The organism is Helcobacillus sp. ACRRO, from assembly GCF_022347125.1.
Lineage (GTDB): Bacteria > Actinomycetota > Actinomycetes > Actinomycetales > Dermabacteraceae > Helcobacillus > Helcobacillus massiliensis.
In genome coordinates, this window is record NZ_JAKRNG010000001.1 from 1 (window position 1) to 113,260 (window position 113,260).

Below are 113,260 nucleotides of genomic sequence, written 5' to 3' on the forward strand. Positions count from 1 at the left end.
CGGCTGCCTGCTCGGCGGGGTCGGGGTCGGCGGCTGCCTGCTCGACGGGGTCGGGCGTGCCGTCGTCCTCGCCGAGGACCGCGGCGTCGAAGCCTGCTTCGAGGAAGCGCAGCAGATCGAAGAGGTCGCGCGCCCCCTCCGTCGTGAGGCGGTCCGGGTCGAAGTCTGCGGAGGCCAGGGAGCTGACCACGACGGTGCGCAGGCGCGATCGGGTCAGCAGGCTGACCAGGACCTTGCGGCCGTGCGGGCCGGACAGCGGCCCAAAGGAGTGGAACAGGCGGCCGTGCGGGGTGAGGCCGAAGCCGAGGGAGACGATGATGTCGTCGCGCTCCACCGCGGTCGCACCGATCGCGGGCGTCACCACGAACGCCTCCGGCACGTTCGGCTGGAAGAAGTCCCGCAGCTCCGGCATCCGGCTCACCGTCGACATGATGCGGTCCATCACGCGCTTCGCGTGCTCCGCCGTCACCGTCACCACCGCGAGCGAACGCTCCGGTGACATGCGGGCATGCTGCACCACCAGGTCGGTGATGCGGCGCAGCTCGGCCTCGGTCGACTCCACGTAGGCGGTGTCCGCGGCGACGGGGCCGCGGCCGTCCTCCACGTGGATGAACAGGTCATCGTCCGGCGGCAGGGGGCTCGGCACCGCGAGCTGGTGGGCGTCCAGTTCATCGGGGCGGCCGGCTCGGGTCACACGGGACACGAAGCGGCGCACACCACCGGTCGCGGGGTGCTGGTCCCGGCGGATCCGCACGATCGGGGCAAGGGCCCGCAGATCGTCCAGCAGCAGGTTGTTCGCCATCGGCAGCGCCCCCGGCTCCAGCTCCTCCGCCTCCGGCTGCAGCGGCGGCTCCCCCGCGTACTCGTACGCATCACCGATGACCACGGCGCGGTCGGCGCGGGTCAGGGCGGGGACCGCAGCAGCGGTGGGCAGGCGGGCGCCGTCGGCCACAATGACGACATCGAAGTGGACGCCCGACGGGATCAGCTGCGGCACCATGTACGGCGACACCAGCCAGAGGGGGCGGGCGCGGAACATGATCTGCTCGTACTTCGCGACCACGTCCTTCACGCTCGTGGTGCCCGGGTTGTTCAGCTCCACGATCGCGGCGCGGGACGTGTCCCGGTAGCGCTTCATCGTCTCCACGAGGATGCGGTCGGCCTGCTCCCGCACCCGGTACTGCTGCGCGGCGAGGAACTGCGCATCCAGGCGGCGGTAGCGCTCCGCGATCTGCGACAGGTCCGTGCCCGTGTGCTCACTCAGCAGCGGTTCCTTCGCCGCGATGAACTCGAACACGCTGGACCACCAGGCGAGGTCGAGCTCCGCAGCGACGTTCTCCTCCTCGAGTTCGCGGGCGCGCAGATCCGCCACAAGGCGGCCCAGGCCCTCGAAGTCGAGCTCGCGCAGAATCGTGGTCTGCTCCGGCAGGGCCTCCAGCGCCTGCTTGTCCTCCACCAGTTCCCGGATCTGCGCCTGGATGTCGGTGATCGGACGGCGGCCGAACTCGGTGCCGGCGCGGGTTCCGGCGAGCAGCACCTCCAACTCATCCAGGGAGCGCTCACAGCGGTCCACCACCGCGGTCAGGTCATCCAGATCCGCGGGTACCACAGGCTGGGAATCGGGGGCTGTCGAATGGGTGCGCCAGTCGTGGGCCACCCCGCGCACCCCGGTGAGCGCTTCGTGCAGCTCCTGCGGGGTCGCCGAGTCCTTCGCATACCCGGCGGCCTCCTGCCGCAGGGCGCGGCGCTGTCGCATCCCCTGCTTGATGCCGTGCGCCTGACGGAACTTCTTGTCGCCCGTCGCGGCGATGAGGGCATCCAGATCGGAGAGGAACACCTGGGCATCGAACCGGGTCGTCACGGTGCGCACCCGTTCCAGGACGCGGATCTGCGTGCGCAGCGCATCGATCGATTCAGCGGGCTCGAGGTGAGCCTGCTTCGTCATCTCCCGGCTGCGGCGGATCAGCTCCGGCAGGTGCTCGTCATCGAGCGCCTCAGCGAGCTCCAGGGCTCGGTCCGCCTGCGTGCGCGTGGTGATGTGGGCACCGGCCCACGGCGTGACATCGGCCCCCAGGTAGAGGGCGCGGGTGGCGGCGGCACGCTCCAGCAGCTCGCGGTACTCATCGGGCCGCTCCCCCACTCGGCGGGCCACATCGGCCGGCAGGCGCACCTGCGTGCGCGGCGCGGGGTCACGGCGCAGCAGGCCCGAGAGCGCGTTGATCGCATCGTGCGCGGAGGCGCCCCAGGGCTCCTGGCGGCGGTGCATCGCCGTCAGATGCTCACGCAGCGACTCCGCCGCCTCCACGAGCGCCGGGTCCTCCTCCATCGAGACCGGCGGCACGAACGAGTTCGCCTTCGCCAGCGACACCAGCAGCGACTCCACCGTGGTGCGCTGCAGCTGCGGGTCCGGGCTGAGGTCCAGCAGCAGATCGCCGATCCCGGCGGCGGTGACCGCCTCCGCAAGGTCCGCGAGGTGGCTGGAGCGCTGCGAGACCACCAGCACCCGCTTCTGCTGCGCGGCGAGCTCCGCCATCAGATTCACGATGGTGGAGGTCGCCGGTGCGCCCGGCGCCGTCTCCACCACGAGGCAGTCGGTGTCCTCGATGGCGGACAGGGCGCGGGCCTCGTCCGGGTCGACGATCGCAATCGGCGCGGAGGAGGCGTCGGCCTCCTTGTCACCGGTGCCGGCTCGCTTCTCCCCCTCCGGGGAGAGCGCTTCGCGGGCCTCCGGGTCCCCGGCGAGCGCCGCGATCAGGTCGTTGTCCGCGAGGTCCTCCGACGGGGTGTCGAAGTCCTCCAGCATGGACACCGAGGAGTCGATGAGGCTGCCGACGACGAGGGCGTGGGAGACCCGGAAGTTCAGCAGCGGTTCGCCGAGGCTGCGGAACGCGTCGATCACCGGGCTCGGATCGAAGCCGTGAATGGACGCGGTGAGGTCCAGCAGAGACCGGGCGTCGAGGATCACACCGGCTTCGCGCATGGCCTTCAGCAGCACCGGGTTCAGCTCCACCGCGGCGTCGAGGTCGAGGTCGATGTCCTCGCGGGCGTTGCCCCGCAGGAACAGGTTGATGGGGCGCAGCATGATCGGCGCGTGGATCGCGCTGCCGCCGTCCGACGGCAGCCAGGACGCCTCACCGATGCCGAGGTAGCAGGTGGTCAGTCCCCGTTCCTCCGCGAACGACTGCGCGATCTCCCGCAGCGCACGCGCATGGCGGCGCGCCGTCGCGAGCGAGCCGGGTTCGCGCACGAGGCTGGACAGGCGGGTGGCGCCGCGGGCGGCGAACAGGTGCGCCAGACCCTGCGGGTGGGAGTTGGTCAGGTCGAGGTACTCGGGGCCGCCGCGCAGGTCCAGGAGGAAGCCGCGCCCGTCGGCGAGGTCGGACATGGTCAGGCGCCAGCGGTCCAGGGCGCGCTCCACGCGGTCCTCGCGGGTCACCTCATCGACCTGCACCGGCAGCAGGCCCTCGAGGCGGGGGACGTCCCCGGTGAAGTGCTGGATGTCGTCCACGCTGGACGTGCCGGTGTCGGCGATCTCAGCGGCCGGGACGGCGGATGCGCCGGCCTGCCGTTCGCGTTCGCGTTGGGCGGCGTGCCGCTCAGCGAGAGTGCTGGGGGCGGCGTCCGCTTCCGCCGCCGGGGAGGAGGCGCTGGCGGGGGCGTCGGCGGGGCCGGTGGCGGCGCTGTCGGCGGAACCGGTGCCGCCGCGGGCAGAGGCGGCCGACGGCTCCGCTGCCTTCGTGGGCTCCTCGCCCTCAGCACCGGCAGCGTTCTTCTTCGATCGACCGAAAATCCACATCACAACTCCAGAGTATCGCCTCATCAGGTCCGATCCGGGTTCCGCCGTTCACCCTCCGCAGGGGCGGGGCACCGAACCCGACGGGAGTCACACGGCGTGCAGGCGCACGTGACGCTCAGCGCAGGCCTCCCGCAGCTGAGTCGGCACTTCCCCGGTGACGATGAGGTCGGTGAGGGCCGAGAGAGGGCAGATCCCCGCGAGCGCCCGCTTGCCGATCTTGTCGCCGGTCGCGAGGCCCACCACGCGACGGGAGTGGGAGATCATCGTGCGGGTGACGCCCGCTTCGGCGTCGGAGTCGCAGGTGATGCCGGCATCGACATCGACCCCGATGACGCCCACGAACATGATGTCCAGCCACAGGTCCCGCATGGTGTACTGCGCCAGCGGACCGGTCAGCTCGAACGATCGCGGCTCCGCCACACCGCCGAGCACCACCGTGCGCACTGCCGGACGCAGCACCGTCTCCATCGCAATGTTGAGGGCGGCGCACACCACGGTCAGGCCGGGGACGGAGCCGCCGGTGTCGAGGTCGGAGCGGGCGACGATGCGGCGGGCCGAGGCCGTGGTGGTGCGGCCCCCGTTGAAGCCGACGATGTTGCCGGGCTGCACCATGGCGGCCGCGGCGGCAGCGATGCGCTCGCGCTGATCACCGGCGCCGTCGCCGCGCGGAGAGGCGGCGAGGTTGTAGGCGATGTCCACGGCCACGAGGCCACCGTGGACGCGGCGCGCGAGCTGCGCCTTCTCCATGTCGACGAAGTCGCGCCGCACAGTGGACTCGCTGATGCCGAGCTGCGCGGCGACGTCGGCGACGGACAGTCGCTTGGTCTGCGCGAGCTGTCCGAGGACGAAGTCCCAGCGGGAGGACTTGTCGTGACCGACGGGTGGCACGTGACGATCGCTGCTCATTTCCACGCCTCGATTATGACCGAATGCGCAGACTGGGACACAGGCTGTTCACATGTGCTCAAATCGCCCCGAGCTCATGACGGACCTGTGATCTCGAACGGAGACGGCATGTAGCGTGGGGGTCGCCAATGTTCCCGATGGAAAGGACACCCACCATGGGCTTCGACGACGCACTCAACAAGGGCAAGCAGGCACTCGACGGCCACAGCGACAAGGTCGACGGCGCCATCGACAAGGCTTCGCAGAAGGCTCAGGATGCCGCCCCTGACCAGGCCGACGGCGCGATCCAGAACGCTGCCGACAAGGCCAAGGACTCCCTCCGCAACAACTGAGGCGAATACGCCTCCCACAGCGGGACAGCTCCCGCACAGAAGAAGGACCGGCGCCCTGCGGGGCCGCCGGTCCTTCGCTTCTCCACCATGGCCGTACGCGGCTCGGAGGCATCGCCCACGAGGCGCTCTGGTCAGGCCTGCGAGCCGGGACGCTGGTCGTCGCCGGCGGCAGAGCCTCGATCCGGGTTCTTGTCCTTGCGGGTCACCAGCACCACGATTCCGACGATCAGCGCCGCAGCCACGACAACAGCCGCGGCGATGAGCGACTTGCCGGTGCCGCCATCGTCACCGTCCGTCTCCTCATCGGCTTCGGACGCGGCGGGGGCGGAGCTGGAGGCATCCGTCGGCTGGGACGACGGCGAGGCAGACGCTGCCGGGGCGGACTCCTCACCGCCGCCGTCCGATGCGGCGGCCCCGCCCTCGGTGACAGTGAACGTGGTGGTGCCCTCGATGGGGTGGCCGTCCGAGGAGACGACCCGCCAGTCGACGGTCACCGGGCCGGCGGCGGGTGCCTCAGAGAAGTCCGCGGTGACCGACGTGCCGTCGATCGTCGGCGCGCCGTCGAACAGGACGGTGCCGACGGAGTCCTTCACCACAACGCGGGCAGACAGGTCCAGCGGCTCCGCGGAATAGGTGAGCGTGATGCTGTCGGCGGTCGCAACGGACTCGCCGTCCGCCGGCGAACTGCCGGTGAGGCTGTCATGGGCCAGGGCAGCCGGTGCTGCGAACAGGGCGGCGACGAGCGCCAGCGCGGCCGAGGCCGCGGCGGCCAGCAGGAGACGCAGCCGGTTCTGCTCGGCCCGTCGGGGTGCGATGGTCATGGGGTCGTCCTTTCCACGGCGATGCGGGCGCGCTGCAGGTCCTCCGCGGTGTCCACATCCGAGACCGCATCATCGACCCCATCCAAGGCCGGTCGGATCGTCAGGCGCGCCGGTGCCAGCTGTCCGTACAGCCGGCGCAGGCTCAGCCCCATCCAATCACCGCGCTCGCCGCGGATGTCGTTCAGAGTGGTGCGGAGCACGCTCAGCGGCCACGCGGCGCACAGGAACTGCGGGTGGCCACTCGAATCCTCGATCCCGCGGACCGTGCGGGAGGCGGGCGCGGCCCCGTCGGCTTCTTCCCCGAGGACGTGCCGGAGCAGCTCCGCACTGAGGGTGGGCATATCCCCGCCGAGCACGAGGACGTCCGCCCCTCCGTCCAGGTCCTCGAGCTCGGCAACCGCGGCCGCGAGACCGGCGACGGGCCCGCCGAAGCGCGGCTCCTCCAGGGTGCGGACGGTCTGCACGCCGTCGATCGTGAACGGCGCCGCGCGCAGATCAGACCCGTCGGCCCCTACCACCACGATGCGGCAGGGCAACCCGAGCGCCGCGATGGCCGCCCCCGCGACTCGGGCACGCATCGACAGGCCGTTGATCGACAGCTGCGGCTTGTCGATTCCGCCGAGGCGGGAGCCCTGTCCGCCGGCAATGATGATCGCAGCGCGTGAAACCATGGAAGCACCCTCGATGAAGTCGGATCGTCACCCAAGACGATATCGGCACGATATCGGCCGACCTCGGGAAACACGTCCTCAGGACAATCGTCCTGTCCACCCGATACCCCTATGATTAGAGTCATCGGGAACCCTCGAATCGGCTGCACCGAAAGGAGCACGCAGTGACCGCGTCCCCATCCCTCCGCCCTTCCGGTTCCACCGCCACCCCCCTCGACGAGCATGCCCGTGACCGCACGTTCATGCTGCTGATGGCCACCGTCGGCTTCGCCATCAACTTCTGGGCCTGGGCCCTCCTCTCCCCCCTCGCCGCGACCGTCATCAAGAAGGGCCTGACGACCGACGCCGCTCTGCTCGTCGCCGTGCCCGTTCTCGTCGGCTCCATCGGCCGCATCCCCATCGGCGCCCTCACCGACCGCTTCGGCGGCCGCCTGATGTTCCCGCTCATCTCCGTCGTCACCGTCGTCCCGGTGCTGTTCCTCGGATTCTTCGGGTTCACCAGCTACATCGCGCTCCTGGTCGGCGGCTTCTTCCTCGGCATCGCCGGCACCACCTTCGCCATCGGCGTTCCGTACGTGAACTCCTGGTACCCGCCGAAGAGCCGCGGCACCGCCCTCGGCATCTACGGCATGGGCATGGGCGGCACCGCCGTCTCCGCCTTCACCACCGTGCGCATCTTCCAGGGCCTCGGCGAGAAGGCGCCGTTCCTCATCGCCGCCACCGCCCTGCTCATCTACGCGGTGCTGGCCTACCTGCTGATGCGCAACGCCCCCGGCTGGAAGCCGAAGACCGGCTCCATGATCGCCAACACCCTCGGCACCACCAAGCTGCTCGTCACGTGGCAGGCCTGCTTCCTGTACGCCCTCAGCTTCGGCGGCTACGTCGCTTTCTCCGTGTACCTGCCGACCTTCCTCATCAACGCCTACGGCCTCGGCGCCGAAGACGCCGCCCTCCGCATGGGCGGGTTCGTCATCATCGCCGTGTTCATGCGCGCCGTCGGCGGTCAGCTGTCCGACCGCTTCGGCCCCGTCCGCACCCTCGTGGTCGCCAACACCATCGTGGCGGTCATGGCACTGATCGTCGCCGCCACCGGCGAACTCACCCTGGTGGGAACCTTCGCCTTCCTCGTCATGGCGATGGCGCTGGGCACCGGCAGCGGCGCCGTGTTCGGCCTCGTCGGCCAGGCTGCGGACCCCGCCCAGGTCGGGTCGGTCACCGGCTTCGTCGGCGCCGCCGGCGGTCTCGGCGGCTTCGTCCCGCCCCTCCTGCTGGGCTCCCTGTGGAACTCCACCGGCTCCTACGCCATCGGCCTGATCCTGCTCGCCCTCACCGCCCTCGTCGCGGTCGGCGTGGCGATCTGGACCGGCCGCACCGGGCGCGCCGCTGCTGACTCCCCGGCTGCGGATGCTGCGCCCGCTACGACAACCAAGGAACAGTGAGGTCCGACAATGACGACGACTGACCCGAAGCCCCAGGTCGACTCCTCGCTGATGAACTCCCTCATCAGCAAGCGCCGCCTGCTCTCCCCCACCTCGCGCGTCTCCGACGACAAGCGCGAGATCCACCACCGCGGCGGCCGTCAGGGCGACTCGTTCTACCGCGACCGCTGGAGCCACGACAAGGTGGTGCGCTCCACCCACGGCGTGAACTGCACCGGCTCGTGCTCCTGGCAGATCTACGTCAAGGACGGGATCATCACCTGGGAGGCCCAGCAGACCGACTACCCCTCCACCGGTCCCGACCGCGCCGAGTACGAGCCGCGCGGCTGCCCCCGCGGCGCCGCCTTCTCCTGGTACACCTACTCCCCCACGCGCGTGCGCTACCCCTACATCCGCGCCGCCCTGCTCACCATGTACCGCGAAGCGAAGGAGCAGGTGGGCGGCGACCCCGTCCTCGCCTGGGAGTCCATCGTGGAGGACCCGGACAAGTCCGCCGCGTACAAGAAGGCCCGCGGGCACGGCGGCCTGGTCCGCGCCACGTGGGAGGAGGCCGTGGAGATGATCGCCGCGGCGTACGTCTCCACCACGAAGAACTACGGCCCCGACCGCACCGCCGGGTTCACCCCGATCCCGGCGATGTCCATCGTGTCGTTCGCCTCCGGCGCCCGCTTCCACCAGCTGATCGGCGGCGCCATGCTGTCCTTCTACGACTGGTACGCGGACCTGCCCGTCGCCTCCCCGCAGATGTTCGGCGACCAGACCGACGTCCCCGAATCCGGCGACTGGTGGGACGCCGGCTACCTCATCATGTGGGGCTCCAACGTGCCGCTGACCCGCACCCCGGACGCCCACTGGATGGTGGAGGCCCGCTACCGCGGCCAGAAGGTCATCGCGGTCTCCCCCGACTACGCCGACAACGTGAAGTTCGCCGACGAATGGGTCGCGCCCCAGCCCGGCACCGACGGCGCCCTCGCCCTCGCCATGGGCCACGTGATCCTCCGCGAGTTCTACGAGAACCCCGACGGCAGCGCCCGCCCCGAATACTTCGACAACTACGCGAAGACCTACACCGACCTGCCGTTCCTCGTGCAGCTGGAGGAGCGCGCCGACGGCACCGTGGTGCCCGGCAAGTTCCTCACGGCCTCCGACCTCACCGCGGAGATCACCGACGAGTTCGGCACCGAGCACGACCAGTTCAAGCCCGTGCTGATCGACGGCAACACCGGCCGGCCGATGGTCCCCCAGGGCACGCTCGGCCACCGCTTCAGCGAGGACGGCAAGGGCCGCTGGAACCTGGACCTGCAGGGCGCTGACCCGCAGCTCTCCCTCCACAGCCGCGGCGAGGGCGTGCAGGAGATCCTCCTGCCCCGCTTCGACGCCGTCTCCACCCCCGCCGAGGACGAAGCGCACAACGCGCACTCCGCGCCGGGCACGATGCGCCGCGGTGTGCCGACCACGCAGGTCAACGGCCACACCGTCACCACGGTGTACGACCTCCTGCTCGCCTCCTACGGCATCAGCCGCGACGGCCTGCCCGGCACCTGGCCGACGGGCTACGACGACCCCAGCGAGGTCGGCACCCCCGCCTGGCAGGAGCGCATCACCGGTGTGCCCGCCGCACAGGTGCAGCGCATCGGCCGCGAATACGCGCAGAACGCCGTGGAGTCCCGCGGCCGCTCCATGATCATCATGGGCGCCGGCGCGAACCACTGGTTCCACTCGGACACCATCTACCGCACGTTCCTCACCCTCACCACCCTCACCGGCGGCCAGGGCGTCAATGGCGGCGGCTGGGCGCACTACGTGGGCCAGGAGAAGGTCCGCCCCATCACGGGCTGGCTGCACCTCGCCAACGCCCTGGACTGGTCGCGGCCGCCGCGCCACCAGACCCAGACCTCGTACTGGTTCATGCACACCGACCAGTGGCGCTACGACCAGATGACCGCGGACGCGTTCACCGCCGCCACCGCCGACGGGCGCCTCAAGGGCATGACCAACGCGGACGTGGTCGCGATGGCGCAGCGTCTCGGGTGGATGCCGCACTTCCCGCAGTTCGACCAGAACCCGCTCGCGCTCACCCAGGCCGCCGATGCCGAGGGCCGCAGCGTGCAGGACTTCATCATCGAGCACCTGAAGACCGGGAAGCTGAAGTTCGCCGCGGAGGACCCGGACGCGCACAACAACCATCCGCGCATCCTGTCGCTGTGGCGGGCGAACCTCCTCGGCTCCTCCGCCAAGGGCACCGAGTACTTCATCAAGCATCTGCTCGGCACGAAGAACGACGTGCGCGCCGAGGAGACCCCGGAGCATCTGCGCCCCCGCGACGTGGTGTGGCGCGAGAAGACCCCGGAGGGCAAGCTGGACCTGCTGCTGTCCCTGGACTTCCGCATGACCAGCTCCACCCTGTTCTCCGACGTGGTGCTGCCGGCCGCGACCTGGTACGAGAAGAGCGACCTGTCCACCACGGACATGCACCCGTTCGTCCACTCGTTCAACCCGGCGATCGCCCCGCCGTGGCAGGCCCGCAACGACTGGGACACGTGGAAGGAGATCGCGAAGAAGTTCTCCGAACTGGCCCGCAATCACCTCGGCAAGCAGCGCGACGTGGTGGCGCTGACCCTGCAGCACGACTCCACCGACGCCCTCGCCTACCCCCACGGCGTGGTCCGCGACTGGAAGCACGACGAGGGCGTGGAGCCGATCCCCGGCATCACCATGCCGAAGCTCGTCGAGGTGGAGCGCGACTACCGCGAGATCTACGACAAGTTCGTGGCGCTCGGCCCCCTGGCGGAGAAGCTCGGCTTCACCACGAAGGGCATCACCTTCGATGTGAAGCGCGAAGTCGAGTACCTCGGCAAGAAGAACGGCCTCATCAAGGAGGGCCCGGCCAAGGGCCGCCCGTCCCTGGAGACCGATGTGCGGGCCGCGGAGATGGTGCTGGCGTTCTCCGGCACCACCAACGGCCACCTCGCCACCCAGGGATTCCGCACACTGGAGAAGCGCACCGGCACCCAGCTGCACGACCTCTCCGCGGAAGCGGAGGGCAAGCAGATCACGTTCGCGGACACCAAGGCCGCGCCGGTGCCGGTGATCACCTCGCCGGAGTGGTCCGGCTCGGAGTCCGGCGGCCGCCGCTACTCCTGCTTCACCATCAACACGGAGCGGCTGAAGCCGTGGCACACCCTGACGGGCCGCCAGCACTTCTACCTCGACCACGACTGGATGAGGGAGATGGGCGAGAACCTGCCCGTGTACCGCCCACCGCTGGACATGAACGCCCTGTTCAACGAGGGCGAGATCGGCTCCACGAACGAACTCGGCCTCGCAGTGCGGTACCTGACGCCGCACAACAAGTGGTCGATCCACTCGGAGTACCAGGACAACCTGTTCATGCTGTCGCTCTCGCGCGGCGGCCAGTCGATCTGGATGAGCGCGGAGGACGCCGCCAAGGCCGGCATCCGCGACAACGACTGGGTGGAGGCAGTGAACCGCAACGGGGTGGTGGCGGCGCGGGCGGTCGTCTCGCACCGCATGCCGGAGGGCACGGTGTACATGCACCACGCCCAGGATCGCGTGGTGAACGTGCCGCTGACCGAGACCAGCGGGAAGCGCGGCGGCATCCACAACTCGCTCACCCGCATCATGATCAAACCCACCCATATGGTCGGCGGGTACGCCCAGCAGACCTTCGCCTTCAACTACCTGGGGCCCACCGGCAACAACCGTGATGAGGTCACCCGCATCCGCAAGCGCACTACGGAGGTGACGTACTGATGCGCATCATGGCTCAGATGTCGATGGTGATGAACCTCGACAAGTGCATCGGCTGCCACACCTGCTCAGTTACCTGCAAGCAGGCATGGACGAACCGATCCGGCACCGAATACGTCTGGTTCAACAACGTGGAGACCCGGCCCGGGCAGGGCTATCCGCGCCGCTACGAGGATCAGGAGAAGTGGAAGGGCGGCTGGGTCCTGGACCGCAAGGGCCGCCTGAAGCTGAAGGCCGGCGGCAAGTTCCGCAAGCTCGCGCAGATCTTCTCCAACCCGATCATGCCGAGCATCGAGGACTACTACGAGCCGTGGACCTACGACTACTCGAACCTGCTGGATGCTCCGGCGCAGGAGCACATCCCGGTGGCGAAGCCGAAGTCGCTGCTGACCGGTGAGGACATGTCGATCGAATGGTCGGCGAACTGGGACGACGACCTCGGCGGCTCCACGGAGCACCTCCACGAGGACCCGATCCTGGAGCGCATCCAGACGGAGGTGAAGGCCGAGTTCGAGAAGACCTTCATGTTCTACCTGCCGCGCATCTGTGAGCACTGCCTGAACCCGTCGTGCGTGGCGTCCTGCCCCTCGGGCGCGATGTACAAGCGCGAAGAGGACGGCATCGTCCTGGTGGACCAGGACCAGTGCCGCGGTTGGCGCATGTGCATCTCCGGCTGCCCCTACAAGAAGGTGTACTTCAACCACCGGACGGGCAAGGCCGAGAAATGTCATTTCTGCTACCCGCGCATGGAGCAGGGCATCCCAACGGTGTGCTCGGAGACCTGCGTGGGCCGCCTGCGCTACCTCGGCCTCGTGTTCTACGACGCCGACCGCGTCACCGAAGCGGCGTCCACCCCGAACGAGAAGGACCTGTACGAGGCGCAGCGCTCCCTGATCCTCGACCCGAACGACCCGGCCGTGGTGCAGGCCGCCCGCGAGGCGGACATCCCGGAGGACTGGATCCTCGCCGCGCAGCGCTCCCCCATCTACCGGCTCATCAACGAGTGGAAGGTGGCGCTGCCGCTGCACCCGGAGTACCGCACCATGCCGATGGTCTGGTACATCCCGCCGCTGAGCCCCGTCGTCGACGAGATCGCGAAGACCGGTGAGGACGCGGAGGATCAGCGCAACCTGTTCGCCGCGATCGAGCAGCTGCGCATCCCTATGGACTACCTGGCGGAGCTGTTCACCGCCGGGGACGTCTCCGTGGTGGACGGTGTGCTGCGCAAGCTCGCCGCGATGCGCTCCTACATGCGAGACATCTCCATGGGCCGGGAGGGCCAGGAGGAGATCGCGGCATCCGTCGGTATGACGGGGCAGGAGATCCGGGAAATGTACCGCCTGCTGGCGATCGCGAAATACGAGGAGCGGTACGTGATCCCGCCCGCGCACTACAGCGACGCGCACTCCCTCGAGGGCATCTCCACCGACTGCTCGCTGAACACGGACGGCGGGCCCGGCATGGGCGGCCCGTCCTCGATCTTCGGTGAGGATTCGGGGGCCGACGGCCTCACCCCCGTCGGTGTGGAGAACTTCAACATTCTGAAGAACCGCGCCCAGATGGACCGCGTGCCGCCGGTGGAGCCGGGCCGCATCAACCTGCTGAACTGGGACGGCAAGGGCACGCCCGACGGGCTCTTCCCCTCCGACAGCAGCGGGACTGATCGATCATGAGCATCCTGAAGCGACTGGCGGGCCGGGCCGTTCCCGGCCTCGCCGCCTCCCCCATCGACGGGGACGCGAAGCAGGTGGCGTGGGCGATCGGCTCGCACCTGATGGCGTACCCCGATGGGGAGATCGTGGAGCGGCTGCCGCTGCTGCGGGACGCCTGCTCCCTGCTGCCGGAGCCGTACGGCTCGGAGGTGGCAGCGGTCGTGGACCGGATGCTCGCCGAGTCCCGCACCGATGACCTCGCTGCCCTGCAGCAGGAGTACGTGGCGACGTTCGACACCCGTCGGCGCGGCTGCCTGTTCCTGACGTACTTCGGCAGCGGCGACACCCGCCGCCGCGGGATGGCGCTGCTGGAGATCAAGCAGACCATGCGCGAATCCGGGGTGGAGCTCGCCGCGGACCGCGAGGACGAACTGCCCGACCACCTGTGCGTGGTGCTGGAGTTCGCCGGCACCGTCGACGCGGAGGCCGGTGAGCGGATCCTGCTGGACAACCGCGCCGGCATCGAACTGCTGCGCACTCACCTGCAGGAGATCGACTCCCCATGGGCGCCGGTGATCCGGATGGTCTGCGCCACCATGCCCGCCCTCAATGACGACGACCGCACCGCGATCGCAAAGCTTGCTGAACAGGGCCCCGCTCAGGAATCCGTCGGCCTCTCCGGCTACGGCACGGACGCGGACTACATGGCGAGCCCGCCCACGAACGCGCCCGTCGCCTTCACCGCCCCGTCGGGCCCGGTCCCCCTGCCGACCCCACGTATCCGACCGACCCAGCCGTCCAGCGCTCGAAGGAGCTGACATGCGTGACGTGACGATCCTCGACACCCTTCTCTGGGTTGTCTTCCCCTATGTGTGCATGGCGTTCTTCGTGCTCGGGCACATCTGGCGCTACCGCTACGACCAGTTCGGCTGGACCACCCGGTCGAGCCAGATGTACGAGGACCGGATCCTGCGGTGGGCATCGCCCATGTTCCACTTCGGCATCCTGTTCGTCGCCATCGGCCACTTCGGCGGCCTGGTGATCCCGAAGTCCTGGACGCAGGCGATCGGCATCAGCGACCACGTGTACCACCTGCTGGCGATCACCCTCGGCACCGTGGCGGGCGTATGCACACTCGTGGGTCTGCTGCTGCTGATCTGGCGCCGACGCTCCAACAAGCGCCTCATGGGCGCGACCACGCTGATGGACAAATTCATGTTCCTGATGCTCGCGGTCGTGGCCGGCCTCGGCGTGTGGGCGACCATCGCGAACAACGTGTTCGGCTCCTACGACTACCGCTCCACCATCTCCGTGTGGTTCCGGCAGATCTGGACGCTGCGCCCCGACGCAGCGATGATGGTGGACGTGCCGCTGACGTTCCAGCTGCACGCCCTGGTCGCCATCACCCTGTTCGCGGTGTGGCCGTTCACGCGCCTCGTGCACGTGTTCTCGGTGCCCGTGGGCTACCTGGGCCGCCCGTACATCGTGTACCGCTCGCGGGATGACAAGCGCGTCGCCTCGAAGGCCGGCTGGTGATCTGCACCGTCTGATTGGGTGCGCCCCGCGCATCCCGCTACACTGAACGGGTCCGAGCCGCGGCTTTTCTGCCGCAGGAGCGGACCCGTTCCGTTCAGCATCCGTCGGCCTTCCGGCCCGGTTCGCTCGACGATCAGCCCCCGTAGCTCAGGGGATAGAGCACGGCTCTCCTAAAGCCGGTGTCGCAGGTTCAAATCCTGCCGGGGGCGCAAACAAAACCCCAGGTCAGGCCCCATAAACGGGGACCGGCCTGGGGTTCACCTCATTCGGGACGCACCAAAAACGTACCAAAATCCTTGAACGAGGTCGCGATCCCGTCAGCTACCGCGTCCAAGTCGGCATCGAAAAGATCTGTGTACACGTCCAGCGTGGTGCTCGGCTTCTCATGCCCAAGCATCCGCTGCACCGCAAGCACCGAAGCGCCACTACTCACCGCAAGACTCGCCGCCGTATGCCGCAGCTCGTGCGGAGTCAGCCCCTCCAGCCCCGCTTCCTCTGCAGCCCGGTCGAACCACGACCGCCGCATATTCCGCACCCGAAGCGTTGCGCCGTTGGGTGAGGGGAACAGCAGGGCATCACGGGGCCTCATGTTCATCTGACGGCGCATGGCCTCATCCAAGATGCTCGGGAACGGGACCGAACGACGCTCCCCACTCTTGGGGACCGAGAACTTCCCCTCACCGTGCACCTCTGTGAACGAACGATCCACCATCAACCGTCGACGCCCAAGGTCAACACTGCCGACCGTGAGCGCCGCCAGCTCCCCGATCCTGAGCCCCGTCATCGCGAGGACGTAGACGATCAGCGAATGAGGCCCCGCTGCTTCCGCTAGCGCCTGAACCTCCGACGGGCTCAGGTACCGCCGCTTCGCGACCTCCTGCCGTGGCAACCGGATCCCGGCAGCAGGGTTCGAGGCGATCCGCTTAGTCCTGATCCCCAGTTCCAGGATCCCGCTCAGGACGACATGCGCTTTACACACCGTCGAACTCGCCAACCCGCTGGCAGACAGGTCGTTCACCCACGCCTGAACATCACCGTGCGTTACGCGGTCCAAACGGGTCGACTCCCATGCAGGCAAGACTTGGCGACGGACCACAGTCTGATATCTGCCGAGTGTTGACTCCGCCCACGAAGGGTTCTTCAACCACTCCTCCGCCATGTCACCGACCGTGAGGCGGCCCGCCTGAGGATCTAGGTAGGTGCCCTTCGCTAGGGCTGATTCGGCCTCACTCAGCCACAGCTGCGCATCTCGTTTCCGCCTGAAGGTCCGAGTGATCTGTCTCCTGCTCGCGTCACGGTACCGGGCCCGCCACGTCCCCGCAGGCGTCCTGCGAACGTCACCCATCTTCTCGCCCGAGCGCTTCGAACTCTTCTAACGAGTTGATCTGTCGAACCCCTGGTGTAGGCCGAAGCTCGCGACCATCCTTGGTGACCCGTAGCCGAGAACGGTTGATCAACACATGAAGGCTCTCATCAACGCTCCACTGCCGATATTGCTCAAAGTCCTTCAGCAGCTCAATCTCATCATCTGCGAGCAACGGCAGCTCATCCTCTTGCACCGAAACATCCGCGTCACGAACCGCCTGAGCCGCGACCCTCCATTGGGCCAACGCTTCCACGGCCCGAGCTTCGGCCTCCTGGACCCTCAACCCCAGCTCCCGAACGAGTGGCCACGGGCCCTGCTGGACCCGAGCCTGGAAGCGCCGTATGTCCGTTCCAAGGATCCCTACCGCGTCGACCGCTTCCCCAGCGCGAAGCGGGCGCTTGCCCTGCTCCACACTCCACACAGTCGATTGGGACCACTTGTGACCGTAGTCCTTCATCCGAGCCGCAAGCTCAGCTTGGGACATGCGCCCCTTGCGCATCTCGCTCAGTTCCATGCCGATCAGCTCATCTATCCGCGCCATGCCAGCAGGCTACAGGACTTGACAGTTGCGCACGACTAGATCTTGTGGTTACATTGGGGTCACTGGATATCCCAGTCGTTCGCAACTACGAAAGAGAGTCACAATGACCGCAGATCTGATGACCGTGAAGGAGACAGCCGAGTACCTGCGCCGCACCGAGAGCGCACTCCGCTGGCTCATCTACACCGAAGTTGCACCACCCCACGCCAAGCTCGGAGGACGGATCTACTTCCGCCGCTCCGACGTGGACGCATGGGTTGACCGCCAGTTCGCCAAGGAGACCGCATGAACACCACCGACATGAAAAAAGTCCCCGCTGTGCTGCCACACAACGAGGACCTGAACGATCACAAGGGAAAGCGACCGATGACACCCACTGTATCAATGACCCCCGCCAAGTACGCCAACCGCACCACCACCACCGACCGCGGCACCGGCACCACCCCCGTCATCGCACGAGACCATCAGGGCCGCGTCTCACTCGCAATCCTGGCCGAATGCCCGTCCTGGTGCAGCCAACTGCACGAAGAACTCATCGACCCTGACGACTGCGGAGTCACACACACCCGCATCTTCGGCACCGGCAACAGCGTCGTGGAGGTCGCGCAGCTCGTCTCCTGGGAACACGAAAACGGGCACGTCTCCGACATCCACACCGATGAACCCTCCCTGTGGATCGACCCCTGCTGGACACAGGTCGCCCTCACCGTCGACCAGGCAGCCAACCTCACCCAACTGCTGAGAGAAGCAGAACCCTGGCTGGGCACAGCACGGGCCGAGCACCAGCACACGAAGTGAAGTCGCGAGGGCGGCGGACCACACCAGGTTCGTCGCCCTCACTGAAAGGAGGTGAGCACTTTGGCGTTCGAGTTCTATGGGTGGGCATGGGTTACGCCGCTCCAAACCCGGGACAAGTTCGTGCTGCTCGCACTGGTGGACCATGCCGACGCTGAGACTGGGGTCTGCTGGCCCTCACAGGAGCGCCTTGCCGACTTCACCGGGTATGACCGCCGGACGGTCATTCGCGCTCTGCGGAGCCTCACCGAACTCGGCTACATCAGCCGCCGACCCCGCCACGACCGGAAGCGGCCGGGGATGAAGGCACCGAACGAATACACATTGCAGGTAGGGCACCTGCACAAGGAAATCCCCGATGTGACAGCATGTCCCATCTCAGAACCAGATGTGACACCACGTCACAAGGCAGACAAGGAAACCCCAGGTCAGCACGATGTGACAGCACGTCACAACGGGAACACAGATGTGACACCCTGTCCTGACTCAGTGACACAGAGTCACAAGAACCAGTCACTTAACCATTCTTCCTATACAGAAGAAGATTCACACGCGCGCGAGGAAACTTCCGACGTCTGGTCCGATGAGGCTGAGTTCTACGACTACCAGGACGCGCGCCGCTTCACCCCCACCCCCGAACCCGCATCGCCCCAGAACTTCCGGGCTGCGTTCGCCAGTCAGGGCTATCGGCTGAACCGGGGGGCGGCATGACTCAGTGCGCCGACTGCCAGGGTGTGCCCTGCATCTGTCACTACATCGCGAAGCTCGCCGACGGGGTACTGGGGCACGCGATGACGGCAGTGGCCGTAGATCAGATGACCACCCCCACCCCCCACCGGGGAGGTTGCCCGTGCCCTGAGTGCTACCGGGATCGGCTGCGCTCATGGGGCGGGGTCGACGAAAGGACAACGACATGACGAAGAAGTTCCCCACTCTGCAGGTGGCGACTGCGAAGGACAGTGAGGCCGCGTGGTTGATCATCCGGCGTGGTCAGATCGCGTCGATGAAGGTCCGCCCCAGTGAAGCGTTCAGGCTTGCTGACGCGCTCGTGGACGCGGTGGAGAAGCTGGAGGTGCAGGAGGGATGAAGCCGATGAAGCCGTGCATCACCTGCGGAGAACTCATCGAGGGCCGCGCCCACTGCTATTCCTGCCACAACACACGCCAACGCGAACGAGAGGACAAACCACGACGCAGCCGCAAGACAAGCACAGCGCGCGGATACGGAGCGAACTGGAAGCGCCTCTCGCTCAAAGCGCGGGCACGGCAGGACTGGTGCACCGACTGCGGATCCCCCGACCGCCTCACCGTCGACCACACACCTCAAGCATGGGACCGCTACACCAAGCGACTGCCCATCCGACTCGAGGACGTGGACGTGGTGTGCAGCGGGTGCAACACGGACCGGGGATCGTCACGGCCCGGCACACCCCGCTTCAACTACTGGGTCCGGACCGGCATCGACCACCACGGACCCTGGGGGGATGGGGTCACCGGGGGGCCAGTCGACCCGCCACGACAAGGCACAGAGACAGTTTGTTGGGAAAGGTTCTCATTATGAAGGTGGGACGGAAGGCGCGTGTGGACCCGTCTCCGCTGCCGTTCAGCACTCGGCTCAGGGGTTCGCGCCGGTTCCGGAAGTTCGTTCGGGACTTCATCGTGACTCCGAAGGGCACTGGTGCTCGTTCACCGATGAAGCTGCAGGACTGGCAGATGGAGCTCGTGGGCAGTGTGTTGGACGCTGAGCCGCGTCCGAGGACGGCGGGCTGGATGCTTCCTCGTGGTCAGGGCAAGTCAACGCTGGTGGCTGCTCTGGGCCTGTATGACCTGATGCTCGGTGAGGAGGGCGCGTCCATCGTGGTTGCTGCGGTGGATGAACGTCAGGCAGGGATCGTGTTCCGGGCGGCTGCTCGCATGGTGGAGCTGAACGAGGATCTGCTGTCACGGGTGGAGGTGCACAAGGACAAGCTGGTGGTCCCTGAGCGGGGAGCGTCGTTCCAGGTGCTTCCGGCTTCTCCTGCTGCGCTGGAGGGCCTGGACCCGACCCTGGCGATTGTTGATGAGATCGGTGTGGTCCGTCAGGACGTGTGGGAGACGATTGCGCTCGCTCAGGGTAAGCGCGCTCAGTCGACCATGATCGGGATTGGGACTCCGGGTCCGGATCCGCACGAGGGTGTGTTGGCGTCTCTGCGGTCGTATGCGCGGGCGCACCCGGACGATGAGACGTTCGTGTGGCGGGAGCACTCTGCAGCGGGGTTCGAGGACCATCCGGTGGACTGTGAGCACTGCTGGGAGCTGGCGAACCCTGCCCTGGACACGTTTCTGCATCGTGACGCGATCCGGGCTCTGCTGCCACCGAAGACTCGTGAGGCAACATTCCGGCGCGCTCGCCTGTGCCAGTTCGTGTCGGAAACGTCTGGTGCGTTCCTGCCTGAGCGGGTGTGGGAGTCCACCACTGATGATTCACCGATCCCCGAGGGTGCGGACGTGGTGGTGGCGCTGGACGGTTCGTTCAACAGTGACGCGACCGGCCTGGTCGTTGCCACCGTGGACATGTCACCGCATATGGACGTGTTGGGCCTGTGGGAACCCCCGGTTGGGGATCCGGACTACCGGGTGCCTGTGGAGGACGTGGAGGACGCGATCAGGGCCGCTGCGCGCCGATGGAGGGTGGTGGAGCTGGTGGCTGACCCGTTCCGGTGGACGAGGACGCTGCAGATCCTCTCCAAGGAGGGCATCAGGGTTGCTGAGTTCCCGTGGTCCACGGCCCGCATCACCCCCGCCACGGTGGACTTCTACACCGCGTGCCTGTCCGGTGCTATCTCCCACAGCTCAAACGATGACTTTGCCCGCCATATCGGGAACGCCGTCGTCAATGAGTCCGAGCGCGGTGTGCGACTGGACAAGTCCAAGCGCGGATCCACCCGGCACATCGACCTCGCCGCCTGTGCGGTGATGGCGCACAGCCGCGCCACCTGGAACGCCATGAAGAAGAACAAGCGACGAAAGGTTAGGACCTTCCAATGACCAACGAACTGACGAACCTGCTGCAGCTGCTGGACGCGAAACAGCATGTCTATGACCAGATCGACCGCTACTACAACGGCACTCCCCCGCTGTCGTTCCTGGCACCGGAGGCGCGCGAAGCCCTCGCTGGACGCTTCGGTGTGCTCGGGTCGAACCTGTGCCGACTCGCTGTCACCGCGATCAGTGAGCGGCTGCGCGTAACGGGGTTCCGTGTCGACGGTGCCCACAGTGACCAGCTGTGGGGCGCATGGGTCCGTAACGACCTGGACCAGCTCGCCGGGGTTGCCCACCGTGAAGCCCTGGCACTTGGGCAGTCCTTCGCGATTGTGTGGGCCGACACCGCTGGGAAGGCCACGGTGTCGATTGAGGACGCGCGGCATGTCGCTGTAGTCCGTGACCCGGCAACCCGGCATGTGACTGCTGCTGTGAAGCGCTGGACCACCGACACCACCACTGAGGCGGTCGTGTACGGGCGGGACCGCATCACCCGCTACACAGCGAACACCACGAGCGCTGTCACCGGCTTCACCGTCACATCCACGGTGCCGAACCCGACCGGTTGGGTTCCGGTGGTGGAGCTGCGCAACACGGACCGCCTCACCACCCCTGCCACGAGTGAGCTCCGAGACCTGATGCCGCTGCAGGACGCGCTGAACAAGCTGCTGGCAGACCTAATGGTGGGCTCGGAGTACTTCGCGCGGCCCCGCCGTTGGGTGACCGGTGTGGAGCTGGAAGAGGACGAGGACGGCATCGTGCACAACCCCTTCCCCGAGGGCCACCGCATGATGGTCGCCGAAGAGGAAGGTGCACGGTTCGGTCAGTTGCCCGCTTCCGACCTGGGATCGTATGAGTCCGCTATCACCGCGATTGTTCAGCAGATGCAGGCGATAAGTGGCCTTCCGGATCACATGGTTGGCATCACCTCCAACCAGCCGCCGTCGGCTGACTCCCTGCGCGCTTCCGAGGCGTCACTGACTGCACGCGCCGAGCAGAAACAGGCGGCGTTCGGGCGGGCGTGGGAGACCGTGGCGCGGCTCATCCTCGCTGTGGAGAACGGCACCGCTCCCGAGGACTACACGGTGCGCATCACCTGGTCGGACCCCGCCACGAGGTCTGTCGCTCAGGAAGCGGACGCCACGGTGAAGCTGGTGCAGGCGGGAATCCTGCCCGCGTCATGGGCACTGCGCCGACTCGGGTACACCACTGACGAAATCGACGAGATCCAGGCAGCGCGGCGCACTGAGCACGTCGACCAGGCCGCCGCTGGACTCGCTGGAAAGCTGGTGGCGTCATGACGTTCACAGACCTGCTGGAGCGGATGCAGGACGGCCCGAGGAAGGCCGCTGAGGGTATCGCTGCCGCATACCTGGACGGGGAGTTCACCAGCATTGACGAGGCGGCGCGCGCCCTCGCACGAGTGGCGTCCACGTCCATCGAATCAGCGCAAATCCTTGGGCAGGCCGCGTGCCGGGACATCCTGCTCACCATCGGGGAGACCCCTTCCGCTACCGCCGCCCCACTGCCACTGGTGGACCATGCCCGCCTCATCACCGCGTCCACCACGTGCCTGTCCACGGAACACACAGCCGTCATGGCGGCGGGCCGCATGGTCACCGCTGAACTGGTGAGGGCTGCACAGGACGCGTTCCACCGCCAGATGCAGGACTCCGAGAAGGTGACCGGGTGGAAGCGCGGCATGGAGTCATCGGCCTGTCAGCTGTGCGAATGGTGGTCCCGTGAGGGCCGCGTGTGGCCGAAGGACTACCCGATCCAGACCCATAAGGGCTGCACGTGTCGACAGATCCCCACAACTATTGCCATTGACGAATTCGAGGAAGTGACCGAAGAAGCATGGAAGTACGCCGAGAAGAGGAAGGCCAGGAAATGACCACTGACAACGAGAACATGAGCAACGAGACCACATCCGAGGACACCAACCGCGAAGAGGTTTCCCACGAATCTGGGGAAAACACTACGGAGGATCAGCCCGAGACGTTCCCACGGGAATACGTGGAGAAACTGCGCAACGAGGCCGCTCAGTACCGGACCCGAGCCAAGCGCGCTGACGAATACGCCGAGCGGCTGCATGTCGCCCTCGTGGACGCCACAGGCCGCCTAGCAGACCCCACGGACCTCCCGTTCAACCCGGACCACCTGGAGGACACCGAAGCGCTCACAGAAGCGATTGACGCCCTCCTGGAGCGCAAGCCTCACCTGGCGTCCCGAACCCCCTACGGCGACGTTGGGCAGGGCATCCGGTCCACCACGGCAGACGTGGACCTCGCCGCACTTCTCCGAGCCCGAGCATGAGAGGAACCACCATGAAGACGTTCATCATCAACCACGGGATCAAACAAGCCGACTACTACGGGGAAGTTCAGGCAGCGAAGTTCCTCCACCACCAAAGCGGATTCATCTACTTCAACGACGAACACGGTGCAACGAAACTGGCACTGAAAGCCGATATCGTCCACACAATCACGGTTGAGGAATGATATTCTGACAGTGCCCCTCCTCCTTGGAGTGCTGATGAGGGTGGAGACAGGTTCTCCACCCTCATCTCTCGTGTGAGTCCTGGCGACGAGCGAACCAAAGAATAAGCTCTCGTCTGAAAGGACCACACAATGGTTGAAACAACCGCATCCAATCCCCAGCTGCTGCACGAGCAGGTGTCCTCCCTCCTGCTGCAGCCGCTGGAGTCCGAGTCCATCGTCCTCGCCAGCGGACCCCGAATCTTCGACACCGCTTCTCCGCTGCGAATCCCCCGCCTGGTGTCCTCCACTGAACCGTCCTGGGTTGGTGAGGGCGAACTGATCCCCGAGCACGATGTGCAGTTCGGTGAAGTCCGTCTGATGCCGAACGACCGCAAGTCCATCAAGACGATGGTCCGGTTCACCAACGAGCTGCTGCGCCAGTCCGTCATCGGTCTGGACTCCGTGCTGAAGGCCCGTCTGGTCGCTGACGTTGCCCGCAAGCTGGATGACGCGTTCCTCGCTGGTGACGGCAGCGACAACTCCGTCACCGGCATCATCAACCAGGCCGGTGTCCAGAAGGGCACCCTGGACTCCACCGATGCCGACTCCCTGCTGGATGCCCTCGCCATGACCAGCGCCGAGGAAGTCACCCCGAACCGGTGGTTCCTGTCCGGTGCGGACTTCTTCTCCATCCGCAAGATGAAGGACTCTTCCGGCAAGTACATCCTGGAGTCCGACATCACCCGTGACGCCACGCACCGCCTGTTCGGTGTCCCCGTCACCGTCACGAACAAGCTGCCCGAGGGAACCGCTGTCCTCGCTGACATGTCCCAGGTGGCTGTTGCTCGCGACACCAACCCGTCCGTCACTCTGTTGTCCGAGCGTTTTGCGGAGTACGACGAGCAGGCGATCCGCGTGACCGCTCGTTTTGACCTTGGGCTGCTGCACCCCGAGGGCGTCGTGGTGCTGAGCAAGGACGCCGACTGATGAAGGACGCCGCCCTGGTGACATGGGAGGTGCTGGACCTGATGGGACGGCGCGATGACACTGACCTGGAGAAGCAGGTGGCGTCATCCGCCGACACCATCAGGATGATGGCCTACGCCTACACCCGGGGCGGCGGCTTCAACCCCCTGAACATCAACGAGGTGAAGCCGGACGTGTTCTCCGTTCTGGTGACCGCCACGGCCCGCCTCGTCGCCAACCCCGAGCAGATCCGGTACCAGGTCGGAGCACTCAGCATGAACGAGGGCTTCCGAGGGTGGAGTCTTGCTGAGCGTGCTGTCCTGGATCGGTACCGGAGGAAGGCAGCATGATCGGGCACACCAAGATCAGCGTCACCCGCAAAGGTGGGGAGATCGGGCGGGACCGGTACGGCAATCCCATCTACGCGCCGGACGAAACCAAGGTCTACCGTGGCGAGTTCTTCCCCCTGACCACGACTGAGGCATGGCGCGGAGAGACCGGCGGCACGGTCGCCAATGAACGGTTCCGTGTCCTGCTGCCACCATCGGCAACGGACATTGCTCACAACGAGCATGTGCAGATTCTCGGGAGGACGTTCCGCATCGTTGGCGTTCCCGAGCCGTTCGCGGTCAACGGGCGCGTCCACCACTACGAGTTCGAGGCACGAGCGATCTAAGGGAATAGGACGCCTGTTCTACTACTCTGGTTGCGTTCGAAAGGGGCTCGAAAACGTACCAAGAACCAACCAGGGTTGGCAACAAACGCCAATGGTGAGACACTAAGGGCAGGAAGAGTTATGCGCTCTGACCAGGGCTTTCGCCGCTTCCCAGCAAGCGCCAATGATGCCCGGTAGCACCGGGAACGCTCTCCTAAAGCCGGTGTCGGACGTTCGAATCGTCTCGGGGGCACACATAGGACCCCAGGTCAGCGCCTTCTTCAGGCGCCGACCTGGGGTCCAGTCATCGCCGCGGCGATTTCGCGCCGTGACCGTGCGGGCTCCGGGCCGATCCATCGTCGTATTCGGGGATCCGCGCACGGAAGTTCCCGAATGCGCAGACCGATCGTCCGCTCGCCGGCCGGGCCGGGAGGCCCCCAGGGCCGTTCGCGTCAGCGCTTCTTCTGCGCCTTCGCCGCTGCCTTCAGCTCCTTGCGGGACAGCGGCGGGAACGTCGCCTTCGCCGTCTGCGCGATCTTCTTCAGCGCGCGGCGGTCCGCCCACGCACCGAGGACGCCACCAGCGCCGGGGATCGCCTTGCCGAACAGGCGGGCGGAGCGCAGGCTGAAGCGGCGCACAGCGCGGGCGCCGATCGCCTTGGTGATGCGAGAGACATCCGACTGCGGCAGGCGCTTCGCCACCTGGCGGCTCGCCGCGCCGCCGACCGGGCCGAGTCCGACGGAGCCGAGCAGGTCCCCCGATTCCTCCCCGACAAGGGCGGCGAGGATACGGGTGCGGATCTCCTGGTCGTTGATGTCGTAACCGCGCACGCTCGCGATCGCGGCGGTCATGCGGGTGGCGATGACGTAGAACTCGAGCACGTTTGCGGGCAGCATCACCGGCAGGGTGATGGCGCCGCCGAGACCGGTGACGAAGCCGCCGACGGTGGCGCGGCGTCGGTGGCTCGCGATGATCTTCTTGACGGCGCGTTCGGTGGAGCGGCGGCGCTTCGCTCGCTTGGCAACGGTCTTTGCAGACGCGAAGGTGGCCTTGCCGTCGATGCCGATGTCGCGGAAGGTGTTGACGAGGCTTTCGAGCGCCCCCGCGTCCTTACCGGTGCGGGCTTCCTTCATCGCCTTCTTGGCGTCGTCGGTCGCGGTCTTGTCTGTGCGCAGGAAGGAGAGGACCCCCATGACTGCTCCCATCTCCCCGTCAGGGGCGTGCGTTCGAAGATGCCAGTGTAACCAGTTGATAACAATCGGACCTGGGCGGGGCCGCGCACCCGTCGGCTGCTGGTGTCAGCGACCCGGCGCGCAGCTGCCGCCCTCGGGGGCGCAGCTGCCGCCTCCCCCGCCGCCAGCGCTGCCGGGGCGGCCGACGGGTGCCGGCGCCGCAGCGTGCCCAGCCGCCGGGCCGGGCCAGCTCTGGCCTCGAGCCCCGCTCCCACTGCTGGTGGGGCCACGGCCCGTGCCGGTGCGGTTGCGGTGATCGCGGGCGGCCCGCATCGCCATCAGCACGATGCCGATGAGCGCGCTGACCGCCGCCAGGGCGATGCCGAGGCTCACGCCGTGGGGCAGGTCCTTGATCGCCTTCTCTTCGAACGCCGTCACGATCTGGCCGACGAACGGGGCCCTGTCGATCACGTTCGGCACCAGCGCGGGGAGGTTCGTCACCGTGAACCACATGAGCGCCGTGAACACGGCGGCGAAGATGCCGTACATGATGAGCGACGCTCCGCGATGGGTGGCGGTCAGCAGCATCAGCGCCAGGCCCACGAGGGCGATGGCGCCGAGAGCTGCGCGGTTCTCGGTGAGCAGGAGGATCCACTGCATCCATCCCGCATCGAACGAGGCAATGGTGGGCTGCAGGGTGCTGGGGCGCGGCACCGGCACCGGCAGGACGTCCTCGATCGGGCCGACGATCGAATCGTACGCCGGCATCAGGTCCGGCTTCACCTCGACCCTGCCGCCCTGCACCATCGACTCATGCAGGTCGCGCATGGTCTGGTCCCAGATCTGCTGGTACTCCCGTGTGCCGGTGACGGTCTTGACGCCCTTCGCGATCAGGGCATCGACCTGCCCCTTCAGGAATTCGGGGACGTCCACGAGGCTGTGGATCTCGTCGACCGCCGGGGCGGTGAGGTCCTGGCGGGTCTGCGGGGTGTCAGCGATCGGTCGGGTGACGGTGAGGAACCCGCCGCGGTCCACGATGTTGTCCTGCAGCCAGGTGGCGGGCACGAGCAGGAGTGCCGCCGCAAGGGAGACGATCCCCGCGAGCACGCTGATGAGGTTCCGGAGCAGAAGCATGGGTCTCACAGTAGTCGGGCCGGGTGCAGGCAATGCGAGAACCCCACCGGCCCGACGGGGCTACGGTGGGGTTCTCGCTGAGCGGCGGCGTGGTCAGCGCCGGAATCCGCTCGTCACAGTGTCGAAGAGGCGACTGGAATCAGCCGACGCGGTAGTAGCTCCAGTTGGCGTTCCAGAGCTTGCGCTCGGTGGTGAGCTTGCCGGAGCGGCCGGCGTCCACGATCTTGCCGTTGCCGGCGTAGATGCCGACGTGGCCCGGGGTGTAGACGAGGTCGCCGGGGCGGGCCTCGGAAGCGGAGATGCGCTTGGCGCCGGCCACCTGGCCAGCAGCCGAGTGCGGAAGGTGGATGCCGTGCTGGGCGTAGACCCAGGAGGTGAAGCCGGAGCAGTCCCAGCCGGACGGGGTGGAACCGGCCCACACGTACGGGGTGCCGATGCCGCTGCGGGCGGTGGCGAGAATGGAGCTGCCGCGCCCTGCGTTGGAGGGAGCAGAGGAGCGCTTGCTGCTGCGCTCGGAGCGCTGGTCGTCGCCGTTGCCGCGACGCTCGCTGCTGCGCTCGCGATCGTTGGTGCGCTCGCGGTTGCTGCTACGGTTGTTCTCGCGCTCCTGGTTGCGCTCGCGGTTGTTGCTGCGGTTGTTCTCGCGCTCCTGGTTGCGCTCGCGGTTGTTGCTGCGGTTGTTCTCGCTCTCCTGGTTGCGCTCGCGGTTGTTGCTGCGCTCGCGGTTGTTGCTGCGGTTGTTCTCGCGCTCCTGGTTGCGCTCCTCGCGCTGCTGGGCCTCGCGGCGCTCCTGACGCTCCTGGCGCTCGGCACGCTCCTGGGCCTCGCGCCGCTCAGCCTCGCGGCGCTCCTGCTCACGCTGGGCGTCGGTCTTCTCGTCGGTCTTGACCTCGACCTTGTCCTGCTTCACGATCGCGCCGTAGGCCCCCTCGGCCTTGTCGCCCTCCGCGAGAGCGACCGGGATGGTCACGGTGGAGGGAGCGGTGGACGCACCGGCGTTGTTGCCGGTCTCGGAGGAACCGTTGGCCATGGCGGCCGAAGCGGAACCGGAGACGACGAAGCCGGCAGCGAGCATCACGCCGGCGGTCTTACGACCGATCGGTGCGGACAGGATGCCGCGCGGGGTGCCGCGGTGAGTGGGCATGGAGCGAGGAGCCACAGGAGACCTTCCGGATCGTTCGCGGGCCGGCGCCCATCAGGGCTGCGAGGCGGTCCGCGGAGTTCTTGAGCACTGTTGTTTCGGAACGGATTCCGACCCGGGTCGCCCCGGGAACCGACATCCAACCTACGGAAGGCGGGGACTGTTCCCCACTGGACCAGACGAACCTCTACCTGGGTTTTGACAGACCTTTACCCTCGTGGAAGGGGCCTTACCTTTGGGTCACGCAGATGTGGCCGGCATCACTGGGGGTCAGGGTGATCTCCCGGCCCGACGGCCCCGTCATCACCAGCGAATCCGCATCCGAGGCGACCGTGACTCGCGCCCCGGGAACGATCCCGCAGTCCTTCAGATCCCGCAGGAATTCGACGTCCGACTGGATGACCTCACCGATGGCGTCGACCGTCAGCTCCACCTCGCCGCCCTCCGGCAGCTCCACCTGCACGAGGCGCTGAACACCGTCGCCGAGCCGGCGACCGCCATGGGGGCCGGACCCGTCGGCCGTCACCCCCAGCGCGGCCAGGCCCGGGATGGGGTTGCCGTACGGGTCGGCGTACGGCGGTGTGAGCATGGCGGCGATCTTGCGCTCCACGTCTTCGCTCATCACGTGCTCCCAGCGGCAGGCTTCGTCGTGCACGAGCTCGTACTCGAGACCGAGGACGTCCATCAGGTGGCGTTCGGCGAGTCGGTGCTTGCGCATGACCGCACCGGCGATCCCGCGGCCCTCCTCGGTCAGGTGGATGACGCGGGAGTCATCGAGGTACAGCAGGCCGTCGCGCTCCATCCGGCCGACCGTCTGCGACACCGTGGGGCCGGACTGTCCGAGCCGTTCGGCGATGCGGGCGCGCATCGGCGTGATGCCGAGCTCCAGCAGCTCGAACACTGTCTTCAGGTACATCTCGGTGGTATCGATCAGATCGCTCACGGCGCGCCCTCCCTTTCAGCTGGTCACACTGTATCGGGTTGGGGCGGCGCGTCGGCGGGAGAGCAGCGTGGCCACCACGGGAAGCGCTCTGGAAGCCGACGGTCGGCCGGGGCGCCGGGAACGGCGAACGCCGCCCTGCCCACCGGGTGCGGTGGAGAGGACGGCGTCCGACGGGTGCTGCCGCGACCAGAGGCCAGCCCATCGGGGCGCGGCCGGATGCGGCGGTGAGGGCTCAGAGGCCCTTGATGATCTCGCGCATCAGCTCAGCGGTTTCGGTGGGGGTCTTGCCGACCTTCACACCGGCGGCCTCCAGGGCCGCCTTCTTCGCCTCTGCGGTGCCGGAGGAGCCGGACACGATGGCGCCGGCGTGGCCCATGGTCTTGCCCTCCGGGGCGGTGAAGCCCGCAACGTAGCCGACGACCGGCTTCGTCATGTTCGCCTTGATGTAGTCGGCTGCGCGCTCCTCGGCGTCGCCGCCGATCTCACCGATCATGACGACCGCGGCGGTCTCCGGGTCGTTCTCGAACGCTTCGAGGGCGTCGATGTGGGTGGTGCCGATGATCGGGTCGCCGCCGATGCCGATGGCGGTGGTGAAGCCGATGTCGCTGAGCTCGTACATCATCTGGTAGGTCAGCGTGCCGGACTTCGACACCAGGCCGAGCTTGCCGGGACCGGTGATGTTCGAGGGGATGATGCCGGCGTTGGACTGTCCCGGGGAGATGATGCCGGGGCAGTTCGGGCCGATGAGGCGCGTGGTGCCCTTGTCCTTCGCGTAGTTGAAGAACTCGGCGGCGTCCTTCGCGGGGATGCCCTCGGTGATGACGATGGCGAGCTCGATGCCGGCGTCAACGGCCTCGATGACCGCGTCCTTCGCGAACTTCGGCGGCACGAAGAGGACGGACACGGTGGCGCCGGTCTCCTTCATGGCGTCGGCGACGGAACCGAACACGGGCACGGAGCGGCCGCCGTCGAACTCGACGCTCTGGCCGGCCTTGCGGGGGTTGACACCGCCGACGACCTGGGTGCCGGAGTCGAGCATCCGCTGCGAGTGCTTCATGCCCTCGGAGCCGGTCATGCCCTGGACGATGACCTTGCTGTTCTTGTCAAGAAAAATCGACATGCTTCTTCAGGCTCTCTTTCAGTTCGCAGCGAGTTCGGCTGCCTTGGCGGCGCCGCCGTCCATGGTGTCGGCCAGGGTGACGAGGGGGTGGTTCGCCTCGGTGAGGATGGCGCGGCCCTCATCGACCTTGTTGCCGTCGAGGCGGACCACGAGCGGCTTGGTGGCGTTCTCGCCCAGCTTGCTGAGCGCGCCGACGATGCCCTCGGCGACCTTGTCGCAGGCGGTGATGCCGCCGAACACGTTGACGAACACGGACTTCACCTGGTCATCGCCGAGGATGACGTCCAGGCCGTTGGCCATGACCTCAGCGGAGGCGCCGCCGCCGATGTCCAGGAAGTTCGCCGGCTTCACGCCGTGCTCCTCCCCCGCGTAGGCGACGACGTCCAGGGTGGACATGACCAGGCCGGCGCCGTTGCCGATGATGCCGACTTCGCCGTCGAGCTTGACGTAGTTGAGGTCCATGGCCTTCGCCTTGGCCTCCAGCGGGTCCTCGGTCTTGGTGTCGACCAGGGCGGCGTGGTCCTCGTGGCGGAAGTCGGCGTTCTCGTCGATGGTGACCTTGCCGTCGAGGGCGAGGATGTCGCCGTCAGCGGTCTTGACCAGCGGGTTCACCTCGACCAGGGTGGCGTCCTCGTCGCGGTACACGGCCCACAGCTTCTGCAGGACGGGGGCGATCTTCTCACCGGTCTCGGCATCGAAGCCGGCGGCGTCCACGATCTCCTTCGCCTTCGCGTCGTCGATGCCGACGTTCGGGTCCACGGCGATGCGGGCGAGGGCCTCGGGGCGCTCCACGGCGAGCTGCTCGATCTCCATGCCGCCCTCCTTGGAGCACATGGCGAGGTAGGTGCGGTTCGCGCGGTCCAGCAGCAGGGAGAAGTAGTACTCCTCGGCGATGTCCGCACCGGCCGCGATCATGACGCGGTGCACGGTGTGGCCCTTGATGTCCATGCCGAGGATCTGCTCGGCGTACTGCTCGGCTTCGTCCAGCGACTTCGCCACCTTCACGCCACCGGCCTTGCCGCGACCGCCGGTCTTCACCTGTGCCTTCACGACCACGACCGGGGTGCCGATCTTCTCGGCTGCTTCACGGGCGCTGGCAGGATCCTCGGCGACGGCGCCGGGCAGCACGGGGACTCCGTGCTTCTCGAAGATGTCGCGCGCCTGGTATTCGAACAGGTCCACGGAGATAACGTCCTCTCGTCTTGACGTGGGCGGGTGACCCTCGTTGGTCAGCGTGCCGCCTGCGTTCGGGCATAACTGTATCGCGCGCCACCGTCGTCCCACTCCTGCTTGCCGGGCAGCGGACGGGGCAGTCTCCGGCAGGGATCCGAACACCCGGGCACGGCGGTGCCGCGGTCCAGGGCGATGGGGTCCAGGGCGATGCGGCATCATGGGGGCATGTTCTTCTACTCCGGCAGCTCGCGCCGCGGCGGATGCGGCTCGAGCCTGCTGTTCCCGCTGGGCGTGGTGCTCGCACTGTTCCTGGTCCTGCGCCTGGTGGGTGTGCGCAGCACGTTCTCCTCCCTGATCCTGTCGCTTGTGCTGACGGTGGTCCTCAATGTGGGGCTGAACGCGCTGATGAACCGCCGCAGCCGTCGGCCGGGACCGCCCCGCCGCGGCGTGGACGACCAGCGCGGCACCGACATCCGCTTCCGCGACTGACCGCTGCCCACCACCGGGGGCCGGCCGACGCGCCCCCGCCATCCACCCGTTCCTGACCGAGGAGGCTCCGTGGCCGACTGGAAGACCTACGCGAAGGCTGCGCAGCGCACTGCACAGAAGCAGGCGCCCGCCGCAAAGGAGTCGCTGCGCCGCGGAGTGGACGACGCCCGTCTGCACGCCCGCGCCGCCGCCCGCACCGCCGACAAGTCCACCCGGGCCTCCCGCGCGAACGCCCGCCGCACCGCTGCCGCCACCGCGGTCGCCGCACAGAACCACTACCGCCGCGCCAACGTGGGCACCCGGCTGAAGAACGGGGTGCGCGATGCCCTGCTGATGGCACTGGCCGTGTTCGTGCTGTGGGCCGTGATCTCCCGCGTGGCGCCGATCCCGTGGCAGGCCGTGGTGATCGTGGCGCTCGCCCTCGTGGTGGTGCGCATGGGCTGGACCCTCTTCACGATCTGGAAGCCGGAGGAGGAGCCGATCGAGGAGGAGACGGACGCGCAGCGGTCTCGCGGCCGTCGCCGATGACCGGGACCTGAGCCCTCCCCTGCCCGCGTGACCGCGCGTAGCCTGAGGCCACTATGGCTTCAGCGCGCGTCCCCTCCCTCGGCTCCCCGCCCAGCTCTCCCGGCGCCCGACCGAAGCGCCGCGCCTCGTGGCATCGACAGGCCTCGAGGCCGATCATCTGGTGGATGGCGGCGCTGCTGATCTCCGTCGGGGTCCACCCGGTCATCCCGCAGTACCGGTGGCTGCTGGTGCACATGGTGACGCTGGGCCTCGTCACCACCTCGATCATGCTGTGGGGCCAGCACTTCACCGAGGCGCTCCTGAAGACCCGCCTGGCGGAGGAGTCCCGACCCACCCAGGTGCGGCGCCTGTGGATCCATACCGGGATGATCGCCGTGACGATGATCGGCATGGTCGCCGATCTGCCGGTCGTGACCGTGCTCGGCGCGGTCGGGGTGAGCGCCACCGTGCTGTGGTGGGCGGGCTTCCTCATCCAGCAGATCCGGGCCGCGGTCGCGCCCCGGTTCGCGTTCGTCATCCGCACCTACGCCACCGCCGCGATGCTGCTGCCGATCGGGGCGGCTCTCGGCGCGGTCCTCGCGTTCTCCCCCGGTGAGCCGTGGCAGGGCCGGGTGCTGCTCGCGCACCAGCTGGTGAACATCCTCGGCTTCCTCGGCCTGACTGCGTGCGCCACCCTGTTCACCCTGTGGCCCACGATCCTGCGCACCCGGATGCGGCTCGAGCGGGCGCAGCGCACCTCCGCGATGCTGATCGTGATGCTGGTCGGACTGCTGATCGCGGTCGGCGGCGCGCTGATGAACAACGTGCTGATGGGTGCGGCGGGGCTCGTGCTGTACGTGATCGGGTTCCTGGTGATCGCATCCGAGCTGGCGCGCCTGGCGGTGCAGTCGGCACGGCAGAAGCATGCGGCGGAGGTGCCGCTGTTCCCGGCGCTGTCGATGGGTGCGGGCATCGTCTGGTTCGCCGGGACGCTGGTGGCGCTGCTGGTGATGTGGATCAGTCACACGGGCGCCCCCGTGGGCGAAGCAGCCGCCTCCCCGTTGAACTTCTCGCTGCTGGCGTCCACGGTGAAGGCGCTGACGGTGCCGTTCGTGGTCGGCTTCGGCCTGCAGCTGCTGCTGGGAGCTATGAGCTTCCTGATGCCCACCATCATGGGCGGCGGGCCGCGCGCGGTGCAGGCGGGCCTGGCGGAGATGAGCCGCCTCGCCGTGTTCCGGGTGGTGGCGCTGAACCTGGCCATCGCCCTGTTCGCGCTGTCGGAGTCCGACGCGCTTCTCCCCCGCGCCCTGTTCCTCGGCCTGACGTTCGGCACGGGAGCACCGGAGCAGTTCGGGTCCGTCTCGCGGATCCTCGTGTCGCTGCTGGCACTGCTGGTGCTCGCTTCGTTCATCGTGCTGATGAAGCGGATGGTGCGGGTGAGTGTCCGCGAGCGCCTCCAGCAGCGCGCAGACCTCGGGATGCCCGCAGCGCCGCCGACGCAGACGGGGCAGCTGGCTCAGGCGGGGCGGCCGGCGGAGGCAGTGCGGCTGGCGGAAGCGGGGCGGCCGACGGAGGCTGCACGCCCGACGGATTCCGCCGCGACGAACCTGAACCGCCGCCACCTGACGGGCGCGGTGCTCGCCGTGGCGAGCGTGCTGGGGCTGTCGGCGATGGGCCGGGCCGCCGACCCGGCCGCCACCGGAAGCGCAGCAAGCGGGTCGGGCAGCTCCCCGGGCGCGGGCACCGGCGATGGGACGGCTGCGGTGCTCCCGACGGGCCGGACCACCTCCGTCACGGTCCGTGCGAAGGACACGATGCGGTTCGACCCGGACCGCATCACCGTGCCCGCGGGCGATGAGCTCGTCATCACCGTCATCAACGACGACCCCACCCAGATCCACGACCTCGTCCTCGACACCGGCGCCGCGTCCGGCCGCATCAGCGCCGGGCAGAGGGCCACCCTGAAGGCCGGTGTGATCGACCGGAGCATCACCGGTTGGTGCTCGATCGTGGGCCACCGGTCCATGGGGATGGAGCTGCAGATCGTCGCCGACGGCGCACCGAGCGGCACCGAGAGCAGCAGTGACTCCCGCACCGAAGGACACAGTCACCACGGCGCCGAGCCGGGCGATGCCGGAGCCGATCCGCTGGCCCGAGTCACCGCCGACTTCGGTGAGGTCCCATCGGTCACGGCCCGGGACCCGCGGATGCCGGAACCCGTCGGCCCCGCCCTGGAGATCACCGCCGGTGAGAAGGAGCTCGAGATCGCGCCCGGTGTCATGATGCAGGCGATGCCGTTCAACGGCACCGTGATGGGGCCGGTGATCCGCGCCGACCTCGGTCAGGAGATCGCCGTCACCGTGACGAACCGCGGCGCCATGGAGCACTCCATGGACTTCCACGCCGGCACCGTCTCCCCCAGCGTCTACATGCAGGGGATCAAGCCGGGGGCCTCCCTCCACTACCCACTGACCACGGACCACGCGGGGATATGGCTGTACCACTGCTCCACCATGCCGATGACCCACCACCTGTCCGGCGGCATGTTCGGCGCCGTCATCGTGCCGCCGCGCGGGATCGCGGCCGCGGACCGCGAATACGTCCTCGTCCAGTCCGACCACTACCTCTCCCCCACCGAGAAGTCCGGCACGGGCGCACACGCCATCAGCGCGGACAAGATCCACGCCGAGCGGCCCGATTTCACCGTGTTCAACGGCCACGCCACCCAGTACGTGCATGAGCCGCTCACCGCGAAGGTCGGCGAACGCATCCGCATCTGGGTGCTCGCCGCCGGCCCCACCCGCAGCCTGTCGTTCCATGTGGTCGGCGCCGTGTTCGACACCGTGTTCAAGGAGGGCGAGTACCTGTTGCGGCCCGACAACCCGAACGGCGGCGGCGCGCAGGCGCTTGACCTCTCCTCAGCCCAGGGCGGGTTCGTGGAGATGGTGTTCCGTGAGCCCGGCACCTACACCGCCGTCAACCACGCGTTCGCCGACATGGAGCGCGGAGCCCGCGCCCTCATCACCGTCACCCAGTGACCGCACCGAAGGAGCCCCCATGACCCCCAGCAGAAGCGCAGACCGAGGCGACGACCGCAGCGTCGCGATCCTGTTCGCCTCCTGCTACGGCCACACCCGCCGCTACGCCGACTGGCTGACCGAGCAGCTGCAGGCGACGGGCTGCACCGTCCGACTGATCGACGCCCGTGCCGCAGAGGACCCCGTCGGCCTCCTCGCCGGTGCGGAAGGCATCCTCGACGTCATCATCGGCCTCGGCGGCAACTACGGCGGCAGCGTGCAGGGGATGGGCGCCTTCGCCGACGCTGTGCGCGCCCGCCCCGACGCGCGCGCCCTGTTCGCCACCGTCGCGTGGGCGTCGCCGACCCAGACCGAGACGATCCGGAAGCTGCACGAGAAGGCGATCCCGGCCGATATCGCCCCGCGCGTCACCGCGTTCCACCTGCGCGGCGGCATCGACCATCCGCGCCTGTCGCTGAAGCACCGCACCAAAATGCTCGCGCTGAAGACCTATCTGATGTCCAAGCCGGAGTCGGCTCGCACCGAGGACGATCGTGAAACGCTGCAGTTCTGGGGGCAGACGAAGGACTTCACCGACCCGGCGGCTCTGGAGCCGATCGTGGCAGCGGCGCTCGCGGAGTGAGGACGTCAGTCCCGGATCACATCGATGGTCACCTCGGGTTTCGGGATTCTGCTCCTTTGAGGTTGCGCAGAGTCTTGCTCAGCGGGTGAGGGGAGCCTAACCTCAGGCCATGACCGATTCGACTCTGCTGAGCGCACCCCTCTTCTGCGAGCTCGTCCTCGCCGCGGCCCACCCCGATCCCGGGCTGCGTCTGCGCCTGGGTGAGATGGGGCTGCGGCCCGGGTCGCGTCTGCGGGTCGTGCAGAGAACAGTCGGCGGCGGCCGCGTCATCGAAGTCGCGTCCACCCGCATCGCGCTGGACCGGCGCACCTGCCGCGCCCTCGCGGCCGCTGAATCCGCCCACGCCGCCTGATGGCCCGCGTCTCCCCCGCCGCTCCGTCCTGCCACGGCGAATCCTCCACCCGCACCGCCCCGGCGCTCTCACCGGTGGTGGCGTTCGTCGGCGCCCCGAACGTCGGCAAATCCACCCTGTTCAACACCCTCACCGGGTCGAAGCGCACCATGGGCAACTGGCCCGGCACCTCAGTGGAGATCGGCCGCGGCGCCTGGCCCACCACGCGCGGCCCATTCGATGCGATCGACTTCCCCGGCGCCTACTCCCTGGACCCGCAGTCCCCCGATGAGGAGCTCACCCGTGACCTGCTGATCGACGCCCCGATCCAGGAGCGGCCCGACGCTGTCCTCGTCGTCGCCGACGCCACCGCCCTCACCCGCTCCCTCTACATCGCCGCCCAGGTGCGCGAGCACCCCTACCCGGTGGTGGTCGCGCTGACGATGCTGGATGTGGCGCGCCGCCGCGGCATCCGCGTGGACACCACCGCCCTGGAGAAGCACCTGGGCTGCGCCGTCGTCGCGATCGACCCCCGCAAGGGCACCGGGCTCGACGAGCTGGAGGACGCCGTCGGCCGCGCCCTCGAGCACGCCGACCAGGCAGCGCCGCGCGAGCGGGACCTGCCCACCGGAGAGGCCGACGAGTTCGCCCTCGCCGACGAGCGCTTCGCGTGGATCGACGCCGCGGTCGAGGCCTCCACGGTGCGCGCCGCGAACGCGCCGGTCGCGCTCACCTCCCGCATCGATTCGGTCGTCCTCCACCCGATCCTCGGCCCGCTGCTGTTCCTCGCGGTCATGTGGGGCGTGTTCGAACTGACCACCACGATCGCCGCGCCGCTGCAGGACGGGCTGGATCAGCTCGTCTCCGGCCCCGTCTCCGACGGCGCGCGCTGGCTGCTCGCAGCGCTGCACATCGACCACCCAGTGGTGACCGGGTTCCTCGTGGACGGCCTCATCGCCGGCGTGGGCGCCCTGCTGACGTTCGTGCCGCTGATGGCGATCATGTTCCTGCTGCTCGCGCTGCTGGAGGACTCCGGGTACATGGCCCGCGCCGCTGTCGTCTCCGACCGCGCCATGCGCGCCATCGGTCTGCCCGGCAAAGCGTTCCTGCCGCTGCTGGTCGGCTTCGGCTGCAACGTGCCCGCGATCGCCGCGACCCGCGTGCTGCCGGACGCGAAGCAGCGCATCCTCACCAGCCTGCTGATCCCGTTCACGTCCTGCTCCGCGCGGCTGACGGTGTACGTCATGCTCGCCTCCACGTTCTTCCCCGACCGCGCCGGCACCGTCGTGTTCGCGATGTACGTCATATCGGTGGCGCTCGTGATCGTGGTGGGTCTGCTGCTGCGCACCACCCTGTGGCGCACCATGGGGTCCAGCCCCCTCGTGCTGGACCTGCCGCCGTACCAGGCGCCGGTGCCGCGCATCATCGCCTCGGTGACGTGGGTGAAGCTGCGGGCGTTCCTGCAGACCGCCGCCGGCATCATCGTGACGTGCGTGACCCTCGTGTTCCTGCTCCAGGCCACCCCGGCTCCAGGGGCCGACGGCCGCTTCGGCACCGTGGCTCCGCAGGATTCGCTGTACGCCGCGAGCGCCGAGGTGATCACCCCGGTGTTCGCCCCGGCCGGGTTCGATGACTGGCGCACCAGCGGCGCCCTCGTCACCGGCTTCGTGGCGAAGGAAGCGGTGATCTCCAGCTGGGCGCAGACCTACGCGCTGGAGGACCCGTCGGCCCAGGACGCTGAGCAGCAGGGCCGCAGCCAGCTCGGCCGCGCCATCCACCACACGTTCGAGACCACCAGCGGTGGGCACACCACGGCCGCGATCTGGGCGTTCATGATCTTCACCCTCGCCTACACCCCGTGCGTGGCGACCCTCGCGGCGCAGAAGCGGGAGATCGGCTGGGGCTGGACCCTGTTCGGCATCGCCCTGCAGCTTTCGATCGCGTGGGCACTGGCCGTCACGGTGTTCCAGATCCTGTCGCGGGTGCTGTGATGGCCGCGGTCCGGCTCAGCATGCCCCGCACTCGCCGCGGCAGCGCCGCCGGGGGCCGACGGGGCCCGCTGTCCCTCGTCGCTGACGCCGTCGACGCCGGCGCCGGGACAGCGGAGGCCGTGCAGCGGATGACCGGTCTGGACGCCGGCACCGTCGACGCCGCCCTCGGCCACCTGGAGCGCATGGGCCGGGTGGACCGGACCCTGTCGCAGGCGAGCTGCCCGACGGGCGGCTGCCGCACCTGCCCCCTGTCCGAACAGGGCTGCGGGGCGCCGCTCACCTGAGTCGACGCCCCGCAGGGGGTGCTGGCCCGTCAGCGCCGGGATGCCCGCGCCCGAACGGCCCGGGTCACAGTGCCGCGCTGATGGCCTCCACGGAGTCCTTCGCGTCACCGAGCAGCATGTCCGAGTTCTCGTTGAAGAACAGGGGGTTCTGCACGCCCGCGTATCCGGCGCCCATGGACCGTTTGAACACGATGACCTTCTTCGCGTCCCACACCTTCAGCACCGGCATGCCGGCGATCGGCGACCCGGGCTCTTCGGCGATCGGGTTGACGGTGTCGTTCGCGCCGATCACGAGGACGGTGTCGACGGAGTCGAAGTCGTCGTTGATGTCGTCCATTTCGTGGACGATGTCGTAGGGGACCTTCGCTTCGGCGAGCAGCACGTTCATGTGGCCGGGCAGGCGGCCCGCCACCGGGTGGATGCCGAAGGTGACGTCCACGCCGCGTTCGCGCAGCTTCTTGGTGAGCGACGCGACCGGGTACTGCGCCTGCGCCACCGCCATGCCGTAGCCGGGGGTGATGACCACGTGTTCGGATCCGGCGAGCAGCTGCGCGACCTCCGCGGCGGTGGTTTCGGTGTGGGCACCGTAGTCACGGTCGGCGCCGGAGGCGGCACCGCCGTCGGAGCCGAAGCCGCCGAGGATCACGGAGATGAAGGACCGGTTCATCGCCTTGCACATGATGTACGACAGGTACGCACCGGAGGAGCCGACGAGGGCGCCGACGATGATCAGCAGTTCGTTGCCGAGCATGAAGCCGGCCGCTGCGGCCGCCCAGCCGGAGTACGAGTTCAGCATGGAGACGACCACCGGCATATCACCGCCGCCGATCGCGGCGACCATGTGGAAGCCGAGCCACAGCGCGATGACGAGCATCAGCATCAGCGAGATCCAGGCGAGCACGCCGGTGCCGCCGGTGGCGACGAACACGACCCCGAGCACGAGGGTGAGGATCAGCGCCGCGAGGTTCAGCAGGTGGCGGCCGGGCAGCACCAGGGGCGCGCCCTTCATCTTCGCGGACAGCTTCAGGTACGCCACGATCGAACCGGTGAGGGTGATCGCGCCGATGAAGATGCCGAGGAACACTTCGGCGAGGTGGAAGCGGGCGATGTCGGCGGTGACGCCGTGCGGGTGCAGGAACGAGTTCAGGCCGATGAGGACGGCGGCTGCACCCACGAAGGAGTGCAGCATCGCGATCAGCTGCGGCATCCCGGTCATCTCGACCTTCTTCGCCATCGGCAGTCCGATGGCGGCGCCGATGCCCATGGCGAGGGCGATCAGCATGAAGGTGACGAGGGGGCCGTGGAAGTTCGCCGGGTCCACGTGGGACTGCACGAGGGCGCGGGCGATGGTGGCGACCAGGGCGATGACCATGCCGATGGCGCCGAAGGTGTTGCCGCGCTGCGCCGTGGTCTGCTTCGACAGGCCGGCGAGCGCGAGGATGAACAGGATCGCGGAGGCGAGGTACGCAAGGTTGGTGAGCCGTCCGGTCCACTCGATGAGCTGCAGGGTGGTGTCCATGCTCAGGCCTCCGTTCGGAACATGGCGAGCATGCGGTGGGTGACCGCGAAGCCGCCGAAGATGTTGATGGATGCCACGACGATCGCGAGGAAGGCGAGGATCGTGACGGCGATGTTCGAGGACCCGACCTGGAGGATCGCACCGACCAGGACGATGCCGGAGACGGCGTTGGTCTCACTCATCAGCGGGGTGTGCAGGGAGTGCGTGACCGCGGTGATGACGTAGAAGCCGACGACCACGGCGAGCAGCAGCACCATGTAGTCCTGCGCGACCGCGAGCGGAGACGCGAGCACGAGCGCGGCGCCGAGGATGCCGGCGGCACTCATCCAGAGGCGCTGCAGGGTGCGCTTGCGGGACGCTTCGGCGGCGAGGGCCTGCTCGTCCACGGATTCCGGTTCGGGGGTGGGCGCCGTGACCGGCGCGGCGGACACGGTCACCGGGGGCGGTGGCCAGAGGACGTCGGCGGGGCCGACGGGTTCCGGGCGCGCCTGGGTGACGGTGATGGAGCGGACGATCTCGTCCTCGAGGTCGAGGGTGAGCTGCCCGTCCTTGCCGGGGGTGGTGAGGGCGAGGAGGTTCACCAGGTTCTGGCCGTACAGCTGGGAGGACTGGCCGGGCAGGCGGCTGGCGAGGTCGGTGTAGCCGATGATGTGGACGCCGCCGTCGGTGGTGTGGATTTCGCCGGGCCGGGTGAGTTCGCAGTTGCCGCCGTTGGCTGCGGCCATGTCGACGATGACGGAGCCGGGCTTCATGGCGGCGACATCGGCTGCGGTCAGCAGGATGGGCGCGGTGCGTCCGGGGATGTTGGCGGTGGTGATGACGATGTCGGCCTGCGCGGACTGTTCGGCGTAGAGCTTCGCGGCGGCGCGGGCCTGGTCCTCGGTCATCTCCTTCGCGTACCCGTCGGCTGATTTCTCGGTGGCGGCGGGGATGGCGACGAATTCGGCGCCCATGGATTCGACCTGTTCGGCGGTTTCGGGCCGGAGGTCGGTGGCTTTGACGATGGCGCCCATGGAGTTGGCGGTGCCGATGGCTGCGAGGCCGGCGACACCGGCGCCGATGACGTACACGGTGGCGGGCGGCATCTGGCCGGCGGCGGTGATCTGGCCGGTGAAGAGGCGGCCGAAGCGGGAGGCTGCTTCGACGACGGCGCGGTATCCGGCGATGTTGGCCATGGAGCTGAGGACGTCCATCGACTGGGCGCGGGAGATGCGCGGGACGGCGTCGACGGCGAGGCCGGTGATGTTGCGTTCGGCGAGCAGGTCGATCAGTTCGGGGCTGCGGCCGGGCGCCATGCGGGTGATGAGGGTGGATCCGGGCGCCATGGCGGTGATGCGGTCACCGCGGGGTGCGTCGAGGGCGAGGACGATGTCGCTGGTCCAGACGTCGTCGCCGACGATGTGGGCGCCTGCGTCGGTGTAGGCGGTGTCGGGGAAGGCGGCGGGGACGCCGGCTCTGGTCTGGACGGCGACCTCGTAGCCGAGGCCGATGAGTTTCTTGACGGTGGCGGGGGTGGCGGCGACGAGTGTGCCGCCTTCCGCCGCTTCGTTGGGGACGCCGATTCGCACGCATCTGCTCCTTTTCTCAGCGGGGGCGGCCGGAGGGGTGGCCGCTCCCCCAGAGTAGGGGCGGTGCGGCGCCCCGTTTGAGGCACAAGGTCCCCCGCTGGGAGTGTCAGAGCTTCGTGATGGGGGCGTATCGCAGCAGCAGGCGCTTGGTGCCGTGCGGGTCGCGGAACTGCACGGTGACCTGGGTCTTCTCGCCCTGGCCGGTGACCTCGGAGACGGTGCCCATGCCGAAGGAGTCGTGGGTGACGCGGTCGCCGACGGCGAGCGCGGGCAGCTCGCTGGCCTTCTTCGCCGCCCGCCCGGTTCCGAACGAGGGGCGGGACACGCTGCGGCGCCCTCCGCCGACGCCGACGCCGGTGACGGAGGGGCCGCGCTTCGCCCCTGCGGAGCCGTAGCCGGATCCCGTGCTGCCCGTGCTGTCCCAGTCGTCGCTCCAGGAGGAGCCGCCCCAGCCGCCGCTGAAGCCGCCGGTGGTGGAGCCGGCGCGGACCACGTCGAGGAGGTCCTCGGGCACTTCGTCGAGGAAGCGGGAGGCGGGGAAGAACTGGGGCTGGCCCCAGGCGGCGCGCATCTGGGCGCGGGTGATGAACAGCCGCTCGCGTGCACGAGTGATGCCGACGTAGGCGAGGCGGCGCTCCTCCTCCAGTTCGGTGGGATCGTGGAGGGTGCGGGAGTGCGGGAAGGTGCCGTCCTCCATGCCGGTGAGGAAGACGACGGGGAACTCGAGTCCCTTCGCGGTGTGCAGCGTCATGAGGGTGACGAACTGGTCCTCACCGTCGGGGATCTGGTCGGCGTCGGCGACCAGTGACACCTTCTCGAGGAACTGTTCGACCATGCCGCCCGCCGGGTCGTCCGGCCCGGCGGTCGTGCCGTCCGCATCGGTGCCGGCACCCGCCGCGCCCTCGCCTCCGGTGCCGTCGCCCGCGGTGCCGGTGTCGTCGTCGCCGTCGAATTCGGAGGCGGCGGCTTCGGCGGCGGCCTGGTCGGCTTCGAACTCGCCGGCCACGGCGATCAGTTCGGCGAGGTTCTCCAGGCGGGACTCGTCCTGCGGGTCGGTGGAGGAGCGCAGGGCGTCGTCGTACCCGGAGTCGGCGAGGATCGATTCGAGGAGGTCGGCGGGCCCCTCCCCCTGCGCGAGCTTGTCCCGCAGCCCCGCCATCATGGCCGTGAACTTCCGGATGGCGGAGAGGGAGCGGGTGGCGATGCCGGGGGCTTCGTCGGCCCGGTCGAGGGCTTCGCTGAACGCGATGCGCTCCTGTTCGGCGAAGGCGAGGACGGCGCCTTCGGCGCGGTCGCCGATGCCGCGCTTGGGGACGTTGAGGATGCGGCGGAGGTTGATCTCGTCGGCCGGGTTGGACAGGACCCGCAGGTAGGCGATGGCGTCCTTGATTTCGCGGCGCTCGTAGAAGCGGGTGCCGCCGATGACCTTGTACGGCAGGCCGACGCGCATCAGCTGATCCTCGAGGGCGCGGGACTGGGCGTTGGCGCGGTAGAAGATCGCGATGTCGCCGGCCTTGCGGCCGTCGTCGATGAGGGAGTCGATCTGGCGGGTGATGTAGCGGGCTTCGGCGGCTTCGTCATCGGCGACGTACACGGTGATCTTGGGGCCGTCGCCCTGGTCGGTCCACAGGCGCTTGGCGCGGCGGCCGGTGTTCTCGCTGATCACGGAGTTCGCGGCGGAGAGGATGGTCTGCGTGGACCGATAGTTCTGCTCCAGCACGATGGTGCGCGCGGTCGGGAAGTCCTCTTCGAACTCGATGATGTTCCGGATGGTGGCGCCGCGGAACGCATAGATGGACTGATCGGAGTCGCCCACCACGGTGAGGTCGGCGTGCGGGTCATCGCCCACGAGCTGTCGCACCAGTTCGTACTGGGCGTGGTTGGTGTCCTGGTATTCGTCCACCATGACGTGGCGGAAGCGCCGGCGGTAGTTGTCGCGCACTCCCGGGTTGTCGCGCAGAACCGCGACGGTGAGGCCGATCAGGTCATCGAAGTCGACCGCGTTCGCCAGGCGGAGGCGCTCGGTGTAGGTGGTGTAGATCGAGGCGATGGTGCGGTCGAACTCGTTGCGGGAGTCCTTCGCCTCCTCCGCGAACTGTTCGGCGGTGATCAGCTCGTTCTTCAGCGAGGAGATCTTGTTCGCGAACGGGCGCGGCGGCATCTTCTTGGAGTCCAGGCCCATGTCCTTGGCGATGTTCGTGATCAGGCGCAGGGAGTCCTGCGAGTCATAGATCGTGAACGTGGACTTCAGACCCGCGGCCTGTGCTTCGCGGCGCAGGATCCGCACGCAGGCGGAGTGGAACGTGGACACCCACATGGACCGGCCGGCCGGGCCGATCAGCGCCTCCACGCGCTCCTTCATCTCGGCGGCGGCCTTGTTGGTGAAGGTGATCGCGAGGATCTCCCCGGGCAGGGCGGTGCCGGTGCGCAGCAGGTGCGCAATGCGCCGGGTGAGGACGCGGGTCTTGCCGGAGCCGGCGCCGGCCACGATCAGCAGCGGGGACCCGCGGTGCTCCACGGCCAGGCGCTGCGGCTCGTTGAGACCGGCCACGATCTCCTCGACAGCGCCCGCATCGGCGGCACCCCAGGCGGGCGCACCTCGGTGCAGCTGCCGCTCCGGAACGTCATCGGGAATCGGCGCGATATCGATCTCGGGCGGCATCACCGGATCGCCTTCGGGCGGGAACGCCTCGTCCGGAGGGAGATCGGAGTCCGACGGCGCTTCGCTGAAGCCCCAGTGCTCGCTCTCCGGCGGAAACGCGTCCTCCGGCGGGAACGAGTCCTCCTCCGGAGCGAACGAGTCACCCGCGGAGGCAGGGGCATCCGACGGGGTCTCGGGGTTGTCCCGGTCCCCGTCGGCCTTCACCCCTTCCAGGCGGCGGAAGGATTCGGGCAGCGAGAAGTCGTCGAACAGCGACATGTCAGAGGAACGCGACGCCGAGGATCATGTTGATCACGAGGCCCACCGGGATGGCGAACCAGAGGGCGCTGCTGGTGTTCTCACGCTGCTTGATGGCGATGAACGCGGCAACGGCCACGAGGACCGCGATCAGCAGCTTGATGCCGAGGATCATGTGGTCCACCTGCATGCCGGCCATGACCGCGGTGACCATGGCGAGAGCGCCGAACACGGCGGCGCCGGCGGAGGCGTGCGCCATGCCCGGGTTGGGCTGGCGGGTCTTCGCCGCGGCGACCCAGATGCCGAACGCGGCGGCCCAGCAGATGACGTGGAGCAGAACGAGAATGGTGGTGACTGTAGCCATGGCTCCCACTGTACTGAGGGGGTGCGACATTTAAAGTCTCGGGTGCGGCGCGTGCAAGAATGACCACGATGACTGAGCCCGATGTCACTGCTCGACCCCCGCTGTGGAGGGTCGTCGTCGCCGTGCTGTCCCTCGCGCTGACGGCGCTGATCGTGCTCGTCCTGATCCCCCGCGCCGCGCGCTCCGGCTGGCCCGAGATCCTGTCGTCCCTGACCTCCACCAGCCCTCTGTGGGTGGGCGCGCTGCTGGTGGTGGCGGCTCTGGCGGCTCTGATCGACACCGCAGGGTTCCGCCGATGCTTCCCCGGCGTCGCGTTCGGGCCGGCGCTGCGCACGAACACGGCCGCCGGCGCTCTGTCCGCTGTGGTGCCGCTGGGCTCGACCCTGGCGGTGACGCTGATCGTCACCCGCATGCGCACCGCGGGCCTGCGCCGCTCGGTGATTGCGGCGGGCACCGCGGTGGCCTCCGCCGCGGACATCCTCACCTCGATCGCGCTGCCCGTGATCGGTGCGGCACTGCTCGCGGCCTCCGCCCGCATCACCGGCGGCACGGCCGCGGCCCTCGCCGTCGGGGCGGTGCTGGGGCTGGTCCTGCTGGCCGCGGTGGGCGCACTGGCTGTGAACCGACGGGTCGTCGCGGCGCTGCTGGAGCGCGCCCAGGGCATTGAACAGGGCTTCTCCGAGGGGTTCGGGCGCAGCTCCGTGGACTTCACGGCCGACGGGGCCGCGATGCACGATGAGTCCCTGCGGATCGCCCGCGCCGGCGGCGGCGCCGCGGTGTGGCTGCCGCTGCTGGCCCGCATCCTGCAGGCGGCGGCGTTCGCGGCGCTGTGCACGAGTGCGTTCGGTCTGGACGTGACGGTGCTGGAGGCCGCGGCGGTGTTCGCTCTGGGCCGTCTGCTGACCCTCGTGCCGCTGACCCCGAGCGGACTCGGCGTGGTGGAGACCAGCATGACCGGGGCCCTCGTGGCCCTGGGTGCCGACGCCTCCGGGGCCGCCGCGGCGGTCCTGCTGATGACGATCACGCAGACGCTGTTCCCGGCGGCTGTCGGCGCTCTGCTGCTGCCGACGGGTGCGGGCCCTGCCCGCGAATGACGAAGCCGCACAGCAGATCATCCGATGGTGATCCGTGTGCGGCTTCGATGACGGCGCGTTCAGCGCGCGGTTCAGCCGGCCTGGTCGCGCAGCAGAGCTTCCACCTCGCCGCGGCGGTAGCGCCGGTGACCACCGAGCGTGCGAATGGCCGACAGCTTGCCGGCCTGCGCCCACCGCGTGACAGTCTTGGGATCAACGCGGAACAGCTTCGCCACCTCTGATGGGGTCAGCAGTCCGTCCACGCCCTCCTGGGTATGCGGCATGGCTCAGCACCTCCGTTATTGTGTGGGTCGTTCACCACGGGGGGATGGGAACGAGCCGAACCATGGGTCGCACGGTCCGACATGTCCAACTCTAGGACACCGTGGAAGGCGCCTGACCATTGGTTTTGTCTCAGTTCTATCGTAAACCCAGGTCAGAACTGAAAATTTTTCTTTGCGAAGATGCCGTGAAGGCGATTCCGTAACTGAACCGTGATCGGAGGCCCCCGGATCGGATGACGCAGCTCACACAATGGCGCCCTGGTGATCGGCGATCGTCCGGCTGACTCCCAGCTTCCTGTCACGGTGATTACGCGTATCCAGGTACCACGGGGTACCCTTGGTGAGCGTAACTATCAATTCCCGGGGGCAGCAGCCCGATTCGTCGACGCACAGGGGGTCTTACCTATGGGTCGTGGCCGTCAGAAAGCCAAGCAGGCCAAGATTGCTCGGGACCTCAAGTACTACAGCCCGGAAACCGACTTCTCCGCGCTGCAGCGCGAGCTGTCCGGTCAGCAGTCCCAGTCGTCATGGAGTGATGACGACGATGACGAGTATCCCGAACAGTGGGCTGAGAAGTACTCCGACGAGTGAGCGCACAGCCACTCGACGATGACGCAGTCACCGAACCAGGTGCTGACGGGCGGATGGGAATCCGCCCGTCATCGTCTTAAGCACCCACTCGCTGCGGCGCCGCACCCTCACCGAGGCGGGTGCAGCCGCCGTCACCGCCGAGGGGCTGGCCGTCACTGGGAGGCGTAGTCCCCGGTGATCAGCACCGCTCCCCCGTCGACGCCCTTCGCGCCCTGGGTGAGTGAATCGCTCTCGGTGGAGGTGCCGGGCAGGTCGGATGCGGCCATGACCTCACCGACCACGCGGGAGCCGACACCGAGGCGCTGCAGGCAGGCGAGGGCGTCATCAGCAGCGTCAGCGGAGACGACGGCGACCATGCCGAGGCCCATGTTGAGGGTCGCTTCCAGGTCCAGCAGCGGCACCCGGCCCCACGCCTGCACCTGGTGGAACACCGGGGCGGGCGCCCAGCTGGAGCGGTCGATCCGCACCGAGAGGTCCGTCGGGATCACGCGCGCCACGTTCGCCGCGAGGCCACCGCCGGTGATGTGGCTGAGGGCGTGCAGCTTCTCGCAGCCGAGCTCGGCGAGCAGCGCGAGCATGTCCGCGGAGTAGATGCGGGTGGGCTCCAGCAGCTCCTCACCGAGGGTGCGGCCGAAGTCGTCGATGTGGTCCTCGAACTTCTTCCCGGCGCTGGCGACGACGGCGCGGACCAGGGAGTAGCCGTTGGAGTGGAGACCGGAGGCGTCCATGCCGATGACCACGTCACCGGCCTGGACCCGGTCGGCGCTGAGCATCTGGTCGGCTTCGACCACACCGACGGCGGCGCCGGCGACGTCGTAGTCGTCCTCGGCCATCACACCGGGGTGCTCGGCGGTTTCGCCGCCCACCAGCGGGGTCTGGGCGAGCTGGCAGCCTTCGGCGACGCCGCGGACGATGTCGGCGATCTTCTCGGGGACCACTTTTCCGCAGGCGATGTAGTCGGTCATCGCCAGGGGCTTGGCGCCGGAGACGACGATGTCGTCCACGACCATGGCGACGAGGTCGCGGCCGATGGTGTCGTGGATGTCGAGGCCCTGGGCGATGGCGAGCTTGGTGCCGACCCCGTCGGTCGAGGAGGCAAGGAGGGGGCGGCGGTAGTCCTTGAGCTCGCTGACGTCCACCAGGCCGGCGAAGCCGCCGACGCCGCCGAGGACGGTGTCGCCGTGGGTCTTGGCGATGGCGCTCTTCATAAGCTCAACGGCGCGGTCGCCCGCGTGGATGTCGACGCCGGCGCTGGCGTAGGTGACGCTGTCGTTCATGATCCGGTCTCTGCCTCCGTGATGTCGAGCTGCTCGTGGTCGGTGGAGAGCGCCTCGGGCAGCGGGATGGGATAGTCACCGGTGAAGCATGCGGAGCACAGGGTCTCGCGCGGCTGTTCGGTGGCGGCGATCATGCCGTCGTAGCTGATGTAGCCGAGGGAGTCGGCGCCGATGGAGCGGGCGATGTCCTCGGTGTCGAGTCCGTTGGCGATCAGTTCGGCGCGGGACGCGAAGTCGATGCCGTAGTAGCAGGGCCAGCGCACGGGCGGCGCGGAGATCCGCACGTGCACCTCGGTGGCGCCGGCCTCGCGCAGCATGCGCACCACGGCGCGCTGGGTGTTGCCGCGCACGATGGAGTCGTCGATGACCACGAGGCGCTTGCCGTCGATCATCTCCTTCAGCGGGTTGAGCTTGAGGCGGATGCCGAGCTGGCGGAGCGTCTGCGTGGGCTGGATGAAGGTGCGGCCCACGTAGGCGTTCTTCACCATGCCCTGGCCGTAGGGGATGCCGGACTCCTGCGCGTAGCCGATAGCCGCGGGGGTGCCGGACTCCGGGGTGGGGATGACGAGGTCCGCATCGACCTTGTGCTCGCGGGCGAGCTGGCGGCCCATTTCGATGCGGGATTCGTTGACGGAGCGGCCGGCGATGCGGGTGTCGGGGCGGGCGAGGTACACGTATTCGAACACGCACCCCTTGGGCTTCGGCTCCATCACCTGTTCGCTGTGCAGGCCCTGCGCGTTGATCCAGATCATTTCGCCGGGGCGCACTTCGCGCACGAAGCTGGCGCCGACGATGTCCAGCGCTGCCGTTTCGGAGGCGACGACCCAGCCGCGCTCGAGGCGCCCGAGGACGAGCGGCCGCACACCCTGGGGGTCGCGGCAGGCGAACAGGGAGTCCTCGGTCATCATCACGAAGCAGTAGGCGCCGCGGATCATCGGCATGACTTCGCGGATCGCCTGATGCATCGTGCCGGGGCGGTTGAGCAGGGCGGTGACGACGGCGGTGTCGGTGGTGTTGCCCTTGGAGATCTCTCCGATGGCCTTGGCGCCGGCCTGGTGCTCTTCGAGCAGGCGGACCAGTTCACCGGTGTTGACGAGGTTGCCGTTGTGGGCGAGGGCGACCGTGCCGTTGGGCCGGGGCCCGAGGGTGGGCTGGGCGTTGACCCATTCGGAAGCGCCGGTGGTGGCGTAGCGGGTGTGGCCGATCGCAATATGGCCGGTGAGGGACTTCAGGGTGCCGTCGTCGAACACTTGGGAGACGAGCCCCATGTCCTTGTAGACGAGGATCTGCTCACCGGTGGAGGTGGCGATTCCTGTTGACTCCTGGCCTCGGTGTTGCAGGGCGTAGAGACCGAAGTAGGTCAGAGTCGAGACGTCCTCGCCGGGGGCGAATACTCCGAAGACCCCGCATTCGTCCTGGGGGCGCCGATCGCCGGGCAGAAGGTCGTGCGAGAGCTGTCCATCACCGCGTGTCACCCATCCATTATGCATGACGGGCGCACGCGGTGGTCATTCAGGGCCGACGGGTGCCGGCCCGGCGAGGTTCGGCGCTGCCGCGCTGGGTGCGCTTGTCCATGATCATGTCGATGATGACGGCGATGAGGGCGAGGGCGCCGCCGATGAACAGGGCGCCGTTGAGCACGCCGAGCATCAGGGTGTTGAGGGAGTCCACGCGAGCGATGAGTCCCCAGACGAGGCCGACGAGGGCGCCGATGAGCAGGGCGATGACCACGGCGCCGCCGAGGTTGAGGCGGCGGCCGCGGCGCACGAGGATGACGTCGCCGCCGTGGTCGATCGTGCCGTCCTCGGCGGTGTGGGGCTGCTGCTCGGTGGGGCGGTTGTCGGGGGTGTCAGCGGCGTGGGAGTTCATGGATCCTTCTTCTGTCTGGTGGTGGGCGCTCAGCAGCTGTGGCTGCGGCACTCAGAGGTCGAGCAGGTCGGCGATGGCGCGCACCTGCGCGGGGTCGGTCAGGGTGGTGGGCGCGGTTGCGCTGCGTCCGTCGGCCTTCAGCAGTGCGCGCAGCGCTGCCGGCACGTCGGTCAGTTCCTGTGGTTCGGTGCCGCGGGCGGACAGGTGCACGGCGGGCACTCCGGTGGCCTGCAGCAGGTCGCGGGTGGTTGCGGCGCGGATGCCGGCGCCGGCCTGGATGTCGATCAGGTCCTCGGCCTGCTCCACCATGGCGCGCAGGCAGTCGGTCCCGTCGGGGGCGCGGTCGGCGCCGCCGGAGGTGAGGATGCGGTGGAAGCCGGCAGCGAACAGGTCGGTGACGGCGGCGATGCGGGCCGCGTCCGTGAGGCGGTCGATGGCGCGGTGGCAGGTGAGCTGCAGGCTGCGGCCCTGGGCCTGTGCTTCGGCGAGCGCCGCGTCGCGCCAGATGGTGAGGGCGTCCATGTCGAGCGCCGGCTCAGCGCTGCCGGCCGAGTCAGCACTGTTGGTCGCATCAGCTCTGCCGGTGAGGGCGCCGATGACGATGCCGTGCGCCCCGGCCCGGACCGCCTCAACGGCCTGGGCGCGCATCTGCTCGATCTCGTCGGCGCTGTAGACGAACGAGCCGGGCCGCGAGCGCACGAGCACGTGCACGCCGAAGTGGGGCCGGGCGTCGCGGGAGGCGACCAGGTCGTCGGCGAGGGCGACAGCGGCGCGGGTCAGGTCGATCGGCGGGGTGAGCCCGTCGGCCTCCAGGTCCACGCAGAGCTCCACGCGGTCGGCGCCGCCGTGGGCGGCGACCACGAGGCCGGTCAGGTCCTGGACGGCGATCTCCAGCTGCACGCGGGCGCGCTCGGGCGTGTGGTCGAGGGCATCGGCGAGCGGGTCGGTCATCGGGGCCCCTCCCCCGCCGCGTCGGCGGCGCCGGCATCGGTGCGGCCTGCGTCGGCGGCGCCGGTGTCAGCAGCGTGGGCGCGGGCGGTGCGGCGGGCGATCGGGACGGGCAGGACGTCGGCGAGGTTCGAGCGCTCACCGGATGCGGTGATGCCCCCGCCGGGCGCGCATCCGTCGGCCCAGGACAGCTCCCCGGTGGCGAGGCGCAGCCAGGTCTCGGCAGTCATCTCCACCACGGCCGGCGGGGTGCCGCGGGTGTGGGTGGTGCCGGCGATCAGCTGGACGGCGCCGAACGGCGGGACGCGCAGCTCGACCGACCGGCCGGGGTGCTCCTCGGCGAGGACCTGCAGGGTGAAGCGGACCGCGGTGGCGCGATCGGTGCGGGTCGCATTCTCGCGCTCGGTCAGCCAGCCGCGCAGGGCGGCTGTGCCGGTGTCGATGGGGATGGGGCGAGGGGGTGCCACTCAGCTCCCTTCGCCGACGGGTTCCGGCAGCAGCGGGTGCACCTGGATGGTGGCTTCGCGGCCGGGCCCCACACCGATGGCGGAGATGCGGCAGCCGGCGAGCTCTTCGAGGCGCTTGACATAGTTCTGCGCGTTCTGGGGCAGGTCCTCGAAGGTGAGGGCGCCGGTGATGTCCTCAGTCCAGCCCGGCATCGTCTCGTACACGGGCTGGGCGTGGTGGAACTCAGTCTGGGTCATCGGCATGTCGTGGTGGACCTCCCCGTCGACCTCGTAGCCGATGCACAGGGGGATCTCCTCGATGCCGGTGAGGACGTCGAGCTTGGTGAGGACGATGTCGGTGAAGCCGTTGATGCGGACGGCGTGGCGGATCATGAGGGAGTCGTACCAGCCGCAGCGGCGGGGGCGACCGGTGTTGACGCCCACCTCACCGCCGGTGGTCTGCAGGAACTCACCCCACTCGTCGAACAGTTCGGTGGGGAACGGGCCGGCGCCCACGCGGGTGGTGTACGCCTTGACGATGCCGATGACGCGGTCCACGCGGGTGGGGCCCACTCCGGAGCCGACGCAGGCGCCGCCGGAGGTCGGGTTCGAGGACGTCACGAACGGGTAGGTGCCGTGGTCGACGTCCAGGTACGTGGCCTGGCCGCCCTCCATCAGCACCACCTCGCCCTTGTCGAGGGCGTCGTTGAGCATGATGGTGGTGTCCAGGACCATGGGACGCAGGCGCTCGGCGTAGCTCAGCAGCTGCTCGGTGATCTCATCGGCGTCCACCGCGCGGCGGTTGAACAGCTTCACCAGCAGTTCGTTCTTCTGGTGAAGGGCGCCTTCGACCTTCTGGCGGAGGATCGAGGCGTCGAACAGGTCCTGCACGCGGATGCCGAGGCGCCCCACTTTGTCCATGTAGGTGGGGCCGATGCCGCGGCCGGTGGTGCCGATGGCGCGCTTGCCGAGGAACCGTTCGCTGACCTTGTCGATGGTCTGGTGGTAGGGCGCCACGATGTGGGCGTTGGCGCTGATGCGCAGGCGGGAGGTGTCCACGCCGCGGGACTGGAGGGCGTCGATCTCCTCGAAGAGCGCTTCGAGGTTGACCACCACGCCGTTGCCGATGACGGGGGTGGCGTTCTCGGAGAGGATGCCGGCGGGCAGGAGCTTCAGCTCGAACTTCTCACCGCCCACCACCACGGTGTGGCCGGCGTTGTTGCCGCCGTTGGGTTTGACGACGTAGTCGACGCGCTCACCGAGCAGGTCGGTGGCCTTGCCCTTTCCTTCGTCGCCCCACTGGGCTCCGACGATCACAATGGCGGGCATGAGAACTCCTAACGCACACACGAAACGGCGGGGCCGACCGCTGCACGTGCACCGGCACTGTGCTGCGAGCCCCGCTCACTCCTGCAGTCTACCGGTCGCTCCCTTGTCCTTTCCCTCACGAGCCTCCCGACGGTGACGGATCTGCTCCCCGACGCCCAGCACCACCAGCAGCACCCACAGTCCGATGAAGACCCACTCCCCCACCGACGGGGAACCGTCGCTGAACGCCGTGGAGATGAGGACCCCGCCGATGCCGAGCAGCGCGATGAACCGGATCAGGGATGTGCGCCGCTTCGCGAGGCCGGGCTCTTCGATCAGACGCTGCGCGTAGCCCTCCGGACTGCCGAACTCCTCCTGCATCGATGCCCCGGTCTCGGCAACGTGGGTGCGGGCCTCCGCGAGCGCCTGCGTGCGCTGCGCCTCCCGCACGGAGCGGCGCCGGCGGGCAGCGGCGAGGAAGCGCTTCTCCCAATCGGCATCGCTGAGGGGGCCGACGGGCGCCGCTGCCGCGGATCGGCTCTCCGGCGCAGGGATGAGGGTGAGCACAACGGCGGAGACCACCGCGGTGAGCAGGGCGTATCCGGCGACCAGCGCCAGGCCCCAGAAAGTGGAGGCCTCACCGAAGCCGATGTTGCCGAACGCGGCGGCCAGGGCGATGAGACTCGCGCCTGCGAGGCCCAGCACCACGCAGACCGCGCCCGCGATCAGCATCCCGGCCCTCGCTTCGATCCGTTCGTACACGGCGATGAGGATGAGCATGAGCACGGACAGCAGGAAGGGGAACAGCACCGACATCAGGGAGTGCTGCATGCGCAGTCCGTCCTGGATCAGCTCCACCACGAAGAAGAGGACGGACAGCACGGTCGCACCGGCGGGGACGCCGATGAGGAAGGTGCGCAGGTCCACGGTGGGGCCGGCTTCGAACACGGGGGCGGCGTCCTCCCGCCACTGCGCTGCTTGGGCGTCCGCCCACTCGTCGGGATCGCCGAGGGCGTCGTCAGCGCTCTGGCCGGAGCCGTCGATGTCGCGCAGGGCTCGCTGAATCGCCGCGTCAGCGGCATCAGCGTCCGCTTCGTGGCGCATGACGAGGGCGAATTCGGCGCGTGCGGCCCACCCGGCGCCCTCGGGGCTGCGGTCGTCGCCACTGGTGCTCATGAGTCCTCTCCTTCGTGCTGATCGCTGTCCTGCCCTGTGCTGTGCGGGGCGATGGCGGATCGGACCGCGGTCCAGGCGGCGCGCTCATCGGCGAGCCGGTCGCGGCCTGCCGCGGTGATGGCGTACTGCTTGCGGCCGGGGCCGGCGTCGCCGTCGACCCAGGTGGCGGTGATGCACCCGTCGGCCTCCAGGCGGGCGAGGACGGGGTAGAGCGAACCGCCCTTCGGCTTGCCGAGACCCCGCTCGTCCAGCCGCAGCGCGAGGGCGTACCCGTGGAGGTCCTCGGCGGTGAGGCACGCGAGGATCGCGGTGGGCATGACGGCGCGCGCCCAGGCCTGCGGGACCACGGGGGGCACCGCGGCGCCCGGTGCGGCAGGGGCTGCGGGAGCTGCGGGCTCTGCTGCCCGCTTCGAGGGGCGGACGGATTCGTTCACCCACTCAGTATGAAACCTATCTAGATAGGAACGCAACCATCATGGCCCGGCATCCGTCGGCCCGCCGGGACGACGAACGGCCGCCCACCCCACAGGGTGAACGGCCGTCGGCACAGGGTCAGGCGGCAGGGACGCCGCGCAGGCAGCGGTCAGGAGCAGCAGGCGCCGCCGCAGCAGCCGCCCTCCGCAGGAGCCACCAGGCTCGGGTCGCAGTCACGGATGAAGTCGTTGATGCGGGCCACTTCATCGTCCTCACCGATCATCTCGGCGGCGCGGCCGAGGATCACCAGGCACTGCAGGAACCCGCGGTTCGGGGCATGGTCCGCCGGCACCGGGCCCTGCCCCCGCCACCCAGCGCGGCGCAGCGCATCGAGCCCACGATGGTAGCCCACCCGGGCGAAGGCGTAGGCGGCGACCACATCACCGTCGAGCATCGACTCGTCCGCCAGCATCGCCCACGCGAGCGATGACGTGGGGTGCTCCGCCGCAATGGCGCGCAGGTCACGGCCCTCACCGAACGCCTGCGACACGGCCTCATCGGGGCCGTCCTCGGGCAGCAGAGTGGGCTCGGGGCCGAGCAGATTGCCGCCCAGCTCCGGCTTCGGTGCGGACAGCTTCAGGTCATTGTCAGAGCTCATGCCCGCCATCGTAGGCGGCACGGATGAAAGCCTGCCAGAATAGCCCCCATGGTTCTCTCTCTGGACGGTTCGGAACTGCTGACGAGTCCCCAAGCCGGCAGCGTTCTGGAGGCGGCCGTCACCAACGCCGGCGGCATCCTCGACTCCTGGTCCCTCGACCAGGTGGACCACCGACCCTCCCGCTCCACCAAGGCCCTGTTCCGCACCCGCGTGCGCTGGCCGAAGCTCGACGGCGCCGACGCCGAACCCCGCGACGAACTGTTCGGCGTCGCTGCCCACATCGGCGAAGCGGAGAAGAACGTCCTCAGCCCCGAGCAGTCCCTCGTCATGACCGACGGCGACATGAACGTCCGCGTCTGGCGCTACCCGCACGACCCGTGGCTGCCCGCCCTCCAGCACGTCTGCTACCCCGACGTACTGCATCGCACCCTCATCGACCTCGGCATCCCCACCGGATACGCCCCAGGCACCCCCATCCCCGTGGAGGTCGTCTCCTACCGGCCCGGCCGCCGCGCCGTCCTCAAGGCCGCGCTCGCGGACCGCACCGTGTACCTCAAGGTGATGCAGCCGCACACCTCCGGCGAAGTGGTCGCCCAGCACAACGAGCTGCTGCGCGCCGGCGTCCCGGTCCCGCAGGTCCTCGCCCACCGCTCCGGTCTCGTGGTCCTCGCCGAACTGCCCGGCACCGTCCTCGCGCAGGCCCTCGTGGAGGACGGCCCCGAGGCCTGCTCTGCGGAGGACCTCATCGCCCTGCTCGACCGGTTCCCCTCGCACATGTTCGCCGGCACCCACCGCCCGGCCTGGACCGAGTCCGCCGGCTTCTACGCCGGTGTGGTCGCCAGCTCGATGCCGCAGCTGCAGGACCGCCTCGACGTGCTCGTGCACCGCATCACCACGGGCCTGGCGCGCGTTGAGTCCCGCATCGGGCAGCAGCCCACCGATGTGGTCCACGGCGACTTCTACGAAGCGCAGGTGTTCGTGGACCGCGGCCGCGTGGTCGGCGTCCTGGACATCGACACCATCGGCCCCGGCCGCCGCGCGGACGACCTCGCCTGCATGTTCGCCCACATCTCCGTGCTCGCCGACTACGCGAACCTCAAGCGCATCCCGCTGGACGTGCACGAGCGCGTCGCCGGGGTGATCCGCCAGTGGTATCCGGTGTTCGCGCGCCGCGTGGACCCGCAGGAACTGGCGCTGCGCGCCGCCGGCGTGGTGCTGTCGCTGGCCACCGGCCCGCACCGCCAGCAGGAGCGCGACTGGGAGGTCGCCACCGAAGCGATGGTGCGCGTGGCGGAGACCTGGGTGGAGGTCTCCGAACAGGGCCGCCGCTACACCGGCCCCATGCCGGGAGGTCTCATCATCGACCCCTCCACCGCCGTCCCACCGGTCGAACCACCCGCGGAGCTCGAATCGGAGGTGCTGTCCTCCGGTGCGCCGACCACCGACACCCGGCAGGCGATGGACGAGGGCGTGCAGGAATCGGCGGACGGGCAGGGCCCGTCGGCCGCGGACTTCCACCACGACCCCACAATCCCGATGGCGCCGGTCCCCCAGCCCAGCGCGATGGAGATCCACCTCGCGGCCACCGCCAACCGCGCCGACGAACAGGACGAGCACTCTCTGTGGCGGCGCCCCACACTGTCCCCGCCGACGCCGGTCAGGGCGCCGTGGAACCGCCGACGGGTGCCACAGCCGTCCCACCTGCCGAACCCCACCACGTTCGACCAGCACCGCCAAGGCTGAGGAAGGACCACCGATGCGCGCAGTTCTGCAGCGAGTGAGCTCCGCGTCCGTCGCCGTGCTCGACGACGACACCGGAGAGCGCCGCGACCACTCCCGGATCGACTCCGAAGGCCTGCTGGTCCTGCTCGGCGTCACCCATGACGACGGCGAGGAGCAGGCGCAGACCATTGCCCGGAAGATCGCGGAGCTGCGGATCCTCTCCGGTGAGAAGTCCGCGACCGATCTGGACGCCCCGATCCTGGTGGTCTCACAGTTCACCCTGTACGCGGACGTCCGCAAGGGCCGCCGGCCGTCGTGGAACCAGGCGGCGCCCGGCCCGGTCGCCGAGCCGCTGGTGGCGCGGGTGGTCGAGGAGCTGCGCTCCCGGGGCCTCACCGTGGCGGAGGGCGAGTTCGGGGCACATATGCAGGTGTCCCTGGTGAACGACGGACCGGTGACGATCCTCGTGGAGGCTTGAGGGTGCGCCGGTAGACTGCGGGGCATGACCCACACATTGATTCTGCTCCGCCACGGCCAGAGCGACTGGAACGAGAAGAACCTGTTCACCGGTTGGGTGGACGTCCCCCTCACCGCCCAGGGTGAGAAGGAGGCCGTCAACGGCGGCCGCCTCATCAAGGAGGCCGGCCTGCTCCCGGACGTTGTGCACACCTCCCTGCTGCGCCGCGCCATCTCCACCGCGAACCTGGCGCTCAATGAGGCCGACCGCCACTGGATCCCCGTGAAGCGCGACTGGCGCCTCAACGAGCGCCACTACGGCGCCCTGCAGGGCCTGAACAAGGCGGAGACGCTGGAGAAGTACGGCGAGGAGCAGTTCATGGCATGGCGCCGATCCTTCGACACTCCCCCGCCGAACATCGAAGCGGACAGCGAGTTCGCGCAGGACAACGACCCCCGCTACCAGGGCCTCGGTGACGAGATGCCTCACGCGGAGGCGCTCAAGCAGGTCATCGACCGCTTCCTGCCGTATTGGGAGTCCAGCATCAAGCCGGACCTCGCCGACGGGAAGACCGTGCTGGTCGCCGCGCACGGCAACTCCCTGCGCGCCCTCGTGAAGTACCTGGACGGCATCTCCGATGAGGACATCGCCGGCCTCAACATCCCCACCGGCCAGCCGCTGGTGTACACGCTGGATGAGGACTTCCGGCCGACGGTCCGCGGCGGCGAGTACCTCGACGCCGAAGCCGCCCGAAAGGCCGCCGAAGCGGTCGCGAACCAGGGGCGCAAGTGACCGCATGACCGTCCCGCCGGGAACGGTGGGGCGAGTCCGACGGACGTCCTGCAACGGAGGGCCCGTGCTGCTGCGGCAGTGCGGGCCCTCCTCGCGCCTGGGACCCACGGGAGTCTCCTTCGACCGAACTCAAAACCTTCATGCGATCGTCCTGTCCCTCTGACCTGGGGTTCTGCTCTGCTGACCACCGAGCGCCCGACCACCAAGGCGGGCAACCTTCTTTTCCGGTCGGTCGGTGAATATGGTGAGGGCGTTGCACCGCACCACCATTCCCGCCAGGAGGCACCATGTCCACACCCCCGACCACTGAGCCACGAATCCGCCGCCGGGCACTCATGCGAGGTGCGGCGTGGGCCAGCCCCGTCGTCGCCGTCGCGACTGCCGCGCCGGCATATGCCAAAAGCGGCGCCCAGCCCAGGTACGACCTGTCCACCTCCTGGTCGAGCATGTACAGCTACACCTGGGACAACTACGGCAATTGCTGTGCCACCCAGCTGCGGTACTCCAACATGGTCAACAACAGGAATACGGCCGCGTACGGCTTCTCCGTGTTCAACCGGAGAATGGTCATCGACGGCACGGAGACCACCGACCTCTCCCCCACCGTGGACCCCACCGCAACGAACGTGACCACTATCCTGTACTACCCGTTCGGCATGGTGAACACCTCGGCACAGAACAATGGGGTGACCATCGACTCCCGGGACGCCCCCTACTGGCGACTCACCGACCTGAGGGCCGTGACCCTGTCAGACGGGCGCCGCTACAGCGCCTTCACCTTCTCCTGGCGCGGCACCGCCACGCAGAAGACGGTGACCGCAAACGAAGGCCAGCGGGTTCCCAGCTGGGCGACCACCAGTCTGCGCGTGCACTTCAGCCCCAGCAACCGCTACTGCCCCGGAAGCTCGGTCACCTGGTGGGTCGCACACACCGGCACGTTCACAACGACCAACGGCTGGTCCGCCACTGTCACCGCCAATCCGCAGAGACAGGTCATGAAGCTCGGCAGCTGGTGATTCCCCGACCACACGAAGCGCCCCACCGGACTTCCCGTCCGGTGGGGCGCTTCTTCATATGCGCTCAGGGGCGCGTCAGTGCCATCAGATGTCGCGCTTGCCGTCGTTGTTCAGGTCGCGCTTGTCGCCCGTGACGTCGCCGCGCTGCTCGCCGGTCTCGAGGTCGACCTCTTCGTGAGCAACGGTGGTGTTGACGGTCTCGGTGTCCTCAACGGTCTTGGTGCCGAGACGGACCTTCTCAGTCTCCACGGTCTCCTTGGAGACGACCGGGCGCTCCTCGTGAAGGGTCACAGTGACATCCTCGTCGGTGCCGCCGCCGACGGTGCCGCCGGTCTTACCACTGCCGGGCTCGCGCTCGAGGACGACCTCTTCGCGACGAACCGGGACCTCGACCTGCTCGGTCTCCTCGACCACGTACTTGCGCAGGCGGGCCTGGCCGGTCTCCTTGCGCTCGGTGCCGACCTCAGCGCGCTCGGCGTGCAGGGTGACACCGTCGGCGTCGTTGACGTCGGCGCGGTCGCGGTCAGCGACATCGCGACGGTCCTGGTCAGCGGCATCGCGGCGGTCGTGGTCAGCAGCATCGCGGCGGTCGTGGCCGACGCCGCCGTCGACACCGGCTTCGCGGTCGAGGTCGTTGTCGCGGCGATCATGGCCGGCGCCGCCGGCGACACCGGCTTCGCGATCGAGGTCGTTGTCGCGGCGACCGCCCTGGCCGGCAGCGCCGTGACCGGCGACGCCGTAGTAGCGGTAGAGCTCTTCCTCTTCCTTGTGGTCGATCTTGCCGTCGTCCTCCACGTTCGGAGCATCCTTGATGAAGGACTTCTCGTAGGGAACGGTGATGACGCCGTTGTCGAACTTGGCGTCAGCCAGCGGAATGAAGGTCTCCTTGCTGCCGAAGAGACCCAGGTTGACGGTCACCCACGACGGCTCCTGTGAACCATCGGTGAGGTACAGCTGGCCGACCTTGCCCAGCTTGTCGCCGGTGGAGTCGACGACCTCGGCGCTCTGCAGTTCGTTGATGTTGCCCTTGAAAGTCATGAGGATTCCTTCCCTCGGTAATCGTAGCGGCCCGGCGACGATCGGTGCGACACCGCGGCCCAGCACCAACCGGCGCTTCCGAAAAAGAATGTACACACCGCTTCCTGATCACGACCTGGAATCTTTCAGGGTCGAACGCGCTTTCCTGTAGGAATTGTCACGTACGCGTGAATTATGCATACTCCACGGTCGAGCACACTCAGACTGCACCTAGGCCCGGCAAAGCCCCAGGCAGGAAGACCTTTTCGCGCGATCCTTCCGAGCAGCTGCAACCACTCACACATAGTCACGTTTACACAACAAGTGGGTCAACGGAACATGAACAGTCGGCTACAACATTATCACGGGACTATCACGGTGCATTCTGCGCACCATTGTTGCGAAGACGGCTCAGGCGCGCTCCTGAATGATGGCGGCGCGCACCGCTTCGATCGACTCCAGCGCTTCTGCGACCGAGACGTTCTGGCGCATAGCGGTGACGAACGCCGCCCGGATCGACGCGAACGCGTGCAGGACCACCAGAGCTGCTCGCTGCCACGCTTCGTCATCACCCAGGTCAGGCGACTGCTCCAGCAGTCGCTCATGCATGATCTGGATCAGCTCCCACTGGACGTCATTGGCGGCATCCATGGAGAGATGACCGAGCGCGGGCTCGCGCTTGAGCACCGCGCGGCGCATCTCCTGCAGCTCCGGATCGTTCGGTGCCGTGTCGATATACGCACGGCTGAGCACGATCATGGAGTCCTCGGGAGCCTCGTCGCCCGGGCGCTCCCGCAGCAGCGTGCCGAGGTGGGCGATGCGGTGCGGGTCGTGCCCGAGGATCGCCTGTTCCTTCGTGTGCCAGTAGTTGAAGAAGGTGCGCGGGGACACCCCTGCCCGATCGGCGATCTGCTCCACGGTGATGCAGGTGCTGCCGTGCTCGGAGGTGAGCTCAAGGGCGGCGCGGTGCATCGCTGCGCGCGCCTGCTCCTTCTTCCGCTCCCGCAGGCTCGGGGCGGGGCGACATCCGTCGACCGACGGGTTCTGGGCGTCCATTTGGTCAGTGTCACACAAGGCCTGCACGCAGTGCAATTGTGCAGTGACTGCAATAACCGTAGGGTTGGAGGCGTTCGGATCGCACGTTCACTCAGACCCTCCGCCGATCCCCCCCCTAACAGAAGGACTTCGATGAACGCACCTATGGACAGGGGCGCCGTCACCGGCAGCGCCGTCCGCGCGAGCGGCACCATCAGCGGCACCACCACCTCGGACATGCCGGCGCTGACCCCCGAACAGATCGAACACGCCCCGGCGCCCGTGGAGTTCACCGGCCTGGACCGCAGCGGCAAGCTCATCTTCGCCGGCCTCATGCTCGGCATGTTCGTGGCGTCGATCTCCCAGACCATCGTGGGCCCCGCCCTCCCCCGGATCGTCGCTGAGCTGCACGGCATGGAGCACTACTCGTGGATCGCGACCTCCGCCATGCTGGCGAGCGCGGTCGCGGTGCCGATCGTCGGCAAATTCTCGGATATCTTCGGCCGCCGCGCCTTCTACATCGGGGGGCTCGTAGTGTTCCTGCTGGGCTCGATCCTCGCCGGCGCATCCCAGAACTTCTGGTTCCTCGTCTTCGCGCGCGCCGTGCAGGGCATCGGCATGGGCACCCTCATGCCGCTGTCGCAGACGATCATCGGCGACATCATCCCGCCGCGCCAGCGCGGCAAGTACCAGGGCCTGATGGGCGCCACCTTCGGCATCTCCTCCATCGCCGGCCCACTGCTCGGCGGCGTCATCACCGACGCCCTCGGCTGGCGCTGGCTGTTCTACATGACGCTGCCACTCGGCGCTCTCGCCCTCTGGTTCATCATCCGCTACATGCACCTCGACCACCGCGGTGACCGCTCCCCCATCGACTACTGGGGCATGGCGACCCTGATTCCAGGCCTCGTACTCGCCCTGCTCGCCACCTCCTGGGGCGGCTCGCAGCATCCGTGGACCAGCCCCGTCATCCTCGGCATGTACGCCGCGGCTGCGGCCCTGCTGATCGTGTTCGTCCTCATCGAGCTGCGCGTGCCCTCCCCGCTGATCCCGCTGAGGATCCTCGCGAACCGGGTGGTGGCGGTGTCGATCCTGGCGAGCTTCGCGATCGCTGTCGCCATGTTCGGCGCCATCATCTACATCCCCGTGTTCGCGCAGGCATCCCTCGGGGTGTCCGCCACGGAGTCCGGCGCCATCCTCATTCCGCTGAACATCGCCCTGGTGCTGTCCTCCATCGTGATGGGCCTCGTGATCACGAAGATCGGCCGCTACAAGATGATCCTCATCGGCGGCGCGGCAACCATGCTCGTCGGCTACATCCTGCTGACCCTGCTGGACCACCAGTCGTCCTCGTGGGCCCTGACCGGCGCGATGAGCGTGATCGGGATCGGACTGGGCATGTCGATGCAGACCTACATGCTGGTGGTGCAGAACGCGGTCGCGCAGACGGACCTCGGCGTGGCGACCTCGTCGGTGCAGTTCTTCCGCAATGTCGGATCCACGGTCGGCATCGCCGTGCTCGGCTCCGTCCTCGCCGCGAACACCGAACCGTCGATTCAGAAGCGGATCGCGGAGCTGCCCGCACCGCTGAAGGAGAAGCTCGCCGAATCCGGTGGTGTGCCCGCCGGCGGCGAATCCAACGCCGTGCTGGACCCGGGGGCGCTGTCCCACATGCCGGCGCCGCTGGTGGAGGCCATCCAGGCCGGCATGGGCGATGCAATGCACTCCGTGTTCATGGCTGCCGTCCCGTTCGCGGTGCTGGCACTGATCCTGTCGCTGTTCGTCAAGCAGCTGCCGCTGCGCACCCACAACTGACGCCAGCTCAGCGGCGCCGGAACGGGGCCGACGGGGTCCGTGGTGGCAGCGGGCTGAGCCGGGGTGACCGACCGGGTCGTCGGACACCGCTGCCCGAATTCGGTCCCGGCCGACCGCCCTCCCGGACTGCCCGGGCACCCTTCTCGGTACCCTGGAGACCATGACCAACGCTGCACCGGCCATCACTGTCCGACCGATCGATCCTGACACCGCCGGCACTGACGCCGCCCGCGAGGCCTGCGCCCGCGTCGCACGACTGAGCGCCGGCTCGCACACCATCGACGTCACCGAGAGCCTCAACAAGTTCGAATCCCGCCACCACACGATGTTCGTGTACGCCGGCGATGCCCCGGAGGTCGCGGACGAAGCGTCGATCCAGGCGGGACCGGACCCCGTCGGCTGGGCGATCGCGCAGGACCGCGCGGCCGGTCGCATCAACGCGGTGTGGGCCATCGATCCGACGCACCCGTCGGCCGACGCGGTCGCCGACGTCATGGTGCAGTGGCTGATGCAGACCGCCGGGGAGATCTCCGCGGAGCGCGGCCTCGCCGAGTCGATGCTGGTGGCGGAGGTCGAGGCTGAGCACGCGGTGCGCATGGCAGCACTGGAGCGCGCGGGGTTCGAGAAGGTCCGCACCTGGCTGACCATGCAGATCCCGCTGAGCCCCGCTGCGACCACCGAGTCCGAGCGGGACGACCCGCGCTACGCCGCCACGAACACCGCCGATTCGGGCGACCTCGTGATCCGCACGGTCGAGTCGCAGGAGGACAAGGAGGAGCTGCACCGGGTCCTCGAGCTCGCGTTCCGCGATCACTTCAACTACTACCGGGAGACGTTCGAGGAGTTCGAGGAGCGGGTCGAGATGCTCGCCGGCCACGCATGGGACCTCGATTTCGTTGCGGAGCACCCGGAGCGCGGCATCGTCGGCGCCCTCATCACGGGATCCTCGGCCGACGGGACCACGGCGCACGCCGAATACCTCGGGGTCAGCGGGGACGCGCGCGGCCTCGGCGCCGCTTCCAGCCTGCTGACCGTGTTCCAGGAGACGTACCGCGCCGCCGGGTTCACCACCGCAGAGCTGCAGGTCGATGCCGACTCCCCCACCGGCGCCGACAAGCTGTACCGCAAGCTCGGCTACACCCCGACCGCGCAGCAGTTCACCTACCACCATCCCGTGTCAGCGCCGCAGGGCTGAGGGCGGCGGCCCCCTTTCCGCGTTGCATGCGTTTCAGCGCGCTCGATCGTGAACGAGTGCGCTGAAACGCATGGAACCGGGGTCGCCCGGCGCCGGGCCCCTGACGGGCCGGTCACGCCGCTTCGAGCGCGCGTCGCACCAGCGCCACCGCCGGGCTGTTCGCGAGTGCCGCTCGGACCTGGTCGTCGGACGCATGCAACCGCGGCGCAGGCAGGTGATCTCGGAACAGACGCAGCACCGTGAAACCGAGCGCCTGCAGGTCCAGCGCCCGATCCTGATCATGGACTGCACGGTCGCTGGTGAAGTGCGGCTGCCCGTCGTACGCCACGAGCAGCCGAGCGTGTCGCCACAGAAAATCCGGTTGGAACAGCCACCGGCCGCCTGCCCCTCTCAGGACCGGGTTCAGCTCCGGCTCATCCAGCCTGCCGAAGTGGCAACCGAGCCGGCACCGCGTCTCCTGGGGCGAGTCCGACCCGACCCGCGTCAACGCCAGCGCCGACCGCGCAGCGGCGATCCCATGCTGGCGTACTCGGGACTCCACTGCGGCACGCAGATCCTCCACGGACGCATACGGCAGCGCCCGACGCTCCAGTCCCCGCCGCGGATGCCGAACCAGATGATCCGCAATGACGACCCGCGCATCCAGCGGAAGCATGGGACAGAGATCCAGCCACGTGTCCACCCGGGACGCCAGCACCACCCGGCCCGACACGAACGCGGTCCCGATGTCCACACGGCGATGGCTCCATGACACGAGACCGCTGTCCCGCCGGCGCGTGCCCGCCGGCGCGTTCAGGTGGATCGGCTGGCCGACCTGCCAGGTCTGCAGCTCCCGCGGCAGCGGCAACCGGTGAATGCGCGCCGCCGTCGGTCCCGTGATCGCCGCTCCCGGGTAGTGCTCGACCACCGCACTCGCGAGCATCGATTCGGTGACCTCGATGTCGCGGTGCGCATAGAAGCCGCATCCGAGTGACCGCAGGTCCACGGCCTTCACCCGGTGGGGGCCGAGGCCGTGCGCCTCGGCATCGGACCGGTGGAACACGCGGTGGGCGAGGGTGGGCGGCAGCGGGGGCAGAGCGGATCGACATGTCCACAGCCTCGCCGGTCCCCGGCGGCCGGCCGACGGGCTCCGCGGATGTGGGGACGGCTGGGGGTGTGGACAAACGGCGCCAGCACAATGGGCCGGCGGCACGGTTAATGCGTTTCAGCGCCCTCGATCGGAATCAAGAGCGCTGAAACGCATGGAACCGGGGCCGGGCTGGCGGTGCCGGGCCAGCGGGACCGGGGCCGGACCCCGGGAAAGCCCGGACCGGAGTCGGGTTAGCGACTCACTCCCACTCGATGGTGCCCGGCGGCTTGCTGGTGATGTCGAGGGTGACGCGGTTGATCTCGCGGACCTCATTGGTGATGCGGTTGGAGATGCGGGACAGGACGTCGTACGGGACCTTCGCCCAGTCCGCCGTCATCGCATCCTCACTGGTGACGGGCCGCAGGACCACCGGGTGGCCGTAGGTACGGTGATCACCCTGCACACCCACCGATCGGACATCCGCCAGCAGCACCACGGGGCACTGCCAGATGGACCGGTCCAGGCCGGCGGCGGTGAGTTCGGCGCGCACGATCGCGTCGGCCTCGCGGAGAACGTCCAGGCGCTCCTTCGTGACCTCGCCGATGATGCGGATCCCCAGTCCCGGCCCCGGGAACGGCTGGCGGTGCACGATCTCATCCGGCAGGCCCAGCTCCGTGCCCACGGCGCGGACCTCGTCCTTGAACAGGGCGCGCAGCGGCTCCACCAGCTCGAACTGAAGGTCATCGGGCAGGCCGCCCACATTGTGGTGGCTCTTGATGTTGGAGGTGCCGTCGCCGCCGCCGGACTCCACCACATCCGGGTAGAGGGTGCCCTGCACGAGGAACGCCTTCGCTTCGGCGTGGGCGTCGTCACCGGTGCCGGCCACCACGCCCTGCTCGCGGAGGATGTCCTCCTGCGCCTGCTCGAACACGCGGATGAATTCGCGGCCGATGGTCTTGCGCTTCTCCTCCGGGTCGGTGATGCCCGCGAGCGCGGTCAGGAAGCGCTCCTCAGCATCCACCATGACGAGCTTCGCGCCGCCGGTGGAGGCGCCGAACGCCTTCTCGATCTCCTCGGACTCGTTCTTGCGCATCAGGCCGTGGTTCACGTACACGCAAGTGAGGCGCTCACCGATGGCGCGCTGCACAAGGGCCGCCGCCACGGCGGAGTCGACGCCGCCGGACAGGCCGCAGATCGCGGAGCCGTCACCGATCTGTTCGCGGATCAGCTCCACCTGCTCCTCGATGACGCTGCGGGTGGTCCATTCGGGTTCGATGCCGGCGCCGCGCACCAGGAAGTTCTCGATGATCTCCTGCCCGCGGTCGCTGTGCCCCACTTCGGGGTGCCACTGCACACCGAACAGGCGGCGCTGCGCGTCCTCGAACGCGGCGACCGGGGAGCCGGCGGACTCAGCGATGACGGTGAACCCGTCGGGTGCTTCGTGGACGGAGTCGCCGTGGCTCATCCACACGTTCTGGTCGAGGTCCTGGCCGGCGAGGAGCACGGAGTCGCCGTCCACGCTGGTGAGGCGGGTGGCGCCGTATTCGCGGACACCGGTCTCGGCGACGCGGCCGCCGAGCGCATCGGCCATCGCCTGGAAGCCGTAGCAGAGGCCCAGCACGGGGATGCCGGCCTCGAGGATGGCGGGGTCGAGCCGGGGTGCGCCGTCGGCGTACACGCTGGAGGGGCCGCCGGAGAGGATCAGGGCGCGGGGGTTCTTCGCGAGGATCTCCTGGGCGGGCATCGAGTTGGGGACGACCTCGGAGTAGACGTTCGCCTCGCGGACCCGGCGCGCGATCAGCTGCGCGTACTGGGCCCCGAAGTCGAGCACGAGGACGGGGTTCTGAGCCGTCTGGCTGGCGGGTGCTGCGTCTGTCTGGTTCACGGTACTCATCCTATCGCTTCGCGGAGCGCTCACTGTCGCCGAGGGTGGGGCGTTCGCGCAGCTCCGTCTCGACCTTCTGGCTGGTCCACTTCTCACCGAAGAACGACAGCACCGGGACCACGCCGAACAGCATGAGCAGCAGGAGCCGGCCGATCTGCCAGCGCATCTTCAGCCACAGGTCGAAGCACAGCACCACGTACAGCATGTAGATGAGGCCGTGGATCGGGCTCCAGGTCTTCGAGATCGACTCCCACAGCTGCACATCCGACGCGCTCGCGTCAGCCCCGCCGAACACGAGGTAGCGGAAGATCATGATGACCACGAGGATCAGCAGGGCGACGCCCTCCACGATCGACGCCACTTTGAAGCGCGCGAGCGAAGTGCGGACCTGGGTCTCATCGAGCGGACGGGGTTCAGTCACCGGCATTGTCCTTTTCTTGGCGAGGGGTGGTGGGCTCGGTCCCGCCGAGCATCGCCTCCAGCTCCTCGCGGCGCGCGGCGCGCTCATCGAGGTACTGGGTGCGCACGGAGCGGTACCAGATGTAGAGGAAGAAGAGACCGAACGCGACCCACTGCAGCATGTACGACACATTCTGCAGATCCAGTCCCTCCCGGAACTGGCTGCGGGCCGCCGGCAGGGTGCGCAGATCCTTCGGCTGCGCAGCACCGGCCTTCTGGTTGTGGTCGGCGGCCTCGTCGGTCACCGCGAGGTAGCCGCCGGCCATGGGGCCGCCCCACTCGTTCACCAGCAGCGGGGTGGAGATCTCGGCGAGGACCCCGTCGCGCACGAACCCGTCGGCCGCCGCTTCGGACGCCTCCAGGCGGCCGACGAACGTGACGGTGCCCTCCGGCGCAGGGGTCACGTCAACGGCGGCGGGGTCGAGGGTGCGCGGATCAATGGGCTGCGGGACAGCATCTCCACCGGTCTCCTGCTCCTGCCCGCCGACGCCGTCGCCGACGTGCGAGCCGGCCTCACCGCCGGTGGCGGGGGCGGTGCCGTCGATGCTGTCCTGCGGGATCCAGCCGCGCGCGATCGGGATGTGCGTGCCGGCGAGCGGACCGTCGGTGACCTCGAAGTCGGTGACGATGACGGCGGCGTCCTCGCCGTCGAGGAAGCGGTTGGGGACGATCACTTCGCGCTGCGGGTCGAACCGGCCGGTGACGGTGATGAGGCGCCCCTGGTCGGCGTTCGTCACCACGTCCCCGTCCTGGAGGACCTCCTCGAGGCCGACGGGTGCCGCCGCCTGCACCTGTTCGGACGTGTCGCGGGCCCGGTTCGCGCGGTCCCACTGCCAGTTCGCCAGCAGGCCGCACACAATGGTCGCAACGACCATCAGGGCGAGCAGCCCCAGGAAGCGGGGCCGAAGAGCGACACGGAGCATGCCAGCCATGCTACTGCCGAGCCGCCGGGACGTGCCGCTCCCCCGGCCCGGCCTGAGCCGCCCCTCACACGGCACCGCCGGGCAGCGCCGCCCACCTCACAGCAGGGGACGTTCCGCCCAGCTCGCGGCGGCGCGGCCCCGCCTATGCTGGATGCCGTGAGTCACTGCGTCTACATTGCATCGCCCGAAGGCAGAACCGGGAAGTCGTCCGTCGCTCTCGGTCTGCTCGAAGCCCTCATCCCCACCTCGGAGAGCGTGGGCGTGTTCCGCCCCGTCTCCAAGAAGAGCAGCGAACCCGACCACGCGGTGGAGCTGCTGACCGGCCATCCCGCCGTGGACCAGACCTACGAGGACGCGCTCGGCGTGGACTACGACCTCGTGTTCTCCGACCCCGCCGCCGCGCAGTCCCGCGTGCTGCAGCGCGCCCAGGAGCTGCAGGAGCGCTTCACCACCCTGGTGATCCTCGGCTCCGACTACGACGAGGTCGCCAACCCCGTTGAGCTGCAGTTCAACGCCACCGCCGCCGCGAACCTCGGCGCCTCCGTGGTGCTCGTGGTCTCCGGGCTGGACCGCACCGCGGAGGAGGTCGCGACCGTCGCGGCGCTGTCGGTCCAGGAGTTCGACTCCCACCATGCGCAGCCCGTCGCCGTCATCGCGAACCGCTGCAGCCAGGACCGCCTCGCCGCCGTCCGCACCGCCCTGCGCGCCCGCGTGCCGGAGGGCATCGCCGTGGGGGCGCTGCCGGAGAGCCCCATCATCATGGCGCCGACGGTCGCCGGTCTGCGCGACGCGATCGACGGCCAGCTGATCCAGGGCGCCCACGAATGGCTGTCCCGCCCCAGCCTCGGCAACGTGGTCGCCGCGATGAGCCTGCCGAACGTGCTGCGCCGCCTCACCGAGAACTGCACGGTCATCGCCCCCGGTGACCGGTACGACCTGCTGCCGGGTCTGCTGCTCGCTCAGCAGTCCGGCACGTTCCCGTCGCTGTCCTCCATCGTCCTCACCGGCGGCTACGACCTGCCCGACGAGGTCAAGCGCCTCACCGAGGGTGTGCAGCAGGACCTGCCGATCCTCTCCACCGAACTGTCCACGTTCGATGCCGCGATCCGCGTGGCCGGCGCATCCGGCCGCCTTACGGCGAACTCGCCGCAGAAGCTGGATGCGGCGCGGCGCAACGTGTCGGAGAACCTCGACCTGGACGAGCTGCTCGGCGTCATCGACGTCGCCAAGTCCGACGTGGTCACCCCCATGATGTTCCAGTTCGAACTGTTCGCCCGCGCCCGCGGCGCGAAGAAGACCATCGTGCTGCCCGAAGGCGATGAGCCGCGCATCCTCGCCGCCGCTGAGGCGATCCTCGCCCGCGGAGTCGCGAACCTCATCCTCATCGGGGACGAGAACTCCATCCGCTCCACCGCATCGCAGCTCGGCCACGACATCTCCGAAGCCCGCATCATCTCCCCCACCGACCCCGAGCTGGTGGAGAGGTTCGCCGAGGAGTACGCGCGGCTTCGGGCCCACAAGGGCGTCACCGTGGACCAGGCCCGCGAGAAGGTGCAGGACGTCTCCTACTTCGGCACGATGCTCGTCCACATGGGACTCGCCGACGGCATGGTGTCCGGGTCCGTGAACTCCACGGCGCACACCATCCGCCCCTCCTTCGAGATCATCCGGACCCGCCCGGACGCGAAGATCGTCTCCTCCGTATTCCTCATGGCACTGGAGGACAGAGTCCTCGTCTACGGCGACTGCGCCGTCAACCCGGACCCGTCGGCGGAGCAGCTCGCCGACATCGCCGCCCAGTCCGCCGCCACCGCCCAGCAGTTCGGGGTGGAGCCTCGCGTGGCGATGCTGTCCTACTCCACCGGTTCGTCCGGGTCCGGCGCCGATGTGGACAAGGTGCGCGAAGCCACCCGCATCGTCCACGAGAACCACCCGGACCTGAACGTGGAGGGCCCGATCCAGTACGACGCCGCTGTGGACGCGTCCGTCGCGAAGACGAAGCTGCCGGACTCCGCCGTGGCGGGTCGTGCCACCGTGTTCGTGTTCCCCGATCTCAACACCGGCAACAACACGTACAAGGCGGTGCAGCGCTCCGCCGGCGCCGTCGCGATCGGCCCGATCCTGCAGGGCCTGAACAAGCCGGTCAACGACCTCTCCCGCGGCGCCCTCGTCGAGGACATCATCAACACTGTCGTGATCACCGCGATCCAGGCCCAGGCCGATGCCCCGGCGGCACCCGTCGGCGACCAGAAGTAAGGACTCCCCATGACCTCGACCATCCTCGTGATCAACTCCGGCTCCTCCTCGATCAAGTTCGAGCTGGTGGACCCCGTCTCCGAGCACACCACCGCAGTGGGCATCGTGGAGCGGGTCGGGCAGCGCAACGGCACCGCCCGCATCGAGGCCGACGGCCGCACGGAGACCTATGAGGGGCCCGTCCCGAACCACGTGGCGGGCATGGAGGTCATCCAGAACCTGTTCGCGAAGATGGGTGTGGAGCTGAACGAGTCGACGGTCCGCGCCGTCGGCCACCGGGTGGTGCAGGGCGGCGCCCAGTTCGCCGAACCCACCCTGATCGACGATGAGGTCCGCGGCGCGATCTACGCGCTCGGCGCACTCGCCCCGCTGCACAACTACCCCGCGGTGGACGGCATCGACGGCGCGAAGGCGCTGCTGCCGTCCATTCCGCACGTGGCCGTGTTCGACACCGCTTTCTTCACCGCCCTGCCGGACTCAGCTGCGACCTACGCGCTCAACAAGGAGGTCGCCGAGGAGCACCGGATCCGCCGCTACGGGGCGCACGGCACCAGTCACCGCTTCATCTCTGAGCGCGTCCCGCAGTTCCTGCGCGAGCAGGACCTGCTGGAGGGGGCCGACGGGCCCCTGCGTCAGATCGTTCTGCACCTGGGCAACGGCGCGTCCGCGTCGGCCGTGGTCGACGGCGCTCCGGTGGACACCTCCATGGGGCTGACCCCGCTGGAGGGCCTGGTGATGGGCACCCGCTCCGGCGACGTCGACGCCAGTGTGTACGTGCATCTGCATCGCCGCGCCGGCATGTCCCCCACCGAGGTGGACACCCTGCTCAACAAGAAGTCCGGCCTGGTCGGTATGCTCGGCTACTCCGATTTCCGCGACCTCGAGGCCGCTCTCGACGCCGGTGACGAGGACGCGCAGCGGGCGTTCGCCGTGTGGGCGCACCGGGTGCGCAAGTATGTGGGGTCGTACGCGTTCGTGATGGGCGGGGTGGACATCATCGCGTTCACCGCCGGCATCGGGGAGAACGCTGATTTCGCCCGCGCTGAGGCGCTGAAGGGCCTGGAGGCGTTCGGCATCGAGGTGGATCCGCAGCGCAATGCGGGCCGGGTGAAGGAGCCGCGGATCATCTCCACGGATGACTCCGCCGTCACCGTGGTGGTGTACCCGACGAACGAGGAGCTCGCGATCGCGCAGCAGACCCTCAGCCTCGTGGAGGGCTGAGCGCCGCAGCGGGGCGCAGCCCGGCCCCGCGGCGGCGACGATCCGTCGACGCATTCGGGAATCCGAGCCCGGACGTCCCCGAATGCGCAGACGGATCGCGTCTCAGGCGCTGGTGACGACCTCGACGCGCTGGAAGTCCTTCAGCTCCGTGTAGCCGGTCGTCGCCATCGCGTGCCGCAGCGCCCCCATGAGATTGGTGGTGCCGTCGGCCTCCAGACCGGGACCGAAGAGGATCTGCTCCAGGGGCGCCACGCGGCCCACCTCCACGCGGTGACCGCGCGGCAGGGTGGGGTGGTGCGCTTCGCTGCCCCAGTGGAATCCGCCGCCGGGGGCGTCCGTGGCGCGGGCGAGGGCGGCGCCGACCATGAGGCCGTCGGCCCCGCAGGCGAGTGCCTTGACGAGGTCGCCGGAGCGGCCGAGGCCGCCGTCGGCGATGACGTGGACGTAGCGGCCGCCGGACTCGTCCATGTAGTCGCGGCGCGCAGCGGCGACGTCCGCCACCGCAGTGGCGAGGGGCACGGAGATGCCGAGGGTCTCCCACGTGGTCTGGGAGGCGCCGCCGCCGAAGCCGACGAGGACGCCGGCCGCGCCGGTGCGCATCAGGTGCAGGGCCGCGGAGTAGGTGGCGCAGCCGCCGACGATGACGGGGACGTCGAGTTCATAGATGAAGCGCTTGAGGTTCAGCGGTTCGCGGTTGCCGGAGACGTGCTCGGCGCTGACCGTGGTGCCGCGGATGAAGAAGAGGTCCACGCCGGCGTCCACCACGTGCTTCCAGTACTCCTGGGTGCGCTGCGGGGACAGGGAGCCGGCGGCGACGACGCCGGCGTCGCGCAGCTGCTGGATGCGTTCGCGGATCAGCTCCGGCTGGATGGGGGCGGAGTAGATCTCGCGCATGCGGCGGGTGACATCCGCGCGGTCGAGTTCGGCGATCTCCCTCAGCAGGGAGGTGGGGTCCTGGTAGCGGGTCCAGAGGCCTTCGAGGTCGAGGACGCCGAGGCCGCCGAACCTGCCGAGCTGGATGGCGGTGTCCGGGCTCATCACCGAGTCCATCGGTGCGGCGAACAGGGGGATGTCGAAGTTGTAGGCGTCGACCTGCCAGGACAGGGAGACGTCTTCGGGGTCGCGGGTGCGGCGGCTGGGGACGACCGCGACCTCATCGAGGCTGTAGGTGCGGCGCCCGCGCTTGTTCCGGCCGATTTCGATTTCGTTGAGCACGGCCCCATCCTATCCGGGGCCCCTGGGCTCCCGGGCAGGACGGCGGCACCGGCGCGGCGGCCGACGGGTGCGCACGGCGGCGCGGGCGGGCCGAGGAGTGGGCCGGGGCTGGCCGACGGGTGCGCGGAGCGCGGCTCAGAGGGGCCAGGTGGTGGACGCGTCCGGGGTCTTCCCCTTCTTCTTCAGGAACTCGTTGAAGTTCTCCGCCCACGCGCGGTGCAGTTCGATCTGCTTCTTGTGCAGCTCCGGCAGCTCCGTGCCACCCACCTCCGGGAACTTCTCCGCCATGGCGCGCAGAACATCCAGGGTCATCGAGACATCGACATCGGCGGTGTGCATAGTGCCGTCGGGCTGGACGCCGTAGTGCTCCATCACCGCGGACAGGGTGCGCTTGCCCTTGCGGAAGCGGTCGAGGCCGCGGTCCAGCACGAGAGGGTCGATGACGGGCGCGATGTCGTGGCCGAGCCGGTCCGCGAGGGTGGGCAGGTCGTGGCGGGTGAGCTCGGCTTCGATGATGCGCAGGTCGAAGCTGCCGTTGAACGCGACGATCGGGGTGCCCTGCTGCAGCGCCTCGGTCAGGCGCGCGGCGATCTCTTCGAGAGCGGGACGACTGGGCACGCCGTACTGCTGGGCGTGAGCGGTGGAGATGCCGTGGACGCGGGCGGCGGCTTCGGGGATCTCCACACCGGGGTCGATCAGCCAGGTGGCGACCGTTTCGCCGGCGCGGCCGGGCCCGGTGGAGAACACGAGGGCGGCGGTGACGATGCGGTCGGTGTCCGTGTTGGTGCCTGTGGTCTCGGTGTCGAAGCCGAGGAGGGGCCCGTTGATCCAGCTCATGGCCCCAGCCTACGCCGGCGGGTTCGGGGCGGCGCGGCGCTGGGGAGGAGTGGCGGTGTGGACGGGCCGACGGGGCCGGGAAAAGCGAATGGCCCACCGACCCCCCGATCGATGGACCATCGCGCTCTCCTCCGCATGTGTTCGGCAGGAACGCAGTGCTGAGGAAATCTGTGTGCCGCAGCGGCCTCGTCACGGGGCCGCTCTGTGCGACTTCCACAAGTGTAGAATTCCGGTGTTCACCGTTTCCGCCCCCTGTGTGAACACCCGCGGCGCCCAGCGTGAACACCTCCACTGCGACTGTGAAAAGTCCGATTCCTCCGCAGTCCTTCGCCCGGTGAGCGTGGCACACTGTGACACGTGAACGACACCTCTGCGGGCGAGGAACACCGCCCGACAAGCGGGCCCGCCCCGTCCGGGCCGCGCCCGCCCGAGCCCAGTTCGTTCTCCACGGCCCTGCGGACGGCGATCACCCGTCGGCGACTCTCCCTGCGCGCCCTCCAGCAGCAGCTCGCGGCGCGCGGCCACTCCGTCAGCGTCGCCGCGCTCAGCATGTGGCAGAGCGGCTCCCGCTCCCCCGAACATCCCGGCTCCATCGCCGCACTGCCGGCCCTGGAGGAGATCCTCGGTCTGGACACCGGCGCCCTCTCCAACGAACTGGTCCACCCGCGCTTCCCCGGCCGGCCCATGCGCTTCCTCACCCTCGATGAGGATCTACCGCAGCGCGAAGTCCTCGAACGGATGATGCGGGAACTGGGCTTCACCGACCCGATGGACCAGCCGCACGAGATGTCCGTGGTGGAGCGGGCCGTCCTGGACAGCGCCCAGGAGCAGCTGCGGATCGACATCCACCTGATCGTGCGGGCACTGAAGGCAGGGCCGTGCATGATGCCGTCGATCCACATGTTCGCCGAGGATGAGCCGGTGATCCGCCCGGAGATCATCCCCGTAGGCGGCTGCCGCATCGGCGAGGCGATCGACTGGCCGCAGCAGCGGGTGTTCGGCGCCCAGGTGATCATCGACGACGACCTGCACCCCGGCGATCTCGCCTCCTGCCATTTCCGCGTGATCCTGTCGACCCCACCGCACCAGGTGCCCGAAGTGCTCTACTCGGTGGCGCGGCGCGCGAAGCAGGTGCTGCTGGAAGTGCAATTCGAAGAGCACGACTGGCCGGACCAGGTGGAGCAGCTGCGCGGCGAGAAGGACACGGACGTGCAGGTGCGGCCGGCGATGGTGAACGCCTCGATGCGGGCGCGCACCTTCGCCACCGATTACGGGCCGGGCATGGTGGGCCTGCGGTGGAGGTGGCCGGACTAGACCGGCCGACGGGTGCCGACCGTCAGATCCGCGCCGTGTGCTCCTGCAGCGACTCAGCGGTGACGGGCTGACCGATGCGGATGCAGATGATGGCGGCGCCCTTGCATTCGGGGCAGGCGCACAGCAGTGCGCGGCGATGGGCCGGTGCGGCGGGGTGACTCATGAGACACTGAGGCCATGCCCAGCAACGAGCTCCTGAACGCTCTGGACCATGTCGACGACGCCGCCCGCACCGTCTCCATCGAGCCTGCCCCCGCGACCAGCCGCGCCGCTCACCGTGCCGCCGTCCTCCTGGAGACCACGATCCACGCCCCGGCCGGAGCCGTCTGGGACGCGATCTCCACTTTCCAGCAGCTGAACCGCTGGTTCGGCCGCGTCCTGCCGTCTGAGAGGACGGCCGACGGCTACGTCATCCCCGGCAGCGCCTGGGGCGCGGTCCTCGCACGGATCCCGGAGCAGCACCTGCGGATGTCGTGGAACTTCGACGACCGCACGAGCATCGTGGACCTGGACCTCACTCCCCCGTTCGACGACTCGCACGGCCGCGGCGCCTGCGACCTATCCCTGTCGCACAGTTCCGAGCTGTCCGATGAGGACTGGCAGAGCTTCGGTGTGATCGGTGTGGGCGTCGCGTGGGACCTGACGCTGCTGCGCCTGAAGCAGTACCTGCAGCAGGGCATCGTCGAGATCGAGAAGGGCGCGTTCAGCCGGCCCGCCGAGTCCGTCCGGGCGGAGCTGGACGCGTGGACGCAGAGCCGTGAAGCCCACGAGTTCATGCGCAGCTGCGCGGCCCGCTGGGCGACGGCCACGCTCACCGCCGGCACCCCCGCGCCGGTGGTGGATGCTCAGCTGCGCGGCTGCGAAGAGGCCCTCTTCGGGCACCTGGAGGACCCCTCCGGCAGCTGACCGCTCACGCCGTGTAGTTCGGCGCCTCCATGATCGCGGCCATGTGGTGCGGGTGCGATTCCTTCAGCCCGGCCGGGGTGATGCGGACGAACTTCCCACGCTCCTTCAGCTCGTCGATGGTGTGGGCGCCCACGTAGAACATCGACTGGTGCAGGCCGCCGGTGAGCTGGTGGATCACACCGCCGAGCGCACCCTTGTACGCCACGCGGCCCTCAATGCCTTCGGGGACGATCTTGTCGTCGGTGTCCACGTCGGCCTGGAAATAGCGGTCCTTGGAGAAGGACTGCTTGCCGCGGGACGCCATCGCGCCCAGCGATCCCATACCGCGGTAGGACTTGAACTGCTTGCCGTTGACGAGCACCACCTCGCCCGGGGACTCCTTCGTGCCGGCGAGGAGGGAGCCGAGCATGACGGTGTCGGCGCCGGCCACGAGGGCCTTGGCGATGTCACCGGAGTACTGGAGGCCGCCGTCGCCGATGAGGGGAACACCGGCGGGCCTGCACGCCTTGGATGCTTCGTAGATCGCGGTGACCTGCGGAACGCCCACACCGGCGACCACGCGGGTGGTGCAGATGGAGCCCGGGCCCACGCCGACCTTGACGCCGTCAGCGCCTGCGTCGACCAGCGCCTGCGCGCCCTCGCGGGTGGCGACGTTGCCGCCGATCACCTGGACGTCCCGGAAGTAGGAGTCCTTCTTGATGGTCTGGATCATCTCGCGGGCGAGGCGGGCGTGGCCGTTCGCGGTGTCGACCACGAGGACGTCCACACCGGCGTCGCGCAGCGCACCGGCGCGCTCCAGCGAGTCGCCGAAGAAGCCGACGCCGGCGCCGACGAGCAGGCGGCCCTGCCCGTCCTTCGACGCGTTCGGGAACTGCTCGGACTTCACGAAGTCCTTCACGGTGATCAGGCCGGTGAGCTTGCCGGAGGAGTCGACCAGCGGGAGGCGCTCGCGCTTGTTGCGGCGCAGCATCGCGGTTGCGTCCTCGCTGGAGACGTCGCTGGGGGCGGTGAACACGTCGGTGGTCATGACGTCGCGCACCTTGGTGGTCTTCCATTCGGCGACGGGGATGAACCGCAGGTCGCGGTTGGTGCAGATGCCCAGCAGCATGTCCTGCTCATCGACCACGGGCAGGCCGGAGACGCGGAATTCGCCGCAGCGGGCGTCGAAGTCGTCGAGGGTGGCGTCGGGGCTGATGGTGACGGGGTTGGTGATGCGCCCGGTCTGGGTGCGCTTGACGAGGTCCACCTGGTGGGCCTGGTCGTCGATGGAGAGGTTGCGGTGGAGGATGCCGATGCCGCCGTGGCGGGCCATTGCGATCGCCATGCGCGCCTCGGTCACCGTGTCCATAGCGGCGGAGGCCAGCGGAATCCGCAGCGAGATCTCCCGGGTGAGGCGGGCGGTGGTGTCCGCATCCGACGGGATCACATCCGTCTCGCCGGGCAGCAGAAGAACATCGTCGTACGTCAGGCCAACAAAGCCGAAGGGATCTGCACTCGTCATGCACCTATGGTACCGGCCCTGAGCAGGCGCAGCAGGCGTGCGTGACGTGATCCATCGGGCATCCGGGGTGCTGCGGTCCGCTCCCCCGGGCGCACGGGGAGGCACGGGGCGCCGTCAGCCTCGGGGCTCTCGGCGGGCGGTGCGGTCTGCGCCGCGGCCAATGGTGCGACCGGCGCTGCGGCGGGCGTCGTCCAGCGCTGCTTCGAAGGCCGACGGGTCCTGCCACTCCGGCCGCCACCCCATGCCGAGGGAGCGCGCCATCGCCCGGTTGTCGCGGGTGCGGGAGGCGCGCAGCAGCGCCGCCATCTCCTGCGCGCGTGGGCCCGGGACGGGGCCGACGGAGGCCGCCGCGGCGAGGGCCCGGATGCCGTCGAACGAGGCGTCGTCCCAGCCGGAGAACGGCACCGTCATGCGCGCCGGTTCGGCCGCGGCGTCGGCCGGGCGGTACCAGATGTCGGTGCTTCCCTGGCGGCGCGGATCGGCATCGATCCGCAGGATCTGCTCCAGCGGAACCCGCTGCCCACGCGCGAACGGCCCGGGCCGGAGGGACACCGTGCCGGAGGCCGGGGCGAATCGGGCGTGGGGGTTGGTCAGGGCGAGCACCGCGAGCGCCAGGAGGGCCGTCACGGCCCAGGTGACTGCCCAGGCGGCGGCGAATTCGATCAGCTGTGCTGCCCAGAACGGCAGGTGGGCGCTGAGCTCCCAGCTGAGCGTGCGGATGCCGGGCGCGAATGCCGCGACCATGGTGCTGAGCGGTACGGCGAGCAGCGGCAGGCCCATCGAGGCGGCGGGGCGCCAGTGCGCGAGCACGGTGGGTCCGAGGATGATGCGGCCGGACGCGTCAGTCCGGGCGCGCACTGCATCAGGGCGAGAGCGCGGGGCGTTCGTGCTGGGGCGCGACGCGTCAGAGCGCGGGTCCGGTGCGGTCGTCATCGCGGTGCCTCCGTGAGCCGGGTCGGGGTGGTGAAGGACCGCTCCTCCCCCGTGAGCGGGTCGGTGAAGGCCAGATGCACCGCCTGCAGCTGCAGGTCGATCCCGCCGGTGTCGCGGCGCTGCCGCTGTCCGGTGACCGGGTCGGGGGCGGGCTGCGGGTAGAGCTCGTCGCCGAGGATCGGCAGGCCCACATGCGTGCAGTGCAGACGCAGCTGGTGGGTGCGGCCCGTGTGCGGCACCAGGTCCAACAGGAACCGCGCGGCCCCGCCCTCGCCGGCACCGGGCGCCGCGCTCTCCCATCGGTCCACGAGGCGCATCGTGGAGTGCGCGGCCCGGCCGCCTGCATCCGAATGCGCCCAGATGTCGCCGTGGTCCTTGCGGATCGCTTCGCGCACATCCACCGCCTCCCCGGCGAGGAGGCGCTCGCGTGCGTGCCCGTGCGCGCCCGCATCCCAGCAGACCGCGCGGTACCGCTTCGTCACCCGGCCCGCCTCCGCGAACATCTGCTGGTAGGCGCCGCGCTCGGCGCGCACCTTCGACAGCGCCAGCAGGCCTGCCGTCTGCTTGTCGAGCCGGTGCAGCGGCGACAGCTCCTGGATCCCGTGCCGCACCCGCAGCCGCACCAGCGCGGAGCGCAGCACATGCTCTCCCCGCGGGATCGACGCAACGCCGGCGGGCTTGTCCACCACCAGCAGGTGCTCATCCTCGAACACCACCGGGATGTCGACCTCGTCCACCGGTTCGGGTGCGATCTCGCGGTGGAAGAAGATCTCCGAGGCGCGGGTGACGGCATCCGTCGGCCGGTAGGGGGCGCCGGAGCGGTCCACCACGTCCCCGCGCGCGAACCGCTCCCCCAGGTCCTGAGCCTCAGCGGAGACCAGCGCGGGGAAGCGGGCGGTGAGGACATCGCGGACGCTGCGGCCCGCCTCGTCGGCCGACGGCACCACCCGCACCGCATCCAGGCCGTGCCGCTGGGGCAGGGGTGAGGGGAGGCGGCGCGCCAGGCGGCGCCTGCTCATGACTCGGTCACCGGGCGATCACAGACCCCAGATCACGAACGTCAGCACATTGTGCGCCACGTAGAACAGCGCCGCCATCCCCAGCAGAACGTTCGGAAAGCGGTCCACGATCTTCAACGATCCGGGCAGCATGCGGTGCAGCTCAGCGGAGGTGATCTGCTCGACCCGCTCCACCCGCACCTGCGCGGCGGCAGCGGCATCCAGCATCTGCTCCTGGTTGGCGCCGCCGTACAGGCGGCCGGAGATGTTCGCGATGCGGCGGATGCCGGTCGCCATCACGATCACGGCGTCGTGCGCGTCCGGGGCGCCGTCCACCGCTTCGGCGGGGGCGCGGCGCACAATATCGGTGAACGCCCACACCGCGGAGACATCCTCCCAGTCGATGCGGCGCGGCCAGCGCAGCAGGCCCCGCACCCGGATCCCACGGGAGTCCACCAGCACCGACTGCGTGGTCGCGCGGATCAGGTAGAACAGCGCGATGACCAGCATGCCCAGCCACACGAGCGCGGGAGCGGAGAACCACAGGTCGTGGAAGAGCCGCTCATCGCGCCACAGCTTCTGGCCGAGGAAGCTGATCACCACCAGGAAGTCCAGCACGATGACGAACACGAGAGCAGCGGCGAGGAACGCTGCGCGGGCGGAACGAGTCGGTCGCAGACGGATCTGGCCCTCTTTCCTCACCCTGATCCCTCCTCGTCTCTCACAGGTCACCCGGCATCGGCGGAAGCGCCATCCAGCAGTGATGGGGCCCCGCCCATCCTACGTGGACGGGCGGGGCCCCAGTCGCGAAACGCCGCGGAACGGACCGGCAGGTCAGAGAAGGGTCAGACCGCTGCGGCCCCGTCCGCCGGGGGCGTCAGCACCGTGGACGCCTCGGTCGCACTCGCGTGCTGCAGGAACATCAGGTGGCCCTCGTAGTGGTCGAGGACGTCATCGATGATCTGCTGCGTGCTCAGCCCGTACACGTCGTACCCCTCGGACCCGGTCTGGGTGAACACTTCGAGGCGGTAATAGTGCTCCTCCTGACTCTGTCGGCCGCCGAACGTCGGCACCGGCCGTTGCACGGCCGCCACCTGGTAGTGGAAGCTGCGGTCGTCCTGCATCGTCACCACGAGGGTGCGGGAGGTGACCGCCGCGGGGTCGACGGATCCCGCCGTCGACCCGGTCGCGGTGGCGAGCTCAGCGGTCAGGCCGTGACGACGGAACTCCGCGGCCACCTCGTCCAGAGCGGGCTCCACGGTGGAGTCCACGAACTTCCGCACGGTCTGCTTCGACGGGTAGGCGCGCATGGACGCCAGCCGCTGACGCCACGACCTCTCCGGCTCCCGACCGCCCGGCGCGCTGGACCGGGGAGTGCGCGGCAGGGCACCGCCCTCCCGCGCGGCCCGCTCCATCGCCAGCGCCTTCGAGAACGATGCCATCACCAGCCACGCGATGATCGTCACCGGCAGCGCGAAGATCAGCGTCGCGTACTCCATCGTGGTGACGCCGCCGGCCAGCAGCATCGCGCAGGTCAGCAGCGCAGTCAGCAGCGACCAGAGCACGCGCAGCCACTTGGCGCCGTCCTCCGACGGATCCGGGATGGAGGAGGAGAAGTTCGACATCACCATCGCGCCGGAGTTCGCGGACGTCAGGTAGAACAGCAGACCCGAAATGGTCGCCAGGATGATGAGGATCGTGGCGCCGGGGAACATCTCCAGCAGCGCGTACCAGCCGCGCTCCGGGAACTCCATCGCCAGCTGCGCGAACTTCTCATTGCCGCTGAGCACCTCGAAGATCGCGGAGTTGCCGAACAGGGACACGATCACGAAGTCGCACAGCACCGGCACGGTGATCGCCGCGATGACGAACTCGCGCAGGGTGCGGCCGCGGGAGATGCGCGCCAGGAACAGGCCCACGAACGGGCCCCATGCCAGCCAGAACGCCCAGAAGAACAGCGTCCACTTGCCCATCCAGGCGGAGCCGCCGTCCTCGTACACCATGGTCTGCATGAGTCGCTGCGGGGTGGTCCACAGGAAGCGGCCCACGTTCTCCACGAAGCCGTTGAGCAGGAACGAGGTGTGGCCGAAGACCAGGATGTACAGCATCATCGCGCCGGCGCTCCAGAGGTTGAGCTCGGACACGATGCGGATGCCCTTGTCCACACCGGAACGGGTGGCGGCCACGGTCAGCACCACCGCCACGATCACCAGCGAGACCTGCAGGCCGATCCCGTCGGACAGGCCGGGGATGAGGGTGGCGATGCCGGTGGACAGCAGCACCACGCCGATGCCCATCGAGGTGGCCACGCCCATCACGGTGCCGACCAGGGCGAAGATGTCGATGACGTCGCCGGCGACACCGCGGATGCGCTTGCCGAACAGGGGATAGAGGGCCGCGCGGATGGACAGGGGCATGCCCCAGCGGTACGCGAAGTACCCCATGGCCATGCCGAGCAGGGAGTACATGGACCAGCCGACGATGCCGTAGTGGAACATCGTCCACACCACGGCTTCGCGCAGCGCCTCCAGCGAGCGGGGCGCCTCGTTGACGGGCTCGACGTACTGCGTGATGGGGCCGGTCACCGAGTAGAAGAGCATGTCGATGCCGACACCGGCGGCGAACAGCATCGCCACCCAGGTGAAGAGCTTGTACTCGGGGCGGGAGTGGTCGGGCCCGATGCGGACCGAGCCCTCCTTCGACACGGCCACCTTGATCACGAAGCCGATGACGACGGTGACGGTGAGGACGTAGAACCAGCCGACGTTCTCCGCGATCCAGTCGACGATCGCCGCCATGGTGTTCTGCGCGTTGTCCGGCAGGAAGATCGCCCACAGGCTGAACGCCAGGATCACGGCGGAGGACACCCCGAACACGAGGCGGTTCAGGCGGGGACCGGACTCGGCGAGGTCGGTGGGGCCGCGGTGCTGCAGCTCCTCCTGGTCGCGGGGCGGGCGCTCGGCGTCCCGGCGGGCGAGGCGGGCCTCGCGCTCGGGGCTCCGACGGGTGCCGCCGTAGGACTCACGCTCGATGACGTGGGGGTCGTTCTCGGGCGGCACCGCAGCGTCGTGGTCCTCGGGATCTGTGCTTCTCATTCGACTCCTGACTTCAGCGCCGCGAGGAGGGGCCGCAGCGCACTCGGTCACTGCTGGCGCGCGGGTGCGCAGCCGTCTCAGGTCGGGCGCCCGTGCGCCTTCCGGGACGGCGGCGCAGTGGTGGGGCGCGGTGGTGAGTCGGTGGGCGCACTGAAGCGCGGACCGGCTCCCACGGTCAGCAGTGAGGGGGTTGGTTCACTGGGGGCGGCGCGTCGTCGCTGCTCGCCCGATGACTGACCCAGGCTACAGAAGAACCGAACCCCCGGCATCTTCTGCCGGGGGTTCGGATAGGGGTCTCACACGAGCGCCTCAGGCGCCTGTGCAGCGGGGGCGGGGATCAGTCCTCGTCCTCGTCCTCGCGCTTGTCGACCACGAGGGTCTCGGTGGTGAGCACGAGACCGGCGATGGAGGCCGCATTGCGCAGGGCGTTGCGGGTCACCTTCACCGGGTCGATGATGCCGGCTGCCGCCAGATCCTCGTACTCTTCGGTGGCGGCGTTCAGGCCGGTGCCGATCGGCGCCTGCTTGACCTTCTCCACCACGACGTAGCCTTCGAGGCCGGCGTTCTCGGCGATCCAGCGCAGCGGCTCCACAACGGCCTTGGCGACAGCGCGCACGCCGACTGCTTCATCGCCTTCGAGGCCGAGGCCGTCCTCGAGCACGGTGGCTGCCTGCACGATGGCGGAGCCGCCGCCGGAGACGATGCCCTCTTCGATCGCTGCGCGGGTGGCCGCAACAGCATCCTCGATGCGCATCTTCTTCTCTTTGAGCTCCACCTCGGTGTGAGCGCCGACCTTGATGACGGACACGCCGCCGGACAGCTTCGCGAGGCGCTCCTGCAGCTTCTCGCGGTCCCAGTCGGAGTCGGTGTTCTGGATCTCCGACTTGATCTGGGCGACGCGGTCGGCCACGGCCTCGTCATCGCCGGCGCCGCCGACGATGGTGGTGGCGTCCTTGGTGATGACGACGCGCGAGGCGGTGCCGAGATCAGCCAGGGTGGCGGTCTTCAGGTCCAGACCGAGGTCCGGGGTGATGACCTGCGCACCGGTGAGGGTGGCGATGTCCTGCATCATGGCCTTGCGGCGGTCGCCGAAGGCCGGGGCCTTCACGGCGGCGCCCTTGAAGGAGCCGCGCAGCTTGGAGACCACGAGGGTGGCGAGGGCTTCGCCCTCGACGTCCTCGGAGATGATGAACAGCGGCTTGCCGGTCTCGACGACCTTCTCCAGCAGCGGCAGGACGTCCTGCACGTTGGAGATCTTGCCCTGGTTGATCAGGACGTAGGCGTCCTCGAGGACGACTTCCTGGCGGTCCGCATCGGTGACGAAGTGCGGGGAGATGAAGCCCTTGTCGAACTGCATGCCCTCGGTGAAGTCCAGCTCCAGCGCCGTGGTGGAGGACTCCTCCACGGTGATGACGCCGTCCTTGCCGACCTTCTCGAACGCTTCGGCGAGCAGCTCGCCGATCTCGCGGTCCTGGGAGGACACGGCGGCCACGCTCGCGATCTGGTCCTTCGAGGAGATCTCGATGGCGTTCTCAGCGAGGCGGTCGGAGAGCGCCTGGACGGCCTTCTCCATGCCGCGCTTGAGGCCGGCCGGGGCAGCGCCGGAGGCCACGTTGCGCAGGCCCTCGTGGACGAGCGCCTGGGCGAGGACCGTTGCGGTGGTGGTGCCGTCACCGGCGACGTCGTTGGTCTTGGTGGCGACCTCCTTGGCGAGCTGAGCGCCGAGATCCTCGAACGGGTCCTCGAGCTCCACCTCGCGGGCGATGGTCACGCCGTCGTTGGTGATGGTGGGGGCGCCCCACTTCTTGTCGAGGACGACGTTGCGGCCCTTGGGGCCGAGGGTCACCTTGACGGTGTCGGCGAGGCGGTCGACGCCGCGCTCGAGCGCGCGGCGTGCGTCCTCGTCATAGATGATGTCTTTAGCCATGGATGGAATCAGCCTTCGATGATTGCGAGGATGTCACGCTGGCTCAGAACGAGGTACTCCTCGGAGCCGTACTTGAGCTCGGTGCCGCCGTACTTGGAGAACACGACCTTGTCGCCGAGCTTGACGTCCATGGGGACGCGCTGGCCCTTGTCGTCGAAGCGGCCCTCGCCGACGGCGACGACCTCGCCCTCCTGGGGCTTCTCCTTCGCGGTGTCCGGAATGATCAGGCCCGATGCAGTGACCTGCTCGGCTTCGAGCGGCTTGACGACGACACGGTCCTCGAGGGGCTTAATGGAGACCGACATGCGACCTCTCTCCTTTGACTCTTGATGATCAGAGATCAGCGGATCCATCGGTGGGGCGGTCGTCGTCGCGGTGCCGACCGGCCCGAATCCACTGGCTGGCACTCTCCGGCGGAGACTGCCAATGCGGTCAGCCTAGTGGCGGCATTGGCACTCATGCAACACGAGTGCCAACTGCGCCCGCACCCGTTCGCCAACGGTGAACCGACTGCCCCTGCGAGATGCTCAGCACTCCCGACCTGCGCTCCGGCAGGGCCCGAATGGGGACCCTGGTCCCACCCGGGGAGACTCGTTTCATAGAGCTGCGCCACAGACGGGGATCACAGGGTTCTGCGGCTCACAATTCGCTTGGGGCGGGCGACTCGGCCTCTTTAGAATGGAGTCACAAGCTTTGGCAGAGGCCGATGGGGAATCGGCGAGGAAGGGGCATTCGTTATGCAGAACGCAGCAGCATCCACCAAGTCCGCTCGCTGGACCGAGCGCTTCTTCGGCAACCTGAGCCGCAAGATGGTCGGCCAGGACGTGGAGCGCGGCAGCGTGGTCCCCGGTTCGCGCCACAACTCGAACGTCGCGGCCATCGCCCACAGCCACACCGCACAGGGCGTCACCGCTCTCGGCATCGGTCGCTGAGCCGCCCTCCCCGTCAGTACGCTGCAGCGCCACCTGGTTGACCCAGGTGGCGTTCTTCATGCCCGAAGCCCGGCCGAACGAATCCGCCGCACCGACTATTCGCCGCAGAGATTCTTCCCATTCATCATTCATTCATCTGAGTGAACAGATCTTCGCTGCGGGAATGCGAACCGTGTGGTTCAGGAATTCACTTCCGGCCCGCCGCTTCCACGATCCGGGTGATCGTGTCGGCATCGAACGAGTAGACCGGCTCGGTCACCTCGCCGGTGTCCCCTGCGTTCGGCCAGTGGAACGACTGAATGCGGCACCCGTCGGCCCCAACATCCACGAGGCTGGCGCCGCTGAGGCCGAGCGCGACCTCCTTCTCCCCTGCCTCGCCGGCGAGCGCGGCCGACGGATCCGTGACGTTGACGATGCCCGGCGCCACGTGCACCGGCACGCTCCCCAGCCGGCCGCTGGTCGCGGCGTGCAGATGGCCGGAGAGGATCAGGTCCACGCGGCCCTCCAGCAGCTCGCGCAGCTCGTCCAGGCCGTCGAGGCTGAGCGCCTGGAACAGTCGGGAGGTGACGGGGAAGGGCGGGTGGTGCAGCACGGCGATGGTCGGCCCGTCGACGCTCTCGGCGAGGATCGCTGCGACCTCCTCCCGCTGCTCGGCGCCCACGTGGCCGTATCCCGCGCGCGGAACTGAGGTGTCCAGAGTGATGATGCGGCCGTCGCCGACCCGTTGGCAGCGCACCGTGGGCAGCCCCGTCGCGGCATTCCAGCCCGCGGGCACATCGTGGTTGCCCATCGCGATGGTGTGCTCGGCGCCGTGGGCGCGGGCGAAGTCGCCGATCACGCGCTCGAGGTGGCGGTAGGAGTCCTCGGAGCCGTCATCGGAGGCGTCACCGGAGTGGACGACCGCATCGAGCGGGCCGATGTCCGCGAGCCTGGTCAGAACGCCGTCGAGGGCGGCGCGGGCGTCGATCCGCCCCTGGTGGAGGACTGGGCCGCCGCTGGGGTCCGCCGCGCTGATGTGCGTGTCGGTGAGGTGCAGGATGCGCATGGGCCCAGACTATCGACGCTGCGCGAGGCGCGCGCGGCGCCTCAACGGGTCAGCACCGTCCAGCAGGCTGGTGAGGGACACCAGCACCGGCAGCAGTCCGAGCAGCCACAGGGCGACCCCCATGAGCCGGCGCTGCGGGAACGGGACGGTGAGAAGTCGGCTGCGCCGATGCTCCGTGGGATCTGTGCTGCTTCCGGTCTCAGTTCCCGGCGGGGCGCCGAGGCCCAGGGGCGCCCCTGCCCGTGCGCGCTCGGGTTCGGGAGCGGGCGCGTCGTCGGTCTCGGTGCGGCCGGACTCGGACCGCAGCGCGTACAGCATGAAGCCCACCATGCCCAGGAGAACCGGTGCGGACGAGGGGATCTCCAGGTCCTCGCGGATCCGGGTCGGGATGCGCCTGATGATCCGCGTGATGCGGCGGATCTCGCCGATGCGGGCACGGGCGGGCCGGCGGCGCAGCCGCTGCTCGTCCGCCATTCGTCGCAGGTCCTGTTCGATCGCGGCTCCGTCGGCCCCGCGCCAGGCCTCCCTGGTGCGCCAGCGCTCGAGGTCCGCGAGCAGGCGCTTCACCCCGCGCTCGGAGAGGCCGACGACCGCCAGGCGGATGCGGTGGGCCTCGAGTGCGTCGAGGACGGCTCGGGCGAGCGGCAGGCTGCTCAGCTGCTCGGGGGCACGTCCATCGCGAACAGGACCCCGCGGACGTGGTCGAGGTTCAGATCAGCCAAGGGCCGCGACCCATTCCTGGGTGCCGTCGTCGAAGTGCTGCTCCTTCCAGATCGGAAGCCGCGCCTTCACCTCGTCGACGAGCACGTCGCACGCCTCGAACGCGCGCTTGCGGTGCGGGGCGGCGACGGCGCAGGCGAGCGCGCAGTCGCCGATGCTGAGGGGGCCGTAGCGGTGCGCCGCCGCGATGATGACGTCCGGGAACCGCCCGGTGACGTCCGCCAGCACCTCGTCCATCACCTGCTGGGCCGACGGGTGCGCCGTGTAGGCCAGGCGCTGAACCCCGCGGCCCTCGTCGTGGTTGCGGACCACGCCGTCGAACGTGACCACGGCGCCGCAGCGCTCATCCGCGACGAGCCGCGCCATCTCCTGCACGCTCACGGCCTCCTCGGTGACGAGGGCGAGGCGCATGCGGTGCTCAACGGGTCCGAGGCTGGGGTCGCGCGGATCCTGCGGCCGGACCATGTCCTCGGGCAGCACGGAGGAGTCGCTGCTCATTCGTGGCCGCCTCCGTCGCGCTGCTCCATCAGGTGGGCGAGCATCGGCTCCAGCACCACCATGCCGTCGCGCACGCCCCCGCGGGAACCGGGCAGGTTGACGATGAGGGTGCGGCCGTTGAGGCCGGCCAGACCGCGGCTGATGGCAGCGAGCGGCGTGTTATCCAGGCCGCGGTGGCGGATCGCTTCGGGGATGCCGGGCAGCTGCCGCTCCAGGTAGGGGGCGGTCTGCTCCGGGGTGACGTCGCTGGGGCTGATGCCGGTGCCGCCGGAGGTGATGATGACGTCGGCGCCGGCCTGCAGGGCGCGGCCGATCTGCTCGCCGACCTCGGGGCCGTCGGGCACGATGACGCGCTCGGGCACCGTCCAGCCGAGGGCGGTGAGCCAGTCGGTGAGGATGGGGCCGGTGCGGTCCTCGTAGGTGCCGTCGGCGGCGCGGGTGGAGGCGATGATGACCTGCGCGGTGAAGGGGTGGTCGGTCATGGTCGGGGGGTCTCCTCGTTCTCGGGGGTGCGGGACCAGTCGCCGCTCTTGCCGCCGGATTTGGCGAGGACGCGGGTCTGCTGGATCACGGCGAGGTGGTCCACGGCTTTGATCATGTCGAACAGGGTGACGGCGGCGATGCTGGCGGCGGTCAGCGCCTCCATCTCGACCCCGGTGCGGCCGGTGGTGCGCACCTGCGCGGTGACGGTGATCGCGTCCGTGCCGGTGGGCGCGAAGTCCACGCTGACCTTCGTGATCGGCAGCGGGTGGCACAGGGGCACGAGCTCACTGGTCCGCTTCGCCGCCATGATCCCCGCAACGCGGGCCACGCTCAGCGCCTCCCCCTTCGGGAGGTCACCGGTCATGATCTTCTCGATGACGTCGGCGCGGGTGACGAGAGTGGCTTCAGCGGTCGCTTCGCGGGTGGTGACGGACTTGTCGGTGACGTCGACCATGTGGCTGGATCCGTCGGCCCGCACGTGCGAGAGGCCGCCGGCGCCCGCGGCGGGGTCGCCGGCTGCTCGGGTGTCACTGTTGTCGCTGGTCATGTCAGCACCATCACCTCGAAGGAGTCGCGGTCGTGGATCGTGGTCGTGTCCGCTGGGATGATCACCAGGGCATCGGCGAGGGCGAGGGCGCCCAGCAGGTGGGATCCGGGCCCGCCGACGAGCCGGACGGTCGAATCGGTCTGGATGCGGCCGCGGCGGATCTGGGTGCGTCCCGGCGGGGAGGCCTCATCCTCTCCGGTCTGGGTGCGCACCTCCAAACGCACACGCGGCCGGGCGGACGCGCCGACGGCCTGACGCACGAACATCTCCAGGCTGACCAGCGCGGAGACGGGGTTGCCGGGCAGTGCGATCCACGCGACCTCCTCCCCGCTGGAGCGGGTGAACACGCCGAGCCCCTGCGGGCCGCCGGGCTGCATGGCGACGGTGTGGAACGCCAGCCGCAGCGGGGAGCCCTCCAATCGGGCGGCCTGCCGGATCGGCTCCACAGCGCCGGCGCTGACGCCGCCGGAGGAGACGATCAGCTGCGCGCCGGTCTCCCGCAGCGCCATGGTGACGGTGTCGATCAGGGCGCGCGGGTCGTCGCCCACGCGCACGCAGCGGACAGCGTCCACCCCCATCTCGCGCAGTGCCGTGACGAGGGCGGGGCCGTTGGCGTCGCGCACCTGCCCGGCGCCCTCCCCCAGTTCGGCGCCGGTGGAGACGACAACGGCGCGCAGGCGCTCGGTCACCTCCACGCTCTGCAGGCCGACGGAGGCCAGGTGTCCGATGAGCCGCGGCGTCAGCACCGTGCCGGCACGGGCGGCGACATCCCCCGCTTCCGTGTCGGAGCCGGCGCGGCGGATGAAGCGGCCGACCTCTCGGTGCTGCGGGCCGAGGGTGATCGTGATGGCCTCGGCGCCGATGCCGCTGGCGTCGCCGGTGCGGTGGTCGTTGAGGCCTCCGTCGGCTCCCGTGTCCTCGGGGCGGAGTGCGGCGATCTGCGCGAATCGGCCGAGGTCCGTCTCCTCCACGGGGACGATCGCGTCGCACCCCTCGGGGGTCGCGGCGCCGGTCATGATGGCGCGCGCCGTGTGGGGTTCGAGCACTCCGGGGTCATGGCCGGCGGCAATGATCGGGCCGAGCTTAAGGGTGATCCGGTCGCCGTCGGCCGTGGAGCGGGTGCTGTCGGTGGAGATCGCGAAGCCGTCCATGGCGGAGTTGTCCCGCGCGGGGATCGCGATGGGTGAACGCACATCGGCGGCGAGGCGGCGACCGGTCGCATCCAGGAGGTTGACCGTCTCCACCGGGGCCAGATCGCGCGGGGCGATGCGGGCGATGAGGTCGCGCACCGCCTGCTGATGCTCATCGATCCGAGTGGGGGCGGACATCGTGACCTCCTCGTGGTGTGAGCCGGGATGACCGTCCCTTCAGGTTATCGCGGACCACCAGTAGGCTGGTGGGACCTCGGGGCCCGACGCGCTCCGAGCCGATCGAGAAGAGGTGAATGCGCTGATGGCAGTCTCCCTCGGCATGCCGAGGCCGCGATCGGTGGATCCGACCACCACGGACCTCTCCACTGATGGCCGCCCGAACGTCCCGGGGCTCATCGACCGATTCGGCCGCACCGCGAACGACCTCCGGGTCTCCCTCACCGACTTCTGCAATCTCCGCTGCACCTACTGCATGCCGGAGATGGGCATGGAGTTCCTGAAGAAGAACCAGCTGATGAGCGTGGATGAGATCGTGCGACTCGTCCGCATCGGCGTGGAGCACCTCGGCGTGGACCAGGTGCGCTTCACCGGCGGAGAGCCGCTCACCCGCCCCGATCTCGCGGAGATCATCGCGGGGGTCGCCGCGCTCGAGCCGCGCCCCAACATTGCGCTGACCACCAACGCCATCGGTCTGGACATCCGCGCCCAGGAGCTGGTGGATGCGGGCCTGGACCGCATCAACGTGTCCCTGGACTCCGTGGTCTCCGAGACGTTCGAGGCGATGAGCCGCCGCCCCCTGCTGCACCGCGTCCTGGCGGGGCTGGAGGGCGCGCAGGCTGCGGGCCTGGACCCGATCAAGGTGAACGCCGTCCTGCAGCCCGGTGTGAACGACCATGAAGCGCCGGACCTGCTGCAGTGGTGCCTGGACCGCGGCTTCGAACTGCGGATCATCGAGTACATGCCGATCGACGGCGGCAAGGCCTGGAACCGCACGTCCATGATCACTGCGGCCGATGTGCACGCGATCCTCTCAGGCCGCTTCCTGCTGACCCCGACTGCTGAACCGCGCGGCAGCGCCCCCGCGGAGACCTTCCAGGTGCGCCTGCGCGAGGCGGGCCCGGACTCCGAGGTGCTCGGCACCGTCGGTGTGATCGCCTCGGTCACGCAGCCGTTCTGCGCCGCCTGCACCCGCACGCGGCTCACGGCCGAGGGCCGGGTGCGCACCTGCCTGTTCTCCCATGAGGAGACGGACCTGCTGGATCTCATGCGCGGCGGCGGCAGCGATGAGGACATCGCTGACCGGTGGCGGGCCGCCCAGTGGGGCAAGCAGGCCGGTCACGGAATGAACCGGCCCGACTTCGTGCAGCCCGACCGCCCCATGTCCGCAATCGGAGGATGAGAATGTCTGAGAATCCGTCGGTCGATGTCCGCTTCTTCGCCGGCGCCGCCCACGCCTTCGGCGCGCAGCAGCGCACCGTGCAGGCCGACACGTTCGGTGCTCTGCTGGCGGCGCTGCGCTCGGATGCGAGCGAGGATGCGCGCACGGTTCTGTCGCGCAGCAGCTTTCTGCTGAACTCCGCCGCCTGCTCGGATGAGTCGGCGGCGCTGAGCGCCGGTGACCGGGTGGACGTTCTGCCCCCGTTCGCCGGCGGCTGATCAGCTGGCGCCGGCCGCGTAGCCGCCGGCCATGTCCGCAACCTCGATGCCGAGCTGGGCGAGCTGCGCCTGCGTCTTCGCGCTGCGGCCGCCGGCCTGGCAGTGGATGATCGCGCCGCTGAGCTCCCGCGGATCCGAGAAGGGGCCGACGGGTGCCCCCTCGCCTGTGCGCGCGAACCCCAGCAGTCGTCCCATCGGAATGTGGATCGCGCCGGGCAGCATCCCGCCGGCGACCTCATCCGCCTCGCGGATGTCGATGAGAGTGCGCTCCCCCGCCGCCGCTGCGGCCAGGGCCTCCTGAGGGGTGAGGATCTCTGCGTGCATGGTTCCGTCGGCCTCCTTGGTGGTCGGTTCGGTGAAGTTCGGTGCGGTCGTGGTGCCGCGCTCCACGGGGGCGAAGCCGCAGGTGAGGGCCAGGTCCTCGACCTCGGTGACGGCCTCGCGGCCCGGGGTGCGGCGCAGCGGCAGGTAGTCCCATTCGCCGCGCAGCGCATCGAAGATGCCGACGCGCCCGAGCAGCGGCTCACCCACGCCGCTGAGGACCTTGACCGCTTCCATCGCCATGGACGTGCCGATCACGCCGACCACGGTGCCGATGACCCCCGCTTCGGAGCAGGAGGGGATCTCTCCCGGTTTCGGAGGATTCGGGTGCATATCGCGGTAGGTTATGCCGCGACCTGAATCGCTATAGAACACCGACAGCTGTCCGTGGAACCCCAGGATCGACCCCCATACGAGGGGGAGGTTGAGGATCTCGCAGGCGTCGGAGACGAGGTAGCGGGTGGGGAAGTTGTCGGTGCCGTCGAGCACCAGGTGATGGCCGGCGAGTTGGTCGAGGACGGTGTCCGCGCGCAGGGAGTCCGGCACGGCCGTGATCTCCACCGCGGAGTTCAGGGCAGAAACCGCGCGCACTGCCGATTCCACCTTCGGGCGCCCGACCGATTGTTCGGTGTGGAGGATCTGCCGCTGCAGGTTGGACTCGTCCACCACGTCCGGGTCGAACACCGTGATCCGGCCGACCCCGGCGGCCGCGAGGTACTGCAGGATCGGAGATCCGAGCCCTCCGGCACCCACCACCGCGACCCGCGCCCCGAGGAGCCGGCTCTGTCCGGGCTCACCGAACTCGGGCAGCAGGAGGTGGCGGGAGTAGCGCCGCGCCTCCTGGGCACTGAGGGGTTCGGGTCGGCGAGGAGCGGGGTCTGCATTCATATTCATCATCCTGCCACCGGATGACGAACGGGCAAATATAACAAGTCGGTAACGCCCGTGATCTAGGCAACGAGTGCCCCCTCTCACATGAGGTAAGGTTCATCGAGAGCTGGCCCACAGTCCCCGTCTTTCAGCGATGAAAGAGCAGGTCAACTCACCTTCGCCGCCACCGGCGCACCCCACGCACCATGGCCGGCCGGATCCGACGCCGAGCGCCCGCTGACCCAGCGGACGCTGACCCGAGAGGAGCATGCATGTCCTGCATAGCCCAGCCCCTCCCGGCGGCATCGAAGACGTCCCCTACTGTCCGAATCGGAGACCTTCCGTGATCAAATACCTCCTCAGGAGGCTCGTCAATTACCTGATCCTCACGGTGATTGCGACCCTCTTCGCGTACATCGCGGCCTCGTCGTTCTTCTTCCCTCGGCGGAAGTACCTGACGTCCAGCGAGCCGATCCCCGAAGCATCGGTGGACGCGATCCTCGACCGCGTCAACATGAACGACAAGACCCCCGTGCTGGAGCGCACCTGGCGGTGGATCACCGACGTGTTCACCAAGCCGTGGATCCAGAAGCTCAACGAGGACCTCAACGGCGACTGGGTCATGCATCAGCTCGGCCTGCGCGCCGGCGTCTCCCTGCAGCTGCTGTTCGCCGGTGTCCTCATCGGGGCGATCCTCGGCGTCACCCTCGGCGTGTGGGGCGCGGTCCGCCAGTACAAGGCGAGCGATCAGATCGTCTCCTACGCCTCGTTCGTGCTGATCTCCACCCCGACCTTCGTGCTCGGTCTGCTGCTGATGGTGCTCACCACCTGGCTGAACAACTCCCTCGGCTTCCAGCTGATCCGCTTCACCGGCGCCTACACGCCCGGGGTCGAGGACGGACTGCCGAAGCTGCTGGACCGGTTGAACCACATGATCCTGCCGACCATCGTGCTGATCCTGTTCTCCGCCGCCGGCTACTCCCGCTACATGCGCTCGGTCATGCTCGACGTCCTCGGCTCGGACTTCATCCGCACCGCGCGTGCGAAGGGCGCCACCCGCAACCACGCCCTCATCAAGCACGGCGTGCGCGTGGCACTGATCCCGATGTCCACCTACTTCGCCTACGCCTTCGGCACCCTGGTGGCCGGCTCGGCGTTCCTGGAGATCATCTTCTCCTGGGCCGGCATGGGCCAGTACGGCATCAACGCGGTGCAGGTCTCCGACGTCAACGCCCTCACCGGCAACGTGTGCTTCACCGCCGTCATCATCCTGTTCTCTTCCATGCTGTCGGAGATCCTCTACGCAGCGCTCGACCCGAGAGTGAGGGTCTGACCCATGTCAACGAACAACCCCGCACCTCCTGCAGACACCGCCCCGGACCTCCCCCAGGACCTGGAGCCCACCGCACCCCTCTCGGATGAGGCGACCGACAAGAAGCGCGAGCGCCCGATCTCCCGCTCGCAGCTGGTCTGGCGCCGCCTCAAGCGCAAGCCGAACTTCTGGATCGGCGGCGTCGTGATCGCCGGCATCGCCCTGTTCGCTGCGTTCGGCGGCATGATCAACGTGTACGAGCTCAATGAGCAGGACATCTACAACTTCAACTCCCCGCCCTCCAGCCAGCACTGGTTCGGCACCGATTCGATCGGCGTGGACCTGTACGTCTCGCTCGTGCACGCCCTGCGCAAGTCCCTGCTGATCGGCTTCCTCGCGGCCCCGCTGGCCACCCTCATCGCCGCGTTCTTCGGCTCGCTCGCCGGCTACCTCGGCGGCTGGGTTGAGATGCTGATGAACTGGCTCGTGAACCTGCTGCTCGTGCTGCCGGTGTTCTACGTCCTGATGATCGTCTCGCCGATGCTCGCCTCGCAGTCCTGGCTGATCCTCGTGGTCGCGATCGGCGCGTTCGGCTGGATGATCATGGCGCAGATCGTGAAGAACCAGACCAAGTCGCTGAAGGACCGCGAGTACGTCAAGGCCGCGCGCTACATGGGCGTGGGCACGTTCACCATCCTGCACCGCCACATCATCCCGAACGTGGCTTCGCTGCTGATCGTGGACGCCGCCATCGGCGTCAGCGGCGCCGTCCTCTCCGAGACCGCCCTGTCCTTCTTCGGCCTCGGCATCCAGCCGCCTGACATCTCCCTCGGCGTGCTCATCGCCCAGGGCCAGAACGCGGCCATCACGCGCCCGTGGCTGTTCCTGTTCCCCGCCGCTTTCCTCGTCGCCCTGCTGACCGCCGTGAACCTCGTCGGCGATGCGCTGCGCGACGCCATCGACCCCACCAGTGAGGTGAACCGTGCCTGAGCCCCTGCTCCGCGTTCAAGACCTGTCGGTCTCCTTCCCCAACCAGAACGGGCTCGTCCGCGCCGTCCGCGGCGTCAACTACGAAGTCCACGAGGGCGAGTTCCTCGGCATCGTGGGCGAGTCCGGGTCGGGTAAGTCCGTCTCCTCGATGGCAGTGATGGGCCTGCTGCCCTCCAGCGCCCAGATCGAGGGCAGCATCACCTACCGCGGTGAATCGCTGCTCCACAAGAGCGATCGCGAGCTCTCCGACCTGCGCGGCCGCGAGATCTCGATGATCTTCCAGGACCCGCTGTCGGCTCTGACGCCGGTGTACACCATCGGTCAGCAGATCGAAGAGGCGCTGACGCTCCACAACAAGAACGTCTCCGCCGATGCGCTGCACAAGCGCGCGGTCGAACTGCTGAAGATCGTCGGCATCCCCGGCGCGGAGCGCCGCGTCAAGGCGTTTCCTCACGAGTTCTCCGGCGGCATGCGTCAGCGCGCCATGATCGCCATCGCCATGGCGAACGACCCGCAGCTGATCATCGCCGATGAGCCCACCACCGCTCTGGACGTCACCATCCAGGCGCAGATCCTCGAGGTGCTGCAGAAGGCGAAGGAGGTGACCGACGCTGCCGTCGTCCTCATCACCCACGACCTCGGCGTGGTCGCCGGCAACGTGGACCGCGTGGCCGTCATGTACGCCGGCAAGCTCGTGGAGAAGGGCGATGTGGACGAGGTCTTCGCCCAGCCGCGCATGCCGTACACGATGGGGCTGCTGCGCTCCGTGCCGAACATGCTGACCGCCGGCAAGGACCGCCTCGTTCCCCTCGAAGGCCGCCCGCCGAGCCCGGCCGCGCTGCCGAAGGGCTGCCCCTTCGCTGATCGCTGTCCGGCCGCGATCGACATCTGCCACCAGGAGGAGCCCGAACTGCTCGGCTTCGAGGACGTGCCCGGCCGCACCGCCGCCTGCCACCGCGCCGGCGAGATCGCCGCCGGCACCCTCACGAGTGCCGACATCTTCCCGCGCCCCGAGTACGTGCCCCACGCGATCGGGGACTCCGATGCCCTCGCCCCGATCGTGGAGGCCGAAGGCCTCGTGCGCCACTTCCCGCTGATGAAGGGCTCGGTGTTCCGTCGCCAGGTCGGCGCTGTGAAGGCCGTGGACGGCGTGGACTTCGAGATCCGCCCCGGCCAGACCCTCGGCCTCGTGGGAGAGTCCGGTTCCGGCAAGTCCACCACCGCCCTGGAGATCATGGAGCTGGTGAAGCCGCAGGCCGGCCGCCTCGTGGTCGACGGCACGGACGTCGCCACGCTCACCGCGAAGCAGCGTCTGGCGATGCGCCGGGACGTCCAGATCGTGTTCCAGGACCCGATGGCGGCGCTGGACCCGCGCATGCCGGTCGGCGAACTGATCGCCGAGCCGCTGACCGTGCAGGGCGTGCCGAAGGCTGAGCGCCACCGCAAGGTGCGCGAACTGCTGGAGCGCGTGGGCCTGTACGCCTCGATGGCGGACCGCTACCCGCACGAGTTCTCCGGTGGTCAGCGTCAGCGCATCGGCATCGCCCGTGCTCTGATCACCGAGCCGAAGCTGCTCGTGCTGGACGAACCCGTGTCCGCTCTGGACGTGTCCGTCCAGGCCGGTGTCATCAACCTGCTGGAGGACCTGCGCGACGAGCTCGGCCTCAGCTACCTGTTCGTGGCCCATGACCTCGCGATCGTCCGGGAGATCTCGGACTACATCGCGGTGATGTACCTGGGCCGCATCGTCGAATACGGTCCGGTGAAGGACGTGTTCGAGCACCCCAAGCACCCGTATACGCGGGCCCTGATGTCGGCCGTGCCGGTCCCCGACCCGGCAACGGAGCGGTCGCGTCAGCGCATTCTTCTCCAAGGGGACCTGCCGAGCCCCACGGAGACGATCACCGGCTGCAACTTCGCATCCCGGTGCCCCCTTCGACCGCTGCTCAGCGACGAGCAGCAGTCCCGGTGCCGGACGGACGACCCCGCCGGGGTCCCCCACGGCGCATCGCGAGTGGCGTGCCACTACGCCGATGAGATCTCACGTCTCGACAACGTGGACACATCCAATCTCGTCACTGGTGCCCAGTGACGTTCTAAGGAAGAGAGAACACCATGAAGATTTCGACGAACCGTCGTCTGTTCCTCCAGGGAACCGCTGTCACCGGCGTGGCCGCAGCCGTTGCGGGCTGCTCGCAGAAGACCTCCGAGCAGCAGGCTGAGGAAGCGAAGAAGGACAACGAGAAGAAGGCCAAGGAGCAGGCCGAGCTGCCCTCCACCGCGTGGGAGAAAGTCGAGTACGCCGACGTCAAGGACGGCGGCTCCCTCAGCATGGCGATCTCCCAGATCCCCGCGAACTGGAACAATTCCCACCCGGACGGCAACGAGGTCTCGCTGACCACGATCATGGGGCCGCTGGGCGACAACAACGGCATCGCAGTCCTCGAGGACGGCAAGCTGGAGTTCCGTCCCGAGTACATCGAATCCGCCGAGATCACCAGCGAGGACCCGCAGATCGTCACGGTGAAGTACAACAAGGACGCAAAGTGGGACGACGGCAAGCCCGTCACCACCAAGGACTACGCGGCGTACGCGAAGGCGATGTCCGGCAAGGACGAGGCCTACACCGTCACCTCCACCCAGGGCTGGGAGCTCATCAAAGAGGTCCGTCCGAAGGGTGACTTCGAGATGGAGGTGGAGTTCGAGAGCTCCTTCCCCGACTGGATGGCCTTCCTCTACCCGGGCATGCAGGAAGAGGTCGCCAAGGACCCGAAGAAGTGGAACGAGGGCCACATCAGCGAGCCCATGCCGGGCAAGGGACCGTTCAAGATCGCAAACCTCGACAAGAACGGCGGCGTGGTCACCCTTGAGCGCAACGACAAGTGGTGGGGCGAGAAGGCGAAGCTCGACAAGATCATCTTCCGCGTTGTGACCCAGCAGAACGCCCCGCAGGCGTTCGCCAACGGCGAGATCGACATGATCGACATCGCTGACGGCGACACCTACGGCCAGGCCAAGGGCCGCAAGGACGCCGACATCCAGAAGTCCAACGGTCTGACCTGGACCCACCTGACCATCAACACCAAATCCGCCGAGGGTGCGCTGGGTGACATCAAGGTGCGCGAGGCGATCTTCAAGGCGGTCAACCGCGACGCCGTCGGCCGCGCCGTGGTCGGTCCGCTGGACGCCCCGGTGGTCCTGGCGAACAACTACATCTTCATGCCGGGCCAGGAGGGCTACGAGGACTCCTTCGGCGGATCCCTCGACGCCCCTGATGCCGCTGCTGCGGAGAAGGTGCTCCAGGACGCCGGCTACAAGAAGAACGGCAAGGTCTACGAGAAGGACGGCAAGAAGCTGGCCTTCGAGATCGTGATCCCGGCCGAGACGAAGTCCAACTCGGACCGCGCCTCGCAGGTGATGAAGGACCTCAACGCGATCGGCTTCGAGGTCAAGCTGAAGACCGTGCCGCCGGACGCGTACTTCTCCGAGTACATCCTCAAGGGCTCCTTCTCCGCTGTGACGTTCTCGTGGGTGGGCAGCTACCTGCCGCAGCTCGGCGGCATCAACCTGTTCCTCCCCGGCTCGGCACAGAACTACTCCGGCTACGAGGATCCGGCTCTGAAGGACATCGCGAAGAAGGTCCAGACCGAGCTCGACCCGCAGAAGCGCATCGACGCCTCCAACGAGTTCTCCAAGAAGCTCGCCGAAGGCTACGCGGTGCTCCCGTTCTACGCCACCCCGATCGTGGTCGGTGTGAAGAAGGGCCTGGTCAACATCGGTGCCGCGCAGTTCGAATCCACCGACTGGACCAAGGTCGGCTTCAAGGCCTGATGCCCGTCTCCAGCTGACGCGCTGACGATCAGAGCGGCCCCGCATCCATCACGGATGCGGGGCCGCTTCTCGCTGCACCAGCGCCTGCAGGCCGATCTACACCAGCGCCTGCAGGGCGATCAGGCCGACGGAGGCCGCCAGCACCGCAATGCTGATGCCGTTCAGCCGCACCTGCATCGCCCCGGTCAGCTCACCGTCCACCAGATGATGGTCCTGGTAGCCGTCCACCCGCTCCTTCAGCGGCCACGCCGCCGACGCCTTCTGCTCCGCCAGCAGCTGCGCACTGGACGTCTGCCCCATCGGCGCGGTCGGCGGCTTCTTCGAGGACGTCCGCGAGAAGGCGTCCAGCAGGCCCTGCTTCCGGATCGCCGGGGCGCTCCACGCCGTCACCGTCCGGTTCTCGCCGCGGGCATCCACCGCATCGATCTTCAGCATCGACCCGATCCGCACCCGATCCACCGCGCTGTACGGGATCCGGTAGGTGTGCAGAATGTTCCGCACCTCCATGCGGTCGGTGAACACACGCACGCCCGGCAGGATCATCACCACCACCAGCAGCGCCGCGATCAGCAGCATCACCGGGCCGAAGCGTCGGAGCCCGTCGGCCGCCCCCACCGTGAGGACGGCGTTGCCCACGAGGATGATCACCAGCGCCAGCGCAACCACGCCGATCCACAGGCTGGAGCGCGCCCGCAGCGTCTCCAGCGGCCGGTCAGTGGTTCCGCTCGGCTCAGCGGTCATCAGCGGGGTGCTCGTCCATGCGGGCGCGGACTGCGGCGCGGACCGTGTCCGCGGCGTCCTGCCAGGAGGCGGCGCGGCCGGTGCCCACGAGGTAGCCGATCAGCAGCGACGCGATCGGTCCGGCGGGGCGCACAATGCCGTGCGCGGTGACACCGGTGACGCCGAGGATGCGGTCCCGGGCGTCGTCGTCGATCGCCGGCATGCCGTCCACCTCCGCCGTGAGCGAGTCGATGAACGCCTGCAGCTCCGCCATCGTGGCGGGGTCGTCGCGTCGAGCCATAGTTCTTCCCTCCGGATCCGTCATTCCCCGGTCAGCAGGGGAATCACGAGGACCTCGTCGGTGCCCTGCAGACCGGTCACCATCATCGCATCAGCGGTGGCGTACGGCAGCAGGCGCCGGCCGGGAACCTCCCGGACCACAACGGCGCCCTCGCGGTGCTCCATCACGGCGGGCTTCACCTCCGCGCCGCGGCGACGGGGCGTGCGCGGCCCGTGCCCGGTGTTCGCCTCCTCCGCTTGTTCGGCGGGGACCATGATGTCCGAGGGGACCGTTTCGAACAGGGGCCGGATGAACAGGTGGAACCCGACGATCGCGCCGACGGGTGTGCCCGGCAGGTGCACCATCGGCACCCCCTGGTACGTGCCGACGCCCTGCGGTCCGCCGGGGCGCATCGCCAGGTGCTCGAATCGGGACGCACCCGCCGCTGGGGAGTCCGAGCCGGCGGCGAACGCGGCCTTGACGACGTCGTACGCGCCGGAGCCGACGCCGCCGGTGGTGATGATGAGGTCGCTGTCCGCGGCGCGGCGGGCCACGGCGGCGATCAGGGCGGCCGGCTCATCGCTGATGTGCTCCACGCTCGAACGGACACCGAAGTGCCGCAGGGACGCCGCGAGCGCCGGCCCGTTCGACTCCAGGACCTCACCGCTGTCACCCGCGTCCGCGGAGTGCGCGGAGACCAGTTCGTCTCCGGTCATGATGATCGCGACGCGGCGCGGCTGCTCGACCGTGACCTCGCTGGTGCCGGCGGCGAGCGCGACCGCGATCAGGGTGGGGGTGAGGCGGCGCCCGGCCTCGGCGAGTTCGGCGCCGAGCGGGATCTCCTCTCCGATGTCGCGGATGTGCCGGCCCGGGGTGAAGGTGGCCGGTTCGGCGGCGGCGTCGGGGTGGATGGTGATGGAGGCGGGTGCGTCACCGGTCTGCTCAGCGTCGGTGTGCTCGACGGGGACGACGATGTCGAAGCCGTCGGGGACGCGGGCGCCGGTCATGATCCTCAGGGCCGACGGTTGCTCATCGAGCGTGGAGTGGTCCAGGTCGAGTCGGTCCCCGTCGGCGGTGAGAATGTCGCCAGTGACGCCGGCGGGGATGTCGCCGATGACGCGGTAGGTGCGGTGCGGGGCGTCGATGCTGCGGATCGCGAAGCCGTCCATCGCGCTCTGCGGGAACTGGGGCGCAGGCCGGGCGGCGAGCAGGGGTGCGGCGAGGACCAGCCCGCCGGCCTCGACGGTGGGGAGGGTTCGGGTGCGCGCATCGGGCAGCTGCGCGACCTGCTGGACGACGGCGCGCCACTGCACGGGGCCGAGGGACGAGTGGATGGGCATGGGGCCACTGTATCCGGGTGGGCTACAGTGATGCGCACCACATCCGGCTCCGATGAGAGGACGCTCCGATGAGCACCTGGACCTCCCCCAGTCGCCGCACCATGATGGCGAGCACCGCTGCCGCCCTCGCCGCCGGTGCCGTCGCCGCCTGCGGTTCCAAAGGCTCCGGCGATGGCTCCGATCCGGGCGAGCCCGCGAAGGCGGACTTCAGCGAGCGGGGCCCCATCACCCTCGCGAAGGGAAAGGACACCACCGGGCATCTGCGCAGCCAGGTGGAGGCGTGGAACAAGGAGCACCCGGACGAAGAGGTGACATTCCTGGAACTGTCCGAAAGCGCCGACGAGCAGCGTGTGCAGCTCGTCAACAACGCTCGCTCGAAGTCCGACGCGTACACGGTCCTCGGCATGGACGTGGTGTGGATGGCGGAGTTCGCCGCCAACAAGTGGGTGGTGGAGCTGCCGAAGGACCGCTTCCCCTTCGACGACATGGTCCCGTCCACCGTCACCACCGCCACCTACTTCGACCGCCTCTACGGCGTGCCGTGGGCATCGAACGCGGAGCTGCTGTTCTACCGCAAGGACCTGCTGGAGAAGGCAGGTGCTGACAGCGCCCCCACCTCGGTGGAGGAGATGTTCGAGATCGCCGAGGCCATCACCGGCAAGGAGGAGTCAGTCTTCGGGTTCGGCTCCCAGTTCGCGAAGTACGAGGGGCTGACAGTGCAGATCACCGGCCTGATCGCCTCCGCCGGCGGTGTGCTCTTCGACGACGAGGGAACACCCCACGCCGACTCCCCCGAAGCGATCCGCGCCATGACCGAGCTGCGGTCGGCGTTCGATTCCGGAGTCATCCCGAAGGAGGCGCTCACCTACAAGGAGGAGGAGTCCCGCCAGGCGTTTCAGGACGGCCGGCTGGTGTTCATGCAGAACTGGCCGTACATCTGGGAACTGGTGAACAAGACGGACGGATCCTCGAAGGTCACCGGAAAGGTGGGCCTCGTGCCGCTGCCGGGCATCGGCGGGAAGAAGGGCGCCTCCACTCTCGGCGGTCTCAACTGGTCGATCTCCGCGTTCGCCGGCAATCACGGCACAGCCGCGGACTTCATCTCCTACCTGGTGAAGGAGGAGTCGCAGAAGGAGTTCGCAATGGCGACCGCGCAGGCACCGACCCTCACCTCCCTGTACGAGGACAAGGATCTGATCAACAGGTACGCGTTCTGGACGGCACTGAAGGAGGGCATCGACGCAGGCGTCTCGCGTCCGCCGACCGTGCGCTACGCAGAGGTGACGCAGGCGATCCAGGAGTCGGCGTACCGCATCATCTCGGGCGAGGCCGAGGTGGAGCCGGAGATGAAGGCACTGCAGAAGGCGCTGGTGAAGCTCGCGCCCTGATCCAGCGGGCGAAAGGCTCCGGATGCAGCAGATCACACGTATTACAGTATGGTCACAGAGGCGCTGTTCGGCGCCTGGATTCAAGGAGGAACCCCAATGTCATCTGGCTTCACCCCTTCCCGCCGCGGTGTGCTCGCCGCTGGCACTGCCGGCGCAGCAGCTCTCGGTCTCGCTGCCTGCGGAGGCGACAAGTCCTCCTCCGGCGGCGCCGAGCCCGCCCAGGGCAATTTCGACGAGCGCGGCCCCATCACCTTCGCGACCGGCAAGGACACCTCCGGCAAGCTGAAGGAGTTCCTCGAGAAGTGGAACTCCCAGCACCCCGACGAGAAGGTCACCCTCTCGGAGCTGCCGGAGTCCGCCGATGAGCAGCGCGCCCAGTTCATCAACAACGCGCAGGCGAAGTCCGATGCCTTCACCGTGCTCGGCCTCGACGTGGTGTGGACCGCCGAGTTCGCCGCCCAGCAGTGGGTGGTGGAGCTGCCGGAGGACAAGTTCCCGCTGAAGGAGCTCATCCCCGCCACCGTGGAGACCGGCAGGTACTTCAAGAAGCTCTACGCCGTCCCGTTCACCACCAACGCCGAGCTCCTCTTCTACCGCAAGGACCTCCTGTCCGCCGCCGGCACCGAAGAGGCGCCGAAGTCCTTCGAGGAGATGTACCAGCTGATCGACGAGATCAGGAGGTCCCCCGACGGCAAGGACACCCTCGGCTTCGGCTCCCAGTACTCCAAGTACGAGGGCCTGACCGTGCAGCTGACCGGCCTGGCGAAGTCCGCCGGCGGCGCCCTGTTCGACGACCAGGGCAAGCCCACCGTCAACACCCCCGACGTGATCGCCGGTGTGCAGGCAGTCCGCGACGGCTTCGACTCCAAGCACATTCCGAAGGAGGCCCTCACCTACAAGGAGGAGGAGTCCCGCCAGGCGTTCCAGGACGGCAAACTCGCGTTCCTGCAGAACTGGCCGTACGTGTGGGAGCTCGCCCAGAACGAGGACGGCTCCTCCTCGGTGAACGGCAAGATCGACGTCGCCCCGATCCCCGGCGTCGGCGACAAGCCCGGATCCTCCACCCTCGGCGGCCTCAACTACGCCATCTCCGCGTTCGGCAAGAACCAGGGCACGGCGGTGGACTTCATCGCCTTCATGGCCGCCGAAGAGCAGCAGAAGGAGTGGGCGATCGCGACCGCTCAGGCCCCGGCGTCGGCCGCGGTCTACGAGGACGAGGAAGTGCTGAAGAAGTTCCCGTTCTTCCCGACCCTGAAGGAAGCGATCGACGGCGGCACGCCGCGCCCGCAGGTCGTGAAGTACGGGGATGTCACCCAGGCGATCCAGGAGGCCGGCTACGCCGTGTTCTCCGGTGAGAAGGAAGCGAAGGCCGCGATGGACGAGCTGCAGAAGCAGCTCGAATCCCTCGAGTCCTGACCGTGACGGAGGGCGGGGACGCCGGCAGAGCGGCCGGCACCCCGCCCTCCTCGCCCCTCCCCCGATGAAAGAAGGCCCGATGTGGCTGTGAAGTCCCGTCTGTTCGGGGCGGAGAGCAGAATGGCGTACCTGCTCCTCCTGCCCACCCTGATCCTGCTCGCCGTTGTGGTGGGCTTCCCGCTGGTGCTGTCGATCTGGCAGTCGTTCTTCCGCGCCGACGACGGCGTGGACCCCGAGACCGGCCTGCTGCAGCAGGGCGACACCTTCGTGGGCCTGCAGAACTACGCCGACGCGTTCACCTCCTCCGGCGCCGGAGCCGGCTTCTGGAACGCGTTCTGGAACACCACCCTGTTCACCGTGGTGGGCGTCAGCATCGAGACGGTGCTCGGCGTAGCGATGGCCCTGATCATGGCCCGCGCCCTGCGCGCCACCGGCCTGATCCGCGCCTCCATTCTCATCCCCTGGGCCATCCCCACCGTGGTGTCCGCCCTCATGTGGCAGCTGATCTTCGATGCGAACGGCATCGCGAACCGCCTGCTGAACTACCAGATCCTGTGGACCACAGAGGGCTGGCAGGCGAAGGCCGCGGTCCTCATCGCGGACATCTGGAAGACCGCGCCCTACATCGGCCTGCTCACCCTCGCGGGCCTGCAGACCATCGACGAGCAGGTGTACGAGGCCGCGAAGGTGGACGGCGCCGGACGCTGGCGCACCTTCTGGTCGATCACCCTGCCGCTGATCCGTCCCGTCCTCGTGGTCGCGGTCCTGTTCCGCCTGCTGGACGCGATGCGCATGTTCGACCTGCCCTACGTGCTGCTCGGCAAGCTCCGCAGCGGCCAGACCCTGTCGATGCTCGCGCAGGACGCCGCCACGAAGACCGACTACGGCATGGCATCGGCGTATTCGATGGTGCTGTTCTGCTACATCTGCCTGGTGGCGTTCCTGTTCATCAGGCTGCTCGGCGCCGATGTCCTCGGCGAGTCGTCCACCCGCACGAAGAAGAAGCGCGCGAAGGGCTCGAAGCCGAAGCGCCTGGTCACCACCAGTGAAGGGAGCATGGCATGAGCACCGCCGCTTCGACCCCGTCCGCGCAGAACCCGTCGGCCTCCTCCGGCCGCCCCGCCGCCCCCGCCCGACCCGAGAAGCGCAAGGGCGAGCGCGGCGCGAAGATCATCGTGGGCCTCGGAATCGCGTTCATCCTCATCTACTGCCTCGCGCCGTTCTACTGGATGACCGTCTCGGCGCTGCGCCTGCCCACGCAGGGCCGCTCCACCGACCTCATCCCCAACCCCGTCTCCTTCGAGAACTTCCGCGCCGTGTTCGACCCGTCGAACAACTTCATTCGGGCGCTGCTGAACTCCCTGGTGGTCGCCGGCGGCACCACCATCCTCGTGCTGATCCTCGGCATCGCCGGTGCGTACGCACTGGCGCGTCTGGAGTTCTGGGGCAAGGTGCTGGTGATGTTCGCGATCGTCGCCACGTCGATGTTCCCCGTGATCACGCTCGTGGTGCCGCTGCTGAAGATGTTCTCCGGCGGTTTCGACTGGTTCCCGTTCAACTGGATCAACACGTACCAGGCGATGATCGTGCCCACGATGAGCTTCGCGCTGCCGCTGGCGGTGTGGAACCTCAACGCGTTCTTCCGCCAACTGCCGGTGGAGCTGGAACAGGCCGCGATGGTGGACGGCACCACCCGCATGGGAGCGTTCTTCCGCGTCATCCTGCCGCTGAGCGCCCCCGGCGTGTTCACCACCGCGATCATCACGTTCATCGCGGCGTGGAACGAGTTCCTCATCGCCCTGACGATGGTGAACTCCCCGGAGATGACCACCGCGAACGTGGCGATCTCGAAGTTCACCGGCTCCTCGCAGTTCGACACCCCGTACGGCACGAAGATGGCGGCGGGTCTGATCGTGACGGTGCCGCTGATCGTGATGGTGCTGGTGTTCCAGCGCCGCATCGTGGGCGGTCTGAGCGCCGGTTCGCTGAAGTGAGGCGCCGCTAGACTGCGGGTATGTCCGCTCTCGCCCCCGTCCTCACGCCCGAGGGGTTCGCCCTGCTGAACTCCCTGCCCGCCTACGACGAGTCCCGCGTCCTGCAGCTCGGCGAGGCGCTGCGGCGGGACGGACACAGCGCGGAGACGGTGGCCGCGGTGATGACGCAGTCGCGTCTGCGGGCGAAGGCGCACGAGAAGTTCGGCGAGTTCGCGGACCAGATGCTGTTCACCCCGGACGGCCTGGAGCAGGCCACCCGCCTGCCGATCGCAGCCCACCACGCGCAGAGGTTCCGCGACGCCGGCATCGACAGCGTCGCGGACCTCGGCTGCGGCATCGGCGGGGACACCCTCGCGAAGGCCGGCCTCGGGCTCGAGGTGATCGGCGTGGAGAAGGACGAGGAGACCGCCGCGGTCGCTACCGCGAACCTGCGCCTGTTCCCCACCGCCCGCATCGAACTGGGCGACCTGACGGCGTTCGACCCCGCGCGGGTGCAGGGCCTCTGGTTCGACCCGGCGCGCCGGGCCGGCCGCGCCCGCCTCCACGATCCGGAGCAGGCGCTTCCGCCGCTGTCCACCATCCTCGACTTCGCTCGCCGCACCCCCGCGACCGCGGCGAAGCTGGCGCCCGCGATCGACCACGCCCACCTGCCGACGGGCTCCGAAACACAGTGGATCTCCTGGCGGGGCCAGGTGCTGGAGGCGGTGCTGCATCTGGGGCCGCTCGCCCGTGAGGGCGTGGCCCGCTCCGCCCTGCTGTTCACGGGGGCCGACGGGTCCCAGGTGCACCGGCTCGATCCGGACTCCGTCGGCCCCTCCCCCGACAGCCCCCACGCCGCGGACGACCCCGACCTCTCCGCCGACGGGGTCCGCGACCACCTGTACGAGCCGGACGGCGCCGTGATCCGGGCCGGTCTGATCGGTACCCTCGCCCGCCGGCTCGATGCGGACCTGATCGATGAGTCCATCGCCTACCTGACGGCGGATGCGCGGGTGGATTCGCCGTTCGCGCAGGGGTACGCGGTCGAGGACGTCTTCGATTTTTCGATGAAAGCCCTGCAGGCCCACCTGCGCTCTCATAGGATCGGCACGGTGGAGTTCAAGAAGCGCGGAACGGCCGTGGAGCCGGAGGAGCTGCGCCGCCGTCTGAAGCCGGCGCGCTTCGGCGACGAGTCCGCGACCGTGATCCTCACGCGGGTCGCCGGGAAGCAGTCCGTCATCATCGCCCACCCTCATCGGGATGTGCCGTGATGGGCGGTCGCCGCATCCGCATCGCCCCGCTGCTGTGGGCGGCCGGCCTCGTCGCACTGATCGCGGCGTCCCTGCACGCCCGCATGTCGCCGATCGCGGTGCTGCCGGACGGCATGGTCGCGCAGCGCCCCGTCTTCGCCGACAACCCGCCGCCGCCCCCACCGCTGCAGGAGGGGGAGCCGGAGTGGTACCAGGATGAGATCGAACCGCTGCGATCCGTTCTCGACCAGGTGCTCACGGTGCTGCTGTGGGCTGTGATCGTCGCGGCGGCGCTCGCTCTGCTGTGGCTGGTCGTGGCCCTGGTGCGCCGGGCGGTCCGCAGCGCCCGCGCGGTCCGGCCGGACGCCGGCGCGATCGACACCACCAGCCTGATCAGCCAGGACGACGCGGCCGCCACCCTGTCCCGCGCCCGCTCCCGCCTGGTGGCGGAGGGCACAGCCGCTGAGGCGATCATCGCGGCGTGGCGGGAGCTGGAGCGCGCCGCGGAGGACCACGGGCACCGCCGTCTCGCCTCCGACACACCCTCCGACCACATGCGGCGGGCCCTGCGGCACCTGCCGCTGAACGCGTCGGACGTGGACGAATTCGCCGACCTGTTCCGCCAGGCGATGTTCTCCCCGCACCCCCTCGGGGAGGTGCACCGTGCCCGGGCGGTGCAGCTGCTCGACTCCCTGCTCGCGGACCTCGACTCCGCCCCCGCCGTCTCCCCCAGCAGCCGAGGCGGTGCCCGATGACCCGCACCGCCGCCCGCTGGCTCCTCATCGCCCTGACCATCGCCGTCCTCGCGGCGCTCGGCACCGCTGCGCTCGCTGCAGCGGCGAACCTGCGCATCAACATGCTGTTCCTGGTGGTGGCGGCGGTGGCGTGCGCGGTCCTCGCTCTCTGGCTGCGGCAGGGCATCCGCCGCGCCCACCTCACCCTGTTCCCCATCCGCCACCCGGAGGTGGACGAGCTGCGCCCCGACGGGTACGACCCGCGCGTGCGCCGCATCAACGAACTGTTCTCCGGCGGCCTCACCGGGTCGTCCTACAACACGCGGGCCCTGCACGACATGGCGTCCTCGCTCGTGGCCGGCGCCGAGGCGCAGGCGGAATCCGTCGGCCGCCGCCTGGAGATCCCACCCGCACTCGCCTCCGCCGCTTCCCGCGGCGCGCCCGACCTCGAGGCGCTCGTAGACGACGCGAACGCCCTCACCGACCAGCTGCTGGCCGCACCGCCGCGGCCAGCGGACCCGACCAGCCCCGCCAGGAGCCACCGATGACCCAGCACTCCCCCGTCCAGCCCCTGCCGGTCGCCGACGCGTCCCGCCTCGCGACCCGCATCCTCGATGAACTGGAGCGCGCCGTCGTCGGCAAGCGCCGCGCCCTCGAGCAGGTCCTCACCGGGATCCTCGCCGGCGGCCACGTCCTCATCGAGGACCTGCCCGGCCTGGGGAAGACTCTGACGGCACGGTCGTTCGCGCAGGCGCTGGGCCTGCCGTTCAGCCGGGCGCAGTTCACCCCAGACCTGCTGCCCTCGGACCTGACGGGCTCGGAGGTGTTCTCGCAGGCCACGGGCACGTTCGAGTTCCGGCAGGGCCCGATCTTCACCGGACTGCTGCTCGCGGACGAGATCAACCGCACCCCGCCGAAGACGCAGGCGGCGCTGCTGGAGGCGATGCAGGAGCACCAGGTGACGGTTGAGGGCACCACGCATCAGCTGCCGGAGCCGTTCCATGTGCTCGCCACCGCGAACCCGGTGGAGACGGAGGGCACGTACCCGCTTCCGGAGGCGCAGCTGGACCGGTTCCTGCTGCGGCTCGCGTTCGGCTACCCCAGTGTGGATGACGAGTGGGGGATCCTGGAGCGCCGTCTGGGCCGACGCCAGGAGGGGCAGAGCGTGGACCGGGTGCTCGCGGACGGCGAGCTGCTGGGCATGCAGGCCGCGGTGGAGACGGTGCACGTGTCGGAGGCGATCGGCCGATACGCGGTGGAGATCGTACAGGCGACCCGGTCGCATTCGTCAGTGGCGATGGGCGCCTCGCCGCGCGGGTCGCTCGCGTTCATCACGACGGCGCGGGCGTGGGCGCTCATCCGGGGCCGCGACTATGTGATCCCGGAGGACATCAAGGATCTGGCGCACCCGGTGCTGGGCCACCGCATCCTGATCCGTCCGGAGCTGTGGCTGCAGAACATCTCGACCGATTCGGTCGTCGATGATGTGCTCGCGTCAGTGCCCGCCCCGTCGGCCGACGGGGCCCTCCCGGCCGATGAGCCCGCGCAGCCCACCACCGACCTCCGCCCCGCCGACGGCGCCCGCTCTGTTGAGGGCGCAGACCCCGTCGGCCGCACTCCAGTGGGCCGCACCCCGGTTGGCCGCACCTCGGTGGAGCCCCGGGACCAGGCGTGAAGCTCACCGCCACCCCCGCCCACACGCGCGCGCTCGGCGGTGCTCTCCTGCTGTGCCTGCTGGCGGTTGCGTACGGCCGCCTCGACGCGCTGATCGTGGCGCTGCCGCTGATCGCGTACATCGCGCTCGCCGCCGCTCTGCGCCCCCGCACCGCTGACGCCGCCCACGAAACCCCGCCAGCAGTCGCCCACGTGTCCGCTCAGCGCGTCCTGGAGGACGACCCCGTAACGGTGGAAGTGTCCACGACTGCGCCCCACACGCTGCTGAGCGTCGGCATGCCGGCGCAGGCCGCGCTGCGCATGACTCCGCGCAACGGCCTCATCACCGGCGCCGGCGCCACCCGCCTGCAGCTGCTGCCACTGAGCTGGGGCCGGTACGACATGGGTCCGCTCGTGGTGCAGCACGCGGACATCCTCGGCGCGCGCCGCGTCGCCGAAGCGGTGTCCCCGCCGACGATCAGCGTCTCCCCCGGTGACGCCGCCGGTGCCGGGCAGCGCCGACTGAACCGCGTGCTCGGCATCTCCGGGCCCCACCTGTCGGCGACGAAGGGCGACGGCATCGATCTTGCGTCCGTCCGCGCGTTCCGCACCGGCGACCGCGTCAACCGCGTCAACTGGCGCGTGACCTCCCGCACCGGCGAGATCCACGTCAACGAGATGTTCACCGAGCGCGACACCGATGTCCTGCTCATCACCGACACCGACCGCGACGTCCACGCCCTCGCCTCCGCGTTCGCCGACCGCACCGGCTCCAGCCTCGACCTGACGGTCCGTGCGGTCGCCGCGCTCGCCTCCCGCTACATCGGGCTCGGCGACCGTGTCCGCGTCCACGACTTCGGCAGCCGCATCGCGTCGATCCCCGCCGGCACCGGGCCGGGGCATCTGCGCCGCATCGTGGACCAGCTTGCTCGCGCGGACCGGATGAGCGACCCGATCCGTCGGCTCACCCCGCTCGGCCATGTCCGCAGCGGCACCCTCACCTTCGTGATGTCGCCGCTGCTGACCGACGAGGTCGCCGCCGAGATCGGCCGGCTCCGAGCCGCCGGCGCGGACGTGCACGTCATCGACACGATGCCGGCGGCCATCACCGGCCTCGCCTCCCGGGCGGCCCGCGACGACGTCCCCGCCAGCCACCGCTCCTGGGCGACCGCGTGGGGCATGCGCGTGGCCGAACGCAAGGTCCTGATCGCACAGCTGATCTCGCAGGGCGTCCCGGTGGCGCCGTGGCAGGGAGGTGACGGTCGATGAAGGGCCGGTTGAGCCGCCTCACCGATTCCATTGTGGCGATGAGCCGCTCGCAGGCGCTGCTGCGCCTCGCCGGCCTCCTCGCCGGTGCGGGACTGCTGTTCTCCCTGATCGGTGTGGCCCCGGAGGAGGGCCAGTTCGGCACCGGAGTGGTCACCCTCGGCGTTGTCGGCACCGGGCTGGCGCTGCTGATCATCCAGACTCTCTTCCCCGATTCCGATATGGGGCTGGTGATCCTCCTCGTGGCGATCGGCGCGCTGGGGGCGAACCCGCCTGTCAGTCTGCTGCACGCGTGCGTGCTGGCGGTGCTGATCGCGGTGGCGCACCTGTCCTGGGCATGGGCGGGGCTGACCCCGGCGCACGGGGTGCTGGCGCGCTCGGCCCGCAGGCCGCTGCTGCTCGCGGGCGCGGCGGTGGTGGGGATCTCGCTCGCACTGGGTCTCGTGATCGTGATCGTCAGCGGCGCACTGGGAACGCTCGCCCTGCCGGGTGTCCTGCTCGGCGATGGTCTGATCGCGCTCGCTGCGCTGGCTGTTCTCACCGCGGCGGTGCTGCTGATGCCGCTGGAGGACTGAACGGCACGGGTCACCGACGCCTCCCTGTTCGAACACATGCGATCAACCCCCTTGACTTCTCGAACGACTGTTCGATACAGTAGCAGATAGAACACATGGATGCCCCTCTCTCCCTCGGCATCCGCACCGATCGGCGTCACGGCCGGCGCACCCGTCCCTCATGGGGCCCCGACTCGTGTGACGCCGGAGCCGCGCACGTGCGCACGCCGTGGAGAGGGGGGAGGAATGTCCGCCGAACGCATCGCTGATGAGCCCGAGAAGCCGAAGCGCCCGCGCCGCCAGCCCCGGGGCCCGCGCCGCACCATGCCGATGGCGCAGCAGCTCGATCGCGAGCGCGTCCTCTCCCCCGCTGCAGCGTCCGCCTCGACGACCCCGCTCACGGAGACCGACTTCGCGGCTCTGAGCGCTGTGCGGGAGCGGACCGTCGCACGCGCTCGCGAAGCAGCCGCGGACTACCGCCTTCTCGCCCGCCTGTACGTGGAGCAGGACGGCGGTGACGAGGCCCGCCTCGCTGCCGAGCTCGCCGAGATCCGCGTGGGCATTGCCCTGAACTGCTCCATCATCCGCGCCGGTCGCGCCCTCGACGGTGCGCACCGCGCCGCCACCTGCCTCCCGGGCGCGCTGGCCCGCCTGGAGCGCGGCGAGCTCACCGCCGCACAGTTCGACTACCTGCTGTTCTCCACCCGGGCTGTCTCCGCGGAGACCCTCGCCCTCGCCGACCCGCTCATCGCCGAGTGGGAGTTCGATGGCGAGCCCGAGAAGGTGGACAAGGCGATCCGCGAGCTCGCGGCCTACCTCCGCGAACTCGATGAGGACACCCCGCCGGCGCCGGTGCAGGACGTCCGGCTGCTGCCGCCGTCGCCGGACAAGCCCGGCACCATGACCGTGCAGGTGGACGGCTCAGTCCCCGAGATGGTGTCCATGATCAAGCGCCTCGACCGCGCTGCCGAGGATGTCCAGCGCGCACAGGCCGCCGCACTCGAGTCCGGTGACCGGATCCCGCTCGACATCGACGGCGAGGTCGCCGAATCCGGCATCCCGATGCCGCGCGCGATGATCCGGTCCCTGCTGATGTCCCGCGCCGAGTTCAGTCTCGACGGCGCCGAGGCCACGACCCCGCGCTTCCAGCTGTTCGTGCAGGTCCCGGCGCTGAGTCTGCTCGGCCAGTCCCACGTGGGCGGAATGATCGACGGGATCCACCCCATCCCCGTGGCGATGGCCCGCGATCTCGCAGGGCGTTCGGCGACCTGGATGCGGATCCTCACCGATCCCGCATCAGGCGCGATCCTGCCGTTGAAGGCGGACCGCTACAAGCCGTCCACCGAGATGCTGCGCCACCTGCGGATGCGGCACGTCCTCTGCGCCGCCCCGGGATGCACCCGGAGGACTGCGCAGCGCTCCGAAGCCGACCACATCGAGGAGTTCGACCACCACTCCCCGGCCGACGGGGGCCGCACCGACCTGGAGAACCTGCACCTGCTGTGCCGCCGGCACCACCAGGTGAAGACGGCGAAGCTGATCGACCCGAAGCGGACGCGTCCGCCGCGGCCCGGACGCTCACCCGGTGCAACAGAATGGACCATCGGCACCGACCGGACCGCCGTCACCGCCACCGATGACGTCGACCTGCTCAGC

General features: G+C 69.0%; 107 protein-coding genes and 1 tRNA gene (1 of these 108 cut by a window edge). 56 read left to right on the forward strand and 52 right to left on the reverse strand.

Features of this window, described 5'->3' with window-relative positions; all coding sequences use genetic code 11:
* A partial coding sequence (locus MHY20_RS00005; RefSeq protein ID WP_239373600.1) for a DUF4011 domain-containing protein occupies positions 1–3,796 on the reverse strand: 3,796 nt, incomplete at its 3' end.
* A gap of 87 nt (positions 3,797–3,883) precedes the next feature.
* A complete protein-coding gene (locus tag MHY20_RS00010; RefSeq protein WP_239373602.1) occupies positions 3,884–4,702 on the reverse strand; it encodes a DeoR/GlpR family DNA-binding transcription regulator in 819 nt (272 codons plus the stop codon).
* A 137-nt stretch (positions 4,703–4,839) separates the two neighbouring features.
* Between MHY20_RS00010 and MHY20_RS00015 the strand changes: the two genes are divergently transcribed.
* Positions 4,840–5,034: an antitoxin gene (locus MHY20_RS00015; protein ID WP_239373605.1), complete on the forward strand. Its 195-nt coding sequence runs from the start codon at positions 4,840–4,842 to the stop codon at positions 5,032–5,034.
* Between the two features lie 131 nt (positions 5,035–5,165).
* Here the strand turns inward: MHY20_RS00015 and MHY20_RS00020 are convergent, their stop codons facing one another.
* On the reverse strand, positions 5,166–5,855 hold the full coding sequence (locus tag MHY20_RS00020; RefSeq protein ID WP_239373607.1) for a copper resistance CopC family protein: 690 nt from the start codon (positions 5,853–5,855) through the stop codon (positions 5,166–5,168).
* Positions 5,852–6,526: an NTP transferase domain-containing protein gene (locus MHY20_RS00025; protein WP_239373609.1), complete on the reverse strand. Its 675-nt coding sequence runs from the start codon at positions 6,524–6,526 to the stop codon at positions 5,852–5,854. The genes MHY20_RS00020 and MHY20_RS00025 overlap by 4 nt, the downstream gene beginning before the upstream one ends.
* A 164-nt stretch (positions 6,527–6,690) precedes the next feature.
* Between MHY20_RS00025 and MHY20_RS00030 the strand changes: the two genes are divergently transcribed.
* The 6 genes from MHY20_RS00030 (at position 6,691) to MHY20_RS00055 (ending at position 15,133) form a co-directional block, all read left to right on the forward strand.
* A complete protein-coding gene (locus MHY20_RS00030) occupies positions 6,691–7,965 on the forward strand; it encodes an MFS transporter (RefSeq protein WP_239373611.1) in 1,275 nt (424 codons plus the stop codon).
* Positions 7,966–7,974: 9 nt separating this feature from the next.
* Entirely contained in the window at positions 7,975–11,739 is a 3,765-nt protein-coding gene (locus MHY20_RS00035; protein WP_239373613.1) for a nitrate reductase subunit alpha, read from the forward strand.
* Positions 11,739–13,409, forward strand: coding sequence for a nitrate reductase subunit beta (narH, locus tag MHY20_RS00040; protein ID WP_239373615.1), 1,671 nt, complete (start codon positions 11,739–11,741; stop codon positions 13,407–13,409). Before MHY20_RS00035 ends, narH begins: the two co-directional genes overlap by 1 nt.
* On the forward strand, positions 13,406–14,206 hold the full coding sequence (narJ, locus tag MHY20_RS00045; RefSeq protein ID WP_239373617.1) for a nitrate reductase molybdenum cofactor assembly chaperone: 801 nt from the start codon (positions 13,406–13,408) through the stop codon (positions 14,204–14,206). The genes narH and narJ overlap by 4 nt, the downstream gene beginning before the upstream one ends.
* A gap of 1 nt (position 14,207) precedes the next feature.
* Positions 14,208–14,924 (forward strand): respiratory nitrate reductase subunit gamma, encoded by a 717-nt coding sequence (narI, locus tag MHY20_RS00050; protein WP_183375777.1) that lies wholly within the window; start codon positions 14,208–14,210, stop codon positions 14,922–14,924.
* 136 nt (positions 14,925–15,060) lie between these two features.
* A tRNA-Arg gene (locus tag MHY20_RS00055) sits at positions 15,061–15,133 on the forward strand.
* A gap of 53 nt (positions 15,134–15,186) precedes the next feature.
* On the opposite strand, the gene MHY20_RS00060 is transcribed toward MHY20_RS00055, so the two are convergent.
* Positions 15,187–15,942, reverse strand: coding sequence for a site-specific integrase (locus MHY20_RS00060; RefSeq protein ID WP_239373619.1), 756 nt, complete (start codon positions 15,940–15,942; stop codon positions 15,187–15,189).
* 319 nt (positions 15,943–16,261) lie between these two features.
* Entirely contained in the window at positions 16,262–16,831 is a 570-nt protein-coding gene (locus tag MHY20_RS00065; RefSeq protein ID WP_239373622.1) for a helix-turn-helix transcriptional regulator, read from the reverse strand.
* Between the two features lie 103 nt (positions 16,832–16,934).
* Here MHY20_RS00065 and MHY20_RS00070 point away from each other — a divergent pair, with 103 nt between their 5' ends.
* The 12 genes from MHY20_RS00070 to MHY20_RS00125 all read left to right on the forward strand — a co-directional run bounded on the left by MHY20_RS00070 (position 16,935) and on the right by MHY20_RS00125 (position 24,768).
* Complete coding sequence (locus tag MHY20_RS00070; protein ID WP_239373625.1) at positions 16,935–17,120, forward strand: helix-turn-helix domain-containing protein; 186 nt, start codon at positions 16,935–16,937, stop codon at positions 17,118–17,120.
* On the forward strand, positions 17,117–17,629 hold the full coding sequence (locus MHY20_RS00075) for a hypothetical protein (RefSeq protein WP_239373628.1): 513 nt from the start codon (positions 17,117–17,119) through the stop codon (positions 17,627–17,629). The genes MHY20_RS00070 and MHY20_RS00075 overlap by 4 nt, the downstream gene beginning before the upstream one ends.
* A 60-nt stretch (positions 17,630–17,689) precedes the next feature.
* Complete coding sequence (locus MHY20_RS00080) at positions 17,690–18,337, forward strand: helix-turn-helix domain-containing protein (RefSeq protein WP_239373631.1); 648 nt, start codon at positions 17,690–17,692, stop codon at positions 18,335–18,337.
* Between the two features lie 202 nt (positions 18,338–18,539).
* On the forward strand, positions 18,540–18,713 hold the full coding sequence (locus MHY20_RS00085) for a hypothetical protein (protein WP_239373634.1): 174 nt from the start codon (positions 18,540–18,542) through the stop codon (positions 18,711–18,713).
* Between the two features lie 604 nt (positions 18,714–19,317).
* Positions 19,318–20,652, forward strand: a complete 1,335-nt coding sequence (locus MHY20_RS00090; RefSeq protein ID WP_239373637.1) for a terminase large subunit — start codon at positions 19,318–19,320, stop codon at positions 20,650–20,652.
* Entirely contained in the window at positions 20,649–21,947 is a 1,299-nt protein-coding gene (locus MHY20_RS00095; RefSeq protein ID WP_239373640.1) for a phage portal protein, read from the forward strand. Before MHY20_RS00090 ends, MHY20_RS00095 begins: the two co-directional genes overlap by 4 nt.
* Positions 21,944–22,540, forward strand: a complete 597-nt coding sequence (locus tag MHY20_RS00100; RefSeq protein WP_239373643.1) for a hypothetical protein — start codon at positions 21,944–21,946, stop codon at positions 22,538–22,540. Before MHY20_RS00095 ends, MHY20_RS00100 begins: the two co-directional genes overlap by 4 nt.
* Entirely contained in the window at positions 22,537–22,962 is a 426-nt protein-coding gene (locus tag MHY20_RS00105) for a hypothetical protein (protein WP_239373646.1), read from the forward strand. The genes MHY20_RS00100 and MHY20_RS00105 overlap by 4 nt, the downstream gene beginning before the upstream one ends.
* Before the next feature lie 11 nt (positions 22,963–22,973).
* A complete protein-coding gene (locus MHY20_RS00110; protein ID WP_239373649.1) occupies positions 22,974–23,147 on the forward strand; it encodes a hypothetical protein in 174 nt (57 codons plus the stop codon).
* Positions 23,148–23,276: 129 nt separating this feature from the next.
* The gene (locus MHY20_RS00115; protein WP_239373652.1) at positions 23,277–24,113 is read left to right on the forward strand and encodes a phage major capsid protein; all 837 of its coding nucleotides are present in this window, start codon (positions 23,277–23,279) and stop codon (positions 24,111–24,113) included.
* On the forward strand, positions 24,113–24,442 hold the full coding sequence (locus MHY20_RS00120) for a hypothetical protein (RefSeq protein WP_239373655.1): 330 nt from the start codon (positions 24,113–24,115) through the stop codon (positions 24,440–24,442). Before MHY20_RS00115 ends, MHY20_RS00120 begins: the two co-directional genes overlap by 1 nt.
* The gene (locus MHY20_RS00125; RefSeq protein ID WP_239373658.1) at positions 24,439–24,768 is read left to right on the forward strand and encodes a hypothetical protein; all 330 of its coding nucleotides are present in this window, start codon (positions 24,439–24,441) and stop codon (positions 24,766–24,768) included. The genes MHY20_RS00120 and MHY20_RS00125 overlap by 4 nt, the downstream gene beginning before the upstream one ends.
* A gap of 431 nt (positions 24,769–25,199) precedes the next feature.
* On the opposite strand, the gene MHY20_RS00130 is transcribed toward MHY20_RS00125, so the two are convergent.
* From MHY20_RS00130 to sucC, 6 genes are all read right to left on the reverse strand, one after another.
* Entirely contained in the window at positions 25,200–25,940 is a 741-nt protein-coding gene (locus MHY20_RS00130) for an EcsC family protein (RefSeq protein WP_239373661.1), read from the reverse strand.
* 105 nt (positions 25,941–26,045) lie between these two features.
* Complete coding sequence (locus MHY20_RS00135; RefSeq protein WP_239373663.1) at positions 26,046–27,053, reverse strand: hypothetical protein; 1,008 nt, start codon at positions 27,051–27,053, stop codon at positions 26,046–26,048.
* Between the two features lie 139 nt (positions 27,054–27,192).
* The gene (locus MHY20_RS00140; protein WP_239373665.1) at positions 27,193–28,197 is read right to left on the reverse strand and encodes an NlpC/P60 family protein; all 1,005 of its coding nucleotides are present in this window, start codon (positions 28,195–28,197) and stop codon (positions 27,193–27,195) included.
* Between the two features lie 226 nt (positions 28,198–28,423).
* Positions 28,424–29,137: a metal-dependent transcriptional regulator gene (locus MHY20_RS00145; RefSeq protein ID WP_239373667.1), complete on the reverse strand. Its 714-nt coding sequence runs from the start codon at positions 29,135–29,137 to the stop codon at positions 28,424–28,426.
* A gap of 232 nt (positions 29,138–29,369) precedes the next feature.
* Positions 29,370–30,257, reverse strand: a complete 888-nt coding sequence (sucD, locus tag MHY20_RS00150) for a succinate--CoA ligase subunit alpha (protein ID WP_183375787.1) — start codon at positions 30,255–30,257, stop codon at positions 29,370–29,372.
* A gap of 18 nt (positions 30,258–30,275) precedes the next feature.
* The gene (gene sucC / locus MHY20_RS00155; protein ID WP_239373669.1) at positions 30,276–31,439 is read right to left on the reverse strand and encodes an ADP-forming succinate--CoA ligase subunit beta; all 1,164 of its coding nucleotides are present in this window, start codon (positions 31,437–31,439) and stop codon (positions 30,276–30,278) included.
* A gap of 216 nt (positions 31,440–31,655) precedes the next feature.
* Here sucC and MHY20_RS00160 point away from each other — a divergent pair, with 216 nt between their 5' ends.
* The 7 genes from MHY20_RS00160 to MHY20_RS00190 all read left to right on the forward strand — a co-directional run bounded on the left by MHY20_RS00160 (position 31,656) and on the right by MHY20_RS00190 (position 38,692).
* Positions 31,656–31,919 carry a hypothetical protein gene (locus tag MHY20_RS00160; protein WP_239373671.1) on the forward strand — a complete coding sequence of 88 codons (264 nt, stop codon included), beginning with the start codon at positions 31,656–31,658 and terminating at the stop codon, positions 31,917–31,919.
* 69 nt (positions 31,920–31,988) lie between these two features.
* Entirely contained in the window at positions 31,989–32,447 is a 459-nt protein-coding gene (locus MHY20_RS00165; RefSeq protein WP_239373673.1) for a hypothetical protein, read from the forward strand.
* Between the two features lie 53 nt (positions 32,448–32,500).
* Complete coding sequence (locus tag MHY20_RS00170; protein ID WP_239373675.1) at positions 32,501–35,464, forward strand: multicopper oxidase domain-containing protein; 2,964 nt, start codon at positions 32,501–32,503, stop codon at positions 35,462–35,464.
* Between the two features lie 19 nt (positions 35,465–35,483).
* Complete coding sequence (locus tag MHY20_RS00175; RefSeq protein WP_183375797.1) at positions 35,484–36,086, forward strand: flavodoxin domain-containing protein; 603 nt, start codon at positions 35,484–35,486, stop codon at positions 36,084–36,086.
* A 109-nt stretch (positions 36,087–36,195) separates the two neighbouring features.
* The gene (locus MHY20_RS00180; RefSeq protein WP_183375799.1) at positions 36,196–36,438 is read left to right on the forward strand and encodes a FeoA family protein; all 243 of its coding nucleotides are present in this window, start codon (positions 36,196–36,198) and stop codon (positions 36,436–36,438) included.
* On the forward strand, positions 36,438–38,408 hold the full coding sequence (feoB, locus tag MHY20_RS00185; RefSeq protein WP_239373677.1) for a ferrous iron transport protein B: 1,971 nt from the start codon (positions 36,438–36,440) through the stop codon (positions 38,406–38,408). Before MHY20_RS00180 ends, feoB begins: the two co-directional genes overlap by 1 nt.
* Before the next feature lie 20 nt (positions 38,409–38,428).
* The gene (locus MHY20_RS00190; RefSeq protein ID WP_183375803.1) at positions 38,429–38,692 is read left to right on the forward strand and encodes a FeoC-like transcriptional regulator; all 264 of its coding nucleotides are present in this window, start codon (positions 38,429–38,431) and stop codon (positions 38,690–38,692) included.
* A gap of 64 nt (positions 38,693–38,756) precedes the next feature.
* Here the strand turns inward: MHY20_RS00190 and pntB are convergent, their stop codons facing one another.
* From pntB to MHY20_RS00210, 4 genes are all read right to left on the reverse strand, one after another.
* Positions 38,757–40,211: a Re/Si-specific NAD(P)(+) transhydrogenase subunit beta gene (gene pntB, locus MHY20_RS00195; protein WP_183375805.1), complete on the reverse strand. Its 1,455-nt coding sequence runs from the start codon at positions 40,209–40,211 to the stop codon at positions 38,757–38,759.
* 2 nt (positions 40,212–40,213) lie between these two features.
* Entirely contained in the window at positions 40,214–41,779 is a 1,566-nt protein-coding gene (locus tag MHY20_RS00200) for a Re/Si-specific NAD(P)(+) transhydrogenase subunit alpha (RefSeq protein WP_239373680.1), read from the reverse strand.
* A 106-nt stretch (positions 41,780–41,885) separates the two neighbouring features.
* The gene (locus MHY20_RS00205) at positions 41,886–44,699 is read right to left on the reverse strand and encodes a UvrD-helicase domain-containing protein (protein ID WP_183375809.1); all 2,814 of its coding nucleotides are present in this window, start codon (positions 44,697–44,699) and stop codon (positions 41,886–41,888) included.
* A 1-nt stretch (position 44,700) separates the two neighbouring features.
* Positions 44,701–45,042, reverse strand: coding sequence for a hypothetical protein (locus tag MHY20_RS00210; protein WP_183375811.1), 342 nt, complete (start codon positions 45,040–45,042; stop codon positions 44,701–44,703).
* A 68-nt stretch (positions 45,043–45,110) separates the two neighbouring features.
* Here MHY20_RS00210 and MHY20_RS00215 point away from each other — a divergent pair, with 68 nt between their 5' ends.
* Positions 45,111–46,136: a flippase-like domain-containing protein gene (locus MHY20_RS00215; RefSeq protein WP_239373683.1), complete on the forward strand. Its 1,026-nt coding sequence runs from the start codon at positions 45,111–45,113 to the stop codon at positions 46,134–46,136.
* Between the two features lie 71 nt (positions 46,137–46,207).
* Here MHY20_RS00215 and MHY20_RS00220 read toward each other — a convergent pair whose 3' ends face one another.
* Positions 46,208–46,399 (reverse strand): BldC family transcriptional regulator, encoded by a 192-nt coding sequence (locus MHY20_RS00220; RefSeq protein WP_239373686.1) that lies wholly within the window; start codon positions 46,397–46,399, stop codon positions 46,208–46,210.
* A gap of 405 nt (positions 46,400–46,804) precedes the next feature.
* Here MHY20_RS00220 and MHY20_RS00225 point away from each other — a divergent pair, with 405 nt between their 5' ends.
* Positions 46,805–46,990, forward strand: coding sequence for a DUF3073 domain-containing protein (locus MHY20_RS00225; RefSeq protein ID WP_183375817.1), 186 nt, complete (start codon positions 46,805–46,807; stop codon positions 46,988–46,990).
* Between the two features lie 152 nt (positions 46,991–47,142).
* On the opposite strand, the gene purM is transcribed toward MHY20_RS00225, so the two are convergent.
* From purM to MHY20_RS00270, 9 genes are all read right to left on the reverse strand, one after another.
* Positions 47,143–48,267, reverse strand: coding sequence for a phosphoribosylformylglycinamidine cyclo-ligase (gene purM, locus MHY20_RS00230; RefSeq protein WP_239373688.1), 1,125 nt, complete (start codon positions 48,265–48,267; stop codon positions 47,143–47,145).
* Positions 48,264–49,742, reverse strand: a complete 1,479-nt coding sequence (purF, locus tag MHY20_RS00235) for an amidophosphoribosyltransferase (protein ID WP_239373690.1) — start codon at positions 49,740–49,742, stop codon at positions 48,264–48,266. The genes purM and purF overlap by 4 nt, the downstream gene beginning before the upstream one ends.
* Positions 49,743–49,779: 37 nt before the next feature.
* Positions 49,780–50,136 carry a hypothetical protein gene (locus MHY20_RS00240; RefSeq protein WP_183375823.1) on the reverse strand — a complete coding sequence of 119 codons (357 nt, stop codon included), beginning with the start codon at positions 50,134–50,136 and terminating at the stop codon, positions 49,780–49,782.
* Between the two features lie 51 nt (positions 50,137–50,187).
* Positions 50,188–51,087, reverse strand: coding sequence for a copper homeostasis protein CutC (locus tag MHY20_RS00245; protein WP_239373692.1), 900 nt, complete (start codon positions 51,085–51,087; stop codon positions 50,188–50,190).
* On the reverse strand, positions 51,084–51,551 hold the full coding sequence (locus tag MHY20_RS00250) for a sterol carrier family protein (protein WP_343217715.1): 468 nt from the start codon (positions 51,549–51,551) through the stop codon (positions 51,084–51,086). The genes MHY20_RS00245 and MHY20_RS00250 overlap by 4 nt, the downstream gene beginning before the upstream one ends.
* Positions 51,552–52,859, reverse strand: coding sequence for an adenylosuccinate synthase (locus tag MHY20_RS00255; protein WP_239373694.1), 1,308 nt, complete (start codon positions 52,857–52,859; stop codon positions 51,552–51,554).
* A 75-nt stretch (positions 52,860–52,934) separates the two neighbouring features.
* Positions 52,935–54,014, reverse strand: coding sequence for a hypothetical protein (locus MHY20_RS00260; protein WP_239373696.1), 1,080 nt, complete (start codon positions 54,012–54,014; stop codon positions 52,935–52,937).
* Positions 54,011–54,448: a PadR family transcriptional regulator gene (locus MHY20_RS00265; RefSeq protein WP_239373698.1), complete on the reverse strand. Its 438-nt coding sequence runs from the start codon at positions 54,446–54,448 to the stop codon at positions 54,011–54,013. Before MHY20_RS00265 ends, MHY20_RS00260 begins: the two co-directional genes overlap by 4 nt.
* Before the next feature lie 149 nt (positions 54,449–54,597).
* Positions 54,598–55,086, reverse strand: coding sequence for a DUF3151 domain-containing protein (locus MHY20_RS00270; RefSeq protein ID WP_183375832.1), 489 nt, complete (start codon positions 55,084–55,086; stop codon positions 54,598–54,600).
* Positions 55,087–55,134: 48 nt separating this feature from the next.
* Here MHY20_RS00270 and MHY20_RS00275 point away from each other — a divergent pair, with 48 nt between their 5' ends.
* The 4 genes from MHY20_RS00275 (at position 55,135) to MHY20_RS00290 (ending at position 59,073) form a co-directional block, all read left to right on the forward strand.
* A complete protein-coding gene (locus MHY20_RS00275; RefSeq protein ID WP_239373700.1) occupies positions 55,135–56,829 on the forward strand; it encodes a phosphotransferase in 1,695 nt (564 codons plus the stop codon).
* A gap of 13 nt (positions 56,830–56,842) precedes the next feature.
* Positions 56,843–57,286 carry a D-aminoacyl-tRNA deacylase gene (gene dtd / locus MHY20_RS00280; RefSeq protein ID WP_239373703.1) on the forward strand — a complete coding sequence of 148 codons (444 nt, stop codon included), beginning with the start codon at positions 56,843–56,845 and terminating at the stop codon, positions 57,284–57,286.
* Positions 57,287–57,310: 24 nt separating this feature from the next.
* Positions 57,311–58,057 carry a phosphoglyceromutase gene (locus MHY20_RS00285; RefSeq protein ID WP_239373706.1) on the forward strand — a complete coding sequence of 249 codons (747 nt, stop codon included), beginning with the start codon at positions 57,311–57,313 and terminating at the stop codon, positions 58,055–58,057.
* A 287-nt stretch (positions 58,058–58,344) separates the two neighbouring features.
* Complete coding sequence (locus MHY20_RS00290) at positions 58,345–59,073, forward strand: hypothetical protein (RefSeq protein ID WP_239373709.1); 729 nt, start codon at positions 58,345–58,347, stop codon at positions 59,071–59,073.
* A gap of 84 nt (positions 59,074–59,157) precedes the next feature.
* Here the strand turns inward: MHY20_RS00290 and MHY20_RS00295 are convergent, their stop codons facing one another.
* Both MHY20_RS00295 and MHY20_RS00300 read right to left on the reverse strand, forming a co-directional pair.
* Complete coding sequence (locus MHY20_RS00295) at positions 59,158–60,111, reverse strand: PRC and DUF2382 domain-containing protein (protein WP_239373712.1); 954 nt, start codon at positions 60,109–60,111, stop codon at positions 59,158–59,160.
* 390 nt (positions 60,112–60,501) lie between these two features.
* Positions 60,502–61,146: a TetR/AcrR family transcriptional regulator gene (locus MHY20_RS00300; RefSeq protein ID WP_239373715.1), complete on the reverse strand. Its 645-nt coding sequence runs from the start codon at positions 61,144–61,146 to the stop codon at positions 60,502–60,504.
* A gap of 132 nt (positions 61,147–61,278) precedes the next feature.
* Between MHY20_RS00300 and MHY20_RS00305 the strand changes: the two genes are divergently transcribed.
* Both MHY20_RS00305 and MHY20_RS00310 read left to right on the forward strand, forming a co-directional pair.
* Positions 61,279–62,940 carry an MDR family MFS transporter gene (locus tag MHY20_RS00305; RefSeq protein ID WP_239373718.1) on the forward strand — a complete coding sequence of 554 codons (1,662 nt, stop codon included), beginning with the start codon at positions 61,279–61,281 and terminating at the stop codon, positions 62,938–62,940.
* Between the two features lie 160 nt (positions 62,941–63,100).
* Positions 63,101–64,135, forward strand: coding sequence for a GNAT family N-acetyltransferase (locus MHY20_RS00310; protein ID WP_183375840.1), 1,035 nt, complete (start codon positions 63,101–63,103; stop codon positions 64,133–64,135).
* Between the two features lie 112 nt (positions 64,136–64,247).
* Here the strand turns inward: MHY20_RS00310 and MHY20_RS11695 are convergent, their stop codons facing one another.
* The 4 genes from MHY20_RS11695 to MHY20_RS00330 all read right to left on the reverse strand — a co-directional run bounded on the left by MHY20_RS11695 (position 64,248) and on the right by MHY20_RS00330 (position 68,471).
* Positions 64,248–65,177 (reverse strand): DUF559 domain-containing protein, encoded by a 930-nt coding sequence (locus MHY20_RS11695; protein WP_239373721.1) that lies wholly within the window; start codon positions 65,175–65,177, stop codon positions 64,248–64,250.
* 286 nt (positions 65,178–65,463) lie between these two features.
* The gene (gene guaA, locus MHY20_RS00320) at positions 65,464–67,089 is read right to left on the reverse strand and encodes a glutamine-hydrolyzing GMP synthase (RefSeq protein WP_239373724.1); all 1,626 of its coding nucleotides are present in this window, start codon (positions 67,087–67,089) and stop codon (positions 65,464–65,466) included.
* Positions 67,090–67,099: 10 nt separating this feature from the next.
* Positions 67,100–67,516: a DUF3817 domain-containing protein gene (locus tag MHY20_RS00325; protein ID WP_183375846.1), complete on the reverse strand. Its 417-nt coding sequence runs from the start codon at positions 67,514–67,516 to the stop codon at positions 67,100–67,102.
* On the reverse strand, positions 67,503–68,471 hold the full coding sequence (locus MHY20_RS00330) for an SURF1 family protein (RefSeq protein ID WP_183375848.1): 969 nt from the start codon (positions 68,469–68,471) through the stop codon (positions 67,503–67,505). Before MHY20_RS00330 ends, MHY20_RS00325 begins: the two co-directional genes overlap by 14 nt.
* Before the next feature lie 144 nt (positions 68,472–68,615).
* Between MHY20_RS00330 and pta the strand changes: the two genes are divergently transcribed.
* Together pta and MHY20_RS00340 are read left to right on the forward strand one after the other, a co-directional pair.
* Complete coding sequence (gene pta / locus MHY20_RS00335; RefSeq protein ID WP_239373727.1) at positions 68,616–70,727, forward strand: phosphate acetyltransferase; 2,112 nt, start codon at positions 68,616–68,618, stop codon at positions 70,725–70,727.
* Positions 70,728–70,736: 9 nt separating this feature from the next.
* Positions 70,737–71,948: an acetate kinase gene (locus MHY20_RS00340; RefSeq protein ID WP_183375852.1), complete on the forward strand. Its 1,212-nt coding sequence runs from the start codon at positions 70,737–70,739 to the stop codon at positions 71,946–71,948.
* Between the two features lie 102 nt (positions 71,949–72,050).
* On the opposite strand, the gene MHY20_RS00345 is transcribed toward MHY20_RS00340, so the two are convergent.
* Positions 72,051–73,163: a GuaB3 family IMP dehydrogenase-related protein gene (locus MHY20_RS00345; protein ID WP_239373730.1), complete on the reverse strand. Its 1,113-nt coding sequence runs from the start codon at positions 73,161–73,163 to the stop codon at positions 72,051–72,053.
* 135 nt (positions 73,164–73,298) lie between these two features.
* Positions 73,299–74,000, reverse strand: a complete 702-nt coding sequence (locus MHY20_RS00350; protein WP_239373732.1) for an exonuclease domain-containing protein — start codon at positions 73,998–74,000, stop codon at positions 73,299–73,301.
* 357 nt (positions 74,001–74,357) lie between these two features.
* Here MHY20_RS00350 and MHY20_RS00355 point away from each other — a divergent pair, with 357 nt between their 5' ends.
* A complete protein-coding gene (locus tag MHY20_RS00355) occupies positions 74,358–75,314 on the forward strand; it encodes a hypothetical protein (protein WP_239373734.1) in 957 nt (318 codons plus the stop codon).
* A 22-nt stretch (positions 75,315–75,336) separates the two neighbouring features.
* Here the strand turns inward: MHY20_RS00355 and MHY20_RS00360 are convergent, their stop codons facing one another.
* Entirely contained in the window at positions 75,337–75,477 is a 141-nt protein-coding gene (locus MHY20_RS00360; protein WP_183375860.1) for a hypothetical protein, read from the reverse strand.
* A gap of 14 nt (positions 75,478–75,491) precedes the next feature.
* Here MHY20_RS00360 and MHY20_RS00365 point away from each other — a divergent pair, with 14 nt between their 5' ends.
* The gene (locus tag MHY20_RS00365; protein WP_239373736.1) at positions 75,492–76,220 is read left to right on the forward strand and encodes an SRPBCC domain-containing protein; all 729 of its coding nucleotides are present in this window, start codon (positions 75,492–75,494) and stop codon (positions 76,218–76,220) included.
* Positions 76,221–76,224: 4 nt separating this feature from the next.
* Here the strand turns inward: MHY20_RS00365 and guaB are convergent, their stop codons facing one another.
* The 7 genes from guaB to groES all read right to left on the reverse strand — a co-directional run bounded on the left by guaB (position 76,225) and on the right by groES (position 84,979).
* Positions 76,225–77,721 carry an IMP dehydrogenase gene (guaB, locus tag MHY20_RS00370; RefSeq protein ID WP_239373738.1) on the reverse strand — a complete coding sequence of 499 codons (1,497 nt, stop codon included), beginning with the start codon at positions 77,719–77,721 and terminating at the stop codon, positions 76,225–76,227.
* A gap of 114 nt (positions 77,722–77,835) precedes the next feature.
* Entirely contained in the window at positions 77,836–78,654 is an 819-nt protein-coding gene (locus tag MHY20_RS00375; RefSeq protein ID WP_239373740.1) for a hypothetical protein, read from the reverse strand.
* Positions 78,651–79,673 (reverse strand): pseudouridine synthase, encoded by a 1,023-nt coding sequence (locus MHY20_RS00380; RefSeq protein WP_183375867.1) that lies wholly within the window; start codon positions 79,671–79,673, stop codon positions 78,651–78,653. Before MHY20_RS00380 ends, MHY20_RS00375 begins: the two co-directional genes overlap by 4 nt.
* An 18-nt stretch (positions 79,674–79,691) precedes the next feature.
* Positions 79,692–80,354, reverse strand: coding sequence for a hypothetical protein (locus MHY20_RS00385; RefSeq protein ID WP_183375868.1), 663 nt, complete (start codon positions 80,352–80,354; stop codon positions 79,692–79,694).
* Positions 80,355–80,497: 143 nt separating this feature from the next.
* Complete coding sequence (gene betT / locus MHY20_RS00390; protein WP_239373742.1) at positions 80,498–82,747, reverse strand: choline BCCT transporter BetT; 2,250 nt, start codon at positions 82,745–82,747, stop codon at positions 80,498–80,500.
* A 337-nt stretch (positions 82,748–83,084) separates the two neighbouring features.
* Positions 83,085–84,674, reverse strand: coding sequence for a chaperonin GroEL (gene groL, locus MHY20_RS00395; protein WP_239373744.1), 1,590 nt, complete (start codon positions 84,672–84,674; stop codon positions 83,085–83,087).
* Positions 84,675–84,682: 8 nt separating this feature from the next.
* The gene (groES, locus tag MHY20_RS00400) at positions 84,683–84,979 is read right to left on the reverse strand and encodes a co-chaperone GroES (RefSeq protein ID WP_183375871.1); all 297 of its coding nucleotides are present in this window, start codon (positions 84,977–84,979) and stop codon (positions 84,683–84,685) included.
* A gap of 432 nt (positions 84,980–85,411) precedes the next feature.
* Here groES and MHY20_RS00405 point away from each other — a divergent pair, with 432 nt between their 5' ends.
* Complete coding sequence (locus MHY20_RS00405) at positions 85,412–85,606, forward strand: hypothetical protein (protein WP_183375872.1); 195 nt, start codon at positions 85,412–85,414, stop codon at positions 85,604–85,606.
* A gap of 187 nt (positions 85,607–85,793) precedes the next feature.
* Here MHY20_RS00405 and MHY20_RS00410 read toward each other — a convergent pair whose 3' ends face one another.
* The 6 genes from MHY20_RS00410 to glp form a co-directional block, all read right to left on the reverse strand.
* The gene (locus MHY20_RS00410) at positions 85,794–86,651 is read right to left on the reverse strand and encodes a metallophosphoesterase (protein WP_239373747.1); all 858 of its coding nucleotides are present in this window, start codon (positions 86,649–86,651) and stop codon (positions 85,794–85,796) included.
* Positions 86,652–86,660: 9 nt separating this feature from the next.
* Entirely contained in the window at positions 86,661–87,218 is a 558-nt protein-coding gene (locus MHY20_RS00415) for a hypothetical protein (protein ID WP_239373750.1), read from the reverse strand.
* Positions 87,219–87,365: 147 nt separating this feature from the next.
* Positions 87,366–87,782, reverse strand: coding sequence for a molybdenum cofactor biosynthesis protein MoaE (locus tag MHY20_RS00420; protein WP_239373860.1), 417 nt, complete (start codon positions 87,780–87,782; stop codon positions 87,366–87,368).
* Positions 87,783–87,865: 83 nt separating this feature from the next.
* Positions 87,866–88,351: a MogA/MoaB family molybdenum cofactor biosynthesis protein gene (locus MHY20_RS00425; RefSeq protein WP_183375876.1), complete on the reverse strand. Its 486-nt coding sequence runs from the start codon at positions 88,349–88,351 to the stop codon at positions 87,866–87,868.
* Positions 88,348–88,899, reverse strand: a complete 552-nt coding sequence (moaC, locus tag MHY20_RS00430) for a cyclic pyranopterin monophosphate synthase MoaC (protein WP_183375878.1) — start codon at positions 88,897–88,899, stop codon at positions 88,348–88,350. The genes MHY20_RS00425 and moaC overlap by 4 nt, the downstream gene beginning before the upstream one ends.
* Positions 88,896–90,227, reverse strand: a complete 1,332-nt coding sequence (gene glp, locus MHY20_RS00435; protein ID WP_239373753.1) for a gephyrin-like molybdotransferase Glp — start codon at positions 90,225–90,227, stop codon at positions 88,896–88,898. Before glp ends, moaC begins: the two co-directional genes overlap by 4 nt.
* A gap of 142 nt (positions 90,228–90,369) precedes the next feature.
* On the opposite strand from glp, the gene moaA reads away from it, so the two are divergent.
* Together moaA and MHY20_RS00445 are read left to right on the forward strand one after the other, a co-directional pair.
* Positions 90,370–91,449 (forward strand): GTP 3',8-cyclase MoaA, encoded by a 1,080-nt coding sequence (moaA, locus tag MHY20_RS00440; protein ID WP_183375957.1) that lies wholly within the window; start codon positions 90,370–90,372, stop codon positions 91,447–91,449.
* A 2-nt stretch (positions 91,450–91,451) separates the two neighbouring features.
* Complete coding sequence (locus MHY20_RS00445; RefSeq protein ID WP_239373756.1) at positions 91,452–91,706, forward strand: MoaD/ThiS family protein; 255 nt, start codon at positions 91,452–91,454, stop codon at positions 91,704–91,706.
* On the opposite strand, the gene MHY20_RS00450 is transcribed toward MHY20_RS00445, so the two are convergent.
* Entirely contained in the window at positions 91,707–92,915 is a 1,209-nt protein-coding gene (locus MHY20_RS00450; RefSeq protein ID WP_239373759.1) for a HesA/MoeB/ThiF family protein, read from the reverse strand.
* Positions 92,916–93,240: 325 nt separating this feature from the next.
* Here MHY20_RS00450 and MHY20_RS00455 point away from each other — a divergent pair, with 325 nt between their 5' ends.
* Genes MHY20_RS00455 through MHY20_RS00470 form a run of 4 tightly spaced genes read left to right on the forward strand, consistent with a single transcriptional unit; the run spans position 93,241 to position 99,030 of the window.
* Positions 93,241–94,230 (forward strand): ABC transporter permease, encoded by a 990-nt coding sequence (locus MHY20_RS00455; protein ID WP_183375885.1) that lies wholly within the window; start codon positions 93,241–93,243, stop codon positions 94,228–94,230.
* Positions 94,231–94,233: 3 nt separating this feature from the next.
* Complete coding sequence (locus MHY20_RS00460) at positions 94,234–95,199, forward strand: ABC transporter permease (RefSeq protein WP_183375886.1); 966 nt, start codon at positions 94,234–94,236, stop codon at positions 95,197–95,199.
* Complete coding sequence (locus tag MHY20_RS00465; RefSeq protein ID WP_239373762.1) at positions 95,192–97,291, forward strand: ABC transporter ATP-binding protein; 2,100 nt, start codon at positions 95,192–95,194, stop codon at positions 97,289–97,291. The genes MHY20_RS00460 and MHY20_RS00465 overlap by 8 nt, the downstream gene beginning before the upstream one ends.
* Before the next feature lie 23 nt (positions 97,292–97,314).
* Positions 97,315–99,030 (forward strand): ABC transporter family substrate-binding protein, encoded by a 1,716-nt coding sequence (locus MHY20_RS00470; RefSeq protein WP_183375888.1) that lies wholly within the window; start codon positions 97,315–97,317, stop codon positions 99,028–99,030.
* Positions 99,031–99,126: 96 nt separating this feature from the next.
* On the opposite strand, the gene MHY20_RS00475 is transcribed toward MHY20_RS00470, so the two are convergent.
* The 3 genes from MHY20_RS00475 to MHY20_RS00485 are packed head-to-tail and all read right to left on the reverse strand — an operon-like array spanning position 99,127 to position 101,370.
* Complete coding sequence (locus tag MHY20_RS00475; RefSeq protein ID WP_239373765.1) at positions 99,127–99,771, reverse strand: hypothetical protein; 645 nt, start codon at positions 99,769–99,771, stop codon at positions 99,127–99,129.
* On the reverse strand, positions 99,761–100,051 hold the full coding sequence (locus tag MHY20_RS00480; protein WP_239373768.1) for a DUF6457 domain-containing protein: 291 nt from the start codon (positions 100,049–100,051) through the stop codon (positions 99,761–99,763). Before MHY20_RS00480 ends, MHY20_RS00475 begins: the two co-directional genes overlap by 11 nt.
* A 20-nt stretch (positions 100,052–100,071) precedes the next feature.
* Positions 100,072–101,370, reverse strand: a complete 1,299-nt coding sequence (locus tag MHY20_RS00485; RefSeq protein WP_239373771.1) for a molybdopterin molybdotransferase MoeA — start codon at positions 101,368–101,370, stop codon at positions 100,072–100,074.
* A 68-nt stretch (positions 101,371–101,438) separates the two neighbouring features.
* Here MHY20_RS00485 and MHY20_RS00490 point away from each other — a divergent pair, with 68 nt between their 5' ends.
* The 11 genes from MHY20_RS00490 to MHY20_RS00540 all read left to right on the forward strand — a co-directional run.
* Entirely contained in the window at positions 101,439–102,758 is a 1,320-nt protein-coding gene (locus MHY20_RS00490; protein WP_239373773.1) for an ABC transporter substrate-binding protein, read from the forward strand.
* Positions 102,759–102,854: 96 nt separating this feature from the next.
* Positions 102,855–104,174: an ABC transporter substrate-binding protein gene (locus MHY20_RS00495; RefSeq protein ID WP_239373775.1), complete on the forward strand. Its 1,320-nt coding sequence runs from the start codon at positions 102,855–102,857 to the stop codon at positions 104,172–104,174.
* Positions 104,175–104,294: 120 nt separating this feature from the next.
* Positions 104,295–105,239, forward strand: coding sequence for a sugar ABC transporter permease (locus MHY20_RS00500; RefSeq protein ID WP_239373777.1), 945 nt, complete (start codon positions 104,295–104,297; stop codon positions 105,237–105,239).
* Entirely contained in the window at positions 105,236–106,168 is a 933-nt protein-coding gene (locus tag MHY20_RS00505; protein ID WP_239373779.1) for a carbohydrate ABC transporter permease, read from the forward strand. Before MHY20_RS00500 ends, MHY20_RS00505 begins: the two co-directional genes overlap by 4 nt.
* A gap of 20 nt (positions 106,169–106,188) precedes the next feature.
* A complete protein-coding gene (locus MHY20_RS00510; protein ID WP_239373781.1) occupies positions 106,189–107,418 on the forward strand; it encodes a class I SAM-dependent methyltransferase in 1,230 nt (409 codons plus the stop codon).
* Positions 107,418–108,152 (forward strand): DUF4129 domain-containing protein, encoded by a 735-nt coding sequence (locus MHY20_RS00515; protein ID WP_239373783.1) that lies wholly within the window; start codon positions 107,418–107,420, stop codon positions 108,150–108,152. Before MHY20_RS00510 ends, MHY20_RS00515 begins: the two co-directional genes overlap by 1 nt.
* On the forward strand, positions 108,149–108,679 hold the full coding sequence (locus MHY20_RS00520) for a hypothetical protein (RefSeq protein WP_239373785.1): 531 nt from the start codon (positions 108,149–108,151) through the stop codon (positions 108,677–108,679). The genes MHY20_RS00515 and MHY20_RS00520 overlap by 4 nt, the downstream gene beginning before the upstream one ends.
* Positions 108,676–109,806 (forward strand): MoxR family ATPase, encoded by a 1,131-nt coding sequence (locus tag MHY20_RS00525; protein WP_239373787.1) that lies wholly within the window; start codon positions 108,676–108,678, stop codon positions 109,804–109,806. Before MHY20_RS00520 ends, MHY20_RS00525 begins: the two co-directional genes overlap by 4 nt.
* Positions 109,803–111,053, forward strand: a complete 1,251-nt coding sequence (locus MHY20_RS00530) for a DUF58 domain-containing protein (protein ID WP_183377112.1) — start codon at positions 109,803–109,805, stop codon at positions 111,051–111,053. The genes MHY20_RS00525 and MHY20_RS00530 overlap by 4 nt, the downstream gene beginning before the upstream one ends.
* Entirely contained in the window at positions 111,050–111,625 is a 576-nt protein-coding gene (locus MHY20_RS00535) for a hypothetical protein (RefSeq protein WP_239373789.1), read from the forward strand. Before MHY20_RS00530 ends, MHY20_RS00535 begins: the two co-directional genes overlap by 4 nt.
* 225 nt (positions 111,626–111,850) lie before the next feature.
* Positions 111,851–113,260: the 5' portion of an HNH endonuclease signature motif containing protein gene (locus MHY20_RS00540; protein ID WP_239373790.1), read on the forward strand. The gene runs 96 nt beyond the window's last position; 1,410 of the gene's 1,506 nt are visible here — the first part of the coding sequence; the start codon lies at positions 111,851–111,853; the stop codon falls past the right edge of the window.

Bases quoted from the DNA above. Each gene is read 5' to 3' on its own strand.
- MHY20_RS00010 (WP_239373602.1), bottom strand. From the start codon at position 4,702: ATGAGCAGCGATCGTCACGTGCCACCCGTCGGTCACGACAAGTCCTCC.
- MHY20_RS00015 (WP_239373605.1), top strand. From the start codon at position 4,840: ATGGAAAGGACACCCACCATGGGCTTCGACGACGCACTCAACAAGGGC.
- MHY20_RS00020 (WP_239373607.1), bottom strand. From the start codon at position 5,855: ATGACCATCGCACCCCGACGGGCCGAGCAGAACCGGCTGCGTCTCCTG.
- MHY20_RS00025 (WP_239373609.1), bottom strand. From the start codon at position 6,526: ATGGTTTCACGCGCTGCGATCATCATTGCCGGCGGACAGGGCTCCCGC.
- MHY20_RS00035 (WP_239373613.1), top strand. From the start codon at position 7,975: ATGACGACGACTGACCCGAAGCCCCAGGTCGACTCCTCGCTGATGAAC.
- narH (WP_239373615.1), top strand. From the start codon at position 11,739: ATGCGCATCATGGCTCAGATGTCGATGGTGATGAACCTCGACAAGTGC.
- narJ (WP_239373617.1), top strand. From the start codon at position 13,406: ATGAGCATCCTGAAGCGACTGGCGGGCCGGGCCGTTCCCGGCCTCGCC.
- narI (WP_183375777.1), top strand. From the start codon at position 14,208: ATGCGTGACGTGACGATCCTCGACACCCTTCTCTGGGTTGTCTTCCCC.
- MHY20_RS00065 (WP_239373622.1), bottom strand. From the start codon at position 16,831: ATGGCGCGGATAGATGAGCTGATCGGCATGGAACTGAGCGAGATGCGC.
- MHY20_RS00070 (WP_239373625.1), top strand. From the start codon at position 16,935: ATGACCGCAGATCTGATGACCGTGAAGGAGACAGCCGAGTACCTGCGC.
- MHY20_RS00075 (WP_239373628.1), top strand. From the start codon at position 17,117: ATGAACACCACCGACATGAAAAAAGTCCCCGCTGTGCTGCCACACAAC.
- MHY20_RS00085 (WP_239373634.1), top strand. From the start codon at position 18,540: ATGACGAAGAAGTTCCCCACTCTGCAGGTGGCGACTGCGAAGGACAGT.
- MHY20_RS00090 (WP_239373637.1), top strand. From the start codon at position 19,318: ATGAAGCTGCAGGACTGGCAGATGGAGCTCGTGGGCAGTGTGTTGGAC.
- MHY20_RS00095 (WP_239373640.1), top strand. From the start codon at position 20,649: ATGACCAACGAACTGACGAACCTGCTGCAGCTGCTGGACGCGAAACAG.
- MHY20_RS00100 (WP_239373643.1), top strand. From the start codon at position 21,944: ATGACGTTCACAGACCTGCTGGAGCGGATGCAGGACGGCCCGAGGAAG.
- MHY20_RS00105 (WP_239373646.1), top strand. From the start codon at position 22,537: ATGACCACTGACAACGAGAACATGAGCAACGAGACCACATCCGAGGAC.
- MHY20_RS00110 (WP_239373649.1), top strand. From the start codon at position 22,974: ATGAAGACGTTCATCATCAACCACGGGATCAAACAAGCCGACTACTAC.
- MHY20_RS00115 (WP_239373652.1), top strand. From the start codon at position 23,277: ATGGTTGAAACAACCGCATCCAATCCCCAGCTGCTGCACGAGCAGGTG.
- MHY20_RS00120 (WP_239373655.1), top strand. From the start codon at position 24,113: ATGAAGGACGCCGCCCTGGTGACATGGGAGGTGCTGGACCTGATGGGA.
- MHY20_RS00125 (WP_239373658.1), top strand. From the start codon at position 24,439: ATGATCGGGCACACCAAGATCAGCGTCACCCGCAAAGGTGGGGAGATC.
- MHY20_RS00130 (WP_239373661.1), bottom strand. From the start codon at position 25,940: ATGGGGGTCCTCTCCTTCCTGCGCACAGACAAGACCGCGACCGACGAC.
- MHY20_RS00135 (WP_239373663.1), bottom strand. From the start codon at position 27,053: ATGCTTCTGCTCCGGAACCTCATCAGCGTGCTCGCGGGGATCGTCTCC.
- MHY20_RS00140 (WP_239373665.1), bottom strand. From the start codon at position 28,197: ATGCCCACTCACCGCGGCACCCCGCGCGGCATCCTGTCCGCACCGATC.
- sucD (WP_183375787.1), bottom strand. From the start codon at position 30,257: ATGTCGATTTTTCTTGACAAGAACAGCAAGGTCATCGTCCAGGGCATG.
- MHY20_RS00160 (WP_239373671.1), top strand. From the start codon at position 31,656: ATGTTCTTCTACTCCGGCAGCTCGCGCCGCGGCGGATGCGGCTCGAGC.
- MHY20_RS00170 (WP_239373675.1), top strand. From the start codon at position 32,501: ATGGCTTCAGCGCGCGTCCCCTCCCTCGGCTCCCCGCCCAGCTCTCCC.
- MHY20_RS00175 (WP_183375797.1), top strand. From the start codon at position 35,484: ATGACCCCCAGCAGAAGCGCAGACCGAGGCGACGACCGCAGCGTCGCG.
- MHY20_RS00180 (WP_183375799.1), top strand. From the start codon at position 36,196: ATGACCGATTCGACTCTGCTGAGCGCACCCCTCTTCTGCGAGCTCGTC.
- feoB (WP_239373677.1), top strand. From the start codon at position 36,438: ATGGCCCGCGTCTCCCCCGCCGCTCCGTCCTGCCACGGCGAATCCTCC.
- MHY20_RS00190 (WP_183375803.1), top strand. From the start codon at position 38,429: ATGCCCCGCACTCGCCGCGGCAGCGCCGCCGGGGGCCGACGGGGCCCG.
- pntB (WP_183375805.1), bottom strand. From the start codon at position 40,211: ATGGACACCACCCTGCAGCTCATCGAGTGGACCGGACGGCTCACCAAC.
- MHY20_RS00205 (WP_183375809.1), bottom strand. From the start codon at position 44,699: ATGTCGCTGTTCGACGACTTCTCGCTGCCCGAATCCTTCCGCCGCCTG.
- MHY20_RS00210 (WP_183375811.1), bottom strand. From the start codon at position 45,042: ATGGCTACAGTCACCACCATTCTCGTTCTGCTCCACGTCATCTGCTGG.
- MHY20_RS00215 (WP_239373683.1), top strand. From the start codon at position 45,111: ATGACTGAGCCCGATGTCACTGCTCGACCCCCGCTGTGGAGGGTCGTC.
- MHY20_RS00220 (WP_239373686.1), bottom strand. From the start codon at position 46,399: ATGCCGCATACCCAGGAGGGCGTGGACGGACTGCTGACCCCATCAGAG.
- MHY20_RS00225 (WP_183375817.1), top strand. From the start codon at position 46,805: ATGGGTCGTGGCCGTCAGAAAGCCAAGCAGGCCAAGATTGCTCGGGAC.
- purM (WP_239373688.1), bottom strand. From the start codon at position 48,267: ATGAACGACAGCGTCACCTACGCCAGCGCCGGCGTCGACATCCACGCG.
- MHY20_RS00240 (WP_183375823.1), bottom strand. From the start codon at position 50,136: ATGAACTCCCACGCCGCTGACACCCCCGACAACCGCCCCACCGAGCAG.
- MHY20_RS00245 (WP_239373692.1), bottom strand. From the start codon at position 51,087: ATGACCGACCCGCTCGCCGATGCCCTCGACCACACGCCCGAGCGCGCC.
- MHY20_RS00255 (WP_239373694.1), bottom strand. From the start codon at position 52,859: ATGCCCGCCATTGTGATCGTCGGAGCCCAGTGGGGCGACGAAGGAAAG.
- MHY20_RS00260 (WP_239373696.1), bottom strand. From the start codon at position 54,014: ATGAGCACCAGTGGCGACGACCGCAGCCCCGAGGGCGCCGGGTGGGCC.
- MHY20_RS00270 (WP_183375832.1), bottom strand. From the start codon at position 55,086: ATGAGCTCTGACAATGACCTGAAGCTGTCCGCACCGAAGCCGGAGCTG.
- MHY20_RS00275 (WP_239373700.1), top strand. From the start codon at position 55,135: ATGGTTCTCTCTCTGGACGGTTCGGAACTGCTGACGAGTCCCCAAGCC.
- dtd (WP_239373703.1), top strand. From the start codon at position 56,843: ATGCGCGCAGTTCTGCAGCGAGTGAGCTCCGCGTCCGTCGCCGTGCTC.
- MHY20_RS00285 (WP_239373706.1), top strand. From the start codon at position 57,311: ATGACCCACACATTGATTCTGCTCCGCCACGGCCAGAGCGACTGGAAC.
- MHY20_RS00290 (WP_239373709.1), top strand. From the start codon at position 58,345: ATGTCCACACCCCCGACCACTGAGCCACGAATCCGCCGCCGGGCACTC.
- MHY20_RS00295 (WP_239373712.1), bottom strand. From the start codon at position 60,111: ATGACTTTCAAGGGCAACATCAACGAACTGCAGAGCGCCGAGGTCGTC.
- MHY20_RS00300 (WP_239373715.1), bottom strand. From the start codon at position 61,146: ATGGACGCCCAGAACCCGTCGGTCGACGGATGTCGCCCCGCCCCGAGC.
- MHY20_RS00305 (WP_239373718.1), top strand. From the start codon at position 61,279: ATGAACGCACCTATGGACAGGGGCGCCGTCACCGGCAGCGCCGTCCGC.
- MHY20_RS00310 (WP_183375840.1), top strand. From the start codon at position 63,101: ATGACCAACGCTGCACCGGCCATCACTGTCCGACCGATCGATCCTGAC.
- MHY20_RS00325 (WP_183375846.1), bottom strand. From the start codon at position 67,516: ATGCCGGTGACTGAACCCCGTCCGCTCGATGAGACCCAGGTCCGCACT.
- MHY20_RS00330 (WP_183375848.1), bottom strand. From the start codon at position 68,471: ATGCTCCGTGTCGCTCTTCGGCCCCGCTTCCTGGGGCTGCTCGCCCTG.
- pta (WP_239373727.1), top strand. From the start codon at position 68,616: ATGCTGGATGCCGTGAGTCACTGCGTCTACATTGCATCGCCCGAAGGC.
- MHY20_RS00340 (WP_183375852.1), top strand. From the start codon at position 70,737: ATGACCTCGACCATCCTCGTGATCAACTCCGGCTCCTCCTCGATCAAG.
- MHY20_RS00350 (WP_239373732.1), bottom strand. From the start codon at position 74,000: ATGAGCTGGATCAACGGGCCCCTCCTCGGCTTCGACACCGAGACCACA.
- MHY20_RS00360 (WP_183375860.1), bottom strand. From the start codon at position 75,477: ATGAGTCACCCCGCCGCACCGGCCCATCGCCGCGCACTGCTGTGCGCC.
- MHY20_RS00365 (WP_239373736.1), top strand. From the start codon at position 75,492: ATGCCCAGCAACGAGCTCCTGAACGCTCTGGACCATGTCGACGACGCC.
- guaB (WP_239373738.1), bottom strand. From the start codon at position 77,721: ATGACGAGTGCAGATCCCTTCGGCTTTGTTGGCCTGACGTACGACGAT.
- MHY20_RS00375 (WP_239373740.1), bottom strand. From the start codon at position 78,654: ATGACGACCGCACCGGACCCGCGCTCTGACGCGTCGCGCCCCAGCACG.
- MHY20_RS00380 (WP_183375867.1), bottom strand. From the start codon at position 79,673: ATGAGCAGGCGCCGCCTGGCGCGCCGCCTCCCCTCACCCCTGCCCCAG.
- betT (WP_239373742.1), bottom strand. From the start codon at position 82,747: ATGAGAAGCACAGATCCCGAGGACCACGACGCTGCGGTGCCGCCCGAG.
- groL (WP_239373744.1), bottom strand. From the start codon at position 84,674: ATGGCTAAAGACATCATCTATGACGAGGACGCACGCCGCGCGCTCGAG.
- groES (WP_183375871.1), bottom strand. From the start codon at position 84,979: ATGTCGGTCTCCATTAAGCCCCTCGAGGACCGTGTCGTCGTCAAGCCG.
- MHY20_RS00405 (WP_183375872.1), top strand. From the start codon at position 85,412: ATGCAGAACGCAGCAGCATCCACCAAGTCCGCTCGCTGGACCGAGCGC.
- MHY20_RS00410 (WP_239373747.1), bottom strand. From the start codon at position 86,651: ATGCGCATCCTGCACCTCACCGACACGCACATCAGCGCGGCGGACCCC.
- MHY20_RS00420 (WP_239373860.1), bottom strand. From the start codon at position 87,782: ATGCGCCTCGCCCTCGTCACCGAGGAGGCCGTGAGCGTGCAGGAGATG.
- MHY20_RS00425 (WP_183375876.1), bottom strand. From the start codon at position 88,351: ATGACCGACCACCCCTTCACCGCGCAGGTCATCATCGCCTCCACCCGC.
- moaC (WP_183375878.1), bottom strand. From the start codon at position 88,899: ATGACCAGCGACAACAGTGACACCCGAGCAGCCGGCGACCCCGCCGCG.
- glp (WP_239373753.1), bottom strand. From the start codon at position 90,227: ATGTCCGCCCCCACTCGGATCGATGAGCATCAGCAGGCGGTGCGCGAC.
- moaA (WP_183375957.1), top strand. From the start codon at position 90,370: ATGCCGAGGCCGCGATCGGTGGATCCGACCACCACGGACCTCTCCACT.
- MHY20_RS00445 (WP_239373756.1), top strand. From the start codon at position 91,452: ATGTCTGAGAATCCGTCGGTCGATGTCCGCTTCTTCGCCGGCGCCGCC.
- MHY20_RS00450 (WP_239373759.1), bottom strand. From the start codon at position 92,915: ATGAATGCAGACCCCGCTCCTCGCCGACCCGAACCCCTCAGTGCCCAG.
- MHY20_RS00460 (WP_183375886.1), top strand. From the start codon at position 94,234: ATGTCAACGAACAACCCCGCACCTCCTGCAGACACCGCCCCGGACCTC.
- MHY20_RS00470 (WP_183375888.1), top strand. From the start codon at position 97,315: ATGAAGATTTCGACGAACCGTCGTCTGTTCCTCCAGGGAACCGCTGTC.
- MHY20_RS00475 (WP_239373765.1), bottom strand. From the start codon at position 99,771: ATGACCGCTGAGCCGAGCGGAACCACTGACCGGCCGCTGGAGACGCTG.
- MHY20_RS00480 (WP_239373768.1), bottom strand. From the start codon at position 100,051: ATGGCTCGACGCGACGACCCCGCCACGATGGCGGAGCTGCAGGCGTTC.
- MHY20_RS00485 (WP_239373771.1), bottom strand. From the start codon at position 101,370: ATGCCCATCCACTCGTCCCTCGGCCCCGTGCAGTGGCGCGCCGTCGTC.
- MHY20_RS00490 (WP_239373773.1), top strand. From the start codon at position 101,439: ATGAGCACCTGGACCTCCCCCAGTCGCCGCACCATGATGGCGAGCACC.
- MHY20_RS00495 (WP_239373775.1), top strand. From the start codon at position 102,855: ATGTCATCTGGCTTCACCCCTTCCCGCCGCGGTGTGCTCGCCGCTGGC.
- MHY20_RS00500 (WP_239373777.1), top strand. From the start codon at position 104,295: ATGGCGTACCTGCTCCTCCTGCCCACCCTGATCCTGCTCGCCGTTGTG.
- MHY20_RS00505 (WP_239373779.1), top strand. From the start codon at position 105,236: ATGAGCACCGCCGCTTCGACCCCGTCCGCGCAGAACCCGTCGGCCTCC.
- MHY20_RS00510 (WP_239373781.1), top strand. From the start codon at position 106,189: ATGTCCGCTCTCGCCCCCGTCCTCACGCCCGAGGGGTTCGCCCTGCTG.
- MHY20_RS00515 (WP_239373783.1), top strand. From the start codon at position 107,418: ATGGGCGGTCGCCGCATCCGCATCGCCCCGCTGCTGTGGGCGGCCGGC.
- MHY20_RS00520 (WP_239373785.1), top strand. From the start codon at position 108,149: ATGACCCGCACCGCCGCCCGCTGGCTCCTCATCGCCCTGACCATCGCC.
- MHY20_RS00525 (WP_239373787.1), top strand. From the start codon at position 108,676: ATGACCCAGCACTCCCCCGTCCAGCCCCTGCCGGTCGCCGACGCGTCC.
- MHY20_RS00535 (WP_239373789.1), top strand. From the start codon at position 111,050: ATGAAGGGCCGGTTGAGCCGCCTCACCGATTCCATTGTGGCGATGAGC.